The sequence below is a fragment of the Caballeronia concitans genome, assembly GCF_001544615.1.
Lineage (GTDB): Bacteria > Pseudomonadota > Gammaproteobacteria > Burkholderiales > Burkholderiaceae > Caballeronia > Caballeronia concitans.
This window is the reverse complement of record NZ_FCNV02000011.1, coordinates 1-113,407: the sequence shown is the minus strand read 5'-3', so window position 1 is coordinate 113,407 and position 113,407 is coordinate 1. Positions and strand designations below refer to the sequence as shown.

Sequence of the window (113,407 nt, the reverse complement as noted above, 5' to 3'; positions counted from 1 at the left end):
TAATAAGAACTTCTCGTGACTGTCACGGCTCGGTCACGGCCGCGTGGCGCAATGCGCATACCGAAACCCGATGCGCGAGCCAATGCCCTCGAACTCGTCTGTCACGCCGGCCATCGATCCCTCCCCGGCCTACTGGTTTCGCAGCACCGGCGTCACGCTGCCGTCCAGTCCGCCCGAAACGTCCGACCCGGTCACTGAAGGCGATTCCGCGGACGGCCCGCATCGCTATCGGGCGATCTGGCTGTCCGACATCCACCTGGGCTCCGGCGGATGCCAGGCGTCCTATCTGCTCGACTTTCTGCGGCACCACGACTCGGATTATCTGTATCTCGTCGGCGACATCATCGACGGATGGCAGTTGCGCAAAGGCTGGTTCTGGCCACAGGCGCACAACGACGTGGTGCAGAAAATCCTGCGCAAGGCGCGCAAGGGCACGCAGGTCGTCTACATCCCCGGCAATCACGACGAAGCCGCGCGCCAGTTCTGCGATCTCGCGTTCGGCGACATCCACGTGCGCGGCGAAGCGTTCCACACCACGCTCGCGGGCAAGCGGCTGTGGATCGTGCACGGCGATCTCTTCGACGGCGTCATCCAGCACGCGAAGTGGCTCGCTTATCTCGGCGACACCGCGTACACCGCGATCCTCTTGCTCAACCGCTGGTTCAATCGCGTGCGCACGAAGCTCGGCTTCAATTACTGGTCGCTCTCGCAGTACCTGAAGCATCAGGTGAAGAACGCGGTCAACTTCATTTCGCAGTTCGAACGCGTGATGACCGATGAAGCGCGACGCCGCGGCTGCGACGGCGTCGTGTGCGGTCATATCCACAAGGCGGAAATCCGCGACATCGACGGCATGCTGTATTGCAACGACGGCGACTGGGTCGAAAGCCTGTCCGCGCTCGTCGAGACCTTCGACGGCGAATTGAAGATCGTCTACTGGACCGTCATCCGCTCGCCAGAGCAACGCCCCGTCAAGACGCGCGCCACGGTTTGAACGCACGCGTCATCCTTCTGGAATCGCTATGAAAATCATGATCGTGACCGATGCATGGGAGCCGCAGGTCAACGGCGTCGTGCGAACGCTCAAGAACACGGGCAAGGAACTGATGGCGCTCGGACATCGCGTGGAAATGCTCACGCCGCTCGAGTTCAAGACGATTCCCTGCCCGACGTATCCCGAGATTCGCCTTTCGCTGATGCCGCGCCGCCATGTCGCCGAGCGCATCGACGCCTTCGAACCGGACGCGCTGCATATCGCGACCGAAGGACCGCTCGGGCTTGCCGCGCGCGCCTACGCGCTGCGTCACAAGCTGCCGTTCACGACCGCGTATCACACGCGCTTTCCCGAGTACGTGAAGGCGCGCTTCGGCATTCCGCTTTCGCTCACGTATCGATTCCTGCGCTGGTTTCATGGGCGCTCGCAGGCGGTGATGGCGCCCACGCCCGTCGTCAAGGACGATCTCGAACGCTACGGATTCACGAACGTCGTGCTGTGGACGCGCGGCGTCGATCTCGACATCTTTCATCCGATGGACTCGAAGGTGCTCAACACCGCGCGGCCGATCTTTCTGTACGTGGGGCGCGTGGCCGTCGAGAAGAACGTGGAGGCGTTCCTGAAGCTCGATCTGCCCGGTTCGAAGTGGGTTGCGGGCGAAGGTCCGGCGCTCGCGGAACTGAAGTCGCGCTATACGAACGTGAACTATCTCGGCGTGCTGTCGCAGCCGGAACTCGCGAAGGTCTACGCCGCCGCCGATGTCTTCGTGTTCCCGAGCCGCACCGATACGTTCGGCCTCGTGCTCCTCGAAGCGATGGCCTGCGGCACGCCCGTGGCGGCGTATCCGGTGACGGGCCCGATCGACGTGCTCGGCCAGCACGGCCCCGGCGCGCTCGACGAAGACTTGCGCGAGGCGTGTCTCAAGGCGCTGACGATCGATCGCGCCGACGCCCGTGCGTGGGCGGAACGCTTTTCGTGGCGGGCGGCGTCGGAGCAGTTCGCCTCGCACTTGCGGCGATTCGGGCCGCGCGCGCCGAGTTCCGACCGGGCGGCTGCATGACGCGTCGCGCGCTTGCCGACCAGCGGGCCGACGACGACGAAGAAGAACGCGGCGAACCGCTGAGCACCGACGACCTGCCCTTCAATCCCTATAAAGGCAATCGCGGCGTCACCCGCGCGTGGCACGCGATGAAGAATTCCATTTCGGGATTTCGCGTCGCGATTCGCGAGGAAAGCGCGTTCCGGCAGGAGTTGACGCTCGCGGCCATTCTGCTGCCGTGCAGCCTGATCGTGCCGGTCGCGCCGGTCGAGCGCGCGGCGCTGATCGCATCGGTGCTGCTGGTGCTGATCGTCGAGCTGCTGAATTCGAGCGTCGAGGCGGCCATCGATCGCATTTCGCTCGAACGCCACGAACTCTCGAAACGCGCGAAAGACTTCGGCAGCGGCGCCGTGATGATCGCGCTCGCGACGTGCGTCGTCACCTGGACGCTGATCCTGTGGCCGCTCGCACCGGCGTTCGTCATGTGGCTCGAACGGCTCACACTGTGATCCGAACGTTTTTCCACACCATCTCGTAAAGGGGAAAACCCCGCCCGGGAACCAAGCCCGGAACGGCAGAGGCGCAGTTTATAATCGTCCGATATTCTCAAAAATAGCAACGGAACCGGACGCGGGCGCGCGCTGCACGCTCGCGAGCGCCGGATGCCAAGGTCGGACGACATGGAAGCCAAACCTCCCCGCCGCACCCGCGAACGGATTCTCGAGCTGTCACTGAAGTTGTTCAACGATATCGGCGAGCCGAACGTCACCACGACGACCATCGCCGAGGAAATGGAGATCAGTCCAGGAAACCTGTACTACCATTTCCGGAACAAGGACGACATCATCAACAGCATCTTCGCGCAGTTCGAGCAGCAGATTCAGAAGCGGCTGCGGTTTCCGGACGACCATCGTCCGACGATCGACGAGATGTGGTCCTATCTGCAGTACATGGCCGATTTCCTGTGGACGTACCGGTTCCTGTACCGCGACCTGAACGATTTGCTCGCGCGCAACCGCACGCTCGAGACGCACTTCAAGCAGATCATCACGCACAAGGTCCGCTTCGCCGGGCAGTTGTGCGAAGCGCTCGTCGCCGATCAGGAAATGGTCGCGACGCCCGCGGAAATCGAGGTGATCGCGACGAACATCGGCGTGATCGCGACGTACTGGCTGTCGTATCAGTACGTGATGAATCCGCGCAAATACAACGATCAGGAAGCGATCCGCGCGGAACTGCATCAGGTGAGCGTGCACATCATCTCGATCATGGCGCCGTATTTGCGCGGCCGCTCGCGTCAGCTTTTCGACGATCTGGTGTCCGGTAAACTACCCAAGCGCGAATATGCGGATTTTCTTCCGCCGCGCGACGATGCGGCCAGCGCATCGAAGACCGAAACACCGAAGGATTCCCGATAATGAAGGCAGTCTGTGTCTATTGCGGCTCCGCGACCGGAGCCCGCCCCGTCTATGCCGAAGCGGCCAAGGCATTCGGCCGCGCGCTCGTCGAAGCCGATTTGTCGCTCGTGTACGGCGGCGGCCGCGTCGGCCTGATGGGCCTCATCGCCGATGAAGTGCTCGCCGCCGGCGGACGCGCGGTCGGCGTCATCCCCGAATTGCTGCTCGCGAAGGAAGTGGGCCATACGGATCTCACCGAACTGCACGTCGTGCCCGACATGCACGAGCGCAAGAAGAAAATGGCCGATCTTTCCGATGCCTTCGTCGCGATGCCCGGCGGCGTCGGCACCTTCGAGGAGTTCTTCGAAGTCTATACGTGGGCGCAGCTCGGCTATCACCAGAAGCCGGTCGGCCTGCTGAACGTGAACGGCTATTTCGAGCCGCTCCTGTCGATGCTGCGTCATACCGTCGACGAAGGCTTCATGCGCAAGCCGTATCTCGACTTGATTCAGGTCGCCGCCGAACCCGGCGAGATGATCGCGAAGCTGGATACCTACACCCCGCCCGTTCACGACAAGTGGACGCAAAACCGCAACGTCGTCTGAGGACCGAATCGATGTCGAAAGTCATCCTGATTACCGGAGCAAGCCGTGGCATCGGCCGCTCGGCTGCGCTGCTCGCGGGCGCGCGCGGCTGGTCGGTCGGCGTGAACTACGCGTCGAACGCACAAGCCGCCGATGAAACCGTCGCCGCCGTGCGGGCCGCGGGCGGCAAGGCCGTCGCGATTCAGGGCGACGTGCGCGACGAAGCCGCGATCATCGCGATGTTCGACGCCACCGAAGAAGCCTTCGGCAAGCTCGACGGCGTGGTGAACAACGCGGGCATCGTGGCTCCGGGATCGCCGCTGGCGGAGATGGACATCGACCGGCTCAGGCGCATTTTCGACACCAACGTGCTCGGCGCGTATCTCTGCGCACGCGAAGCGGCGCGGCGGCTCTCGCGTTCGCGCGGCGGCAAGGGCGGCGCGATCGTGAACGTGTCGTCGGCGGCGGCGCGGCTCGGTGCGCCGAACGAATACGTCGACTATGCCGGATCGAAAGGCGCGATCGACGTGCTGACCATCGGGCTTTCGAAGGAACTCGGGCCGGAAGGCGTGCGCGTGAACGCGATCCGCCCCGGTCTCATCGAAACCGACATCCACGCGAGCGGCGGCCGTCCGGACCGCGCGCAGGTGCTCGGCGTGCAGACGCCGCTCGGGCGTCCCGGCACCGCCGATGAAGTCGGCGAAACCATCGTGTGGCTGCTGTCGGATGCGTCGTCGTACGTGACGGGCGCGATTCTGGACGTGACCGGCGGGCGCTGATTTCCCGCCGCGCTACACGCGTAGTCACGCGTCCTCGGGCGCGAAGCGCAGTTGATAGCCGCGCGCTTCGAGCATCCGCGCGATATCCATTTCGCGGAACGCCCGCTCCGCGATGCTGCGCTTCGTCCGATATTGAATGACCGGCGGATCGATGCCGATGAGCCGCCGCCATTTGCAGTGCTGGCCGAAGAGCGACATCATGTTCACCTCGCGATGCACCGGCCCCGCGTGCTCGATGCCGAAGCGCAGGCACATCTCGACCGGCGCGAACCGCAGGCCGACGGCTTCCAGCTCGGGCCGCAGCACGCACGTGAGCTGCACGTCTTCGTTGAGCGCGCAGTTGGTCCATTCCACCTTGATTGCATCGCCGCCGAACTTGTCGGGCGCGGGAATCGTCATCTTGATTTCGGGATGGTCGATGAGCGCGCGCATCATGCGCCGGCTGCGCAGGCAGAAGCCGCCGTTGATCACCGGCATCACCGTGTGCCCGGGCTTGTCCAGTTCGGCGCCCCACTTGTAGTGCGTGACCCAGCGCGTGCCCTCTTTCGAATCGATGCGCCCCACGTGCGCCGCCGGGCCGACGTAGTCGTAGTCGAGGAAGTCGTCGCTCCAGTTGGCGGTGTCGAGCACCCAGCCGTCGTCCTGAACGATCAGCGCGAATTCCGTGTCGACCACGCGCCAGAGCGCGTACATCATGAACCACGAGTATTCGTGATAACTGAGCGGCGCGATCTTGCGATGCTCGATGCCGTCCGGCAGGTTCGCGGGCGCATTCGGGCTGCACAGCACGGCGCGCGCGCCCGGCATCTGCCGCTGGCTCAGGACGAGCGCGTACACTGCGCGCGTCGCATCCGGCAGTCCCGTCACGGAAACGAGGGTGATCTTGCTGAAATCTTTCATCGCGCTTTGAGGAGATAAAAGCGATGAAAGTAAGCCGGCACGCGGCGCGCGGCTATCGAAGGAATTCTAGAAGCCGCCGTGTTCCGCGAGCCACGCGGCTTCTTCAGGCGACGTCTCACGCCCCAGAATGCGATTGCGATGCGGATAACGCCCGAAGCGGCCGATCACGTCCGCGTGCTCCACCGCCGATTCGTGGAAGCTCGACACGCCCGTCTCGTCCTTCAGCTTCCCGAAAAGACGCAGCGATTCGCGCTGACTCGGCATGGATTCGTCGTGCTGGAAAGGCATATACGCGAACGCGCGATGAAACGCGCTCGGCAGGCGCAGATCATCGCCAGTCTCGACGAGCGATTTCGCCAGCGCGAGCGCCCGCGCGTCGCCCGCGAACGCGCGCGGCGTATGGCGATGGCAATTGCGCGAGAACTGGTCCAGCAGCACGATCAGCGCGAGCGTGCCGAGCGACGAGCGCTCCCAGTCGCGCAAGCCGCCCGCCTGCGCTTCGTCGAGCAAGGCGCCGAATCGCTCGGCGAGCATCGCGTCGAACGCGCGCTTCTTCTTCCACCACGTCTTGCGCTCGGTCCCGTATTCGGGCGATCCCGCCGCGCCGAACCAGACATCGAGCACGTCCTGCGCGCGCGGATCGATGCTCAAGCCAGCTCCAGCACGAGCCGCCGCGTGCGCGCGCTCTTTTTCTCCAGCTTCGCGATGCGCAATTCGCCGATCTCGCCCGTGTTGCGCACGTGCGTGCCGCCGCACGGCTGCAGGTCCACGTCCTCGATGCGCAACAGGCGCACGCGGCCGAGGCCTATCGGCGGCTTGACGCTCATCGTGCGGACGAGCTCGGGGCGCGCGGACATTTCGTCGTCGGTGATCCATTCGGTGCGCACGTCATGCGATCCGCCGACGAGCGCGCGCAGCTTCGATTCCACCTCTTCGCGCTCGATCGGCTCGACGGTCGCGAGATCGAGCCGCGCGTAGTCGGTCGTGATGCTGCAGCCATCGACCGGATACGGCAGCACGGCGCAGATCAGATGACTCGCCGTGTGCAGCCGCATATGCCGATACCGCCGCGCCCAGTCGATCTCCGCGCTCACCGTGTCGCCCGCTTTCAGCTTCGCGAGCGCGTCTTCCTGGCCGGGCGCGGGCACGTGCACGGCGTCGTCGGGCGTCGCGCCTTCGAACTTGGCCTTGCGCGTATCCGCGATCGCGATGACCGTGCCGTCCGCGAGCGTCAGCGTGCCGGCGTCGCCCGCCTGGCCGCCGCCGAGCGGATAGAACACGGTTTGATCGAGACGAATGCCCGCCTCGTCGATGGCGATGACGGTCGCCTCGCATTGCGTCTGATAGGCGTCCTCGCGAAAGAGTGCGCGTGTGGTCATGGCTTCATGTCCTCGAAATGCCCTGGTTAACCGGCAGATGATGCCGCAAACGAGCGCGGCCTCGCCCGATACAAAAGCGGGCGATTCAACCGGGACGGTTGCGCATCCAGTCGGCGGTATCGAAGAAGGAAGTCAGCAGTCGTTCGCGCAGCGGCTCCGCGAGGCCGATGTCTTCCATCGCCCAGGCCATGCAGCGCAGCCATTGATCGCGTTCGCTCGATGCGATCGCGAACGGCAGATGCCGCGCCCGCAAACGCGGATGCCCGAAGCGGCTGATGTAGTGATCCGGCCCGCCCATCCAGCCGCACAGGAACCAGAAAGTCTTGTCGCGGGAATTCTCGAGCGTCGGCGGATGCAGCGCGCGGATGCCCGCGAACTCGGGCTCGAGGTCCATCAGGTCGTAGAAACGATCGACGAGCGCGCGCACGCGTTCCTCGCCGCCGACCAGTTCGAACGCGGTCGGCGCGGTGTCTTGATTCGATGCTGCGTCGTCGGAAGACGATTGGTTCACTTCGCTCATTGCTTTGATTCTAAGAAAACTAGGCGTCGCGCAAGGACTGCAGCGCCGGGCGCGCCAGCACGCGACGCAAACTCAGCCAGCCGCCGAGTCCCGCGCACGCGATGCCCGCGACGACGCCCGCGGGCACGAGCCACGGATTGAAATCGATATGAAACTCGAACACGCGCGACGCCAGCACGTAGCCGATGCCCTGCGCGCCGAGCGCCGCCATCAGGCCCGACAGCGCGCCGACCGCCACGAATTCGGCGACCTGTACCGAGCGCACCTGCTTGTGCGACGCCCCGAGCGCCCGCAGCAGCGCCGATTCGCGCATGCGCTCGTCGCGCGTGCCGGCGAGCGCCGCGTACAGCACGAGCACGCCCGCCGCGAGCGTGAAGAGGAACAGAAACTGGACCGCGCCGATGACCTGCGCGAGCGTGCGCTGGATCTGCGCGAGGATCGGCGCGGTATCGATGGCCGTCACGTTCGGATAAGCGGCGATCAGGCCGTCGATCATGCGCTGGTCGTCGGCGGGCAGGTGGAAGCTCGTGATGAACGTCGCGGGCAGATCGGCGAGCGCCTCGGGCGGCATCAGCACGAAGAAATTGACCTTGAACGAATTCCAGTCGACCTTGCGCAGGCTCGTCACGGGCGCTTCCACCGGCAGCCCGGCGACATCGAAGCGCAGCACATCGCCCATTTTCACGCGGATGGTCTTCGCGATGCCCTCTTCGATCGACACCTGCGGCTTCGCGCTCGTGCCGAACCACGCGCCTTGCGTCACGCGGTTGTCGTCGGGCAGCGCGGTCGTGTAGGACAGGTTGAATTCGCGATCGACGAGACGCTTCGCATCGGCTTTCTCGTAGCTGTCCGGATTGACCGGCTGGCCGTTGATGGAGACGAGACGCGCGCGCACCATCGGCGACAGCGCGGCCTGCGGCTGGCCGTGACCGTGCAGATACGCGAGCACGCCGTCGCGCTGATCGGGCTGGATGTCGATCAGGAATTCGTTCGGCGCGTCGGGCGGCGTCGCGTCGCGCCATCCCTTGATGAGATCGTTGCGCGTCATCGCGATCAGCAGCAGGCACATCAGCCCGATGCCGAGCGCCGTGATCTGCAGCGCGCTCGCCCCGCTTCGCCGTTCCAGCGACGCCAGCGCGTACCGCCAGCCGACGCCCGCGCGGCTCTTGTCGCGCCGCACGAAGCGCGCCGCCGCCCAGAGCGCCGCCCGCGCGATCGCGCCGAACAGCAGCAGCCCCGCCGCGAAGCCGCCCGCGACGATGCCGCCGAGCTTCCACTCGCCCGCCGCGATCACGAGCAGCGCCGCGAACAGCAGCACGCCGACGCCGTACGCCGCGTAAGCGACGCGCCCGGCATCGCCGAGTTCGCGGCGGATCACGAGCACCGGCGGCACGCGCGTGAGCGGCAACAGCGGCGGCAGCGCGAAGCCGAGCAGCAGCACGAGTCCCATCGCGATGCCTTCGAGCGCCGGCCACACGCTCGCCTGCGGCAACTCGACATCGACGAGCGAGCCGAGCCAGTTCAGCAACACCAGATGCCCGATGAAGCCGAGCACGATGCCCGCCGCGCTGCCGATCACGCCGATCGCCAGGAACTCGTTCAGAAAGAGCGCGCGCAAGGTCCGCTGGCTGACGCCGAGACAGCGCATCGCGGCGCAGCCGTCGAGGTGGCGTCGCGCGAAGCGATGCGCGGCCATCGCGATGGCGACCGCCGCGAGCAGCGCCGTCAGCAGCGACACGAGTGTGAGGAAGTGGCTCGCGCGATCGATCGTCTGCCGCACCTGCGGCTGGCCGTCCGACAGCGATTCGAGCGCGACGCCGCGCAGCTTGCCGCCATCGGCCTTATCGCGGGCGAACTGCGCGAAGCGCTCCACCTGCGCGTCCGGTCCCGCCACCAGCAGCCGGTACGTCACGCGGCTGCCGTAGCCGAGCAGTCCCGTCCCGGCGATTTCGTCGGCGCGCATCATGAGGCGCGGCGAGAAATTGACGAACGAGAAGCCGCGATCGAGTTCGCGCGTGATGACCGCGGCCACCGTGAACGTGCGCGTGCCGACCTTCACCGTGCCGCCGACTTTCGTCTTGAGCGCGTCGAGGAGCGCGGGATCGACCCAGACGGTGCCCGGCGCGGGAATGCCTTGCGCGGGGGCGCCGGGCGCATCGGGGCCGGGCGCGATGCGCAACGCGCCGCGCAGCGGATAGCCGGCCGTCACGCCCTTGATCGCCGCGAGCCGCGACACCGCTTCGCGCGACGTCCCGCTGATCATGCTCGGGAAAATCGTCGTGCCGGCGGTTTCGAGCCCGAGCGATCGCGCTTCGGCCGCGAACATCGGATCGACGGGATGATCGGCGCGCACGACGAAATCGGCCGCGATCATCTGGCGCGCATCGCGGGCGAGGCCCTGCCGCATGCGATCCGCGAGAAAGCCGACGCTCGACAGCGCCGCGACCGCCAGCACCAGCGCGAGCACGAGCATGGTCAGCTCGCCGGCGCGCCAGTCGCGCGCGGTCATGCGCCACGCCTGGCGCACGGTCTGCAGGAAGTCGAGTCCGGCTGTCGGATGCGTGTCGTGAATGGAGGGCGACGCCTTGGCCGCGGGTTTGTCGTTGCGGGCCGCGGTGCTCAATCGTGCTTGCTCCGCAGTCGGTTGATCGGGTGATGCGCGCCGGGCAGCATGTGCTTGGCCATGCGCGAGACGCCGCCATGCACGCCGCGCACGAGCCGCGGCAGCGCCCATCCGGCGGCGAAGAGGAATGCGATCAGCATCACGAGAAACAGCAGAGGCACGAAGAACGCGAGCGCCAGGCCGCCGAGCGCGCCGATGTCTTCCGTCGCGGAAGCGGCCCAGTTCGACACCGGTTCCGGCGACAGATTGATGAGCGCGCGCGTGCCCGCCTTCGCGAAATGCGACGCCCCGGCGAGCGTGCCGCCCGCGAGCGCGGCGATGGTGAGCAGGGTGGGATCGGCGTGGCCGAGCGAACCGGCCGCGAGCACCGCGCCGGCCGGAATGCGGATGAACGTGTGGATGGCGTCCCAGAGGGAATCGAGCGCGGGGATTTTGTCGGCGAGAAATTCGACGATGGTGAGCGCGCCCGCCACGCCGATCACCCACGGCGACGCGAGCACGGCGAGCGAATCCGGCAGATGAATGAGGCCGATGCGCTCGAACAGCCCGGCGATGAACACGGTGAGATACAGGCGCAGCCCGCTCGCCCATGAAAGGCCCGCCGCGAGCGAAAGTGACTCAAGCATTGCCGTCTCCTTTGTCGATGGCCGTTCGCGCCCTGGCGCCGACTGCCACCTCATGCAAAGCTGCCGGCGGGATTTCACGCTTCAGCGCTTGCCCCGCCGCTCCATCGCCCATAAGACAGACTTAAGATCATTATATCCACGCAAAATCGCGCGGTGCAGCGGACGTCCAGCGAACGCCGTTCCTGGCGCGCCCGCTACAGCTTGCTGACAAAAGCGAAACGGCCGGCGCCCGTCAATGCCCCGACGTCAGCTTGAGCCCGGTCAGCCCGGCGATGATCAAGAGCGCGCTTACGATGCGCGCCGCCGACACCGCCTCGCCCATGAACACGATGCCGAACACGAACGCGCCGACCGCGCCGATGCCCGTCCACACGGCATAAGCGGTGCCGAGCGGCAACTGGCGCATGGCCAGGGCGAGCAGCACGAAGCTGCCGACGGCGGTGACGAGCGTGAAGATGGACGGTCCGAGCCGCGTGAACCCGTCGGAGGATTTGAGCCCTGCCGCCCACGCGACTTCCAGCACACCGGCGATGAAAAGAAGGATCCAGGACATCGTTGACTCCCTAAGAAAATGGGGCCGTCCCCGATGATTCGAAGCGCGTGCGGTCGTCCGGCACGGCGATGGCTGAGAAGCAAGCCGATCATTGTATCCCAGCGGCGCGGGCGTGCGGCGCCGTGCCGCGCCCGGTAAAACGGTGTATCAAGAAAGCGACGCGCACAGGCGCATCACTCGGCGCGTTCGTTGCAAGAATCGACAGGGAGCGTTCATGCATATCGACTCGGTGCTGCTGTCCCGCTTTCAATTCGCGTGGGTCGTCGCGTTCCATATCCTGCTGCCCGCGTTCACGGTCGGCCTTTCGTGCTTCATCGCGACGCTCGAAGTCAACTGGTGGATCACGCGGCGCGACGTCTATCGCCGCCTGTCCGCGTTCTGGCTGAAGATCTTCGCGGTGTCGTTCGGCATGGGCGTGGTATCGGGCATCGTGATGCCGTTCCAGTTCGGCACCAACTGGAGCCGCTACACCGACAGGACCGCGAACGTCGTCGGCTCGCTGATGGGCTACGAAGTGCTGACCGCGTTCTTCCTCGAATCGGCGTTTCTCGGCGTGCTGCTGTTCGGCCGCAAGCTCGTGCCGCAGTGGGCGCACGTGATGTCGGCGATGTTCGTCGCGATCGGCACGCTCATCTCGTCGTTCTGGATTCTCGCCGTCAATAGCTGGATGCAGACGCCGCAGGGCTATCGCATCCTGCCGGACGGGCGCTTCGACGTGGTGAGCTTCTTCGACGTGATCTTCTCGCCGTCGTTTCCGTTCCGGCTCGCGCATACCGTGACCGCGTTTCTCGTGACGACGGCGTTCGTGATTCTCGGCGTCGGCGCGCTGTACATGTTGCAGCGGCGCGCGATCGAGGAAAGCCGCGTGATGCTGAAGATGTCGCTCATCTTTCTGATCATCATGGTGCCGCTGCAAATGGTGATCGGCGACGCGCACGGCCTCAACACGCTCAAACATCAGCCCGCCAAGCTCGCGGCGATGGAAGCGCTGTGGGAAACCGGATCGCGCGTGCCGGCCAATCTCTTTTCCATTCCCGATCAGGACGAAGAGCGCAACCACTTCGAAGTGTCGATACCGGTGCTTGGCAGCATCTACCTGACGCACGATCCGAACGGCGTCGTGCGCGGCCTCAAGGACTTTCCGCGCGAGGACCGGCCGCCGGTCGCGGTCGTGTTCTTCGCGTTTCACATCATGGTCGGCGTCGCGCTGTTGATGTTCGCCGTCGTGCTGTCGGGCATCGTGCTCTTCGCGCGCGGCAAGCTCGAAACCAGCCGGCGATGGCTGCGCGCGGCGACCTTCGCGATGCCGCTCGGTTTTATCGCGGTGATCGCCGGATGGACGACGACCGAGGCCGGCCGCCAGCCGTGGACGGTCTACGGCCTCCTGCGCACGCGCGATTCGGTGACGCCCTCGCTCACCACCGGCGACGTCGCGCTGTCGTGGCTGCTCTACGTGCTCGCCTACGCGGTGATCTTCGGCGCGGGTTTCATCCTGCTGCGGCGGCTCGTGCGCGTGGGGCCGTCGCCGGTGACGCAGGATCACGAGAGCGAACTGCTTCAGCCGCAGACGCGGGCGGCGCGGCCGCTCTCGGCGGTGTCGTCGGGCGGCGAGACGGCGCGCAAGAGCGGAACCGCACGCGTCGCGCCGAGCGACGACATCGTGCCGCCGCGACGGCCGAACTGACCGCGCCTATCGGATTCATCGAACCATCGAAACAACGCAAACGGAGACCGCGATGCTCGATCTCGTGCCGCTGTGGGCCGCCATTCTCGCGCTGGCCGTGTTCATGTACGTGCTGCTCGACGGCTTCGATCTCGGCGTCGGCATGCTGTTTTTCCTGCGCCGCGACGCCGAAGACCGCAACCTGATGATCAACTCCGTGGCGCCCGTCTGGGACTTCAACGAGACGTGGCTCGTGCTCGGCGGCGGCGGTCTCTTCGCGGTGTTTCCGCTCGCCTTCGCGATCATCGTTCCGGCCGTCTACTTCCCGATTCTCTTCATGCTGCTCGGGCTGATCTTTCGCGGCGTCGCGTTCGAGTTTCGCGAAGTGGTCGGCGCGCGCAAGTGGCTGTGGGATCGCGCGTTCGCGTATGGATCGCTCGTCGCGACGTTCGCGCAGGGCATCGTGCTCGGCATGTTCATCCAGGGTTTCCCGATCAGCGGGCGCCAGTTCGCCGGCACGAGCTGGGACTGGATCGCGCCGTTTCCGCTGCTCACGGGCGTCGGGCTGATGTTCGGCTACGCGCTGCAAGGCTCGACGTGGCTCGTCCTGAAAACCGAAGGCGATCTCCAGAACTGGGGCCGCCGGATGGCGCGTTTCGCGCTCATCGGCGTGATCGCGTTCATCGTGCTCATCAGCTTGTGGACGCCGCTCAAGGATGCGCGCATCGCCGCGCGCTGGTTCGGCTTTCCGGGCAGCTTTGCGTTCGCGCCGGTGCCGGTGCTGACCGCGCTGCTCGCGTGGACGCTATGGACGAGCCTCGCGAAAGGCCGCGAAGCGCTGCCCTTCGTCTGCTCGATGGGCCTCTTCTTTCTCGCGTTCACCGGGCTCGTGATCAGCCTGTGGCCGTTCATCGCGCCGCCTTCGGTGACGCTGTGGGACGCATCGGCGTCGCCGATCTCGCATCAGTTCTTCCTGATCGGCACGTTGTTCCTGCTGCCCGTCCTGATGGTCTACGTGACGTGGTCGTACTGGGTGTTTCGCGGCAAGGTGCGCGGCGACATGGGGTATCACGTCGAATGACGCGGCTTCTCGATCAGAGCTTCTGCGCCACCGCGAGCGACAGGATGCGCGCCCATTGCCGCGCCTCGGCGCGATTCTGCATCGGCAGACGCCATTGGCCGTGCGCGGGATCGGCGACATCGAGCAGCACGTGCGAACCGCCGCTTTCGTCGATGCGCGCGCCGCGCAGGTCCGCGAAGATGTAATGGCCGCGCGCATCACCCACGCGCACGTCGAGCAGCCGCTTGCCCGCCGCGAGCCGCACGCCGCCCCAGTCGCGCGCGAGTTCGTGCGTCCAGCCGGCGCCTTCGTCGCCTTTGACGCGCGGCAGATTCGGCGCGACTTCGCGACGCCGCGCGAGCCAGTACGCGATGCCCGCCGCGATCGCGGCCAACACGACCGCCGCGACGCCGACCGCCACGCCCAGTCCGAAGCGCGCGTCGATGGCGTTGAACGACCGCACCGCGCCATAGATCAGCGCGATGAGCGCAATGAGAGCAAGGACGATGGGCATTGCGTGTTTCCTATCCGTTCGCGCGCGGCGCAGCCGTCACTGCGCCTTGTGCTTCGCGTTCCAGTCGCGCACGGCCTGCAGCGTGTTCGCGACATGCTTGTCCGGCGAGAGGCTCGTGTATTCGTAGATGACCTTGCCGTCCGGCGCGATCACATACGACACGCGATTGGCCATCGAGCTTTTCATCGGCAGGGAGGCGTCGTAGGAGCGGATGATCTTCGAATCGGCGTCGGCGGCGACGGGGAACTTGCTGCGGCATTCGCTCACGGAAAAGCGCTTGAGCGTGTCGATGTCGTCATGCGACACGCCGATCACCGTCGCGCCCTCGGCCTTGTACTGATCGACCGCTTCGGCGAACTCATGCGCCTCGATCGTGCAGCCCTTCGTGAACGCCGCCGGATAGAAGTACAGCACGACGGGGCCTTTCTTGAGCGCATCGGCGAGCGAGTAATCGTAGACGTTGCCGCCCAGCGACGCCTGCGCGACGAAGTCCGGCGCGGCATCGCCCGGCTTGAGCGTCGCGCCCGCCGTCAGCGGATACGCCGCGACGAGACACGCAACCGCCGCTGCCAGTCCGGCTACCGTTCCCGCAATCCTCTTCTTCATGTGCATGCCTCACCGTGACGTTGATGGAACGCGCGGAACGCGCGCGATTCAATCGAGCGGCTGCTCCGCGAACCACGCCGCCGCCTCCACCTGAAGCTTCGCGAGCAGCGCGGGCGTGAGCGCGCCGAGCGCGGGCTGAGCGAGCCGGCACGCGTCGATGGCGGCCGCATCGCCGCGTTCGGCTGCCTGCGCGATGCCGAGCAGCGCGCCGAGCGCGCCCTCGCCGCTCAGGATCGCCGAGCGGATGTCCGCCGCCAGGTGCAGCTTATCGACAATTTCCGCGGGCTGCATGTCGAGCACCACGTGCACGAGCGAAAACACGCCGGTCATGAACGCGGCATCGGCGAAGGCTTCGTCCAATGGACGCAGCACGTTCGCCGCCAGTTCCATGAAGCGCGCCCGCGCGCCGACGAGTTGCAGGAGCGGGTCCGAGCGCCACGGCAGGCCGCTGCCGTCCGCGTAGAGCAGCAGTTGCGTCCAGCGCATCAGCTGGCGCGTGCCGGCGGCGGCCACCGCGTCGCGCAGCGACGCCACGCGCCGACCGCGTGCATGCGCGCTCGAATTGGCGAGGCGCATGAGTTGCAGCACGATGTCCGGATTGCGCTTGAGTTCGGTTTCGAGTTCCCGCATGCCGGGTTCGGATCCGAGCACCGCGAGCAGCCGCAGCAGCGTGCCGCGCGCCGGACTCGCGCGACGCGCCGAGAGCACCTGCGGCCGCGCGAAGAAATAGCCCTGAAAGAGATCGAAGCCAAGCTCGCGCGCCGCGATGAAATCCTCGTGCGTCTCGACCTTCTCCGCGACGAGCAGCTTGCCGTGCTTCTTCGCGAGCGACGCGATTTCGGGCAACTGGCCGCGCTCGGCCGCGAGCACATCCACCTTCACGATATCCGCCGACGGCAGCGCGCCGAGCAGCGTATCGTCGATGCGCGTGATGTCGTCGAGCGCGAAGCGAAAGCCCTGGCGGCGCAACTGCGCGCATCGCTTGAAGAGCGCGTCGTCGAACACGATGCTTTCCAGCAGTTCCAGCACGAAGCGCTCGGGATGCATCAGATGCACGATGTCGTCGAAGAGCAGCTCGCGGTTCATGTTCACGTAGCCGGGGTGCAGCCCGAGCACCGCCGACACGCCCAGCTCGCCCACCGTGCGCGCGACGACATGCGCGGTCGCCTGGAGGTCGTCGTGGACGCGCGCCCGATTGTCGGGGCTGTCGCGAAAGAGCAGTTCGTAGGCGGCGAGCGCGCCGGCGCCATCGAGAATCGGCTGGCGTCCGACATAGACGCGCGCCTCGTGAATGGGGCGCGGCGAGCGCCTTAAGGATGAATCGGCCATGACGGAAACGGACTGGAAGCAGGTTTGCGGCATTCGGTCGCGCCTCGCGCGTGCGCAAAGGTTTGCGCGATGCATGGCACGGCGAGCGTCGTGCGTCGTTGTCGACATGCGCGGTCCTGCTGTGTGACGGCATGCATCATGAGGCGGAACGGGTAGGACGGATTCTCGAAGCGGGCGGCGCTTGGGCGCTATGCCCGCCCGGCGGCGGCTGCTGTGGCGGATGCGGCTGCGGTCGAGCCGGCCGGCGCGCCAAAACGCGCCACTGTAACCGAAATCGGGCCGTAACACATGCGTCGCGCGCGGCGGGCGGCGGCACGGCATCGGCGGGAAAGGTTAAAGAAATTCCCTGCGCCGCCGATAACACGCCTGATAGAACGTGCCGCGCCCGTTTCCGGCACGGCCCGCACGGAACCCGCCCGAAGCGGCGACCGCGCCGCCGCGAGCGTCCGATGCGCAATGCCGCATCGACCCGACGACGGCGCGTGCCGCAGCGAGAACCCAAACTGACCATGCAAGCGAACCGGACCGATGTCTACCGCCGCGCGCCCTGGCGCATCGCGCTCGATGCGCTGCGCCGCGCATGGGGCAGCCCCGCGCACGATGATCACGACGAGCACGCGGATCGCGAAGCGTTGCCTCTCGCCGACGACGACGCGTCCAAGGCCGTCGCCGTGCGCCCTGCCCGCGTGCCCGAACTGGAGCCGACGCTCGCCGCCGTCGATTTCCTCGCGCAGGTCGACGACGCGCTGCGCTTCCAGTACGTGTCGGATGCGAGCATCGATTTCATCGGCTATCACCGCGACTATCTGAACATGCTGACGCTGCACGATCTCGTGCCGTCGGAGGAAGCCGAGGCGCTGAACGCGCTCGTCGCCCGGGCGCGCGCGAGCGGCAAGCTCGAATCGGCGACGCTCAACCTCGTCAAGTCGCTGACGTATCCAATCTGCGTCGAGCTGCGGATCATGGCCACCGCCGATCAGGGCACGCCGGGCTTCGCGCTCGCGGCCTTCGACGTGTCGCGCTGGCGCGAGCGCGAGTTCTCGCTCGTGCATGCGCTGCATCACGATCCGCTGACGGGCCTCGAGAACGCGACCGCGCTCGAAGCCGCTATCGGCGCGGCACAGGCGCAGGCGGAACACGCGCGCACGCAGGCGGCGCTCGTGCTGCTCGACATCGACGATTACCAGCGCATCAATCGCGCGCTCGGCTACGACGCCGGCGACGACATGTTGCGCGAGACCGCGCGGCGCATCCAGCACACGGCCGCGCACGGCGAGCGCGTGGCGCGCATGGCCGGCGACGAGTTCGCCGTGCTGCTGCCCGCCGGCGCCACGGCGGAAGCCGCCGAGAGTCTCGGCCGCCGCTTGCTGACGGCGATCGCGCAGCCTTACCGGTATCGCGGGCAGCACACGCATTTGTCGGCGAGCGTGGGCGTCGCGTTGTACCCGGCGCTGTATCCCGATGACGCGGCCACGCAGAAGCCCGGCGAGCCGGGCGTGCAGGCGAGCCTCTTGCGCATGGCCGACCTGGCGCTCGCGCAGGCGAAGGCATCGGGCGGCAACACGCTCGTGTTCCATACGCTCGACGACAACCCCGCCGACGCGGAGCGCCTGAAGCTCGAAGCCGATCTCTACGAAGCCGTGCGCAACGGCGAGTTCTCGCTCTTCTTCCAGCCGATCACGAAGATCCGCACGGGCGCGGTTGTCGGCGTGGAAGCGCTGATGCGCTGGAATCATCCGGTGCATGGGCTCGTGCCGCCGTCGCTGTTCATTCCGCTCGCGGAGACCATCGGGCTCATCAACTATCTCGGCAACTGGGTGTTGAAGGCCGCGTGCATGCAGCTCGTGCAGTGGGATTCGGTCGGCATCCGGCTGGATTACGTGTCGGTGAACGTGTCGCCGCAGCAGTTCCGCGACAAGCGTTTCACCACGGCGGTGAAGGAAGCGATCGCGCTGACGGGCATCGATGCCGGGCGGCTCGTGTTCGAGATCACCGAAAGCCTCTTGATGCAGGACCCCGAGGAAGCCACGCGCCTGCTCGAAGCGCTGCGCTCGCTCGGCATTCGCTTTGCCGTCGATGACTTCGGCACCGGTTATTCGAGCCTCGCGTATCTGCAGCGCTTTCCGCTGTCGAAGCTGAAGATCGACCGGAGCTTCGTCGAGAACCTGATCACGTCGCGCAACAACCGCGCGATCGTCGGCGCGGTGGTGGGACTCGCGCAATCGCTCGGGCTGGAACTCGTGGCCGAGGGCGTCGAAACGGAAGCGCAGCGCGATCTGCTCGCCGATCTCGGCTGCGACCACATGCAAGGCTGGCTCATCAGCCACGCGCTGCCGTCCGACGAGCTGGCGCGCTCGTTCCAAACGAACTCACTGCTGTTGCACGAGACATTATGAGAGTGTGAATGTTCGTGTTCTAATCGAAGATCACGCCCCGTGCGTCCGACGCCGCGGTATTTGCGCGGATGGGACGCCGAATGGATGGATCGGGCTACTGCCGCAATGGCCCAGCCGTTGCGCAACGATAGGTTTTTTTAAGCATGGCACGCACCAAGGCCGAACTACTGGACAAGTTGTGGGGGCGCATGAGCGAGCGCGGGGATTTCCCGATGCTCTCGCAGGCGCTTCGCACGACCGTGTCCGCGATGAGCGATGACGACCTCGACTTCACGGCGCTCGTGCAAGTCGTGCTGTCGGACTTCGGGCTCACGCAGAAGGTGCTGCGGCTCGCCAATTCGGCCATGTACATGGCGTTCGGCGGCAACATCACGACCGTCACGCGTGCGCTGATGGTGCTCGGCATGGACGCCGTCGGCCATCTGGTCGTGGGGCTCAAGCTGGTCGATCACTTTCATCACAGCGCGCCGCGCCGTATCGACGCGAAGCTCGAACTGAACCGCACGCTGCTCTCGGGCACGGTCGCGCGGCAGGTCACCGAGCGCATCGATCTGCGCTCGGCGGAGGAAGCCGTCGTCTGCACGCTGATGCGGCAGATCGGCAAGCTGCTCGTCGCGTTCTATCTCGAGCACGAGTGGGATCAATTGCGGCGCAAGGCTGCGGCCGAGAATACCAGCGACAGCCACGCGTGCGCCGAGTTGCTGGGCGTGACGTTCGAGGAGATCGGCATCGAGGCGGCGGACCGCTGGCGTTTGCCGGAGACGATCCGCGCGGGCATGCGCGCGAGCGATCCCACTGCTCCGCCCGATGAAACCGTGCCGAAGCATGTGCGCTGGCTGCAGGCCGTGACCAACTATTCGACCGAAGTCGCCGATGCGCTGACCGCGCAGAACGTGGCGGCGGGCGGTCGCGAATCGATGCTCGTCGATATCGCGGAGCGCTATAGCGGCGCGCTCAACGCGGATGCGGAAACGCTTGCCGCGATGAGTCTCGCGCTGGCCAACGAAGAAACCGGCGACGGCGTGATGCGCGAGATTGTCGAGTTGCAGGCGAATGCGGACGCGATTGCGCGGGCGGGCGTGTCGGCGGAGGCGCGCATCGGCGCGAGCCTCGAGGATTTGCGTTCGCTGCCGTCGAAGAATGCGCTTGCGCCGGTGCTTGCGCTGGCATCGGAGGCGGTGCTTGCGGGGCTTGGGCTATCGCGCACGGTGGTGTTCGTGCGGCAGGCCAACAACGAGTTTCAGGCGCGGCTCGGGCTGGGGGCTGGCATCGAAGCGATGCTGCCGGCGCTGCACTTTGCGGCCGAATTCCGGCCGGACGTGTTTCATCTCGCGATCACGAATCCGGTGGGCATCTTCATCGAGAATGCACACGATGCGCGAATCGATGCGCGTCTGCCGCGCTGGTACAAGGAGACGCTTGGCGAAGCGCAGGCTTTCGTGCTGCTGCCAGTGAAATCGAACGATACGACGGTCGCGCTCGTGTACGGCGACTGGACGCTCGGTGAGCGCGTGCACAAGATTTCGCCGCAGGAAATGAGCGCGCTCAACGAGCTTACGCGGGAACTCAGCCGTTTTTTTCTTAGCGCGAACTGGAAGGAAGTCGAGTTGATCTGAGCGGTCGGTTCTTGCTCGACGCCTCGCTGTTTTTTGGCTTTCTGCTTTTTTGCCTTTCTGTTCGCGACACGATCTTTTTTTGCCGCTTGGGCGCGGCGGGCTTACTGTCGGTGAGCTTGTCTTCGCGTCGGTCTATTGGCTCGCCCCTCCCCGGGGCGGGGGTCACTTTCTTTGCTGCTGCAAAGAAAGTAACCAAAGAAAGCAGCTTTTTCGCCCGCTGTTCTGAATCACGGAGCACTCCGTAGAACCACGTTGGCACTCAGCTTGACACAGCCCTGGATCACCTTCCACGCCCACTGAGCACCCACGTCCTCCGAGCCCCACGGCTCGACAACACCGATCGCGCACATCGGCTGTAGCCGCTAAAAAAGCCCGTACCACACGAAGGCAAATCAACGGCCCTGGAAGACCAGTGACTCGTGACGAACGTGGGCGCGGGTGCGGTGCGGGCGCGCCGCGTCCCCGCCTACGACATTGGTTTCTTGTTGAGGGTGTATTCCAGTAGTGGGCGGTGCCCCACTGTTTTTGTCGAGCCCGGGGGCTCGCATGGGGTGGCGCTCAGCGGGCGCGGAAGGTGATTCAAGGTTGATTCAAGCTGAGTGCCAACGTGGTTCTACGGAGTGACCACACAGTCAGTGCTTTGGGCCAAGAAAGCTGCTTTCTTTGGTTACTTTCTTTGCAGCAGCAAAGAAAGTAACCCCCGCCCCGGGGAGGGGCGTGCTAATAGACCGACACGAAAATAAGCACCGAAACCGAGCCGCGCGCAAAAAGCAAAAAAGCAAAACGCTTAGACCAAATGAAACTTGCCAACAAGCGCCTTAAGCGCGCGCGCTTGATCATCGAGCGACTGGGCGGCAGCCGCCGCTTCCTCGACGAGAGCGGCGTTCTGCTGAGTCCCAGCATCCATCTGCGAAACAGCATGTCCGATCGCCTCGATGCCTGACTTCTGCTCCGCCGATGCCGCCGATATCTCGCCCATGATGTCCGTCACACGGCGCACCGCCCTCACGACTTCGTCCATCGTCGCGCCCGCTTCCTGCGCATAGGTCGATCCATCCGACACACGCGAAACCGACGTATCGATCAAGGTCTTGATCTCCTTCGCCGCCGACGACGACCGCTGCGCCAGACTCCGCACCTCGCCCGCCACCACCGCGAAGCCGCGCCCCTGCTCACCCGCGCGCGCCGCTTCCACCGCCGCGTTCAGCGCCAGAATGTTCGTCTGGAACGCAATGCCCTCGATCACGCCGATGATGTCGCCAATGCTCTTCGCGCTCGCATCGATACGCTGCATCGTCTCCACCACGCGATTCACCACCGCGCCGCCCTTCTCCGCAATCTCCGATGCATTGTGCGCAAGCGTCGTCGCCTGCATCGCGTTGTCGGCGTTCTGGCGCACCGTCGAGGTGAGCTGCTCCATGCTGGCCGCGGTCTTCTCGAGCGCGACGGCCTGTTCTTCCGTGCGGCGCGACAGATCGACGTTGCCCGTCGAAATCTCGCTCGACGCCGACGCGATCGCCTCCGCGCTCGCCGCGATATCGCCGACAGTCGCGGACAAGCCCGACTGCATCTCGGACAGCGCGTAAAGCATGCTCGCATCGTCGCGACGCTTGAGCGTGATCGGATACGAGAGATCGCCCGACGCAATGCGGCTCGCAATCTCCTTCGCATAGCCGGGCTCGCCGCCCAGTTGCCCGGACAGACGCCGCACCATCCATTCGCTCACGACGATCGCCAGCACGAACAGCGCGGCCGTCAGCGCGAGCACCATCACGAACGACGAATGGAAGATGAACGCGGCCGCGTCGATGGTGCGCTTGGCAGCGGCGCCGCGCAGCGTGACGAGATCGTCGACCATCTTTTCCAGCTTGCCGGTCTCGACGAGCAGCGACACGTCCTGCGTGCCCACCTGCCAGTTCATCTGCGAAAGATCGAGCGGCTGCTCCTTCACGAGCTTCACGAACGTGCGAAGGTTGCCGCTCCACGTGCCGAGCGCGGCGGAAAAGCGCTTTTGCTGCGCGAGCGCGTCGGTGTCGGCGTGATCGATGTATTGCGACAACTGCGCCTGCTCCTTGCCGATCGCCGTCAGCGCGCTTTCAATCTGATCGCCCAGTTCGTCACGCTCCTTCGCGGTCGACGCCGTCAGCAGCATCTTCTGCGAACGGCTCGCGCGCAGCAGATAACCGCGCGTTTCCTCCGCCGCGCGGCTCGCGACATAGCCCTGCGTATAGATGGATTCGGTCGCGCCGTTCAGACGGCTGATCTGCGTGAGCGAAATGGCGCCGATGACGAGCGTGCCGGCCAGCACGAGCCCGAACGCGAGACGCAGCGACGCCTTCACGGATAGTCCGCGCTTGGTCGCCCGCGGCAAGCCCGCGCCCTTTGCGGCGCGCAGCGAATACAGTTTCATCGATCATCCCCGTTGTTGTCATGTCGAGCGGTACGCCCTCAACGCTTCTACGGCACGCGTTCTTGTTTTCTTTAGCGCCTGCGGAACGTCCGTTCTTTGAGGCGCAAGGACGTCCGTTCGTTCTTATAACCGGCCAAAAATCGCTTGCGTCCGATGAAAACCTCCACCGCGAAGCGATGTCCGATTCGCAACAATTCTTGTCAGGACAACGCACGCGAGACACCCTACACTTCACAAACATTCCGTTCGCGCATGAATCGCGTACAGAAAAAATTCCGAGACAACCGCTTCTTCTTCACCGACACCATGCAAACGAGTATCGACAAGGGCGCGTTCCCATCCGCGGAGGCGACCGCCGCCGCGCCGGCCGTGCAGCGCACCGTTTATTCCGTTCTGGGCGCGATCAGCTTCTCGCATCTGCTCAACGACATGATCCAGTCGCTGATCCTCGCCATCTACCCGATGTTCAAGAGCGAATTCGCGCTCTCGTTCGGGCAGATCGGACTCATCACGCTGACGTATCAGATCACCGCGTCGCTGCTGCAGCCTATCGTCGGGCTGTACACGGACAAGCATCCGAAGCCGTATTCGCTTCCCGTCGGCATGGGCTTCACGCTGTCGGGTCTCTTGCTCATGTCGATCGCGGGCAGCTTCGGCACGCTGCTGATCGCGGCGGCGCTGGTCGGCTGCGGATCGTCGGTGTTTCATCCGGAGTCGTCGCGCGTGGCGCGCATGGCGTCGGGCGGCAAGCACGGGCTCGCGCAATCGCTGTTTCAGGTGGGCGGCAACGCGGGATCGTCGCTCGGGCCGCTGCTTGCGGCGCTCATCGTCATTCCGCACGGACAGCGCAGCATCGCGTGGTTCTCGGCGGCGGCGCTCCTCGCAATGGTCGTGCTCGCGAACATCGGCCGCTGGTACAAGCGCCATCCCGCGACGAAGAAAGGCCGCGCGCACGCAACGCATGCCACCCTGCCGCGCGAGAAGGTCGTCATGGCGATGAGCGTGCTCGTGCTGCTCGTGTTCTCGAAGTACTTCTATCTGGCGAGCATCACGAGCTACTTCACGTTCTATCTGATCAGCAAGTTCGGCGTGTCCGTCCAGGCCGCGCAGATTCACCTGTTCGTGTTCCTGGCGGCGGTCGCGGCGGGCACGATCATCGGCGGGCCGGTGGGCGACAAGGTCGGGCGCAAGGCGGTGATCTGGGTATCGATTCTCGGCGTCGCGCCGTTCACGCTCTTGATGCCCTACGTCAACCTGTTCTGGACGGGCGTGCTCTCGGTGATCATCGGGCTCGTGCTGGCGTCGGCGTTCTCGGCCATCCTCGTCTATGCGCAAGAGCTGATTCCCGGCAAGGTCGGCATGGTCGCGGGCCTCTTCTTCGGCTTCGCGTTCGGGATGGGCGGCGTCGGCGCGGCGGTGCTCGGGCATCTCGCGGACGTGACGAGCATCGACTACGTGTACAAGCTCTGCGCGTTCCTGCCGCTGATCGGCGTGCTGACCGTGTTCCTGCCGAAGACGAAGGAAGCTAAGGCTTAACGGCTCGAAGGCTCCAGAACCGCTCGAACGCCCGGCCCGCGCCGGGCGTTTTTCGTCATGCGCCGCCTTCCAGCGCCGCCTTCACCTGCGCCAGCGCGCCCGCATCCTCGATCGTCGGCAGATCGCCCGGATCGCGGCCTTCCGCGAGCGCCGCGATCGCGCGCCGCAGCAGCTTGCCCGAGCGCGTCTTCGGCAGCATCGATACGAACAGCACGCGCGCCGGCCGCGCGATCGCGCCGAGCTGCGTATCGACCGCGTGGCACAACTCCGCCTCCATGCCCTCGCGCGCGCCCGGCGCGTTGATGCGCTCGGCATCGCGCAGCACGACGAACGCCGTCGCCGCCTGGCCCTTCACCGCGTCCGCCACGCCGACGACCGCCACTTCCGCCACCGCCGCATGCGCCGACAGCGCTTCCTCGATCTCGCGCGTCCCCAACCGATGCCCTGCCACGTTGATGACGTCGTCGGTGCGCCCGAGAATGGACACGTAGCCGTCCTCGTCCTGCACGCCCCAGTCGAACGTCGAATAGACCGTGTGGTTCGGCACGCTGCGCCAGTACGTGTCGATGAAACGCCGGTCGTCGCCCCACACCGTCTGCATGCAGCCGGGCGGCAGCGGATAGCCGAGCGTGACGACGCCCTTCTCGCCCGGCGCGCAGACGTCGCCCGTCAACTCGTTGCGCAACGCGAGCGCGAAGCCCATCGACGGCACGCCCGGCGATCCGAGCTTCGACGGCAATTCCTCGATGCCGCGCGGAATCGCGAGCATCGGCCAGCCGGTTTCGGTCTGCCAGTAGTTGTCGATGACGGGCTTCTTGAGCGCGCTCTGAATCCATTGCGCGGTCGGCTCGTCGAGCGGCTCGCCCGCGAGGAACAGCGTGCGCAGGCTCGACAGATCGTATTTCTCCATCAGCGCCGGGTCCTGCTTCTTGAGCACGCGGATCGCGGTCGGCGCGGTGAACATCAGGTTGATGCCGTATTGCTCGACGAGCCGCCACCACACGCCGCCGTCCGGGCGAACCGGCGTGCCTTCGTACATGACCGTGGTGAGCCCCGCGATCAGCGGCGCATAGATGATGTAGCTGTGCCCCACGACCCAGCCGATATCCGACGCGGTGAACATGGTGTCGCCCGCCGCGCCCTGAAAGATGTGCTCCATCGATGCCGCGAGCGCCACCGCGTAACCGCCGACATCGCGCTGCACGCCTTTCGGGCGGCCGGTCGTGCCGGACGTATAAAGCACGTAGGACGGTTCGTTCGATTCGAGCCATTCGCAGGGCACGTGCGCGTCGAAATACTGCTCGCGCAGCGGCTCGTACGCGACGAGATAGCTCGCCTGCAAGCGCTCGGGCGCGAGCTGGCGGTCGATCAGCAGCACTTGCGGCACCTTGAATTCGGCGCGCGAGAGCGCTTCGTCGACGAGCGGCGTGTAATCGATGACCTTGCCCGCGCGCGCGCCCGCATCGGCGGTGACGATGAGCGCCGGCTCGGCATCGTCGATGCGGGCCGCCAGATTCGGCGCCGCGAAGCCGCCGAACACGACCGAATGGATCGCACCGATGCGCGCGCACGCGAGCATCGCGAAGAGCGCTTCGGGGATCATCGGCAGATAGATCAGCACGCGGTCGCCCTTTTTCACCGCGAGCGAGCGCATGACGGCGGCCATGCGGTTCACTTCGGCGTGCAGTTCGGCGTACGTGTAGCGGCGCTCGATGCCCGTTTCCGTCGATACATAGATGAGCGCGTCCTGTTGCGCGCGCGTCGCCAGATGACGATCGACCGCGTTATGGCACAGATTCGTCTTCCCGCCGACGAACCATCGCGCGAACGGCGGGTTGCTGGCGTCGAGCACCGTGTGAAACGGCGTGTGCCAATGGATGCGGCGGGCTTCGTCGGCCCAGAAGGCTTCGGGCTCGTCGATCGACCGTCGATACGCTTCTCGGTAAGTCGGCATGCGCGTTCTCTGCGAAGGGGCGTTGGCTCCACAGGATAGAGCAGCCCGCGAAGCGCTGACTAGAGGGGCGCGCCCTGATCGGTCCGACCATCTACACCGCGCGGCTTTGCGACATGCGCGTATTCGTATGCACGGCAGTGTGCTTGAGCAGCACCGGCGTCAATTCGCCCGCCACGCGCATGCTCGATACGACGACCGTGCGCACGCCGCTGCCGTCGGTGAGCTGGCGCAGCGTTTCGCGCGTGGTGGCGCGCGCCTCGATGCGCGGCTCGATCACGATGAATCCGCGGCATTGCGCACCGAGCGCCGCGCGATGCGTGCGCAGCCACGCGGCGCGCAAGCGGAAGTCGTCGGCGGTTTCGTCGTCGTCATGTTCGGCGACGATCACGAACGGCGTCGCGAGCGCGAGCAGCCGGCGCATCTGCGCGGCCCATGCGAACGCGAAGCCCGGCTGGACAGCGCGGCGGCGCAGTCGGACGAGCGGGAAGCGGCTGGCGTCGAACTGTTGCGAGTCGAGCGCGAGCGGGGGATTCGTGGCGAGATCGGCGTTCACAGCGGTTTCGGGCTCCAGTGATTCAGGGCGGCGATGAGGCTCGGCCAGTGCGAACGCCGCGGCACGACGCGCTTCGTTTTCGACGCGCGCGGCGGTCGGCGCTCGCCGTGCGCTTGCGTTTCGGCAGCGGGCGCGGCGGCCCACGCGCGGCGAGTGGTTTCCAGCACCTTCGCGGCGTTCACGGCGATGGCGCGGCCCTCGGCCGCATCGCACGCGCCGTACGCCTTGTTTCTCGAATCGTTCGTCATGTCGGGCGTCCTCCGGATACATCTTCTGTAAGATTGTATTGAGAATCATTCTCAATAACAAGCGGGATTTTGCCCGAGGACAGGATGTGCGGCGAGATGGCGCGGGGCGCGCCGTGCCGGTCAGACTCGCGCTTGCAGGAAGCGCCCGAGCACGCCCGACGAATACGCCCCGGCGAGCGCCGTCAGGAATTCCACGAACGAGACGGGCGCCGCCGCGTCCGCCGTATCGGAAATCGTGCGCACGACGGCGCACGGCACGCCATGCTCGTAGCAGACTTGCGCGAGCGCCGCGCCTTCCATTTCGACGGCGAGCGCGTCCGGCAACGCATCGCGCAACGCGGACACCGCATCGTGGCTCGCGATGAAGCGATCGCCGCTCACGATCAGCCCGCGATGCACGCGCGGCGCCGTCACCGCGAAACGTTCGGCGAGCGCATCGGCTTCCGTCTCGACGAACGCGCGTGCCGCGGCGGCGAGCGCATCCGAGAGCGAACCGTCCGCATCGAAACGCGCGCGATCGAGCAACGGCACCTCGTAGCGCGGAAAAAGCGGCGAGGCGTCGAGATCGTGTTGGAGCAAGGCATCGGCGACGACGATATCGCCCACGCGCACCTCGCGATGCACGCCGCCCGCCACGCCGGTGAAGACGATCGCATCGGCCTCGAACACGTGGATGAGCGCGCTCGCCGTGGCCGCCGCCGCGACCTTGCCGATGCGCGCGAGCGTCACCACGACGCGAACGCCATGCGCCTCGCCCACGTGATATTCGCGCTGCCCGAGCGTGACCGTGCGCACGTCGCCGACGGTGCGCATATGCGCGATCAGATCGCCCAGTTCCTGCGGCAGCGCCGCCATGATCCCGAGCCGCTTCATTCGACGGCTTGCAGTTTGGCGACCGCCAGCGCGAGCCATTTCTCGCCGTGGCGCTTGAAGCGCACTTGCGCGCGCGCATCGCCGCCGGAGCCTTCGAGCGCGGTCACCGTGCCTTCGCCGAACTTCGTGTGGAAGACGGCTTGACCGACCTTGAAGCCGCCTTCCGCCGCGCGCTGCTCGTTCGCGAACGACGGCAACGCCGCGCTCGCGCCCTGGTCGCGCGCATAGCCGGAAGAACCGCCGCGCTCCTGTCCCGGCCGCGCGAACCAGTCGCGGCCCCAGCCGGCGTTGTCCGAGCGTCCGCCCCAGCGCGCGCCCGGCTCGACCTTCGGCGTGAGCCACTTGAGCGAGCCTTCCGGCAATTCGTCGAAAAAGCGCGAGCGGATGTTGTAGCGCGTCTGCCCGTGCAGCATCCGGCTTTGCGCGAACGACAGATACAGCCGCTCCTTCGCCCGCGTGATCGCGACATACGCGAGCCGACGCTCCTCTTCCAGCCCGTCCGATTCCTGCGCGCTGTTCTCGTGCGGGAAGAGCCCTTCTTCCAGCCCGGTGATGAACACCGCCGTGAATTCGAGGCCCTTCGCCGCGTGAACCGTCATCAGTTGCACGGCGTCCTGGCCGGCTTGCGCCTGGTTGTCGCCCGCCTCGAGCGATGCATGCGACAGGAAGCCCGCGAGCGGCGTCATGGTGTCGGGATTCTGCGCGGGATCGGCGATGCCGGGTGCATCCAGCACTTCGATTTCGCCGTCCTCGCTGACGATTTCCGGCACGGCCGTCGCGCCCGGACGCAGCGGAATGGAGCGCGCGGGCGTGTCCAGTCCGTAGCCTTCCTCGGAAACGAACGCCGCCGCCGCGTTCACGAGTTCCTGCAAGTTCTCCAGCCGATCCTGCCCTTCCCGCTCCGTCTCATAGAACGCGGCGAGACCGCTCGCGCGCACGACGTATTCGACCGTTTCCGGCAGGCTCATCTGCTGCGTTTCGGCACGCATCTTCGCGATGAGCGTGGCGAACGCGCCGAGGCTCGATCCCGCCTTGCCGGTCACATACGGCACGGCGGCGGCCATCGAACAGTTGTAGAGACGCGCCGCATCCGCGAGCTGTTCGATGGAACGCGCACCGATGCCGCGCGTCGGGAAATTGACCACGCGCGCGAACGCGGTGTCGTCGTTCGGGTTGTCGATCAGGCGCAGATACGCGAGCGCGTGCTTCACTTCCTGGCGCTCGAAGAAGCGCAGGCCGCCATACACGCGATACGCAATGCCCGCGTTCACGAGCGTATGTTCGATCGTGCGCGACTGGGCGTTGCTCCGGTACAGCACCGCGATCTCGCCGCGCGCGAGGCCCGTGTTGATGAGCGCCTTGATTTCCTCGACGATCCAGCCCGCTTCCTGCGAATCGGTGGCCGCTTCGTAGACGCGCACCGGCTCGCCGTGGCCCGCGTCGGTGCGCAGGTTCTTGCCGAGCCGCCGCGAATTGTTCGCGATCAGGAAGTTGGCCGTATCGAGAATATGGCCGTGCGAGCGATAGTTCTGCTCGAGCTTGATGAGATTGCGCACGCGGAACTCGCGCTCGAAGTCGTGCATGTTGCCGACGTTCGCGCCGCGAAACGCATAGATGGATTGATCGTCGTCGCCGACCGCGAAGATCGCGTTGTGCTCGCCCGCGAGCAGTTTGAGCCACGCGTACTGCAGCTTGTTCGTGTCCTGGAACTCGTCGACGAGAATGTTGCGAAAGCGCGCCTGATAGTGCGCGCGCAGCGGCGGATTGTGCGCGAGCAGTTCATAGCAGCGCAGCAGCAGTTCGGGAAAATCGACGACGCCTTCGCGCTGGCACTGCTGGTCGTAGGCCTCGTACAGCTCGACGAACTTGCGATTGAAGTTGTCGGTGGCGTCGACGTCTTTCGGGCGCAGGCCCTGCTCCTTCGCGTTGTTGATGAAGTACTGCAGGTTCTTCGCCGGATACTTTTCGTCGTCGACGTTCAGGCCCTTCATGAGCCGCTTGATCGCGGAAAGCTGGTCGGCGGTATCGAGAATCTGGAAGGTCTGCGGCAGGCCCGCGTCGCGGTAATGCGCGCGCAGCATGCGGTTGCACAGGCCGTGGAACGTGCCGATCCACATGCCGCGCGTGTCGATGGGCAGGAGCGCGGACAGCCGCGACAGCATTTCGCGCGCGGCCTTGTTCGTGAACGTGACGGCGAGAATGGTCGGCGGCGACGCATAGCCCTGCTGGATCAGCCACGCGATGCGCGTGATGAGCACGCGCGTCTTGCCGCTGCCCGCGCCCGCGAGGATCAGCGCGGGCTCGTTGGGCAGCGTCACGGCGGCGAGCTGTTCGGGATTCAGATTGGCGAGTAAATCGGGCATGGGGAATTAGGGACGCGGGTGAGGCAGAAGGCGGCCGACCATTATAAGACCGCGCCGATGGCGGCGTTCGGGCCTATGCCGTCCGGCCGAAGGCGCAATTCATCCGATGGAGCCTTGGCGAACCTTATAATTGGGGATTCCCCGCACTTTTTCACGCATTTTTCGGCAGATTTCACGATGAGCGACAACACGCTTGCGAAGAGCTTCGAGCCTCAAAACATCGAGTCCCAGTGGGGCCCGGAATGGGAAAAGCGCGGTCTCGCCGCGCCCACCTTCAAGGAAGGCGCAAAGAATTTCTCCATTCAACTGCCGCCGCCGAACGTCACCGGCACGCTGCACATGGGCCACGCGTTCAACCAGACCATCATGGATGGCCTGACGCGCTATCACCGCATGCTCGGCGAGAACACGCTATGGGTGCCGGGCACGGACCACGCGGGCATCGCCACGCAGATCGTCGTCGAACGTCAGCTCGATGCACAAGGCATCTCGCGCCACGACCTCGGCCGCGAGGAATTCCTGAAGCGCGTGTGGGCGTGGAAGCAGGAGTCCGGCTCGACCATCACGCGGCAAGTGCGCCGGCTCGGCGCGTCGATCGACTGGTCGCGCGAATACTTCACGATGGACGACAAGATGTCCGCCGCCGTGCGCGATGTCTTCGTCACGCTCTACAAGCAAGGGCTGATCTATCGCGGCAAGCGCCTCGTGAACTGGGACCCGGTGCTCGGCACCGCCGTGTCCGATCTCGAAGTGGTGAGCGAGGAAGAAAACGGCAGCCTGTGGCACATCAAGTATCCGCTGCCGGACGGCTCCGGCCATCTGACGGTCGCGACCACGCGCCCCGAAACCATGCTCGGCGACGTCGCCGTGATGGTGCATCCGGAAGACGAGCGGTATGCGCATCTGATCGGCAAGACGGTCGTGCTGCCGCTGTGCGATCGCGAAATCCCGATCATCGCCGATGACTACGTGGACCGCGAATTCGGCACCGGCGTCGTGAAAGTCACGCCCGCGCACGATTTCAACGACTACGCCGTCGGCCTTCGCCACAAGCTGCCGCAGATCGAGATCCTCACGCTCGACGCGAAGATCAACGAGAACGCGCCCGAGAAGTATCGCGGCATGGACCGCTTCGATGCGCGCAAGCAGGTCGTCGCGGACCTCGAGGCGCTCGGCCTGCTCGATTCCGTGAAGCCGCATAAGCTCATGGTGCCGCGCGGCGATCGCACGGGCGTCGTCATCGAACCGATGCTCACGGACCAGTGGTTCGTGGCCATGACGAAGCCCGCGCCCGAAGGCACGTTCAATCCGGGCAAGTCGATCACGGAAACGTCGCTCGAAGTCGTGCGCAACGGCCAGATCAAGTTCGTGCCGGAAAACTGGACCACGACCTACTATCAATGGCTCGAGAACATCCAGGACTGGTGCATTTCGCGTCAGTTGTGGTGGGGCCATCAGATTCCCGCGTGGTACGGCGAGAACGGCGAAATCTTCGTCGCGAAGAGCGAAGAAGAAGCGCGCGCCGAGGCCGACGCGCAAGGCTACAAAGGCGCACTCAAGCGCGATGAAGACGTGCTCGACACGTGGTTTTCGTCCGCGCTCGTGCCCTTCTCGGCGCTCGGCTGGCCGAATCACACGAAGGAGCTCGACGCATTCCTGCCGTCCTCAGTGCTGGTGACGGGCTTCGACATCATCTTCTTCTGGGTCGCCCGGATGGTGATGATGACCACGCATTTCACGGGCAAGGTGCCCTTCGACACCGTCTACGTGCACGGCCTCGTGCGCGACGCCGAAGGCCAGAAGATGTCGAAGAGCAAGGGCAACACGCTCGACCCGATCGATATCGTGGATGGCATCGATCTCGAATCGCTCGTCGCCAAGCGCACGACCGGCCTCATGAATCCGAAGCAGGCCGCGCAGATCGAGAAGAAGACGCGCAAGGAATTCCCCGATGGCATTCCGGCATTCGGCACCGATGCGCTGCGCTTCACGATGGCGTCGATGGCCACGCTCGGCCGCAACGTGAACTTCGATCTGGCGCGCTGCGAGGGGTATCGCAACTTCTGCAACAAGCTCTGGAACGCCACGCGCTTCGTGTTGATGAATTGCGAAGGCCACGATTGCGGTTTCTCGAAACCCGGTGCATGCGAACCCGGCGATTGCGGCCCCGGCGGCTACACGGATTTCTCGCAGGCGGACCGCTGGATCGTTTCGCTCCTGCAGCGCGTGGAAGCGGAAGTCGAGAAAGGCTTCGCGGATTATCGTTTCGACAACGTCGCGAGCGCGATCTACAAGTTCGTGTGGGACGAGTACTGCGACTGGTATCTGGAACTCGCGAAAGTGCAGATCCAGAACGGCACGCCCGAGCAGCAGCGCGCCACGCGCCGCACGTTGCTGCGCGTGCTGGAAACGGTGCTGCGCCTCGCGCACCCGATCATTCCGTTCATCACCGAAGCGCTGTGGCAGAAGGTCGCGCCGCTGACGGACGCGTATCCGGCGGGCGCGAAGGAAGGCGAAGCGTCGATCATGACGCAGCCATATCCGCGCGCGGAAGCGAAGAAGATCGATGAATCGTCGGAACAGTGGGCGGCCGAACTGAAGGCGGTCATCGACGCATGTCGTAATCTGCGTGGTGAAATGAATCTGTCGCCTGCGGTGAAAGTGCCGTTGCTCGCGCACGGCGACGCGGCGCGTCTTTCCACGTTCGCGCCTTACGTTGCGGCGCTCGCGCGTCTTTCGGAAGTGAAGATCATCGACGACGAAGCCGCGCTCGACAAGGAGGCGCACGGCGCACCGGTTGCGATCGTCGGCACGCACAAACTGGTGCTCAAAGTCGAGATCGATGTCGCCGCCGAACGCGAGCGTCTGACAAAGGAAGTGGACCGGCTCAAAGCCGAAATCGTTAAATGTAACGCCAAGCTCGGAAATGAAAGCTTTGTTTCAAAAGCGCCGGCCGCTGTCGTTGATCAGGAGCGCAAAAGGCTGGCAGAATATGAGACCACCATCGAGAAGCTCCAGGCGCAATTATTGCGACTGCCCGTTTGAACCGGAGTTTTATACCGACTCCCGTTGAGCCGAATCGCTCGAAATTCCGGATGTTTAACAGGATCAGGGTTATCACATGCTAAAAGTTACCAAAGCAGTTTTCCCGGTTGCGGGTCTCGGTACGCGGTTTCTGCCCGCGACGAAGGCCAGCCCGAAGGAAATGCTGCCGGTCGTCGACAAGCCGCTGATTCAATACGCGGTCGAAGAAGCCATGGCCGCCGGCATCACCGAAATGATCTTCGTGACGGGCCGCAGCAAGCGCGCTATCGAAGATCACTTCGACAAGTCGTATGAGATCGAAGCCGAGCTCGAAGCGCGCGGCAAGGAAAAGCTGCTGGAACTCGTGCGCAGCATCAAGCCGAGCCATGTCGACTGTTTCTACGTGCGTCAGGCCGAAGCGCTCGGCCTCGGCCACGCGGTGCTGTGCGCCGAAAAGCTCGTCGGCGACAACCCGTTCGCCGTGATCCTCGCGGACGACTTGCTTTACGGCAAGCCGCCCGTGCTGACGCAGATGATCGAAGTGTTCGATCACTATCACAGTTCGGTGATCGGCGTCGAAGAGATTCCGCCGGAAGACACGAAGTCGTACGGCGTGATCGACGGCAAGGAATGGGAAGACAACATCGTGAAGCTGTCGGGCATCGTCGAGAAGCCGGAGCCCTCGGTGGCGCCGTCGAATCTCGGCGTGGTCGGCCGTTATGTGCTGAAGCCGCGCGTGTTCGATCATATCCGCGCGCTGAAGCCGGGCGCGGGCGGCGAGCTGCAACTGACGGACGCGATTCAATCGCTGCTGTCGGATGAGCAAGTGCTCGCGTACAAGTATCACGGCACGCGTTTCGATTGCGGCAGCAAGCTCGGCTATCTGAAGGCGACGGTCGAGTTCGCGTTGCGTCATCCGGAAGTGGCGAAGGACTTCGAAGAATATCTGCGCACGCGCTCGCCGATTCTCGAAGGCTAAGGTTTTCTCCTTTGCCTAAAAAAATGCCCGTCACGAATCGTGACGGGCATTTTGCTTTCTGCCTTCTGTTTTTAACGACGCCGCATCAGGAAGATGAACGTCTTGTCCTGCGACGTCGATTCGACGATCTCGTTGCCGGTTTGCCTCGCGAATGCCGCGAAATCGCGTTGCGATCCGGGATCGGTGGCGAGCACTTTTAGAATCTGACCGCTCGTCATGTCGGCGAGCGCCTTTTTGGCGCGCAGAATCGGCAACGGGCAGTTGAGCCCGCGCGCGTCGACTTCCTTGTGAACTTCCATCGCGATTGAACCTTCCGTGGGCCTGCGTGATTGAGCGCTGCGAAAGCCCAATTTTAACGCAGCGGTCAAAGATCCACCGGACGGCCGCTCGCATGCAACCCGCCCTTAGTTGAGAGTTCTCTCGTTCACGCATCGCGTTCCAGCGACTAGATTGTGCGTTCTGTTCAACGCGCGTCGCGCTGGCCCCAATTTGGGCGCACGATGCGCTGTATAAAATTTTGTACAATGATCGATGAACGAGAGATTCGCTGGGTCGGCTCTTCCTATGACGACATTCTCGAATTCCCGTCCGCCGCACGGCGCGAAGCGGGCTTTCAGCTTGGCCGTCTTCAGTGCGGACTCGATCCCGAAGACTGGAAGCCTTTCGACGACGTCGGCCCCGGCGTTCGGGAAATCCGAATCAGGGACATCAACGGCATTTATCGCGTGATGTACGTAGCCAAGTTCGACGAAGCGGTCTTCGTCTTGCATTGCTTTCAGAAGAAAACCCGGGCGACATCGAAGCAGGATAAAGAGATTACAGCGATCCGCTATCGGGCAATCGTCCGCGAAATACGGGAAAGGAAGGCGCAAATATGAGCAAGGTAGACACCAAGGTCCGGCACGTGACGAAGCCCGGGGCGAATCTGTTCGCCGAACTGGGCTTTGCACCCGACGAAGCACGCCAGTATCAGGCCGAATCGCAGGCCCTCATCGGCCAGACGCTCGTGCTCAAGGAGCAACTCATGGACGAGCTTGCGTCGTGGATCGAAGCTCATCATCTAAAGCAAGCCGATGCCGCCGAGATTCTGCATGTGACGCGGCCGCGCGTATCCGATGTCGTCAACAAGAAGACCAGCAAGTTCACGATAGACACGCTCGTCGAAATGCTGGCGCGCATCGGCAAGCCGGTCACGATGGTCGTGGGCTGAACTCCTTCATGCGCGGCGGGTGCGTACGGTCAAAGATCCACCGGACGGCCGCTCGCATACGCCTCGCGAAGCGCGATGCCGATGCGCGTCGCCTCGCGCGCATCGTCGAGCGTGAGTCCTGTCGGCGTGCCACCGGCGACTGAAGCGACGAACGCCTGCGCCTCGCGCAAGAACGCATCTTCGAATCGTTCGAAAAACGTCGGCGTGCACGCGTTGCGCATGCCATGTTCATCCGCGATCTCCACGCGATTCAACCGCGGATTGCGCCCCACCGACAGCGCCCCCGCCGTGCCGATCACCTCGGTCTGCGTATCGTGTCCGTGCGCCATCGTGCGCGATGCGTACAGCACCGTGAGCCGTCCATCGTCGAATTCGACGACGCCCACGCCGTTATCGATATCCCCGCATTCGCGCAAGCCTTCGTGGATCGCGATGGTCCCGCTCGCGAACACGCGCTTCGCACGCGGATTGCCGAGCAGCCAGCGCGCAAGATCGACGTCATGCACGCTGCAATCGAGAAACAGGCCGCCCGATGTCGGCGCGAATCGCACGAAGAAGCCATCGGGATCGTTCTTGTCGCAGGTCTGCGAGCGCACCATGAACGGCCGGCCGATCGCGCCGCGCGCAACGCTCTCGAACGCATCGCGATAGCTGGCGTCGAAGCGCCGCACGAAGCCGATCATCACGTGCAAATGCGCATGACGCGCGTGCGCTTCGATCACGACATCGCATTCGGCGAGATCGAGCGACAGCGGCTTCTCGCAGAACACGTGCTTGCCCGCGCGCAACGCGGCGATGATCTGCGTCGCGTGCAGCGATGTCGGCGTGACGAGCCACACGGCATCGACCGATGCGTCGTTAAGAAACGATTCGTAGTCCGTATGAATCGCAGTCTCGGGGAAATGCGCTTTCGCCCAGTCGCGTTCCTCTTGCACTGGACTGCACGCCGCCACGAGCCGCGCGCCCGGCACGCGCCACGCGAGATTCTCCGCATGACGCCGCCCGAGCCGACCCAGTCCGACGATGCCCACGCGCACCGCGTTCATGCCGCGTTCTCCCCGAGCCGCACCACGCGATTCTCGCGCCACGAGAGCGTCGCGGCTTCGGCGAGCTCAAGCGCCTTCATGCCGTCGGCGACGGTCGTGCGCACCGGCTTGCCGTGATTGACCGCATCGAAGAAATGCGCGATTTCCAGCGCATACGCCGCGCGATAACGCTCGAGGAAGAACGCCTCCGGCACGTCGCTCGATACGGCTGTCTTGGAGTACGCGGTGACTTCGGTCGGCCGCACGTTGCCCGCCTGCAGCATGCCCGCGCTGCCGAGCAACTCGAAACGCTGATCGTAGCCATACGCCGCGCGCCGCGCCGTGTTGATCTGGCACAGCCGCCCGCGTTTCGTGCGGATGGTGACGGCCGTCGAATCGATATCGCCCGCCTCCGCGATAGCCGGATCGGACAGCACGCTGCCCGTCGCGTGCAGCGTGTCGGCTTCGTCGTCGAGCATCCAGCGGAATATGTCGAAGTCGTGAATCAGCATGTCCTTGAAGATGCCGCCCGAATGCCGGATGTATTCGACAGGCGGCGCGCCCGGATCGCGGCTCGTCACGATCAGCATTTCCGGATCGCCGATCTCGCCCGCCTCGACGCGCGCCTTCAGCGCCGAGAACGTCGGATCGAAGCGGCGCTGAAAGCCGATCATGCAGACGACGCCCGCCTGCGCGACCGCATCGGCGCAGGCGCGCGCACGCTCGAGCGTCAGATCGACGGGCTTCTCGCAGAACACATGCTTCTTCTGCGCCGCCGATGCGAGTATCAGGTCCGCATGCGTGTCCGTGCTCGAACAGATGACCGTCGCGCCGATGGACGCATCGCCCATCGCGCCATCGACATCGGCGACTTGCGCGCCGTGTTGCTCCGCGAGCGCCGCAGCCGCCTCACGGTTCACATCGACCACGTATTTGAGCCGCACGCCCGGCTGCCGCGCCAGATTCGCCGCATGAATCCTGCCGATGCGCCCCGCTCCGAACACCGCCACGTCAATCGTCATAGCCGCTTGTCTCCCTGGATTCCTCGACGTTCAATTCGAGCCGGTACGCAAGCGCGATGAACAGCGCCTGGCACAGGCAGATGGTGCTCGTCAGCGAGCGAAACGCGAACGCGCTGCCCTCCTTCACGAGCAGGCTGGCGCTCGCATGACGCGCGAGCGGCGAAAGCTGGCTATCGGTGACGACGAGCGTCTTCGCGCCGTGATGCTGGGCCGCGCGCACGCAGTACTGCGTCTCCTTGCCGTAGGGCGCGAAGCTGATCGCGATCACTACATCGCCCTTCTTCACGCTGCGAATCTGCTCGCGAATCATCCCGCCGATGCCCGACACGAGATGCACGCGCTTCTTCGTATGCCCGAGCGCATACACGATGTAACTCGCCACCGCGAACGACCGGCGCACGCCGATCACATAGATGTTCTCCGCCTGCTCGAGCATTTCGACGGCCGCTTCGAACTGCGCATCGTCGAGGCCCGCCTCGAGTTCGTCCAGCCCCGCACGGCTCGCCGCGATGAATTCGCGCGCCACCGATACGCCCGACGCCTCGCCCGCTTTCTCGTCGATCAATTTGCGGATGCGCTGCTGATAGCTCTGCGACGCGCTGCCGCCCGTGTACGCCTGCCGGAACACCGCCTGCAAGTCCGAAAAGCCCGAGAAGCCGAAGCGCTGCGCAAACCGCACCACCGCCGACGGATGCACGCCGCACGACGCGGCGATGTCGCTCGTGCGATCCATCATCACGCTCGGCCGATGCTGCTCGATATACGTCGCCACGCTCTTCAACTGGCGCGGCAAGGAGTCGTACGCATCGGTGATCCGCTGCATCAGTTCGTCGACGCCCGGCGCGTCGGTGCTGGTTTCATCCTGCATGGGAAGCTCGTGTCGTCGGCGTTCGAAATGAGCGCCAGGTGAAGCGATTATAGGAAGGCCGCAAGCAAATTGGAATGCATTTTCTATTTGTCGCACCGATGAAATACCTATTGCAGGTCGCCGAAAACTGACCTAATCTCGGTCGTGAGCACGATGCATCGACTTGCGGTCTGTCCACGGCTCGCATCGGCTCGCACGAGATCACACCGAACAACAACCGAGATAGGTGGAGACGATGATCCTTTGCAACGGTCGGGCCGCGCTGCGCGCGCTGGCGGCTGCTGCTGCGTTGTGCAGCGCCGCGTTGTTGACGACGTCCACCGCGCACGCCGCGCCGGACGCCAGGTTTGTGCTCATCAGCCACGCGCCGGACTCGGACTCGTGGTGGAACACCATCAAGAACTCGATCAAGCAGGCCGACGAGGACTTCAACGTGCAGACCGACTACCGCAATCCGCCCAACGGCGATATCGCGGACATGGCGCGTCTCATCGAACAGGCCGCGGCGCGCAACTATGACGGCGTCATCACCACCATCGCGGACTTCGACGTGCTGAAAAGCGCGCTCAACAAGGTCACCGCGAAGAAGATTCCCCTCGTGACGATCAATTCGGGCACCGAGGAGCAAAGCGCGCAACTCGGCGCGATCATGCATGTGGGCCAGCCCGAATACGTGGCGGGCAAGGCGGCGGGCGAGAAGGCGAAAGCGGCCGGCGTGAAGTCGTTTCTGTGCGTGAATCACATCGCGACCAACACCGTTTCCTTCGATCGATGCAAGGGCTTCGCGGATGCGCTCGGCATCGACTACAAGGCATCGACCATCGATTCGGGACAGGACCCGACGGAGATTCAATCGAAGGTATCGGCGTATCTGCGCAATCATCCGGATACGCAGGCGATCCTCACGCTCGGACCGACGCCCGCCTCCGCGACGCTCAAGGCCGTCGCGCAAATGGGCCTGCAAAACAAGGTCTATTTCGTGACGTTCGACTTCTCCGACGACATCGCGAAGGCCATCAAGGAGGGCACGATCAAGTTCGCCATCGATCAGCAGCCGTATTTGCAGGGCTATATTCCGGTCGCGGTGCTGGCCATTGCGAAGAAGGAACACACCACCGATCCCGCGAAGATCCGCCAGATTCTCGAAGCGAACCCGAAGTTCAAGGCGCGCCTCGAAACCTACGGCTTGCAGCCTTCGTATGGGCCGAAGAACATTCGCTCGGGACCGGGTTTCATCACCAAAGAAAATCTCGACAAGGTCGTGAAGTACGCCGGGCAGTATCGCTGATGCGCGGCTGACCTTCTTCGGGCGGCATCGGTTCGAAACACGCCGCGCCGCCCGCGTTTCTCTCTTCATCGGCTCTTGCTGCGTCCCAAGCGCGGACGCGGCAGGCGCGCACGCATCCGTACCGTCTTGCAATGCATTGTCGATTAAAGGAGCCATCATGGGCGTAGCCGGCAAGCACTATCCTCCGCACGCGAACCCTCAGCAGGACAACGCTGATTCCGCAACGGACAGGGACAAGCCGTCGGACGAACGCGTGCGCCGGCAATCGTGGTTCGGCCATCTGTTGAATCGCCCGGAATTCGCCGCGATTTCCGGCACCGTGCTCGTGTTTCTCGTGTTCGGCTTCGGCGCGGGATCGTCGGGCATGTTCAATCTCGACGGCGTGATGAACTGGTCGCAAGTGGCCGCATATCTCGGCTTGCTCGCGGTCGGCGCGTGCCTTCTGATGATCGCGGGCGAATTCGACTTGTCCATCGGCTCGATGATCGGCTTCGCCGGCATGATGGTCGCGTTGCCGTCGGTCTATTTTCACTGGCCGATATCGCTTGCGATTCTCTTCGCGTTCGTCGCATCGATGCTGCTCGGCGCGCTCAACGGCTATCTCGTGATGCGCACGCGCCTGCCGTCGTTCATCGTGACGCTCGCGTTTCTCTTCATTCTGCGCGGACTGACGCTCGCGCTCTCGATCATGTTTGCGGACCGCACGATCATCTCCGGCGTCGGCGATCTCGCGCAAAAAGACTGGCTTGCGGACACGCTCTTTCATGGCGTGGCGCTGCATGGCTTCTTCACATGGCTCGCGCACATGGGCATTGGCACCTTGCTCGATAGCGGCCAGCCGCTCGTGCCGGGCATACCGAAGGTCATTCTCTGGTGGCTCGCGCTCGCCGCAATCGGCGCGTTCGTGCTCGCCAAGACGCGCTACGGCAACTGGATTCTCGCGGTCGGCGGCGATGCCAACGCCGCGAAGAATGTCGGCGTGCCGGTCAAGCGCGTGAAGATATCGCTCTTCGTGCTCACCGCGTTCTGCTCGTGCCTCTTCGCGGTGCTACAAGTGTGCGACATCGGATCGGCGGCGGCGGATCGCGGCCTGCAAAAAGAGTTCGAAGCGATCATCGCGGCCGTCATCGGCGGCACGCTCCTGACGGGCGGATACGGCTCGGTCGTCGGCGCGTGCTTCGGCGCACTCATTTTCGGCGTCGTTCAGATCGGCATCACTTATACGAACGTGAGTTCCGACTGGTTCCGCGTGTTTCTCGGCGTGATGCTCCTGATCGCCGTGCTCTTCAATCATTACGTGCGCCGTCGCGTATCTCAGGCGCAATGAGGAGAAGACCATGAACGACGACACCATTCTCGCGCTCGAAAATGTCAGCAAGTTCTTCGGCAAGGTGATCGCGCTGAACGGCGTGACATTGCGGCTCAAACGCGGCGAAGTGCACTGCCTGCTCGGCGACAACGGCGCGGGCAAGTCCACGCTCATCAAGACGCTCGCGGGCGTCCATGCGCCCTCTTCCGGCGAATATCTCGTCGATGGCAAGCCCGTGCATTTCGAGTCTCCGAAAGAAGCGCTCGATCTCGGCATCGCGACCGTCTATCAGGACCTCGCGCTCGTGCCGCTGTTGTCGGTCGCACGCAACTTCTTCATGGGACGCGAACCTCGAAAGACTCGTTTCGGCATCCTTAAGGTTATGGACCTTGATCTGGCCGCCGAAACCTCGCGGGCGAAGCTCGGCGAAATGGGCATCAACGTGCGCGATCCGCATCAGCCTATCGGCACGATGTCCGGCGGCGAGAAGCAATGTCTTGCGATTGCGCGCGCCATTCACTTCGGCGCGCGTGTTTTGATTCTCGACGAACCGACCGCCGCGCTCGGCGTGAAGCAGAGCTTCAACGTGCTCAAGCTGATTCATAAGGCGCGCGAGAAAGGCATCTCGGTGATCTTCATCACGCACAACGTGCATCACGCGTACCCCATCGGCGATTCCTTCACGCTGCTCAATCGCGGCCGCTCGATGGGCACCTTCACCAAGGACACGATCACGAAGAACGAAGTGCTCGACATGATGGCGGGCGGCGCGGAAATGCAGAAGATGATCAGCGAACTCGAAGGCGCGACGATATGAGGACGGCAGCCATGTCAGCACAACAACCATCACGCTTTGCGCCGAATCGCACGCGCGACATCGTGTGTCTCGGGCGTCTCGCCGTCGATCTGTATGCGCAGCAGGTCGGCGCGCGGCTGGAAGACGTGTCGTCGTTTGCGAAGTATCTCGGCGGATCGTCGGCGAACATCGCGTTCGGCTGCGCGCGGTTGGGGCTGAAATCGTCGATGCTCGCGCGCGTCGGCAACGACCACATGGGCCGCTTTCTTACCGAGACGCTCGATCGCGAAGGCTGCGACGTGAGCCACGTTCGCATCGATCACGAACGGCTCACGGCGCTCGTGCTGCTCGGCATCGAAGATCGCGATACATTTCCGCTCGTGTTCTATCGCGAGAACTGCGCGGACATGGCGGTGGATGAAAGCGATTTCGACGAAGCGTATATCGCGTCATCGAAGGCGTTGCTCATTACAGGCACGCACTTTTCGACGGAGCAAGTGAACCGCACGAGCCGCCGCGCGCTGGAGTACGCGCGGCGCAACGACGTTCGCACGATTCTCGATATCGATTATCGGCCGGTGCTGTGGGGACTCACGGGCAAGGCGGATGGCGAGACGCGTTTCATCGCGAACGAAGGCGTGACCGCGCATTTGCAGCGCATTCTGCCGCTCATCGATCTCGTGATCGGCACCGAAGAAGAGTTTCGCATCGCGGGCGGCAAGGATCGTTTGATCGATGCCCTTGCGATGGTGCGCGCCGTGACGCACGCCACGCTCGTCGTGAAGCGCGGGCCGCTTGGCTGCTCGATCATCGAAGGCGCGGTGCCCGCTTCCATCGACGATGCGCCCGTTCACGGCGGCGTCGAAGTGGAAGTGCTCAACGTGCTCGGCGCAGGCGATGCGTTCGCGTCGGGCTTTCTCTCGGGATGGCTGCGCGACGAACCGCTCGAAGCATGCGCGCGCGCGGCGAATGCATGCGGCGCGCTCGTCGTATCGCGGCACGGCTGTGCGCCCGCCATGCCGACGCCCGCCGAACTCGATTACTTCCTCGAAGCTGCACGGCAAGATCCGGCACGCATGCGCCGCCCCGATCGCGATGCGACGCTTGCGCGGCTGCATCGCGTGAGCCCTGCGCGCAAGCAATGGGACGAAGTGCTCGGCTTCGCGTTCGATCATCGCAATCAGTTCTTCGAGCTTGCGCAACAGGCGGGCGCGAGCGAAGCGCGCATTGCGACGCTCAAAGGCTTGTTCGTCGATGCAGTCGCACAAACGGAGAAGCAACTGGGACTTGCAGGACGCATCGGCGTATTGATCGATGATCGATACGGACAAGATGCGCTCAACGCGGCGACGGGACGCGGCTGGTGGATCGGCAGGCCGGTGGAGTTGCCGGGTTCGATGCCGCTCGTCTTCGATCATGGCCGCTCGATCGGCACGACGTTGATCGAATGGCCGCGCGAGCATGTCGCGAAGTGCCTCGTTCACTATCACCCGGATCATCCGCATGACGTGCGGCTCGAACAGGAAGCGCAGTTGCGCGCGCTCTACGATGCCGTGCAGGCAAGCGGCCATGAGTTGCTGCTCGAAGTGATCGTGCCGAAGAACGGGCCGCCCGCGGACGAGGACACGGTTTATCGCGCGTTGAAGCGCTTCTATAACCTTGGGATACTCCCGGAATGGTGGAAGCTCGAACCGATGAACGCGAAGCAATGGCAAGCGATCGATGCGCTCATCGGCGAACGTGATCCGTATTGCCGTGGCGTCGTGCTGCTGGGCTTGTCGGCGGGCGTCGATCAGTTGCGCGAGGGCTTTCGCGCTGCGGCGTCATCGAAGACATGCAAGGGCTTTACCGTCGGCCGCACCATTTTTCATGAGCCGAGCCAGGCGTGGCTTGCACGCGAGATCGACGATGACGAACTCATCGCGCGCGTGCGCCGCACATTCGAAACCTTGATCGCAGCATGGCGCGAGGCGCGTGCATCGTCGCATGCGCCCGCCGACACCACTCAGGAGCAAGCCGCATGAACGTCGTCAGACTGACCGTCGCGCAAGCGCTCGTGCGCTATCTCGCGGCGCTGCGCACGGATAACGGCGAGCCGCTTTTCGGCGGCGTGTTCGCGATCTTCGGGCACGGCAATGTCGCGGGCATGGGCGAAGCGCTGTATCGGCATCGCGAGACCTTGCCGACGTATCGCGCGCACAACGAGCAGGCGATGGCGCATAGCGCGATCGCTTATGCGAAGGCGCATATGCGACGCCGCATGATGGCCGTGACCACATCCATCGGTCCCGGGGCGACCAATCTCGTGACGGCGGCGGCGCTCGCGCATGTGAACCGCTTGCCCGTGCTCTTGCTGCCGGGCGATATCTTCGTCTCGCGCGCGCCCGATCCCGTGTTGCAGCAAGTCGAAGATAGTCAAGACGGCGGCGCATCCGCGAACGATGCGTTGAAAGCGGTATCGCGATACTTCGACCGCATCGTGCATCCGGCGCAATTGCTGAGCGCGTTGCCTCGCGCGATCCGCGTGCTCACCGATGCAGCGTCATGCGGTCCCGTCACGCTCGCGTTGCCGCAAGACGTGCAGGCGATGGCCTACGACTACCCCGCTTCGTTCTTCGAGCCGCGCACGATCGAGTTTCACGCGCCCGCTGCATTGCCGCGCGAAATCGAGCGCGCCGCCGCGATGCTGCGTGACTCGCGCGAGCCGTTCATCGTGTCGGGCGGCGGCGTGCTTTATGGCCTCGCGAGCGATGCATTGCGCGACTTCGCGCACAAGCACGGCATGCCGGTCGCGGAGACGCAGGCCGGCAAAGGCGCGCTTGCATGGGACGATGCATTGAACGTCGGCGGCATCGGTGTGACGGGATCGTCGTCGGCGAACGAGCTTGCGCATGCAAGCGATTGCGTGCTCGCCGTCGGCACGCGCCTGCAGGACTTCACGACGGGATCGAACACGCTCTTCACCGAGGCGCGGCTCGTTGCGATCAACGCCAATTCATTCGATGCGCTCAAGCAGAACGCCGCCGCCATCGAAGCCGATGCGCGTCTCGCGCTCGATGCGCTTTCGCAAGCGCTCGGCGACTGGCGTGCATCGCCGCAATGGACGACGCGTGCGCATCGTGCGGCGAACGACTGGCGCGAGACCGTTGCGCATGTGACGAACACGCCCGTGCCCGATGGACGCCTGCCGCGCGAAGCGGATGTGATCGGCGCGGTGCAACGTTCGGACGATGCATCGCCTGCGGGCGATATCGTCGTGTGCGCAGCGGGCACGCTGCCCGCCGATCTGCAGAAGCTGTGGCGCACGAGCGCGCCGGGCGGCTATCACGTCGAATACGGCTACTCGTGCATGGGCTATGAAATTGCGGGCGGCGTCGGCGTGAAGCTCGCGCGGCCTGAGCGCGAAGTGATCGTGATCGTCGGCGACGGCAGTTATCTGATGATGAATAGCGAACTCGCCACGTCCGTGATGCTCGGCGCGAAGCTGATCGTCGTGCTGCTCGACAATCGCGGCTATGGCTGCATCAATCGCTTGCAGCAGGCATGCGGCGGCGCGCCGTTCAACAACCTGCTCGACGATTGCAAGCAGGGATCGCTCGGCGCACCGCGTATCGACTTCGCCATGCACGCACGTTCGATGGGCGCGCTTGCGGAACATGTCGCGAACATCGACGAATTGGAGGCTGCCATGAAGCGCGCGCGTGCGGCGGACCGCAGCTATCTGATCTCGATCGATACCGATCCCGCGCGCACCACCGAAGAAGGCGGATGGTGGTGGGAAGTCGCGGTGCCGGAGGTATCGGACCGCGATGCGGTCATGTCGGCGCGCGCCGACTATGAACGCGCCGTCAAGGCGCGCAACGGCATTCACGACTAGTCGAGGACGAACATCATGCCCTTGCACGTGCGCATCGGAATCAATCCCTTGTCGTGGATGAACGACGACCTGCCTTCACTCGGCGGCGAAACGCCCTTGTCGGTCGCGCTGACCGAAGGACGCGAGATCGGCTATGAAGGCTTCGAGCTGGGCAACAAGTTCCCGCGTGAACCGCAAGCGCTGAAGGCGCTGCTCGCGCAATACGATTTAGCCCTTGTTTCAGGCTGGTATTCAGGCAGGCTCGCGCAACGCAGCGCGGAAGAAGAGATCGAAGCGGTCGGTCCGCATCTGGACCTGCTCGCGCAAAACGGCGCGGCCGTCATGGTGTATGGCGAAGTCGCGGATTCGATTCAGGGCGCGCCGCGTCCGCTATATCAGCGGCCCCGCTTTTTCTCGGACGCGCAATGGTCGCAATACGCCGAACGTTTGAACCGCTTCGCGGAATACACGCTGTCCAAGGGCGTGCGTGTCGCCTATCATCATCACATGGGCGCGTATGTCGAAACGCCTGCGGATGTTGACCGTCTGATGGCATCGACGAACGATGCCGTCGGCCTGCTCTTCGACGCGGGCCACATCACGTTCGCCGGCGGCGATGCGGTCACGGTGCTGAAGAAACACATCGCACGCGTGTGCCATCTGCATTGCAAGGACGTGCGTCCCGAGATCGTGAAGCTCGCGCGCAATCGCAACTGGAGCTTTCTCGATGCCGTGATCAACGGCGCGTTCACCGTGCCGGGCGATGGCGCGGTGGATTATCCGGGCATCATCGCGTGCCTTGCGGAGCATGATTATCGCGGCTGGCTCGTGGTGGAAGCGGAACAGGACCCGGTCATCGCGCCGAGTTATACCTATGCCCAAAAGGGATACCGCACGCTGCGCGCACTCGTCGATGCCGCGCAGCCGCACAACTCGAAGGAGGCCGCATGAGCCTGCTAGTGAAAGCATCGCGCGAAGGGCAAACCATCGCGCGCGTCACGCCCGATTCCGCGGGCTGGAAGCATGTGGGTTTCGCCGCGTATCGCCTGGATGCGGGCGATGTCATTCATATCTATGATGCGCAACGCGAAAGCTGCCTTGTCGTGTTGACGGGCACGGTGAGCGTCGAAGCGGGCGATGAGCATTGGCCGTCCATCGGCTCGCGCGACAGCGTGTTCGAGGACGCCGCGCCGTATGCGGTGTACGTGCCGCCGAAGCTCGCGGCCATCGTGCGTGCGGAACGCGAATCGGAGATCGGCGTGGCGAGCGCACCGGCGACGGGCGTGTATCCGCCACGTCTCATCGAACCTTCGCAGATGAAGCGTTCGACGCGCGGCAAGCATGCGAATACGCGCTACGTCTGCGATATTCTTCCGCAAACCGAGGCCGCCGAGTCGCTGCTCGTGGTGGAAGTGAGGACGCCGGGCGGGCATGCGTCGAGTTATCCTCCGCATAAACATGATCAGGATAACGTACCAAATGAGAGTGCGCTGGAAGAGACGTATTACCATCGGCTGAATCCGCCGCAAGGCTTCGCGTTCCAGCGCGTTTATACCGATGAACGCGATCTCGATGAAACGATGGCCGTCGAGGATCACGACGTCGTGATGGTGCCGCGCGGATATCATCCGGTTGTCGTGCCTTATGGGTACGACAACTACTATCTCAACGTGATGGCCGGCGACAAGCGCACGTGGCACTTCAGGAACGATCCGAAGCATGAGTGGATCGTGGAGAGGGACAGCAAGGGGTGACGCTCAACCCACCGTCAGCCCACCGCCAGCCACTCCCGCACCACGTCCTCGCGCCGCGTGAGTTCGTCCAGCGCCCCATCGAACTGCACGGCGCCGTGGCCCATCACCGCGACGCGCGCATTCAGCATGCGCGCGATCGTGAGACGCTCTTCGATCAGCAGCATCGCGACGCCGCGCGAACGCAGCATCGCAAGCGATTGCGCCACTTGCTCGATCACACGCGGTGCGAGTCCTTCGCCCGGCTCGTCGATCACGATCAGCGATGGATCGCCCATCAGCGTGCGCGCGAGTGCGAGCATCTGCTGTTCGCCGCCCGACAGCGCGCCCGCCTTCACCGCCGAGCGTTCATGCAGCGAAGGGAAAAGTCTATAAGCATCATCGATCGCGAACCGCGCGCCCGTCCTCTCGCCGAGCACGAGATTTTCGCGCACGGTCAGCGTCGGAAAGACATCGCGCGTTTCGGGCACGTAACCGATGCCCAGCCGCGCAATGCGAAACGCCCGCATGCCGACGAGCTGCACGCCGCGATAACGCATGTCGCCCTCGCATCGCACGAGGCCCATGATGGCTTTCGCGAGCGTCGAGCGTCCCGAGCCGTTGCGTCCGGCGAGCGCGACCGCTTCGCCCTCGCCTATCGCGAGATTCACGCCGTGCAGCACTTGCGCCGCGCCGTACCATGCGCGCAAGCCGTCGATGCGCAAGAGTGCGCTCATGGCGCCGCTCCGAGATACGCGTCCTGCACGTCGCGGTTCGCGCGAATCGCGGCGGGCGTATCGGATGCGATCACGCGCCCGCGCACGAGCACCGAAATGCGATCCGCCAGCGCGAACACCGCGTCCATATCATGTTCGATGACGAGCAGCGTGCGCCCCTGCGTCGTCGCGCGAATCAACGCGAGCGCACGTGCAGCCTCGCCGCGGTTCATGCCCGCAGTGGGCTCGTCGAGCAGGATGAGCGGCGCATCGGTCGCGAGCGCGATGCCCAGATCCAGCGCGCGTTGCTCCGCGTAGGCGAGGCGCGCGGCGAGATCGTCGGCGCGGGCGGACAAGCCGATCGCGTCGAGCATCGCGCGGGCACGTTCATCGATCGAACGCGAATGCAGCCAGCGATCCAGCACGCGCGATGAAGCCGCGCCCAGCGCCGCGCACCGCAGATTGTCGAGCACGGTAAGGCCGCCGAACACGCTCGTCGTCTGGAAACTGCGCGCCAGCACGCGGCTCACGCGATGCGGCGCGCGTCCGGTCAGATCGACGCCTCGCGCGACGATGCGTCCTTCGTCGGGCCGCGTGCGTCCCGAGATCACATCGAAGAGCGCGGATTTGCCCGCACCGTTCGGGCCGATGATCGCGTGCCGCTCGCCTTCTTCGACGCGCAGATCGACGCCGCGCAGCACGTGCGTCGGGCCGAAGCGTTTGACGACGCCGCGTATGTCGAGCGCGGCGCTCATCGCGCGGGTCTCCGTCGCGCGAGCCACGCGCCCAGCAGCACGAGCGGCACGACGGCGAGCCACATCATGCGCGGCATATCGGCGCGCGCGTACAGCGTTTCGATCACGATCGCCGACGCCGCGCACCAGACGGCCGCGCTCGTCACGCGAAGCACGATGGCACGCGCATCGCCCTTGAAACAGCCGACGACGCCATCCGGCGACGCCACGACCACCCACACGAAAAAGAGTCCGAGGTACATCGGCCATGCAGCGGACACGCTCGCGACCGCCACGCTGAAAAACGTGAGCAGCACCGCGCCGATCATCGGTCCGAAGAACGATCCCGTTCCGCCGATGACGGTGGCGACCAGCACGCCCGTCGAGCGCGCAAGCCCGACGCTTTCCGCCGACACCAGCTCCACGTTGATCAACGACAGCACGCCCGCAATGCCCGCGAAGAACGCCGACACGACGAGCATGTGAAAGCGCACGCCGCGCGGCGCGAAGCCGATCGCCGCCGTGCGCGCGGGATTGTCGCGGACGGCGTTGGCGAGACGGCACATCGGCGTGCGCGAGAACGCGAACATCGTCATCGACGACACCACGCACCAGCACGCGATCAACACATACGCCTGCCGCAGCGGGCCGAACGTCCACGCGAGGAACGGAGGCCCGCTCGCGCGATCGATGGTCACGCCCGCCTCGCCGCCGAACCAGCCCGGCACGAGCCACACGCTCGCCGCGACGAGTTCGCCGATGCCGAGCGTGATCATCGCGAACGGCGTGCCCGCGCGTTGCGTCGAGATCGCGCCGATGGGCAACGCCGCGAGCACGGCAGCGCATCCGCCGACGAGCGGCAAGAGCGGCAACGGCACGCCGAGCGCGTTGAACGCGTGCGCGGCGGCGAACGCGCCAAGCCCCGCATAGACCGCATGCCCGAACGACAGCAAGCCCGTTTCGCCGAGCAACAGGTTGTAGGAGAGCGCGAAGACGATCAGCGTCGCGGTTTGCGCGAGGTACGCGAGCAGCCACGATTGATCGATGACGAGTGGCGGCAGCGCGAGGAACGCGATAAGCGCGACGAACTTACGCATCGCGCGTGCGCTCGCCGAGGAAACCGTGCGGCCGCGCGGCGAGCATCGCGACGAGCAGCGCATACGGCAAGACGGGCGCGAGTTGCGCGACGGTCAGCGCGGCCCACGCATCCGGCAAGCGCAAGCCGAACGCTGCGGCGATGCTGCCCGCCGATGCCGTCGATGCCACCGCGAACGTCTGCACGCAGCCGACCACGAGCGATGCAACCAGCGCCCCCGGCAGCGAACCGATCCCGCCGATCACCACGACCACGAACACGATCGGTCCCATTGCATCGGCCATTGCGGGTTCGACGACGGCGAGCGGCGCGCCGATCACGCCCGCGAGCGCGGCCAGCGCCGAGCCGACGGCGAAGACTGTCGTGAACACGCGCGGCACGTCATGGCCGAGCGTTTCGACGGTCGCCGGATGCGTCAGCGCCGCGCGCACGACGAGGCCCGTCTTCGACGTGCGCAGCACGACGGCGAGCGCGCCGAGCATCGCGATGGAAAGCGTCATCATGAACACGCGATAGCGCGGGAACGCCGCGCCGTACAGCGTGAAGAGCGGGCCGTCGAGTGCGGGCGGGATAGTCGCGGGCAAAGGCCCGAGTCCCCAGACGAGCTTCACGCTCTCGCCGATCACCATTGCCGCGCCGAAGGTCAGGAGCAGTTCGGCAAGCGCGCCGCGCGCGTGAACGCGCCGCAAGAGGCATCGCTCGAACAGTGCGCCGAGCGCGCCGACGACGACCGGCGCGATCACGAGCGCGCCCCAGAAGCCGAGATGAACCGCGAGCGCCTGCGCGACATACGCGCCCAGCATGTAGAAACTCGCGTGCGCGAAGTTGAGCACGCCGAGCATCGAAAAGATCAGCGTGAGACCCGCCGACAGCATGAAAAGCAGCAGCCCGACGCTCACGCCGTTGAGCAGGCTCATCGTGAACCACTGAAGCAACACGAAACCCTCAAGCGTTGACGAGCGGCTTCAACGCATCGACGAGAGGCGCGGGCAACGGCACCGGCCGGCGCGTCACGCGATCCACGTACACATGCACGAAATGCCCTTGCGCGGCGGCTTCATCAGCGCCTTCCGCGAAGATCGCGACCTCGTAACGCACGCTCGTGTTGCCGAGCTTTTCGACGCGCAAGCCCGCATCGATCTGCTGCGGAAACACGACGGGCGCGAAGAAATTGCAATGCGTCTCCACGACGAGGCCGATGGTCTCGCCCTCGCTGAAATCGAGCACGCCCGCGCGCAGCAGATACTCGTTCACCACCGTATCGAAGTAGCTGTAATAGACGACGTTGTTGATGTGGCCGTAGACGTCGTTATCGGACCAGCGCGTGCTGATCGACAGAAAGTGCGGATAATCCGCGCGCGTGGTCGGAACCGGCTTCGTCATCGTTCAGAGCGACTCCGTCAGCATGCGCCGATAGTCCTCGGCGCTCGCCTCGCGCGGATTCGTCTTGTGGCAATGATCCGCGAGCGCGCCCTTCACGACCTTGTCGAACATGCCCGCATCGACGCCCATCTGCGATAGACGCGTCGGCAGGCCGAGGCGCTCGGTCATGTCGTGCACGGCCTGCGCGACATCGGCGTCGGCGGCAAGGTTCATCACGCGGCGCATGCGTTCGAAGCGGCGCTCGGCCACGACCGTCGGCGCGCTTTCGTTGAAGCGCAGCACGGCGGGCAGCACGACCGCGTTCAGCGTGCCGTGATGCAGCGACGTGCGCCCGTTCACCGCGAGCCCGCCCAGCGGATGCGACAGCGAATGCACGCAGCCCAGGCCCTTCTGAAACGCCATCGCGCCCTGCATGGACGCGGACATCATGTTGAGCCGCGCGTCGCGGTCCTGGCCGTCGTGCGTCGCGCGTTCGATGTTCGCCCACGCGCGTTCGAGGCCGTCGAGCGCGATGCCGTCGGCGGGCGGATTGAACGCGGGCGCGAGGAACGTTTCGATGCAATGCGCGATGGCGTCCATGCCGGTCGCGGCGGTGAGGCCGGGCGGTAAGCCGAGCGTGAGCGCCGGATCGCAGATCGCGGATTTCGGCAGCAGATGCCACGAGTGGAAGCCGAGCTTGCGCCCGTCGTCGAGAATGATGATCGCGCCGCGCGCCACTTCGCTGCCCGTGCCCGACGTGGTCGGCACCGCGATCAGCGGCGCGGCGCGCTCGGTAATCTTGCCGCTGCCGCCTTCGATGGTCGCGTAAGTCGTGAGCGGGCCGTCGTGCGTGGCCGCGATCGCGACGCCCTTCGCCAGATCGATCGACGATCCGCCGCCCACCGCGATCAAGCCGTCGCAGCCTTCACGTTTGTATTGATCGGCGGCTTGGCGGACCATCGCTTCGGTCGGGTTCGACGGCGTATCGTCGAATACGGGCAGCGCGCCGAGCTTCGCGCTTTCGATCACGCGCCCCGACAAGCCCGCCGCCGCCACGCCCTTGTCCGTGATGACGAGCGGCCGTTTCATGCCGATGCGCTCGCATTCGCTTTGCAGCATCGCGAGCGAGTCGTAACCGAGATGGATATGCGTCAGATAGAAGATGAAGGCCATGGCGGGCGGCGACCGGATCGGGTGGTTGACGGTGCGGCCATGTTAGGAGCCGCGCGGCGCGCGTGTCAATCGGGGGTTCGACGCGAAGCGCGTCAGCGTGCGGCGGCGAGCGCGCGCACTTCGTCGGTGAAACGCTCGACGGTCTCCTGCGCCGTGTCCCACGCGCACATCAGCCGGCAGCCGCCCGAGCCGATGAACTGATAGAAGCGCCAGCCCTTCGCGCGCAGCGCCGCTGACACGTGCGCCGGCAATTCCGCGAACACCGCGTTCGATTGCGGCTTGAAGAGCACGTTGACGCCGGGGATATCGGCGAGACGCTCGGCCATCAGTTGCGCCATCGCGTTCGCATGACGCGCGTTGCGCAGCCAGACGTCGTCATCGAGCAAGCCGAGCCACGGCGCGGAAATGAAGCGCATCTTCGATGCAAGCTGCCCCGCCTGCTTCAGCCGATACGCGAAATCGGCGGCGAGCGCCTTGTCGAAGAACACGACCGCCTCGCCCACCGGCAGGCCGTTCTTCGTGCCGCCGAAGCACAGCACGTCGACGCCCGCGCGCCACGTGATTTCCGACGGATGCACGTTCAGCGTGGCGACCGCGTTGGCGAAACGCGCGCCGTCCATATGCACCTTCAGATGCCGGCGTTTCGCGATGGCCGCGATCACCCGCACTTCCTCGACGGTGTAGACCGTGCCGACTTCGGTCGCCTGCGTGAGCGCGACGACCTTCGGCTTCGGATAGTGGATATCGGCGCGCTTCGTGACGAGGTCTTCGATCGCGTCCGGCGTGAGCTTGCCGTTCTCGCCCTTCGCGGTGAGCAGTTTCGATCCGCCGGAGAAGAATTCGGGGCCGCCGCATTCGTCGGTTTCGATATGCGCGAGTTCGTGGCAAATGACCGAGTGATACGACTGACACAGCGACGCCAGCGCGAGCGAATTGGCCGCCGTGCCGTTGAATACGAAGAACACTTCGCAATCGGTCTGGAACAGTTCGCGGATGCGGTCGCAGACGCGCGCGGTCCACGAATCGTCGCCATAAGCGGGCTCGTGGCCGCTCGTGTTCGCCTCGACGAGCGCGGCGAGCGCTTCGGGACAGATGCCGGCGTAGTTGTCGGAGGCGAAGTGCTGCGTGAGAGGCGTGGGCGCTGTCATGGGAATCGCGAGAAGGCTGGTGAAGTGGCGCGCGCGTGGATGCGGCGCGCGCCCGGATTGCCGGCCATTTTAGCGGTTGCCCGCGCGGTCCCGCGCTTCGGGACCGGCAGGCGCGCCCTCGCGACTACTTCGCGGCCGGCGCACTGGCGGCTGCGGACTCCTGCGCCTTCTTTTCCTTCTTGTTGGCTTCGTGATGGCCGATCGCGCAGCCGCCGACCGCGCCAGCGGTGCCATGCTTGCCGGCCATGTGCCCCGCGACGCCGCCCACCGCCGCGCCCGAGACGCAGCCCTTCGCCTGTGCGACGCCCGTTGCGGTGATCATCGTGGCGGCCAGCAGCATCGATGCAATCTTGCGATTCATGGTTCATCTCCTTTTCGTCGTTGAGGAATGCACCTGCAGTTGCACGCGGTATGCCTGACAAGCTGTAATGAAAAACGGCCCGGTCGACGTTAACCGACCGGGCCGCTTCATACTGCCTCGATTACTTCCAGCGCGATGCTCAGAGCTGCTGCTGCACCCAGCCCGTCACGCCAGCGAGCGCCGCCGGCAGGTTGGCCGGCTCGGTGCCGCCCGCTTGCGCCATGTCGGGACGTCCGCCGCCCTTGCCGCCCACTTGCTGCGCGACGAAGTTGACGAGTTCGCCCGCCTTCACCTTCTTCGATGCATCCGGCGTCACGCCTGCAATCAGGCTGACCTTGCCGCCATCCACCGAAGCAAGCACGATGGCCGCGCTCTTCAGCTTGTCCTTCAGCTTGTCGACGGTTTCGCGCAGCGTCTTCACGTCGGCGCCTTCGAGTTGCGCGGCGAGCACGTGCACGCCGGCAACATCGACGGCTTGCGAGACGAGTTCATCGCCCTGGCTCGCGGCGAGTTTGGACTTCAGCGCGGACAGTTCCTTTTCCAGCGACTTCACGTGCTCCTGAACCTGCGCGATGCGCTGCGTGAGTTCCGCGGGCTGCGCCTTCAGCACGTTCGCCGCCGCGTTGATGCGCGCGTCGAGTTCCTGCACGTAGCGCACGGCATTGTCGCCGGTGATGGCTTCGACGCGGCGAATGCCCGCCGCCACGCCGCCTTCCATCACGATCTTGAACAGGCCGATGTCGCCCGTACGCTGCACGTGCGTGCCGCCGCAGAGTTCGCGCGAGAAGCCGAGATCGAGCACGCGCACCGTGTCGCCGTATTTCTCGCCGAAGAGCGCCATCGCGCCGCCCTTCACCGCTTCGTCGTAAGGCATCACGCGCACGACGCCCGGCGCATTCGCCAGAATCTCCGCATTGACGATTTCCTCGACGCGGCGGATTTCGTCATCCGTCATCGGTGCGTTGTGCGCGAAGTCGAAACGCGTCTTGTCGGCATCGACGAGCGAGCCTTTCTGCTGCACATGGCCGCCGAGCACTTCGCGCAGCGCCTTGTGCATCAGGTGCGTCGCCGAATGGTTGCGCGCGGTGCGGGCGCGGCGGATGCCGTCGATCTGCGCCTTCACCACGTCGCCGACCTTGAGCGTGCCCTGCGCGACCGTGCCGTGATGACCGACGACATCGGCCTGCACCTTCAGCGTGTCCGCCACTTCGAAGCGCGTCGCCGCGTTCACGAGCACGCCCTGATCGCCCGCCTGACCGCCGGATTCCGCGTAGAACGGCGTGTGATCCAGCACGACGACCGCTTGCTGACCCGCTTGCGCCTGCTGCACCGACGCGCCTTCGACATACACCGCGACGATCTTCGCGTCGTCGAAGATGTCCTTCTCGTAGCCGTGGAACGTGGTCTTCGCGCCCGAGTATTCGAGCCCGGCCGCGAGCTTGAACTTGCCGGCCGCGCGGGCCTGATCGCGCTGGCGGGCCATGGCGTCGTCGAACGCGGGTTCGTCGACCGTCACGCCGCGCTCGCGGCACACGTCCGCGGTCAGATCGAGCGGGAAGCCGTAGGTGTCGTGCAGCTTGAACGCGAGTTCGCCGTCCAGTTGCTTCACGCCCTTCTTTTCCAGGTCGGCGAGTTCGCCTTCGAGGATCGACATGCCGTGCTCGATGGTCTCGAAGAAGCGCTCTTCTTCCTGACGCAATACGTCGGTTACGCGCTGCTGGGCGTCCTTCAGCTCGGGATACGCCGCGCCCATTTCCGCGACGAGATCGGCCACGAGTTTATGGAAGAACGCGCCCTTCTTGCCGAGCTTGTAGCCGTGACGGATCGCGCGGCGCACGATACGGCGCAGCACGTAGCCGCGGCCTTCGTTGCCGGGAATCACGCCATCGACGATCAGGAACGAGCACGCGCGGATGTGGTCGGCGATGACCTTCAGCGAGTTGTTGTTCAGATCGGCGGTATCGGTTTCGCGCGCGGCCGCCTTGATGAGCGTCTGGAACAGGTCGATTTCGTAGTTGCTGTGGACGTGCTGCAGCACCGCGGCCAAGCGTTCGAGGCCCATGCCGGTATCGACGCACTGCTTGGGCAGCGGCGTCATGTTGCCTTGCGCGTCGCGGTTGAACTGCATGAACACGAGATTCCAGATCTCGATGAAACGGTCGCCGTCTTCTTCCGGCGATCCCGGCGGGCCGCCCCAGATTTCCGGACCGTGGTCGTAGAACACTTCGGAGCACGGACCGCACGGGCCGGTATCGGCCATCTGCCAGAAATTGTCGGATGCGTAGCGCGCGCCCTTGTTGTCGCCGATGCGGATGATGCGCTCGACCGGCACGCCGATTTCCTTCGCCCAGATGTCGAAGGCTTCGTCGTCTTCCTTGTAGACGGTGACGGTCAGCTTCTCGGGCGGCAGCATGTAGACCTTGGTCAGCAGCTCCCAGCAATAGTGGATGGCGTCGCGCTTGAAATAGTCGCCGAACGAGAAGTTGCCGAGCATCTCGAAGAACGTGTGATGACGTGCGGTATAGCCGACGTTCTCGAGATCGTTATGCTTGCCGCCCGCGCGCACGCTGCGCTGCGCGGTGGTCGCGCGCGTGTAGGGCCGCGATTCGGCGCCGAGGAACACGTCCTTGAACTGGACCATGCCCGAGTTGGTGAAAAGCAGCGTCGGGTCGTTGCCCGGCACGAGGCTCGACGAGCGGACGATCGTGTGGCTCTTCGATTCGAAAAACTTCAGGAACTTCTCGCGTATTTCGGCGGCTTTCATGGCGTACGGGCGGCTTAGCGTTTTTTGATGCGGTTTCGGTGTTGCCCGGAACGGCCCTTCGGAAGGGATTTTTCGCCGGGCAAAGTTGGTTTTCGATTATACGGGATTCGCCGTGGCGGGCCGCCGGATAACGCGCCGGTCGGTGCTCGCGCCCGTCTCGCGCCGGCGCGCGGCGATTCGCCCGGCTTTCGCGCACGCGGCGTTTCATGCGAGAGTCGTGGAATTGTCGCGAAAAGCGCAGCCGGACATCGAAACTTCTAGCCAAGCGAGAAAACATCGAATGGGAGCCCTGAGCCACATCCGCGTACTGGACCTGACCCGCGTGCTGGCGGGCCCGTGGTGCGCGCAAACCTTGAGCGATCTCGGCGCGGACGTCATCAAGATCGAGCGCCCCGACACCGGCGACGATACGCGTCACTGGGGCCCGCCGTACCTCAAAAAGCCGGACGGCGGCGACACGCGCGAAGCCGCGTACTACCTTGCGGCGAACCGCAACAAGCGCTCGGTGACCGTCGATATCGCGACGCCGGAAGGACAGCGCATCGTGCGCGAGCTGGCCGCGCAAAGCGATGTCGTGCTGGAAAACTACAAGGTCGGTCAGCTGAAAAAGTACGGACTGGACTATGAATCGCTGAAGGCCGTGAAACCGGACATCGTCTATTGCTCGGTGACGGGCTTCGGGCAAACGGGGCCGTATGCGCAGCGCGCGGGCTACGACTTCATCATTCAGGGTATCGGCGGATTCATGAGCATCACCGGCGAGCGCGACGGCCAGCCCGGCGGCGGGCCGCAAAAAGCCGGCGTGGCGATTGCGGACCTGATGACCGGCATGTACGCGACGGTCGGCGTGCTGGCGGCGTTGAGCCACCGCGACCGCACGGGCGAAGGGCAATACATCGACATGGCGCTGCTCGACGTGCAGGTCGCCATGCTCGCCAACATGAACACGAACTTCCTGGCGAGCGGCAAGCCGCCGGTGCGCTGGGGCAACGCGCATCCGAACATCGTGCCGTATCAGACGTTCCAGACGAGCGATGGCTGGATCATCGTCGCCGTCGGCAACGACGGGCAATTCCGCAAGTTCGTCGAAGCGGGCGGACGCGCCGAACTTGCCGACGACGCACGTTTCGCGGCGAATCCGTCGCGCGTGCGCAACCGCGACGTGCTCGTGCCGATTCTCGCGGACATGGTGCGGCAGAAAGGCAAGCACGAATGGCTCGCGGCGCTCGAAGCGGCGGGCGTGCCGTGCGGGCCGATCAACGATCTCGGCGAAGTGTTCGACGATCCGCAAGTCGTCGCGCGGAAGATGCAGATCGACCTGCCGCATCCGGAAGCGGGCGCGGTGAAGCTCGTCGCGAGTCCGATCAAAATGAGCGCGACGCCGCCCGAAGCGCGCACGCATCCGCCGATGCTCGGCGAGCACACGGCGAGCGTGCTATCCGACGTGCTCGGCTACGACGACGCGCACATCGCCCAGTTGCGCGAGAAAAACGTGATCTGAGGACGCGGGCGCGTTGCCTCGTCAGCGCGTCCCCGCGCCGATCAGCCCGCCCGCCGCCGCCCCGGCGATGGTTCCGATCGGCCCGCCCGTCAGCACGTAGCCGAGCGCGCCGCCCGCGCCCGCGCCGATGGCCGCGTGCGCTTGCTGGCGCGACATGCCGGAGCATGCGGCGAGGCTCGAAACCAGTGCGGCGGCAGCCGCGAGCTTGATGGTCGTCCTGGCGATCTTGTTCATGGTCGAATTCCTTGTGTTGTCGTTGTGATGTGTTGTGATGTGTTGTCCGCTGCGTGGCCGGCTCGACGAACCTGGAACGGTCCTCGCACCGGACAAGGCGAGCCGATCTTAAAATTCCCCGAACCGCGTCCACAAGCCGATTTACCTCCCGTTACGGTCGTTACGATCCGCGCCCGCGCCGTCCGCCACGCGCGAGGGCGCAACCATGCCCGCGGCAGTTGCGTAAGGTAGAATCGACCCGATATTCAATGCATTCGAACGCGTTCCAGCCGTGAGGAACGCTTCCCGAACCGATCCCCCACGCAGCAGCACGTTGGCACTCTCTTTCGCATGAACACCGATCGCAACGACGCCCCGGCGCCATCCAATTTCATTCGCAACATCATCGAAGACGACAACCGCTCCGGCAAATGGGCGCAGCGCGTCGAAACGCGCTTTCCGCCCGAGCCGAACGGCTATCTGCACATCGGCCATGCGAAGAGCATCTGCGTGAACTTCGGGCTGGCGGCGGATTACGGCGGCGTGTGCCATCTGCGTTTCGACGATACGAACCCCGAAAAGGAAAGCGTCGAATACGTCGATTCGATCATCGACGCCGTCAAGTGGCTCGGCTTCGACTGGAACAAGGACGGCCGCGAGCACAAGTATTTCGCGAGCGACTACTACGACAAGCTGTACGCGTTCGCCGAGAAGCTCATCGAAAAGGGCCAGGCGTATGTCGACAGCCAGAGCGCCGAGGAAATGCGCGCAACGCGCGGATCGGCCACGGAAGCGGGCATCAACTCGCCGTATCGCGACCGCACGCCCGAGGAAAACCTCGACCTCTTCCGCCGCATGAAGGCGGGCGAGTTCAAGGAAGGCGAGCACGTGCTGCGCGCGAAGATCGACATGACGTCGCCGAACTTCAACATGCGCGATCCGGTGATCTACCGCATCCGCTTCGCGCATCACTACCGCACGGGCGATACGTGGTGCATCTACCCGATGTACGACTACGCGCATTGCGTGTCGGACGCGCTCGAGAACATCACGCATTCGCTCTGTACGCTCGAATTCGAGGATCATCGGCCGCTCTACGACTGGTTCCTCGCGCGGCTCGCGGACGACGGCGTGTTCGCGCGTCCGCTGCCGCAGCAAATCGAGTTCTCGCGCCTGAACCTCACGTATGCGATCACGAGCAAGCGCAAGCTGCTGCAACTCGTGCAGGAAAATCACGTCGACGGCTGGGACGATCCGCGCATGCCGACCATCGTCGGCGTACGGCGGCGCGGCTTCACGCCGGAAAGCATCCGCCTGATGGTGGAGCGCGTCGGCGTGACGAAGGTCGATTCGTGGATCGACATGAGCATTCTCGAAGGCGCGCTGCGCGACGATCTCGACGAGAAAGCGCCGCGCGCGATCGCCGTGCTCGATCCGCTCAAGCTCATCATCGACAACTATCCGGAAGGACAGACCGACGAGTGCAGCGCGCCGGTGCATCCGCATCATCCGGATCGCGGCGTGCGCACGTTCCCGTTCTCGCGCGAACTGTGGATCGAGCGCGAAGACTTCCAGGAAACGCCGCCGAAGGGCTACTTCCGCCTGTTCCCGGGCAACAAGGTGCGCCTGAAGTACGGCTTCGTCGTGGAATGCACGGGCGCGGACAAGGACGAAAACGGCAACGTGATCGCCGTCCACTGCAATTACTTCCCGGACAGCAAGTCGGGCACGGAAGGCGCGAACGCGTACAAGGTCAAGGGCACGATCCATTGGGTCAGCGCGGCCACCGCGTATCCCGCCGAAGTGCGCATCTACGACCGGCTCTTCAAGGAGCCGCAGCCCGGCGCGGGCGGCGCGGAGTTCCTGGATGCGCTCAATCCGGAATCGAAGCGCGTCGTGAACGCGTATCTGGAGCCGAGCGCCCGCGACGCGAACGCCGAAGACCGCTTCCAGTTCGAGCGGCACGGCTACTTCGTCGCGGATCGCGTCGATTCGCAGCCCGGCAAGCCGGTGTTCAACCGCATCGTCAGCTTGCGCGACAGTTGGGGCAAGCCGGCCTGACGTTGGCTGAATCGCCGTTGCATCGATGAAAAAGACGCCGCACGGCCATGCGGCGTCCCTCTTTCCCAAACCATACGCGCAGCACCCCGCCGCTTCTAACGAGGACATCATGAAGCTGCCGCATTGCTCCTTGCGTCGCATCGCGTGCGCCGTCGCCTCGACGGTGACGTTGGCTTCTCCCGTCGCGCATGCCGCGACCGCCGCCGAGATCGCATCGGCGCAGGCGCTCGTCGATCAGATGCCGCCATCGGCCACGCTGCGCAAGATCGCGGAGAACGGTGCGATCGTACTCGGCGCGCGCGAAGCGTCGATTCCGTTCTCGTACATGGTGAAGCAGCAGCCCACCGGCTACTCCTACGCGATCGCGCTCAAGGTCGTCGACGAAGTCAAGCGGCGGCTCAAGATGCCGAATCTCGCGGTGAGAAACGTGGTCGTCACGTCCGCGAACCGCATCTCGTACGTGGTCAACAATCAGGTCGATCTCGAGTGCGGCTCGACCGCGCATCTCGCGGAACGCGATCCGCTCGTCGCCTTTTCGAACAGCTTCTTCCAGTACGGCATCCGCATGGCGGTGAAGCGCAAGTCCGGCATTCGCGATTACGCCGATCTCGCGCACAAGACCGTCGCGACCACCGCGGGCACGTCCGACGAGCGCATCCTTCGGCAAATGACGAAGGATCGCAAGCTCGACATGCGCATCATCAGCGCGCGCGATCATGGCGAAGGCTTCGCCGCGCTCAAGAACGATCGCGCCGTCGCGTTCGTGATGGACGATCCGCTGCTCTACGGCCAGATCGCGCTGCAAGGCAAGGCGCGCGACGATTATCGGGTGACGGGTGAATCGCTCGGAAACGAAACCTACGGCTGCATGATGCGCAAGGGCGATCCCGTGTTCAAGCGCATCGTCGACGACGTGATCGCCAATATGCAGCGCTCCGGCGAAGCGGCGAAGCTCTATGAAGCGTGGTTCATGCAGCCCATTCCGCCCGATGGCGTCAATCTGCAATTCCCGATGTCGGCGGAAATGAAGGCGCTCTTCGCGAATCCCAACGACCGCACGCTCGACTGACTCGCCGCGTTCGGCAAAAGCTCAGTCGAGCGTTTCGTTGAGTTCGGCAAGCGATAGCGTGGTCTGGAAAAGGCGCGCGAGACTGCGGCTCGCGAAGCGGTCGACATCCGCCGGGCTGACCCAGCGGTACGCATCCATCTCGGGGATCATCGTGCCGTCGCTATAGCGCGGGAAGTACGACTCGCAGACGCATTTCGCGAGATCCACTTCGCCGTCGGTCACGCGCACCGCGAACAGATGCAGGTCCTTGTCGCGCCGATAGACGAATCGCCCCAGATCCTTCAGATGCTCGAGCCGTTCGGGCGACAGCACGATGCCCGTCTCTTCGACGAGTTCGCGCAACGCGGCGTCGCGCGGGTTCTCGCCGGGATCGGCCTGGCCCTTGGGCACGTCCCAGTGCGTGGTTTCGGTGGCGTGGCACAGGAGCACGTCGCCTTGCGCGTTCAGCATGACCACGCCGCACGATACAGTGCGGCCGGTCATCGCGCGATAGCTCGCGTCGTGGTCATTGCTTCTTCAGCTTCCACTTGCCGTCCGCCTGGCGGCAGGCCGTGGGCATCCACGTCTGCGTCTGCCCTTTCGCGTTGGCGACAAGCGTGATCTTGCGGCACTTGAGGCCGTCCGATTCGAACGCCTCATGCGGCGTCACCGTGCCGCTGACCGGCACCGGATTGCCGGCGCCCTCATTGTTCCATTCGAGCGCTTCGCCGTCCTTCTTTGTTTCGAGCGCGGTTTGCGCCGCCTTGTTGAGCAGCTGCAGGTCGCGCTGCTTCATGTAGGTGATCGGCGTGTTGTTCAGGAAACCGAGATTGGCGGCGAATGCGCCTGCGCTGGCGGCAGCGAGCGCGGCGGCCGCGATCGTCCGGATGCAGGCTTGAGCGTGCGCTCGATGATGAATCGGCATGGAGTTTCTCCTCGTTGCGAAATCGTCCGGCGGGCGTGCCGCCGGAACGCAACGAGAATATCACGAGGCCCACGCGCAGCCGCGCCTCAGGGTCGGTTGGCGGCCGACTTCATGTCCTTGAGCGCCGTGCCCTTTTGCGCGTCCTTGTCTTTCGCGGGATCGTAGCCGTCGGTGAGTGTCTCGAGGAACGCGACGACGTCCTTGATCTCGGCTTCGTCGAGTGCGGGCTTGTCGCCGCGCTTGCGATCGAACGGCGGCTGCGTGTTGATGTTCTCCCAGTAGCGGCGCGGCAGGTCGTCGAACTTTTGCACGACGCCCTTCTTCGATACCGGATAGAACTTCTCGGGGTTCGTATCGCGCTCGACGTAGAAGCGCACGACTTCGTCGAGCGAATGATAAATGCCGTTGTGGAAGAACGTCTTGCGCGTCGCGACGTTGCGCAGCGAAGGCGTGCGGAACAGTCCGCAGAATTCGTCGCGGCCCTTCAGGTCCGTGCGCTCGGGACCGCATGCGCCGAGATCGTGGAAGTTCGCGTCGCGGTTGATCGGCAAGGCGCGATTGCGCGGCACGCCGATCGCGATCAGCCCGAAATCGCTGAATTGCGGCGGCGAGCCGTCCTTCGCGCGCTGGCTGATGTGACACGACGCGCAGTTGCCCTTCTTCTCGTCGTTGAAAAGCTGGAGGCCGTGCAGTTCGGCATCGTTGAGTTTCGCGCGGCCGGCAAGGAACGCGTCGAACTTGCTCGTGTACGGGAAGAACTTCTGCGGCGTCTGTTCGAACGCTTCGAGCGATGCAAGCACGGCGGCGAACGTCTTGTCGTCGCTATCGAAGACGTTCGCGCCGAACGCGCGGCGAAAATCGTCCGCATACGGCGACGCCTTCACCGCCTGCGTCACCTTCGCTTGCGTGCTGCCCATTTCGAACGACGACAAGAGCGGAATGCGCGCCTGATCCGCGCCATGATCGACGCGGCCATCCCACGTGAGGCCGCCGGTCGGACCGGCATCGACGCTTTCGTCGCCTTCGTCGTCGGAATCGTGGAAATGCTCGGTGAACTGCGGCACCGATTGCAGATACTTGAGCGACGGCACCGCGCGAAAGCCAGGCCGATGCATGTCGCTGCCGCCGAGCTGCACCGACAGCGCATTCGGCGGACCGAACGCATGCGCCGGACTATGGCACGACGCGCACGCGAGCTTGCCGGAACCGGACAGCGAGGGATCGTTGAAGAGCTTCTCGCCGACCGACGACATCATCTTCACGTGCGCGAAGACTTCGGCGCGCGATTGACCTTGCGGGGCCGTGTTCGTTGCCGCGTGGGTCGTTACGTTCGTCGCTGCGTTCGCCTCGCGGGAATCGCAGCCGCTCAGTGCCGCCGACAACGCCGCCAGCGCGATTGAACACAGAACGAACGGAAGACGCATCGAAGGCATGAACGTGACGGCGAAATTGAAAGATGCCGCAGCGTAGGTCGGCGATATTTCTTTCATGTGACAAGCCTTGAATCCGTCATGGCGAGTGCATTCACGCGCTCGGCTTCGATGCACATTACGGCGGCGAAAGGCTAATTACATGACTGCGTAAAAGAGCGGCGGCACACTGCGCACGCCGGATGCAGCGGATACACGTCACGCGCCGGCTCCCCAACACAAGAGAGAGCCCAATGAACAAGAAACTCGTTTGCGCAGTGCCGCTCGCATCGGCGCTCGCATTCGGCCTGTATGCATGCGGCGGCGGCGATCATCGCAACAGCGATATTGCATCGGTGAAGAACGTCGTCGTGATCTATGCGGAGAACCGCAGCTTCGACAATCTCTATGGCAGCTTTCCGGGCGCGAACGGCCTGCAGAACGTGACGGCCGCGAGCGCGCAGCAGCTCGATCGCGACGGCAGCGTGCTGGCCACGTTGCCGAAGATCTGGACCGGTTTGACGGCGACGGGCGTGACGCCCGCGATCGGCGAAGCGATGACGGCGAATCTGCCGAACGCGCCCTTCGCGATCGACGATCCCAACGGCTTCAACACGCCGCTGTCGGTCACGACGCGCGACCTGTATCACCGCTTCTACGAGAACCAGATGCAGATCGACGGCGGCAAGAACGACAAGTTCGCCGCATGGGCCGATTCGGGCGGTCTCGTGATGGGCCACTACAGCACGCCGCCCGCCAAGCTGCCGCTGTGGAAGGTGGCGCAGCAATACACGCTCGCGGACAACTTCTTCATGGGCGCGTTCGGCGGCTCGTTCCTGAATCACCAGTGGCTCGTGTGCGCGTGCACGCCGGTGTATCCGAACGCGGACAAGAGCGTCGCGAAGGGATCGATTTCGGTCGTGAATGCGGATGGCGTGTCGCTCACGCTGGCATCGAATAGTCCGGCTTCCGCGCTCGCAGGCGCACCGAAGTTCGTGAACTCGGGCAACCTCACGCCCGACTTCTTCGCGGTCAACACGATGCAGCCGCCGTATCAGCCGAGCGGCAACGCGCCGGCTTCGGGCGGCGATGCGACGCTCGCGGATCCGACCGTCGCGACGACGCTGCCGCCGCAAACGCAGACGCACATCGGCGACCTGCTCAACAACGCGGGCGTGAGCTGGGCGTGGTACGGCGGATCGTGGGGCGCGGCGCTGGCGAATCGCTCGGTCATCGGCGGTTCGACGAATTCGGTGCCGAACTTCCAGACGCACCATCAGCCGTTCAACTACTTCGCCGACCTCGCGCCGGGCACCACGAATCGCGCGCAGCATTTGCTCGATGGCGGCACGAACGGCTCGGAGTTCATCAAGGCGATCGACGCGGGCACGCTGCCGCAGGTGTCGTTCTACAAGCCGCAGGGCAACCTGAACGAGCATGCGGGCTATACGGATGTGGCATCGGGCGATCAGCACATTGCCGATCTCATCACGCATCTGCAGAACAGCCCGCAGTGGAAGAACATGGTCGTCGTCGTCACGTACGATGAAAACGGCGGCTTCTGGGATCACGTGTCGCCGCCGAAGGGCGATCGCTGGGGTCCGGGCACGCGCATTCCGGCGCTGATCGTGTCGCCGTATGCAAAGAAGGGCTTCGTCGATCATACGCAGTACGACACGACGTCGATCCTGCGCTTCATCACCAAGCGCTTCTCGCTGCCGACGCTGCCGGGCATCTCCGCCCGCGACGCCGCGCTGACCGCGAACGGCGGCAAGGCGATGGGCGATCTGACGAACGCGCTGGACTTCTCGCAGTAAGTCTTTTTCGTGCGATGCAGCGGGCCGCAGTCTTCACGATGCGGCCCGCTTTGCTTTCTTCGGGCGAATCAGCGCACGAGATGGCAGGCGAAGAATTCGTCGAGGATGTCGGTCATCTGCCACACGGGACAGGGCCGGCGGCAATGGCCGTCGTAGCCTGCTTCCTTCAGATGCGCGAGCGGCTCTTCGGGCAGGAAGCCGCTCATCGCGATGACGAGGCGATGCGCGTCGTCATCGTGATGCGCGCGCAGTTCGCGCACGAGCGCATAGTTGGCGCAACCGCCGATGCGCGTATCGACGAACACCGCGTGCGGCCGCCATTCGCTCACGCCGCTTTTGAGCGATGCGACATCGGGCGCGTAACGCGCGGGAAAGCCCTTCAGGTCGAACAGCGACACGAGCGATTCGCCGAGCGCGCGCTCCGTCTGCGCGACGAGGACGCGTCGTGATTCGGCTATTACGCGCAGCCGCTTGCGATTCCATAGCGAGCATTGCGCCGGACTGGTTTCGTATGCTCGATTGTTCAATGTCGCCCTCTTCCGACGATTCATCCGGTGCATGACGCGCCATCGCGATGCATGCGCGCACCAATGCGGATCGGTGCGATGCGGGGGCGCGCCGGTTCGATCTTGCTGACGGGTCGACGCGCGGGGCTCGGGCCGTCGAGCGGTCGCCTCGCGCAGGGACACGGGGCGAAATGCGGGCAGGAAGTGGGCCAGGGATGGGCCGTATGGGCATTCTGAAAGCGGCGGTGCTACTTCGTTGGCGACGGTAGGAGCGGTTGCGCTCCGGACGTTTCAGAAGTGCGGCCTGACGCGAACGAACAATTCGTCGTCCCTCGACGGCTACGTCCGGTTTTCTTCGCCAACATTCGGAACAATCGCCTTCCCGCTCCGCGCGCAAGTCCGCATTATCAAGCAGCACGCCGCGATGTAGTGCATCCAGCGCTTCGTGAGGCGGCATTCGGCTCGCGGAAGGAGGCGCAGTTGCGAAACGGAGTTCGGTTGCAGGATCGCTCGCTCACGCTATACCGTCGACGCGATGCAGGGTTCGCAAGCATGAAGGAGAGAGATCGGGCGACGCAAGCGGCGCGCGCATTTCTGGCTGACTCATTCAAGTGGGAGCACGATCAGGCGTTCATCTCGCGCGCGTGTACCCTGCTCGAACTCGACGAAGACGACGTACAGATCGCTCGATGGAAAGTCCGGCGCGCCATCGAATCGGGAGAGTTGCTGACGATTCCGGATGCGCCCAGCAGCGGCCTGCGCGGCAGCCGCGGCGATGATGCGCCGAGACCACGATCAGTCACGTTCACACCCTCGCAATTGTTCAGTCGCGGGGCCAATGTGACAGCGGCCGTTCGTACGTTCACGCCTTCGACGCTGCGGAGACTGCCCGCCGACGATTTCTTCGCGATCATGGCGGCAAAACCGGGCGACGTGCTGCCGGACGGAAGAATCGCCACGGCGTTGACTGACACGGCATTGAGCGATGCGGCGCCGTTTGACTACGTGCCGGAGGATCTGGGCGACGATGTCATGGACGTTGCCGCCAGCACGACCAACCCCGATTACGCCGCGAAGATGCTTGGATACGACCGCGATGAGTTCGGCGACATGATTCACGTGATGAAGGCTGCAAATCAATTACGCGGCGACGACAACGTTGTTTGGCACGACAACGGCGACGTGTATTTCAACGGCAACAAAATTGACAACATGCACAGCTATTGAGTCGCACCGATCATGACAACACGCCAATTAGCCTATGCCTCGTTTTGCATCTATCAGGACGTCGAGCTGCCCGAATTCTGGACGAAATACTTCGACGTAACACCTTCGACCGCAGGAGTGAAAGGGCAGCCTCGCCTGACGCGTTCTGGGCAGCAGAGCGCCTTTGCGTGGCGTCAAGGAATCTGGAGCATTTCTAGCGAGGAGGCCGTGAGCAGTGACGAGTTGACGCCGCATTTCCGATATCTTGTCTCCCGGCTCGCCCTGCCGCGCGCCGATTTTCGCGCACTGCTGGAGCGACAGAACGGCCACGCTCGTTTCTTCTGTTATTGGGCCAACTACGAGGGCAACCGCGTGCCCGATGTTCCGGACGACATTAGAGCGATTGCCGACTCGATGGGTATCGAGATCGACATCGATGAATACCGGTGATTCGCCGCAGTCCAGGCATGACCAACCATCATCGGGCGCAATCGGACAAGCGAAAAACGAAAACGCCGCCCTTGAGGGCGGCGTCTTGCTTGAATCCTGATGACTTCCACTTGGCCCGCCCTACACGATTCGAACGTGTGACCTACGGCTTAGAAGGCCGTTGCTCTATCCAACTGAGCTAAGGGCGGGTATGGCGCAGCAGAGCCCGGGATTTTACCTCATCCGCCCTGCCGCGCGTCCAGCTGCCATTACACGGGCTGCGTGTGCGTCATGAACCATCCGAGGAAGAAGATCCCCGCGATCACGCAATACACGCCGAACGACGCCAGCTTGCCGTGGCCTTCGAAATAGCGCATCAGAAAACGCACGCTCAGATAAGCCGCGATGCCCGTCAGCACGCCGCCGAGCAGCGCATCGGCCATTTGCCCCGGCGCATGGAAGAGCTTCGGCAATTCGAGCACGCCCGCCGCGAAGATGATCGGCGTGCCGAGCAGGAACGAAAATTCCGCCGCCGCTTCCGCCGTCAGACCCGCGCCCACGCCCGCGATCATCGTCAGACCGCTGCGCGAAAAGCCCGGAATCAGCGCGCCGATCTGCGCCAGACCCACCAGAAACGCCTGCTTGAACGTGAGCTTCTCCGGCGCGCGCGATGCCCGGCTTCGCTGCAAACGATCGCCCAGCCACAGCAGCACGCCATTGACGATCAGCGCCGCCGCGACAATCCGCAAGTCGTGAAAAATGGCTTCGAGCCGCTTCTCGAGCACCAGACCGACGATGCCCGTCGGAATGGTGCCGATGATGAGCGCCCACATCATATGGCCTTCCTCGTTGCGTCGGCCGCCCAGGGACGCGAACCAGCCGCCGATCAGCGCAATCCAGCGCTTGCGGAAATACCAGAGCAGCGCAATGGCGGTGCCGAGATGCAGCGCGACGAGAAACGGCAGCAATTGCGGCGCATGCTTGTCGATATGCATGCCGATGACGCCAGGCACGAGCAGCGTATGGCCCAGGCTGCTGACCGGAAACAGTTCGGTCACGCCCTGAAGAACGCTGAGAAAAACGAGAAACCAGAGAGTCACGCGACGGTCCTTGTCGTGAAGAGGAAAAGGGATGCGCCGCAGCCGCTTCTCGACGACACGAAAAGGCCGAATGAAGGGAAAATAAATGGTGCGGCGCGCAAGAGGACCGATTATGCCTAGCGGCAATTCGAGCGCCAAGCGCTATGCGCACACAAAGAGACACCGACAGCAAAGTGTCGGCAAGAGATAAACAATTGCAAGGCGATATCAAGCAAATCGAAATGCCGGACCATTCCGCCGGTATCGCTCAAGCCTTGAGTTTGTAGAGAAAAAGGGCCGTGCTCGCTCCGAAGAGGCCGAACATCGCGACGCCCATTGCCATCGCCAAATCCATGAAGACTCCTGTCCGTCTGATTCCCAACATTCGCTGCGTATAACAACACATTGCAATTTGCTTCGAAAGGCGCAATTTCCCGCAGAGGGTTTCTCCGCATGAAAAAGCGAGGCAGAATCGGCCCATCCCTTAACCAGTCACAGTCGCCGGCTCACACACCCAAGCCGCGCGCCGCCCTTCGACGGAGTGCGTTGCCATCATGTCAACCGAGAAAGACATCATCGAAATCGAGCGCGACGGCGCCGCCATCCAGCTCGCGCCGCACGCGGGCGGACGGCTCATGACCTGGCGCGTCGGCGGCGAGCCGGTCATTCACTGGCCCGCTCCGCTCGATGACGCCGCCTGGTCGAACGCCGCCAAGATTCGCGGCGGCAATCCGCTGCTGTTCCCGTTCCTCGGCCGACATTTCGTCGATGGCGAAATCGGCAAATGGCGCGATCCGGACGGCGTCGTCCATTCGCTGCCGACGCACGGCTTCGCGCGCAACCTGCCCTTCTCCGCCACGCGCGATGCCGACGGCCACGGCCTGCGCATGACGCTCGTCGACAGCGACGCCACCCGCGACGGCTATCCGTTTGCGTTCCGCTTTGAAGCCGCATACCGCATCGTCGATGCGACCACGCTCGAAGTGGAACTCACCACGTCCAATCCCGGCGAAGTCGCGCTGCCGTACTACACGGGGCATCACTTCTACTTTCATCTGCCGCACGCGCAGCGCGCCGAAAGCAGTGTCGAGCTGCCGCGCACCGAGCGGCGCCGGCAACGGGCGGACGGCTCGATCACGGACGCCGAGCCCGGCGCGCCGCGCTATTCCCTGGGCGACGACAGCATCATCGATTGCTTCCACTGCCTGACGGGACCGTCCGACGAACCCGTGCGTCTGGTGATGCCGGGGCTTCGTCGCGTCGTCAATTTCGAGCTGCATCAGCCGGATTCGGTGCCCTGGTACGCGGTCACCACGTGGACCGAGTCGGACACCGCGGATTTCTACTGCGTGGAGCCGTGGATCGGCCTGCCCGACGCCATCCACAACGGGCGCGGACTGCGCTGGCTCGCGCCCGGCAAGACGGAGACGGCGCTGCTTCGGCTCGTCGTCACGCCGATTGCCGATTAAGGCAGCGCGAGGCGCCGTTCCGTCCGACGAAAGCCGAAACGGTAGAATCCTGCCTTTCGATTTGCCGCGCGCACCGTGGAACGGCCGCGCCTAGCGAGGTCAGGTTTTGCAAAAAAGAATTCGACTGTTCGTCTGCGCATCGCTCGCCGCCGTGCTGACCGCTTGCGGCACGGGTCCGGTCGCGCCAGGGTTCTATCGCGTGCAGCAAGGCGATACGCTTTTCAAGATCGCGCGCGAGAACCGCACATCGGTCAGAAACATCACGCGCTGGAACACGCTCGCGAACCCGGATGCGATCGAAGTCGGCCAAGTGCTGCGCGTCCAGCCGCCTGCCGGCACGGCGATGGCTTCGGGGGCATCGCGTAGTTCGGGCGGATCGAATGCTTCCAGCGCTTCGAATGCTTCGAGCAGTTCGAGCGCTGCGAAGAGCGAAGCCAGCGCCGACGCGCCCGCGCCCGCGCCGACCACGGCGGGCCCCGGCGTCTCGCTGGCGTGGCCGACGCAAGGCACGGTCATTCGCGGCTTCGATGGCAAGAATTCGAAGGGCATCGACATCGCGAACGCGGCGGGCACGCCGATCGTCGCGGCGGCGGCAGGCAGTGTCGTGTATGCGGGCAACGGCTTGCGCGGCTACGGCAACATGCTGATCGTGAAGCACAGCGACGATTACCTCACCGCCTACGCCCACAACAAGACGCTGCTGGTCAAGGAAGGCCAGACCGTGCAGCAGGGGCAGAAGATCGCCGAAATGGGCGACACCGACAGCGATCGCACGATGCTGCATTTCGAAGTGCGCTACATGGGCCGCTCGACGGACCCGTCGCGCTATCTGCCGCCGCGCTAAAGCGCGTGACGGCGTTACGAGGAAGATTGATGAGATCGACGAAGAAGACGAACGCGGCGATGACGGCCGTGGTTCTCGCGGCCGCCGCGCTCACCGCGACGCTAGGCGGCTGCGCCCACACCGCGACGATGACCTACCTGCCGTCGGGCGACACCGGCTTCGCCATCAACTGCAGCGGCAGCGACGCGAGCACGAGCTGGGCTGCGTGCTACAAGCAGGCGGGCGAAGTGTGCGGCGCGTATGGGTACGATGTGGTGTCGAAAGACGCGGACAACGGCGCGACGGCGGGCGGATCGGTGGCGGGAATCTTCGGCGCGAACATCAAGAATCGATCGATGGTCATTCGCTGCAAGCAGTGAAGCGCCGGCTCAAGCGCCCGATGTTTCGCGCTTGCGGCCCTTGAAGTTCAGCGATCGCCAGTGGCCCGACAACGGATCGATATGCGCGGCGAACGCGACGAGCGATGCGAGCGCGACAGGCCCAATAGCCGCGAAAACCCACAGCAGATTCATGACGGGACCCGATTGCAACAAATATTGCGATCATAATGGTCCGGCAAATTTTGCGCTCGAATCACGGCTAACGAGAGTCACCGAGTAGCGATGACCGACTCTCGTTTCAATCCCCCTTACTCCGGCTGCGCAGGCGCGATCAGCATCGATGGCGGACGCGTGTCGGTCGGCACGCCCTTGTAGTCGGGCGGATCTTGCGGCGGATGCTTGTGGGGCGTCGAAGAATCGGCGCATGCTGAAAGGGCAAGCGCGACGAACGCGGCGCAGGCGAGAGAAAGAACGTGACGCGGCATGTGGCCTCTTTGCGGGTGTCGAAAAAAACGAAGGGGTTACAAGCCGCAACTTGTAACCCCTTCGTGTGTTTCGTGGTCGGAGCGAAAGGATTCGAACCTTCGACCCTCTGATCCCAAATCAGATGCGCTACCAGGCTGCGCTACGCTCCGACAAGCCGCGTATTGTAGCGTCGATGATTGCGAACCGCAATCCAGCCCAGGCACGCATCGTTCTACGCACGGTAGAAACGCACACGACCCCTCTCACGGAGACGATCGATGAACCTCATTCTCTGGCGTCACGCCGAAGCGGAAGACCAGGCATCGAGCGACCTCGCGCGCCAGCTCACGCCGCGCGGACGCAAGCAGGCGCAGGGCATCGCGAAGTGGCTGAAGGCGCGCATCGACGACGACGCCCTCTTCCTCGTCAGCCCTGCCACGCGCACCATCCAGACCGCCGAGGCGTTCGGCGACCGCTATCGCGTCGTCGATGAGCTCGCGCCCGGCAAGACCGCCCAGCACGTGCTCGATGCCGCCGGCTGGCCCGACGGCGCCGCCGATACCGTCGTGATCGTCGGACACCAGCCGACGCTCGGACGCGTCGCGGCGTCGCTCATGACCGGCCACGAAGCGGAGTGGTCGATCAAGAAAACAGGCATCTGGTGGTTCCAGGGGCGCACGCGCGGCGGCGACGGGCAAATCGTGCTGCGCGCGGTGATGAATCCGGACCTGCTGTAGAAGGTGAATCGCGCGGGCGTGTGTCGTTTCATCGAAACGTCATTGCAGAGCCATGCGAGCGTCACCGGGCGTTACTACATTGGCGGGGACTTCAAGCCACGTCCTGCCGAGGAATGCCCATGCAAGATCTGCCGACGCCCGTCCATTCGCGCCGCCACCTTCCCCGCACCGCCGAAACCGTCACCAGCCAGCACCGGCTGCAAGTCGCGTGGGCGCGGACCGAAGACGAGGTGCGCGAAGCCCAACGCCTGCGCTATCGCGTGTTCTCCGACGAAATGGGCGCACGGCTCACGGGTCCAGCCGGCCTCGACGTCGACGAGTTCGATTCCTTCTGCGATCACCTGCTCGTGCGCGATCTCGATACGCTGAAAGTGGTCGGCACGTATCGCGTGTTGCCGCCGCATCAGGCCGCGCGCATCGGGCGGCTGTACGCGGAAAGCGAATTCGACGTCTCGCGTCTCACACATCTGCGGCCGAACCTCGTCGAAGTGGGACGCTCGTGCGTGCATGCCGATTACCGCAGCGGCGCGGTCATCATGTCGCTCTGGGGCGGCCTCGCCGCGTACATGAAGCACAACGGCTATGAAACGATGCTCGGCTGCGCGAGCGTCGGCATGAACGATGGCGGCCATTACGCCGCGAATCTCTACGGCTCGCTGCCCGCCGATGCGCTCTGCGCGCCGGAATATCGCGCGTTCCCGCATACGCCGCTGCCCTTCGAGGAACTGCGCACGGGCGTCACGGTAAGCGCGCCGCCGCTCGTGAAAGGCTACTTGCGCCTCGGCGCGAAAATCTGCGGCGCGCCCGCGTGGGACCCGGACTTCAACACGGCGGACTTTCTGACGCTATTCCGCCTGTCGGAGATCAACGCGCGTTACGCGCGGCATTTCATCGGCGACGCGGCGCGCTGAACGTCATTCGCCCGTATAGACCACGCGATACGGGCGCCCGATCTTTTCCCATTCCATTGCTTCCTGCACGAGGCTGTAGTCGGTGAGCGGATTGTTCGTCACCCACTCGCTCGGCAGGCGCACGTCGAAGCCGCCCGCCGTCGCCTTGACCTCGATGCCGGGCAGCCCGACGTCCGTGCGTCGCCGGGACAGCAGCGCCGCGAGGCGCAGACAGAAAAGCAGCGTCCAGTCGACGTCGCGCGCCTGCGCGAGTTTGCCGAGCTTGCCCGCGTGGCCGAGCACGAGCGCCGCGAGGCGCGCCTGATCCGTGCGCGAGAAGCCGGGCATGTCCGCGTTGCTCGCGATATACGCCGAGTGCTTGTGATACGCGCTATGCGCGATCGACAAACCGATCTCGTGCAGCGACGCCGCCCACGCGAGGAACATGCGGTTTTCCTGCCGACGTTCGGCATCGTCGGGTTCGCCGAGCTGATCGTAAAAGCTGATCGCGAGATCGCCGATGCGTTCGGCCTGCGCGGCATCGACCGCATAACGGCGCTTGAAGCCTTCCACCGTCACCGTGCGCATGTCCTGATGCTGCGAGCGCCCGAGCAGGTCGTAGAGCACGCCGAGACGCAGCGCGCCGTCGGTGGTATCGACATAATCGATCCCCAGTTCCTCGAATACGCCGAGCATGATGGAAAGACCGCCCGCCAGCACCGGAATGCGGTCGGGCTTGAGCGCGACGAGCTTCAGCCGGTTCACGTTCTCCGCCTTGATCAGGGCGCGCTTCAGGCGCTCCAGGCCGCCGCGCGAAATGCCGTGCGTGTATTGCGGGTCGTTGAAGCTGTTCGCTTCGACGAGTTCGGCGAGCGCGCGCGCCGTGCCGGACGAGCCGATCGCCTGATCCCAGCCCGTCTGCTTGTATTCGCGCGAGATGATCTGGATTTCGCGCTTGGCGGCGAGTTCGGCCTGACGCATCGTGAATTCGTCGACGTTGCCGGCGGGAAAGAACTGGCGGCTGTGGCTCACGCAGCCGATATAAAGGCTCTCCATGTGGATCGGCGTGTAATGCGAGCCGATGATGAACTCCGTCGATCCCCCGCCGATATCCACCACGAGCCGCTTGCCCGCGCTCGCCGGCACCGAATGCGCCGCGCCCGCGTAAATGAGGCGCGCTTCCTCGCGGCCCGCGATGACTTCGATCGGAAAGCCGAGCGCGTTTTCCGCTTCGACGAGAAAGTCGTGCGCGTTCTTGGCCACGCGCAGCGTGTTCGTCGCGACCGCGCGCACCTGATCCGGATGAAAGTCGCGCAGGCGTTCGCCGAAGCGCTTGAGCGCATCCCAGCCGCGCAATTGCGATGCGCGATCGAGCATCTTGTCGCGCGAGAGGCCCGCCGCAAGCCGCACGGGTTCGCGCAACGCATCGACCTGATAGATCTGACTGCCCGCAGGCGTTTCCTCGACGCGTCCGACGATCAGCCGGAAACTGTTCGAGCCGAGGTCGACGGCGGCAAGGAGATGAGGATGTGTGACCATCGGAGATCCGGGAATCGTGATTGAGCGTGAAGTGAGAAACGCACTGCGCGTGGTCTATGCCGCGCTGTTGCAGCGCACGAATTCTATTCCATGCCGCGCGACGAAGGATCGGATCGGGAATGCGCGCCTCGCGCTAGCGACGCTATCCGCAATGTGAGTAGAATTTGTGACAATCGTTCTGTCACAATAAAGACATCTTACTGTGAGATTATCTGAGCGTTCTTTTGCCCTTCCAATCGAGATCCCATCCTCACAAGCGATGTCCATACGCTATCCGCTCTTCAACCGTGAACTGGGCATTCTAGGTTTCAACGAGCGGGTACTCGCGCAAGCGGCCGATACTTCGGTGCCCTTGCTGGAACGCCTGCGCTTTCTTTGCATCACCAGCAGCAATCTCGACGAATTCTTCGAAGTCCGCATGGCGGGCCTCCAGGAGCAGATGCGCGACAACCCCGGCTCGCTCACGCCGGACGGCATGTCGCTGCAGCACGTCTACGATCTCGTTTCCGAACGCGCGCAACGCCTCGTGCATCAACAATACGCGATGCTGCACGATATCGTCCTTCCCGCGCTCGAAATGGAAGGCATCTATTTTCATGGCGTCGAAAGCTGGAGCGATCAGCAGACCGCATGGGCGCGCGAATATTTCCTGAACGAACTGCTGCCCGTGCTGACGCCGATCGGCCTCGATCCCGCGCATCCGTTTCCGCGCGTGCTGAACAAGAGCCTGAACTTCGTCGTCGAACTGGAAGGCACGGATGCGTTCGGCCGTCAGGCGGTGATGGGCATCGTGCAGGCGCCGCGCGCGCTGCCGCGCCTCGTGCGCATGCCGGAAGCGCTGTCGGGTTATCCGCATGGCTTCGTGCTGCTGAGTTCGTTCATGCAGCGCTTCGTGAGCGAACTGTTCCCGCATCTTCTCGTGCGCAATTGCAATCAGTTTCGCATCACGCGCAATAGCGAGCTTTTCGTCGATGAAGACGAAATCACGAATCTGCGCGTCGCGTTGCAGGGCGAACTGCCGGCGCGGCATCTCGGCAACGCGGTGCGGCTCGAAGTATCGGCTGAAACGCCGCCGCATCTCATTCGCCGCCTGCTCGACGAAAGCCAGTTGAATGCGCGCGATTGCTATCGCGTGAACGGTCCTGTCAATCTCGTGCGGCTCATGCAATTGCCCGAGATGGTGGACCGGCCGGACCTCAAGTTCGTGCCGCACATTCCAGCGGTGCCGAAGAGCATCGCGAATACGACCAATCTCTTCGATGCGATCGATCAGGGCGATCTGCTGCTGCATCATCCGTACGAGAGCTTTCAGCCCGTGCTCGAACTGCTGCTGCAGGCCGCCAAGGACCCGCAAGTCGTCGCGATCAAGCAGACCATCTATCGCACCGGCACCGATTCGCCGCTGATGGACGCGCTCATGCAGGCCGCGCGCAACGGCAAGGAAGTGACCGTCGTGGTGGAACTGCTCGCGCGCTTCGACGAAGAGACGAACATCAACTGGGCGTCGCAACTGGAAGCGGTCGGCGCGCATGTGGTGTACGGCGTGGTCGGCCACAAATGCCACGCCAAGATGATGCTGATCGTGCGGCGCGTATCGCAGAACGGCAAGAGCGTGCTCAAGCGTTATGCGCATCTCGGCACGGGCAACTATCATCCGCGCACGGCGCGCCTTTATACCGACTTCGGTCTGATGACCGCCGATCAGGAAGTCTGCGAAGACGTGCATCACGTGTTTCAGCAGTTGACGGGCATCGGCGGCGAGATCGCGCTGAAGCATCTCTGGCAGTCGCCGTTCACGCTGCACGCGAAGCTCATCGAAGCGATTCGCGCCGAAGCCGAGCATGCGCGTGCGGGCCGGCGCGCGCGCATTGTCGCGAAGATGAACGCGCTGCTCGAACCGACCGTGATCGCCGCGCTCTACGAGGCATCGCATGCGGGCGTGAAGATCGATCTGATCGTGCGCGGCGTGTGTTCGCTGAAGCCGGGCGTCGAAGATCTGTCGGAGAACATCACGGTCAGGTCCATCGTCGGACGCTTTCTGGAGCATCATCGCATCTTCTATTTCTATGCGAACGGCAAGGAAGACGTGTATCTGTCGAGCGCCGACTGGATGGACCGCAACTTCTTCCGTCGCGTGGAAGTGGCGTTTCCCATTCGCGACAGGCGGCTCAAGCGCCGCGTGATCGCCGAAGGACTGTCCGTATGTCTCGGCGACAATCAATCCGCATGGGTCATGCAAAGCGACGGGCACTATCGCAAGCGCCGCTCGGGCAAAGCCATTCGCAATGCACAGCTGGGCTTGCTCGCGAAGTTCTGTTCCTGAGCCGCTAAAGCAGTTCAAGCCGCGAGCGACTTCCTCAACGCCGTGCGCGATGCAGGAAAGCGCACGATGAACGTGCTGCCCCGCCCCACTTCGCTCTTCACATCGAGTTCGGCGTGATGCCGTTGCAGCACATGCTTGACGATGGCGAGCCCGAGTCCCGTGCCGCCCGTATCGCGCGAGCGGCTGCGGTCGATTCGATAGAACCGCTCCGTCAGACGCGGGATATGTTCGGCGGCGATGCCCGGCCCGCTGTCCTTCACCATGAACACGGCGCGATCGTTTTCGCGCTGCCACGTCACGTCGATGGCTCCGCCTTCGGGCGTATAGCGCACCGCGTTCGTCACGAGATTGCCGAGCGCGCTCACCACTTCCGTTTCCGCGCCCGCGACCGTCAGTGAGTCGTCGACATCAAAGCCGATACGATGACGCCCGCCTGACAGACTGTTCGCATCCTCTTCCAGATGACGAAACACCGCGCGCATGTCGAGCAGTTCGTCGCCGGGCGGACGGATATCGCCTTCGAGGTTCGCGAGCACGAGCAGGTCGCGCACGATGTTCTGCATGCGCGTCGCCTGGCTGTCCATCATGTCGAGATAGCGCATGCGGTCGGCTTCGTCGAGCGGCAGTTCGCGCAGCGTTTCGAGAAAGCCGGATAGCACCGTCAGCGGCGTCTTCAGTTCATGCGATACGTTCGCGACGAAATCGCGGCGCATCGAGTCCGTGCGTTCGAGTTCGGTGATGTCCTGCGTGAGAATGAGCTTGCGATGCTCGCCATAAGGAAACACCTGCACGGAGATGGTCCGCTGCCGGTTTTCGCCCATGCCGCGCATGATGAGCATCTCTTCGTAATGGTGCGAATTCAGATAGCGGATGAAGTCCGGCTGGCGCACGAGATGCGTGATGTGCTGACGCAGGTCGCGCTTCGCGTCCAGCCCGAAGTGCTTCTCGGCGATGGCGTTGCACCATTCGATCTGATCGTGATCGTCGAGCATCGCGACGCCGTTCGGCGATGCCTGAATGGCCTGAATGAAGCGCGAATGCTGCTGTTCGACCTGCCGCACCTGCGCGTGCCAGCGCTTCGCGAGCTTGTGCAGGCGGTAGTAGATTTCGCCCCAGATGCCGAGCGCGCTCGGCACTTCGCCGTAGACGGGCGCATCGAGCAGACGCCACAAACGCTGCGTGTGAAACGTGCTGAAGCACGCCTGCACGACGAGCATGACCACCGCGAACGTGAGCGCCGCCCGCACGCCGGCGATTGCGCCAATCGCGGCGCTGATCGCGGCGAGCAGGACAAGGGACACGATGGAACGCGTCCAGATGATGTTCATGTTGTCGGTAGATCAGATGACCGCGAATGCTCGTGCAGCGCTCAAGCGCCTTTCGCGAGGCGATAGCCGCTGCCGCGCACCGTTTCGATCATAGCATCGCAGCCGGCGGGCTTGAGCGCGGCGCGCAGGCGCTTGATATGCACATCGACCGTTCTCTCTTCCACGAAGACGTGATCGCCCCAGACCTGATCGAGCAGTTGCGTGCGGCTGTGCACGCGCTCCGGATGCGTCATGAAGAAATGCAGCAGACGGAATTCGGTCGGGCCGAGATCCAGCTTGATGTCGTTGCCCGAATGGCTCGCGGCCACGCGATGCGTCGCCGGATCGAGGCGCAGCCCGTTGATCGCGACCACGTCTTCGGTCAGTTGCGGCGCGCGGCGGCGCAGGACCGCCTTGATGCGCGCCATCAGTTCCTTCGGCGAAAACGGCTTCGTGACGTAATCGTCCGCGCCGATTTCGAGGCCCAGCACCTTGTCCTGCTCGTCCCCGCGCGCGGTGAGCATGATGATCGGAATGTGCTTCGTGCGCTCATGGTTGCGCAGCTCGCGCGCGAACGCGACGCCGGACTTGCCCGGCAACATCCAGTCGAGCAGCACGAGATCGGGGAGCACGTCGCTGATGAGGTTCTGCGCCTGCTCGGCGTTGTACGCGCGAATAGGGCAATGTCCCGCATGTTGCAGGTTCACCGCGATCAGTTCGGAAATCGCGGGTTCGTCTTCGACGACGAGGATACTGCTGGGCATCGGCACCTCTGTGACCTTTTCTTGAAGTGAAAGTGGTTAGCTGAGCGCTTCGCGTTCGAGCTGGTCGCGCGAGATATGGCGCACGTCCGTGCCCTTCACGATGTAGATGATGAACTCGGCGATGTTCTTCGCGTGATCGCCGATGCGCTCCACCGCCTTCGCGATGAACAGGTAATCGAGTCCCGCCGAAATGGTGCGCGGGTCTTCCATCATGTACGTGACGAGCTTGCGCACGAAGGCGCGGAATTCTTCGTCGATGGCCTTGTCGTCGCGCACGATCTGCGCGGCGGCGACCGTGTCGAGGCGCGCGAAGGCATCGAGCGCGCGGCGAAGAATCGACACCGCCATTTCGCCCGACAGCTTGATTTCCGCGATATTCACGGTGCGTCCCGCGCCGTCTTCGTTGATGCGCTTCACGCGCTTCGCGATCTTCTCGGCTTCGTCGCCGGCGCGTTCGAGATTCGTGATGGTCTTCGAGATCGCCATGAGCAAACGCAGATCGCGCGCGGCCGGCTGACGGCGCGCGATGATGTTGCTGCACTCTTCGTCGATTTCCACTTCCATCATGTTCAGGCGCGCTTCCGCGGCAATCACCTGATCTGCAACCTGTATGTCGAATTCGTTCAACGCGTGCATCGCCGCGATGATCTGCGACTCGACGAGACCGCCCATTTGCAGCACTTTCGACGACACCGCGTTGAGATCGGCGTCGAACTGGCTCGACAGATGCTTATCGGACATGCTCTGCTCCTGTAGTCCTTTTTTGCGATTGGCTAGCTGACGCTTTAGCCGAACCGGCCCGTGATGTAGTCTTCCGTCTCCTTGCGGGCGGGCTTGATGAAGATCTTCTCGGTATCGCCGAATTCGATCAGTTCACCCAGATACATATAGGCAGTGTAGTCCGAGCAGCGCGCCGCCTGCTGCATGTTGTGCGTGACGATCACGACCGTGTAGTCGTTCTTCAATTCCGCGATCAGCTCTTCGATGCGGCCCGTCGAAATGGGATCGAGCGCGGAGCACGGTTCGTCGAGCAACAGCACTTCCGGGCGAATGGCGATGCCGCGCGCGATGCACAGACGCTGCTGCTGGCCCCCCGACAATCCATAGCCGCTTTGCTGCAGCTTGTCCTTCACTTCGGTCCAGAGCGCGGCTTTAGTCAGCGCCCATTCGACGCGATCGTCCATTTCCGAGCGCGACAGTTGCTCGAACATCTTCACGCCGAACGCGATGTTGTCGTAGATGGACATCGGGAACGGCGTCGGCTTCTGAAACACCATGCCGATGCGCGCGCGCAAGAGCGAAATGTCGCGCGTGGTTTCGAGCAGGTTCGCGCCGTCCATCAGAATCTCGCCTTCGGCGCGCTGCTCCGGATAAAGCGCATACATCTTGTTGAACGTGCGCAGAAGCGTGGACTTGCCGCATCCCGAAGGACCGATGAACGCCGTCACCTTCTTTTCGGGAATGCGCAGGTTGATGTTCTTCAGCGCGTGATACTTGTTGTAGAAGAAGTTGAGGTTGTTGACCTCGATCTTCGGCTTGATCGAATCGGCCGGCTGCGAGGCGTGCGTCGGACGCACGCTGCCCGGCACGGGACCGCGTTCGATGTTTGCGTTGCCGGCCTTCGAATCAAGGTGGTTGACACCACTTTCGACCAGATTCATGGAATCACTCCGCCCTTATTTCTTCGTGAAGATCGCACGCGCCAGGATATTCAGACCCAGCACGCCGAGCGTAATCAGGAATACACCGGCCCACGCGAGCACTTGCCATTGCGGGAACGGACTCATCGCGAACTTGTAAATCGTCACCGGCAGATTCGCCACCGGCTGATTCATGTCCATCGAGAAAAACTGGTTCGACAGCGCGGTGAAAAGCAGCGGCGCCGTTTCACCGGCAATGCGCGCGACCGCCAGCAGCACGCCCGTGACGATGCCGCCCACCGACGCCTTCAGCGTGATCGACATCACCATCTTCCACTTCGGCGTGCCGAGCGCGAACGCCGCTTCGCGCAGCGCATTCGGCACGAGCTTCAGCATGTTCTCCGTGGTGCGGATGACGATCGGAATCTGCAGGAGCGCGAGCGCGATCACGCCGGCCCAGCCGGAGAAGCGCCCCATCTTCGCGACGACGAGCGCATACACGAACAGCCCGACGACGATCGACGGCGCCGACAACAGGATGTCGTTGATGAAGCGCGTGACGTTCGCGAGCCAGCGCTTCTGCCCGTATTCCGCGAGATACACGCCCGCGAGAATGCCGAGCGGCGTGCCGATGCACGTCGCGAGCACGACGAGCATCAGGCTGCCGACGATCGCGTTCGCGAGACCGCCGCCATCAGTGTTCGGCGGGGGTGTCGATTGCGTGAAGAGATCGATCGAGAGGCCCGAGACGCCGAGCCTGAGCGTCGTGAAGAGAATCCACACGAGCCAGATGAGGCCGAATGCCATCGCCGCGAGCGACAGCGTGAGCGCGATCGCATTCGTGACGCGGCGGCGGCGCTGCAGTTTCATGCGCGTGGCCTGCACGCGGTCGTGGTTCTGATCGAACGTGGCTGGACGGCTCACTTGACACCCTCCCCGCGTTCCATGCGCAGCAGCATCAGCTTCGAGAGCGCGAGCACGAAGAACGTGATGACGAACAGAATCAGGCCGAGCTCCATCAGCGCCGACGTATGCAGGCCCGGGCTCGCCTCGGCGAACTCGTTGGCAAGCGCGGACGTGATGCTGTTGCCCGGCGAAAAGAGCGACACGTTATCGAGCAGATTCGTATTGCCGATCACGAAGGTGACGGCCATCGTCTCGCCGAGCGCGCGGCCGAGACCGAGCATGACGCCGCCGATGACCCCGGCGCGCGTGTACGGCAGCACGATCTTCCACATGACTTCCCAGGTCGTGCAGCCGATGCCGTATGCCGATTCCTTCAGCAGCACGGGCGTGACTTCGAACACGTCGCGCATGACCGATGCGATGTACGGAATGATCATGATCGCGAGGATGACGCCCGCGCACAGAATGCCGATGCCGATGGCCGGCCCCTGGAACAGCGCGCCGATCAGCGGCACGCCGCCGAGCGCAGCGCCGAGCGGCTTCTCGAAGTATTTCGCGAAGATCGGCGCGAAAACGAGCAGGCCCCACATGCCGTAGACGATCGACGGAATCGCCGCGAGCAGTTCGATCGCCACGCCGAGCGGCCGGCGCAGCCACGTGGGCGACAGTTCCGTGAGAAAGAGCGCGATGCCGAAGCTCACCGGCACGGCGATGATGAGCGCGATGAGCGACGTCGCGATGGTGCCGTAGATGGGCACGAGCGCGCCGAAGCTGTCGCTGGGCGGATCCCATTCCGCGCGCCAGAGAAAGCCGAGACCGAATTTTTCGATGGTCGGCATCGACGCGACGATCAGCGACACGATGATGCCGCCGAGAAGAAGCAGCGTCACCACGGCCGCGAGCCGCGTGATGCCGCCGAATATGATGTCGCCGGTGCGGCCGGGCGCGCGCTGCGTGTGCGCCGCCGGCGGTGCCGACGCTAGGTTGATGTCCGACATGGGAGCCTTGGTTACGCTACGTGTCAGACCGCGCGACGGGCCCTTCGGCGCGCCGCGCGGCTGGTGCTGCTTCCTGTCCCGCCACAGCAGCTTAGGACAGTTTCAAACTCCGCGTGCTTCGCGTACTACGATGCTTACTCCGCGACCGGCTTGCCCGACGCGTCCTTCACCTTCGCCTTCCATTGCGTGCGGATTTCCGCGACGACCGAATCCGGCAGCGAGATGTAGTCCAGATCGTTCGCCGCCTGGCCGCCGTTCTTGAACGCCCAGTCGAAGAACTTCAGCGTTTCGGTGCCCTGAGCCGCCTTGTCCTGCGTCGAGTGCAGCAGCACGAAGGTCGCGCCGACGATCGGCCATGCGTCCTTGCCCGACTCGTTCGTCAGAATCTGATAGAACGACTTCGACCATTCCGCGCCCGCAGCGGCCGCCTTGAACGTCTTCGTTTCCGGCTCGACGACCGTGCCCGCCGCATTCTTCATGCCGACGTAGGTCATCTTGTTCTGCTTGGCGTACGCCCATTCGACGTAGCCGATCGCGCCCGGCAGACGCTGCACGAAAGCCGCGACGCCGTCGTTGCCCTTGCCGCCCGTGCCCGTCGGCCAGTTGACCGTCGACCCTTCACCGACCTTCGACTTCCACTCGGTGTTCACCTTCGACAGATAGTTCGTCCAGATGAAGCTCGTGCCCGAACCGTCGGCGCGGCGCACCACGGCGATGTCCGTGTCCGGCAGCTTGACCTTCGGATTGAGCGCGGCGATGGCCGGATCGTTCCACTTCTTGATCTTGCCGAGGTAAATCTCGCCGAGCACTTCGCCCGACAGAATCACTTCGCCCGCCTTCACGCCCGGCACGTTGATCACCGGCACGACGCCGCCGACCACCGTCGGGAACTGGAACAGGCCGTCCTTCGCGAGTTGATCGTCCTTCAGCGGAGCGTCCGAACCCGCGAAATCCACGGTCTTCGCGACGATCTGCTTGATGCCGCCCGACGAACCGATGCCCTGGTAGTTGACCTTGCCGCCGCCGCTTTTCTGGTAAGCGTCTGCCCATTTCGTGTAGATCGGGGCTGCGAAGGTGCTGCCCGCGCCGGTGATATCGGCCGCTTGCGCAGAGATGGCGACCAGTGCGCCAATTACGCCAGCCAGCGCGGTGTGCATCAATTTCATGAGACCTCCAGGGTTGTGAGCGTGTGAGTCTTTGTCGGCGTGTGAATCGACAGGGCGAAATATAGGCACTCTCTGTGACAGTAATGTGACGTTCCGTGATGGCTCCGTGACAATCGTCTTACGGGTCGAAAGTCGATCGAGCGGTCACTTGTCAGGTGGCGGCGGGCAATAAAAAAGCGGGCCGAGGCCCGCTGTTTAGCGAAAACGACAAAGTTTCGCGAACGCCTACGAAGTCACGTCCTTTACCACTTGCGCAATCGTTTCCGCGTGCCGAACGGCGTCCTGCTGCGCGGCGGCTTCTACCATCACGCGCAGGACCGGTTCTGTTCCCGACGCGCGAATCAGCACGCGTCCCTTCGATTCCAGCGCACGCTCCGCCTGATCGACGGCGCGACGAATCTCGTCGCTGCTTTTCCAGTCCGCGCCCGGGCTCATGCGCACGTTGATCAGTTTCTGCGGGAAGAGACTCACGCCATCGAGCAATTCGGCGATGGACTTGCCGCTGCGCTTGATCGCCGCGAGCACGAGCAGCGCGGACACGATGCCGTCGCCGGTCGAATGCCGGTCCAGCGACAAAATGTGTCCCGAGCCTTCCGCGCCGAGCTGCCAGCCGTGCTCGCGCAGCTTCTCGAGCACGTAGCGATCACCCACCGCCGCGCGCACGAACTGCACGCCGGACGTCTTCAGCGCGACTTCGACCGCCATGTTGGTCATGAGCGTGCCGACCGCGCCTTCCACCTTGCCGTGCGTCGCGATGCGGTCCTTCACCAGGACGTAGAGCAACTCGTCGCCGTTATAGAGGCGGCCGGTGGAATCGACGATCTGCACGCGATCCGCGTCGCCGTCCAGCGCAATGCCGATGTCCGCGCCGTGCTCCTTCACCGCGCGCACGAGCGCATCCGGTGCGGTCGCGCCGACGCCGTCGTTGATATTGAAGCCGTTCGGCGCCACGCCGATCGACACCACTTCCGCGCCGAGTTCGTGGAAGACGTGCGGACCGACGTCATACGCGGCGCCGTGCGCGCAATCCAGCACCAGCTTCATCCCGCGCAGGTCGAAGCTCGCCGGAAATGTGCTCTTGCAAAACTCGATATAACGGCCGCCCGCGTCGTCGAGACGGCGCGCCTTGCCGAGACGCTCGGACGGCGCGCATTCCATCGGCTGCTCGAGCTGTGCCTCGATTTCGAGTTCGACTTCGTCGGGCAGTTTGTTGCCGTCGGCAGAGAAGAACTTGATGCCGTTGTCGGCGTAAGGATTATGCGACGCGCTGATGACCACGCCCGCGTTCAGCCGCAGCGCGCGCGTCAGATACGCGATGCCGGGCGTCGGCATCGGGCCGGCCAGCATGACGTCCACGCCCGCCGCCGAGAAGCCGGATTCCAGCGCGGCTTCGAGCATATAGCCCGACACGCGCGTGTCCTTGCCGATCAGCACCGTCGGGCGATTGCCCTTCTGCGCCGTTTTGTCCGCGCCGGCGAGCACCTTGCCGGCAGCGTAACCGAGCTTGAGAACGAAGTCGGGCGTGATCGGGGCCGCGCCTACGCGCCCGCGAATGCCGTCGGTTCCGAAATATCGTCGTGCCATCTTTATTGACCCTCCTCGCGGACTGTCGGCGCCTGTTGTGGTCCGCGGTGTATGTGTTGACTACGCTGCCAGCGAGCGCCTTCGCGGCAGTCCTGCCTGATTCGAAGCCGGCTTAATGATGCCCGCTACGGGTTGCGTCCCGAGTAGCCTGCCAGACTTTCAGTGCATCGACGGTTTCGGCGACGTCGTGAACGCGGATGATCGCCGCGCCGCGCTCCGCCGCGCACACCGCCGCCGCGAGGCTCGCCGGCAGGCGCTCGCCCGCGCCGCGTCCGGTTACGCCGCCGAGCATCGATTTGCGCGACATCCCGGCCAGAAGCGGATGATACGTGGCGGCCGGCTGGGTCGCCGCGAGTTCGGCAAGCAGCGTGTAATTATGCCCGAGGGTCTTTCCGAAACCGTAGCCCGGATCGAGACTGATGCGATTCCCCGCGACGCCCGCGCGCTCGAACGCCGACAGCCGTGCGGCGAAGAAATCGCGCACGGCGGCGACGACATCGTCGTAGACCGGCTCGTGAAGCTGCATCGTGCGCGGCTCGCCCAGCATGTGCATCACGCACAGGCCGCATTGGCTGTCCTTGACGGCATCGATCGCGCCGTCCTGACGAAAGCCCCAGATGTCGTTGATCATGTCTGCGCCGGCAACGAGCACGGCGCGCATCACGGCAGGCTTGTAGGTATCGACGGAAAGCGGAACCTGCACCGCGCGCAACGCCTCGACGATAGGCACCACGCGCTCCAGTTCCTCGTCGAGCGGCACGGGCGGCGCGCCGGGGCGCGTTGATTCGCCGCCGATGTCGATCATGTCGGCGCCATCGGCGATCATCTGCCCGGCGCGCGCCAAGGCGGCGTCGCGGGAAAGGAAGCGGCCGCCATCGGAAAACGAATCCGGCGTGACGTTGAGGATGCCCATGACGAGCGGGCGTTCGAAGGTCAGCGTGAAACGGCCGCATTGCAGCGGCTGCGCGGGAGCGAGGGATGGAGAAGATGTGGTCAAGCGAAGCCTGCGGAGCGAGGGACGGAAGACTGGCCCGGAAGCGGGCCCTAAAGCAAAAATGGGCCGGCGTGCAGTGCACACCGGCCCATTGTCAGACTGGAGGAAATCAGGCCGGCGCTGTCGCGCTGCCCGGCTTGACCTCGGTGCCGCTGTTGCCGCTCGACGGCGTGTCGCCCGACGGCGGCGGCAGGTTCTTCGGCGGACGCGGCGGACGGCCCGCCATGATGTCGCCGATCTGGTCCGCGTCGATGGTTTCCCATTCGAGCAGCGCCTTGGTCATGGCTTCGACCTTGTCGCGGTTGTCTTCCAGCAGCTTGCGGGCGAGCGCGTATTGCTCGTCCAGAATGCGGCGGATTTCCGCGTCGACCTTCTGCAGCGTGGCTTCGGACACCGTCTTCGCGCCCAGCTTGCCGAACATGCCTTCAGGTTCTGTATCGACGTAGACCATCGTGCCCAGCACGTCCGACATGCCGTAACGGGTGACCATGTCGCGCGCCATTTTCGTCGCGCGCTCGAAGTCGTTGGAAGCACCGGTCGACATCGAGTTCATGAACACTTCTTCCGCTGCCCGGCCGCCGAACAGAATCGCGATTTCTTCCAGCATCTTGTCGCGATACAGATTCACGCGGTCATGCTCCGGCAACTGCCAGGTCACGCCCAGCGCCCAGCCGCGCGGCATGATCGTGACCTTGTGCACCGGGTCGGCGTGCGGCAGCAGCTTCGCCACCACCGCGTGGCCCGACTCGTGGTACGCCGTGTTGCGGCGCTCTTCCTCGCGCATGACAGCCGACTTGCGCTCCGGACCCATGAAGATCTTGTCCTTCGCGTCTTCGAAGTCCTGCATCTCGACGATGCGCTTGCCGCGACGCGCCGCGAACAGTGCCGCTTCGTTCACGAGGTTCGCGAGGTCCGCGCCCGAGAAGCCCGGCGTACCGCGCGCGATGACCGATGCATCCACGTCGTTCGCGATCGGCACCTTGCGCAGGTGCACCTTCATGATGTGCTCGCGGCCGCGGATATCCGGCAGACCGACATAAACCTGACGGTCGAAACGGCCCGGACGCAGCAGCGCCTTGTCCAGCACGTCCGAACGGTTGGTCGCCGCGATCACGATGACGCCCGAGTTCGCCTCAAAGCCGTCCATTTCGACGAGCATCTGGTTCAGCGTCTGCTCGCGTTCGTCGTTGCCGCCGCCCATGCCCGCGCCGCGATGACGGCCGACCGCGTCGATTTCGTCGATGAACACGATACACGGCGCATGCTTCTTCGCCTGTTCGAACATGTCGCGCACACGGGCCGCGCCCACGCCGACGAACATTTCAACGAAGTCCGAACCCGAGATGCTGAAGAACGGCACCTTCGCTTCGCCCGCAATTGCGCGCGCCAGCAGCGTCTTACCGGTACCCGGAGGGCCGACCAGCAGCACGCCGCGCGGAATACGGCCGCCCAGCTTCTGGAACTTCTGCGGATCGCGCAGGAAGTCGACCAGTTCGGACACTTCTTCCTTCGCTTCGTCGCAGCCGGCCACGTCGGTGAAATTGATGGCGTTGTTGTTTTCGTCGATCAGCCGCGCCCGCGACTTACCGAACGAAAACGCCCCGCCTTTGCCGCCCCCCTGCATCTGCCTCATCATGTAGAACCAGAAGCCGATGATCAGAATGGTCGGCCCGAGGTAGTACAGCGCGGAGACAAGCGCGTTCGGTTCATCGTCAGCCTTGCCGCTGACCTGAACGCCGTATTTCATCAGATCGCCGACCATCCAGATGTCGCCGGGCGACACGATCTGGTATTTCTGGCCGTCGTTCGGAGTGACCGTGAGATTGCGGCCCTGAACGGTAACGTTCTTGACTTTGCCGTTCTTGGCGTCGTCCATGAACTGCGAATACGACACGCCTTCCTGGACGCGGGGCTTATCGAACTGCTTGAACACCGTAAACAGCACCAGTGCGATCACGAGCCACACTGCCGCTTTAGAGAACATATTGTTGTTCAAAGCACCACTCCTCACTCATAGACGGGCGCCTACATAAACCTTGCAGCGCCACCAAAGCATTCTAATCCAGACCGCTAACCCCTGCCATAAGGTTTCCCTACCGCTTAAATAGCGGAAGAGGGTCTTTTTTCGGCAAATTCGGTGAAAATATCGCCGATTTTCGCCGGGTCCGTTTAAACGGCTCCTGCAGCCGGATGTTTGAGCCGCCGCCCGAGGATAAAAGTCTCCGACGATTTGTCGCGAGACGCCTTGGGTTTGCGCGGCGCAACCACTTTGAACTGGTGCTTGAACTTCTCGACGATCTGGCTATAACCGCTGCCGTGAAAACATTTGACTAGCAGCGCACCCTCCGGTTTCAGATGGTTCTGCGCGAATTCCAGCGCGAGATCGCATAGATGCTCGATCCGCGCGGCGTCCGCACTCGCCACGCCTGAGAGGTTGGGGGCCATGTCCGAAATTACAAGGTCCACCTGACGCTCACCGACGATTTCGTTCAGTTGCGTGAGCACCGCGTCTTCGCGGAAGTCGCCCTGGATGAAGGTCACGTCGGCGATCGGCTCCATCGGCAGAATGTCCAGCGCGATAATCGTGCCATCTATGCCGCCTTCGCGCTCTGCGTCGCGTTTCGAGCCCTGCGCGAGCTTGTTGCGCGCGTACTGGCTCCAGCTGCCGGGCGTCGAGCCGAGATCGACGATCACCTGCCCCGGCTTGATGAGCTTGTCCTGCTCGTCGATCTCCTTGAGCTTGTAGGCGGCGCGCGCGCGGTAGCCCTCGCGCTGGGCCATCTTCACGTAGGGATCGTTGATGTGGTCATGCAACCACGAATGATTGAAGCGATTCTTTGCCATTCAAACTGAACTCTTGATGCGCGCGTGCGCGCCTCGGGACGTGTTTCTGTTGCGCGCCGGACGGGCGCCGATGCGTGTTCTGTGTCGTTTGCGCGTGTAATCTTGCTGCAACGCGCGATGCTTTTAGCGGATAATACGCGTCTTGTCGGCCGGAACGTTTCCGCGGGCGCTCGAATGCGCCCGGCAATCGCGTATCCGGCCTATTTTGTTTGTGGCGGCGGTGAATCACGCCGCGCCGGACCCTCCCGGTAAGGACGCCGCGTCGTCAGGCGTTCCGCACATCGCGTTTTTCGCGTGCCGCCCGGCGCACGCGCCGCCCATTTTAGTCGAGTCCCAAATTTCTCATGCCAGCTCTTGAACTCTCTCCTGCCCAACGTTCCGACCTGCGCTCCCAGGCTCACGCGCTCAAGCCCGTCGTGCTCGTCGGCGCGGAGGGTCTGACGGACGCCGTGCTGAAGGAAATCGGCGTGCACCTCGATGCGCACCAGCTCATCAAAATTCGCGTGTTCGGCGACGAGCGCCAGACGCGCGTCGATATCTACGACGAAATCTGCGACCGCCTGGACGCCGCGCCGATCCAGCATATCGGCAAGCTCCTCGTGATCTGGCGACCCGAAGGCGCCGCGCCGGCCAAGAGCCGCTCCACGCGCACGCGCAGCACCATGCCGCCGAGCGCCGGCGAAGCCGTCGAGCGTCCCGCGAAGGGCCGCGCGCCGCGCATCGTCAAGGCCGTGAAGATCACGCGCGATGCGCCCGCCGTCAAGAAGCCGCGCAAGCAGACGCTGAAGGTGCTCGGCAACGAGCGCGTCACGGCTGGCGGCAACGTCAAGCGCGCAAAGAAGCGTCAATCGGGTTCGAAGCGCCAGCACCAGGCAGTGAAGTAATCGACGCGGCGCGGACGTTTTGCTTCGCGTTCGCGCCGTGATCGAAAGACCGTCTCAGCTTCGCGCCCGCTTGGCCGCGACCTTCGCCGACTTGTTCTTCGGCACGACTGCGGTGGGCGCATTGCCCGGCAAACGCCAGACGAGCGCAATGCCGAACAGGCACTGAATCAGATAAATCGCGCTCGAAATGCCGTGCAGAATGCCGAACTGCTTCGCGTACGGCGAATCGGCGAGCGCAACGCCCGACTCCTGCGCCGCCACCCGCAGCGACTCCATGAACGGCTGCAGCGCGAAATAGCCGACGAGCACGCAGGCGAGCATGACCGCGACGATCCACCGCACGCGCTTGTAGTCGGCAATGCCGTTTTTCACGAAGCGATTGCCGATCAGAATGAGGACCAGCGCGCTCACCACGCCGACGAACGCCTCGATCCGGAAGTATTGCGCCGCCACCGATCCGGCCGCCGCGCGATCCAGCATCGAAAAAAGGACGGGCGCCGCGACGAGACCGAGGGTCAGCAGGCTGCCGACCCAGATCATCGCGACGATTCGAAAGAGCCGGTGCGCCATCAGACGTAACGGACCGCGATGATTTCGTACTCGCGCGCGCCGCCCGGCGCCTGCACCGAGGCCACATCGCCTTCCGTCTTCGAAATCAGCGCACGCGCGATCGGCGAGCTGACGGAAATGAGGCCGTGGTCGATGTCCGCTTCGTCGTCGCCGACAATCTGATACGTGACCGTATCGCCCGATTCGAGATCTTCCAGCTCCACCGTCGCGCCGAACACGACGCGGCCATCGGCGTCGACCGTCGTCGGATCGATCACTTGCGCGGCGGCCAGTTTGGATTCGATTTCCGCGATGCGGCCCTCGATGAAGCCCTGCTTTTCCTTCGCGGCGTCGTATTCCGCGTTTTCAGAGAGATCGCCCTGCGCGCGCGCTTCCGCGATCGCGTTGATGACCGCCGGACGCTCGACAGCCTTCAGGCGTTGCAATTCGTCGCGCAGCAACTCCGCGCCGCGCTTCGTCAAGGGAATCGTGCTCATAGACAACCCAGAAACAAATTCGTCAAAAAAATTACCGCGGTTAAGCGCATCTCCTCGAGGCGAAGAGACGCCGCTTAACCGCGGCTCGTGATGCTTGGACCGATAATCGAAGCCTTAGTTTAGGCGAGCATGCAAGCCTTGTAAATCATAGACTTCCAAATCGCGCAGGTAACGCAGGCCCTCGACCGCCGCGCGCGCGCCCGACATGGTCGTGTAGTACGTGACCTTGTTGGCTTGCGCGCTCATGCGGATGGAACGCGAATCGGCGATGGCCGCGCGGGTTTCGTCGACCGTCGTGAAGACGAGTGCGATCTCGCCGTTCTTGATCATGTCGACGATATGCGGCCGGCCGTCCTTCACCTTGTTGACGACCTTCACCGGCACGCCCGCCGCCGCGATGGCCGCCGCCGTGCCCTTGGTCGCGACGATCGGGTAGCCGAGTTCGTGCAGCATCTGCGCGACTTCGACGGCCTTCGGCTTGTCGGCGTCCATCACCGTCAGCAGCACCGTGCCCGATTCCGGCAGACGCGAGCCCGCCGCCAGCTGCGATTTGAAGAGCGCCTCGCCGAATGTGCGGCCGACGCCCATCACTTCGCCGGTCGAACGCATTTCCGGTCCGAGAACCGGATCGACCGCCGGGAACTTGACGAACGGGAACACCGCTTCCTTCACGCTGAAGTAAGGCGGCACGATTTCCTTCGTCACGCCTTGCTGCGCGAGCGTCTGGCCGACCATCGCGCGCGCGGCGATCTTCGCGAGCGGCAGGCTCGTCGCCTTCGACACGTAAGGCACCGTGCGCGATGCACGCGGGTTCACTTCCAGCACGTAGATGATGTCTTTCTTCGAGCCGTCGTCCTGCGGAACCTGTTGAATGGCGAACTGCACGTTCATCAGACCGATGACGTTCAGCGCCTTCGCCATTGCGGCGGTTTGCCGCTTCAGTTCGTCGACGGTTTCCTTCGACAGCGAATACGGCGGCAGCGAGCAAGCCGAATCGCCCGAATGCACGCCCGCCTGTTCGATGTGCTCCATCACGCCGCCGATGAACACCGCTTCGCCGTCGGAAATGCAGTCCACATCGCATTCGATCGCGTCGTTCAGGAAGCGGTCGAGCAGCACCGGCGAATCGTTCGACACCTTCACGGCCTCGCGCATGTAGCGCTCGAGGTCGCGCGGCTCGTGGACGATTTCCATTGCGCGGCCGCCGAGCACGTACGACGGACGCACGACCAGCGGATAACCGATTTCCTCGGCCAGGTTCAGCGCTTCGTCTTCCGCGCGCGCCGTGCGGTTCGGCGGCTGACGCAGATCGAGATCCTTCAGCAGCTTCTGGAAGCGCTCGCGGTCTTCGGCTGCGTCGATCATGTCCGGCGACGTGCCGATGATCGGCACGCCGTTCGCTTCGAGATCGAGCGCGAGCTTGAGCGGCGTCTGGCCGCCGTACTGCACGATCACGCCGACCGGCTTTTCCAGATCGACGATTTCGAGCACGTCTTCCAGCGTCAGCGATTCGAAATACAGGCGGTCCGACGTGTCGTAGTCGGTCGACACGGTTTCCGGATTGCAGTTGACCATGATGGTTTCATAGCCGTCCTCGCGCATGGCGAGCGCGGCATGCACGCAGCAATAGTCGAACTCGATGCCCTGCCCGATCCGGTTCGGCCCGCCGCCGAGCACCATGATCTTCTTCTTGTCCGTCGGATTCGCTTCGCACTCTTCCTCGTAGGTCGAGTACATGTACGCGGTCTTCGTCGCGAATTCGGCGGCGCACGTATCGACGCGCTTGTACACCGGACGCACGTTCATCGCGTGACGCTTCCTGCGCACGTCGGCTTGCGTCGAACCCGTGAGCTTCGCGAGACGGCGGTCCGAGAAGCCGCTCTTCTTCAGGTACAGCAGTTCATCGCGCGTGAGGCTTTCGAGCGTGCGGCCCTGAAGCGCCTTTTCCTTCAGGATGATCTGCTCGATCTGCGCGAGGAACCACGGATCGATCGACGTCTCCTCGAAGATTTCCTCTTGCGAGAGACCGAGGCGGAACGCGTCGCCGAGATACCAGATGCGGTCCGGGCCCGGCTCGCCGATTTCGCGAATCACTTCGTCGCGGCTCGTGGTCTTTTCATCGAGACCGTCGACGCCCACTTCCAGACCGCGCAGCGCCTTCTGGAACGATTCCTGGAACGTGCGGCCCATTGCCATGACTTCGCCGACGGACTTCATCTGCGTGGTCAGGCGCGAATCGGCTTCGCGGAATTTTTCGAACGCGAAGCGCGGCACCTTCGTGACGACGTAGTCGATCGTCGGTTCGAACGATGCCGGCGTCTGACCGCCGGTAATTTCGTTCCTAAGTTCGTCGAGCGTGTAGCCGCACGCGAGCTTCGCGGCGACCTTCGCGATCGGGAAACCGGTCGCTTTCGACGCCAGCGCCGACGAACGCGACACGCGCGGATTCATCTCGATGACGACCATGCGGCCGTCCTGCGGGTTGATCGCGAACTGCACGTTCGAGCCGCCCGTATCCACGCCGATTTCGCGCAGCACCGCGAGCGACGCGTTACGCAAAACCTGATATTCCTTGTCGGTCAGCGTCTGCGCGGGCGCGACGGTGATCGAGTCGCCGGTGTGGACGCCCATCGGGTCCAGGTTTTCGATCGAGCACACGATGATGCAGTTGTCCTTCTTGTCGCGGACAACTTCCATCTCGTACTCTTTCCAGCCGAGCAGCGATTCTTCGATCAGCAGTTCGCGCGTCGGCGAAAGATCGAGACCGCGGCGGCAAATCTCTTCGAACTCTTCCTTGTTGTACGCGATACCGCCGCCCGAGCCGCCCAGCGTGAACGACGGGCGAATGACGGTCGGATATCCGCCGCTGCCGGTCGCCTCGGCGATCTGCGCCTGCACGGCGAGCGCTTCTTCCATCGAATGCGCGATGCCCGACTTGGCCGAACCGAGGCCGATCTTCGTCATCGCGTCTTTGAACTTCTGGCGGTCTTCCGCCTTGTCGATTGCTTCCGGCGACGCGCCGATCAGCTCGACCTTGTACTTTTCCAGCACGCCGTGATGGAACAGGTCGAGCGCGCAATTGAGCGCGGTCTGTCCGCCCATGGTCGGCAGTATCGCGTCCGGGCGCTCTTTCGCGATGATGCGCTCGACCACTTCCCACGAGATCGGCTCGATATAGGTGACGTCGGCCGTGTTCGGGTCGGTCATGATCGTCGCCGGATTGCTGTTGACGAGAATGACCTTGTAGCCTTCCTCACGCAGCGCCTTGCACGCCTGCGCGCCCGAATAGTCGAACTCGCACGCCTGACCGATGATGATCGGGCCCGCGCCGATGATGAGAATGCTCTTGATGTCTGTGCGCTTCGGCATAACTGTGCTCTGTGGTGTTCGGTTCTGTTCGTTCTTAAGCGGCGACCTTCGCCGTCTCCATCAGCTTGATGAAGCGGTCGAACAGATACGCGATGTCGTGCGGCCCCGGCGATGCCTCGGGGTGGCCCTGGAAGCAGAACGCCGGCTTGTCGGTCAGCGCGAAGCCTTGCAGCGTGCCGTCGAAGAGCGAAACGTGCGTGACCTTCGCGTTCGCGGGCAGCGTCGATGCATCGACCGCGAAGCCGTGATTCTGCGACGTGATCACCACGCGGCCGTCTTCCATGTCCTTCACCGGATGGTTCGCGCCGTGGTGCCCGGTCTTCATCTTCATGGTCTTCGCGCCGACGGCGAGACCCATGATCTGATGCCCGAGGCAGATGCCGAACGTCGGAATGCCGCGCTCGATGAATTCGCGCGTCGCGCGGATTGCGTAGTCGCACGGTTCCGGATCGCCGGGGCCGTTCGACAGGAAGACGCCGTCCGGATTGAGCGCGAGCGCGTCGGCAGCGCTGGCTTCGGCCGGCAGCACGGTGACGTGGCAGCCGCGCTCGGCCAGCATGCGCAGAATGTTGTACTTGACGCCGTAATCGAACGCGACGACGCGGAATTTCGGCGACTTCTGCTGGCCGTAGCCGCTGCCGAGACGCCATTCGCTCTGCGTCCACTCGTAACGCTCTTTCGTGGACACGACTTTCGCCAGGTCCATGCCGGCAAGGCCGGGGAACGAGCGCGCGAGGCGCAGCGCTTCGGCTTCGTCGTCGCTGCCGGCGAGAATGCAGCCGTTTTGCGCGCCCTTGTCGCGCAGCACGCGCGTGAGCTTGCGCGTGTCGATGCCGGCAATGCCGACGACGCCGTGCGCTTTCAGGTAATCGGAGAGGGTTTGCTCGGAACGGAAGTTCGAGGCGAGCACCGGCAGGTCACGGATGATGAGACCGGCGGCATGGACTTTGGTGGCTTCGACGTCTTCGGCATTCACGCCGACATTGCCGATATGCGGATAGGTCAGCGTGACGATCTGGCGGGCATAGCTCGGATCGGTCAGGATTTCCTGATAGCCGGTGATGGCGGTGTTGAACACCACTTCGCCGATCGTCGAACCGGCGGCGCCGATGGAATGACCACGAAAGACCGTGCCGTCGGCAAGTGCGAGTAATGCTGGGGAGAATGACGGCAACACGGGAAGCTCCTTGGGGAACACCCTGTTACCGACCTGTCTGTCCGAAATTCAGGCTTGGGTCCACGCTTCGAAGCGCGGGTTTCCTTCGCACATGGGCGGCGGCTCACAGGCGGGCGTCGTGCTCGAACCGGCTGACTTGCGCTGCAAGTGCTTGTCGAAGCGAACGATCGGCGGCGTGCGGCGCGCGCTGCCAGGCGCAGCGAACGACGGGGAATGGGAGGTAGGCGCTAGGGTGCGGGTTGATATGCTCAAACCTTCGAATTATAGCGCGAAGTCAACGGTTTGGCCACTTTTCGGGAATATTCTGCTTGCGGCCGAAGACAATAGCTGACCCTTTAAGTTGCCCTTTCCTCGGTCTTCCGGAGCGCGCGGCTCGGCAGCACGTACCAGACGGCGCTCGCAACCTGCAACGCGATCAGCACCGCCCACACCGTCTGATGCGCCGCCGCCGGGAAATGCCCGCTCTCGGCGGGCCAAAGCGAGAGCATCGCGCCGATTCCGACCTGAAATCCGAAGATCAACAGGAAGATCACGAGCGTGAGCGTGGTGTTCGCGCGGCCGATCATGTTCGACGGAAAGTGCTCCGCCATCACCGCGTAGCTGAGAATGCCGGTGCCGCCGAAAATGCCGTAGGCGGCAAGCAGCGTCGCCGGAGGAAGCGGCACGCGCAGCACCATCAGCAATTGCACGACGACATACAGCGCCATCCCCGCGCCGCAGAACGCATAGACCGATACGCCTCGCCGCTCCATCCCGCGCGCCGCCGCGCCGAAGCCGACGCAGCCGAGCATCATCGCGAAACCGAGCACCGAGACGAGCGCCGCGGTGTGCGCGGGCGTGAGGCCCATCACATCGAGCAGATAGGGACGAATCCAGAGCGACTGCATCGCGTAGAAGACGCCCTGCGTGACGACGGAAAACGAGCCGATCTTCCAGAACGCGCCGCTTTTCAGAATGTGCCACGTCCCCTTGAACTGGCTGATGACATCGGCCTGATGGCGGGTATCCGTCGTGCGCGGCGCGAACAGCGCGATCGCCGCGGCGACCACGAGCGTCATCACGCCGAGCGCGACGGACACTTGCCGCCAGCTCGCGACATGCAGCAGCGAGGCAAGCGGCGAACCGACCACGACGCCGCCGAGGCCGCCGACCGCCATCGTGAAGCCGTTGACGAGCGGCAGTCGCGCGACCGGGAAATGCTGCGCCGACGCCTTGAACGCCGCGCTCAGGCACACGGAAACACCGACGCCGATCAACAAACGCCCCACCATCAGCCCGGCCAGGCTGCCCGACGCCCCGAACACCCAGATACCCGCTGCGGCGAACACGAGCATGCCGGCCGTCACGGGACGCGGCCCGAAGTGGTCGAGCATCACGCCGACGGGAATCTGCGCCACGGCAAAGCCGATGAAGTACAGCGACGTCAGCAGACCGAGATCGGCGGCGGACAGGCCGAGATCGTGCGTGATGAGCGGCGCGAAGCCCAGATTGACGCCCCGGAAAACGTACGAGACGAAGTATCCGGCGGCGAACAGCAGAAATACCCGGAGACGAACGGAGGACGGCATGCGTTTGATGTGCTTACTGGATTCTTTTGGGACGCCAGTTTAACTGTGTCGCCAAATGAAAACGCCGTCACCTTGGCGACGGCGTGGAATACGGCGATGACGCGAGCCGCCCGCCGATTACTTTTTCTTGCTCTTGGCGCTGGCCGAATGAGCGGCGACGGGCTTGGTCGCCTTCGCTGGCGCTGATTTGGCCGGCTTGCCGCTGCCGGACGCCGATACGCGCGTCACGGTGTGCGCCGACGCCTTGCCGTGAGCGCTCTTTGCCGTCACGTGCGTGCCGATCTTGCTCACGCCGCCCGACGACCGGCTCGATGCCGACACCGTCTCGACGCGCACCGGACCGGGTTCGGCCGGAACCGGACGCCCGTACGGCACGTGCAGCACGACGACCTGGCCGGGCATGATGACATCGCGATTCGTGCGGTTCCAGGCCTTCACCTGCGCCACCGACACGTTGTAACGATCCGCCAGCATGGTGATGGACTGCTTGCGGCGCACGCGGATGGCCATCTTGCGCGTGTCCGGCACGTCGCGTTCGACGGCGAGAATGGCGTTCGCGGCGACGTCGGCGCTGATGTCTTCGTCGTCGTCATCCGTGCGCGGCACGACGATGGTCGAGCCCGGCTTCAGACGCATGCCCGCCGGAATGCGGTTGACCGACATGAGCGTGTCCGCATCCACACCGATTTTTTCGGCGATGGCGGCAGGACGCGCCCGCTCGGTCACCGTGTACGTGGTCCACGACGACAGCGCGCCCGTGTACGAGCTGAGATTGCGCTGGAACGTGGCGGCGTTGTCGAACGGCAGCAGGATCTGCGGATTCGTCGCGCCGAGAATGACCGGCTTCGCGAACGACGGATTCAGCGAGCGGAATTCCTCGACGCTCATGCCGGCGAGCTTCGCGGCCATGGTGACGTCGATATCGCGCGCGGTCGTCACGGTCACGAAATACGGGTGATTCGGAATGTCAGGCAGCGTGAGGCCGTACTGCTGCGGGTTCATCACGATGTTCTTGACCGCCTGCAGCTTCGGCACGTAGTTGCGCGTCTCGTTGGGCATGCGCAGGCTTTCGTAGTCGGTCGGCAAGCCGGCCGCTTCGTTGCGCGCAATGGCGCGCTGCACGTTGCCCTCGCCCCAGTTGTATGCGGCGAGCGCGAGATGCCAGTCGCCGAACATGTCGTGCAGACGCGAGAGGTAGTCAAGCGCGGCGCTCGTCGACGCGAGCACGTCGCGCCGCTCGTCCTGCCACATGTTCTGCTTGAGGTTGTAGTCGCGGCCCGTGCCCGGCACGAACTGCCACATGCCGGCGGCCTTGGCCACCGAAAGCGCCTGTGGATTGAACGCCGATTCGATGAACGGCAGCAGCGCCAGTTCGGTCGGCATATGGCGCTGCTCGAGTTCCTCGACGATGTGATACAGATATTTTTGCGAACGCGTCGTCATGCGCTCGACGTAGTCCGGACGCTGCGCGTACCAGTTCGCCTGCATGTCGACGAGGTCGCTTTGCAGATCGGGAATCTGGAATCCGCCGCGGATGCGACTCCATAAGTCGGCCGACCCCGCGAGCGAGGTGACGGGCGTCTTGTCGACGTTGATGGTTTCCTTGGCGGCTGCGGTGCGGCGAATCGTGTCGGCGACTTGTTGCTGCGAGGCGGCGGTAGGAGTAGCGGAAGTTGTATTCGAGGCGGGCGCTGTCGGACCCTGGCTGGCACAGGCGGCCAGCATCAGGACGGATAGCGCACTCAGTGTTAGTCGCATGAACGTCTCTGCTTCCAAAAGGTGATGCTTGGAAATTTGGAGCCGATAGTACGGAACCGCACCTAGGACGTCAATAAGAATGCGCGTAAAACCCCTGCAAAATCTTGCATCTAACGCTGTTTCCAATGTATCGGATGAACTTCGCCGCAAAGTTTTCGGCTCAGCGGAACTTGTCTTTCCAGCTTCGCATCACGCGAAAAGCGTCGAGGCGGCTCGACACCGCCTCGCCGGATTGCGCCGAAAGCGTCGCCTGGATCGCCGGCTCGTCCACGCGCAAGAACGGATTCACCGCCTTTTCGTGCGCGATCGTCGTCGGCAGCGTGGGCTTGCCGGCATCGCGCAAGGCCTGCGCTTCGTCGTGCCAGCGGGCGAGCGCGGCGCTGTCCGGCTCGCATGCGCGCGCGAAGCGGATGTTCGACAGCGTGTACTCGTGCGCGCAGTGCACGCGCGTGGCGTCGGGCAGCGCGGCGAGCGCATCGAGCGATGCGAGCATCTGCTTCGGCGTGCCTTCGAAGAGACGGCCGCAGCCGCTCGCGAAAAGCGTATCGCCACAAAAAAGATGCGGCGTGCCGCGCGTGTCGGCCGCCTGGAAATAGGCGATGTGTCCCGCCGTGTGACCCGGCACGTCGATGACCGAGCATTCCAGCGCCGGCCGCGCGATGCTCACCGTGTCGCCGCCCGTTACACGCGTCGTCACATGCTCGATGCGCTCGCCCGCCGGGCCGTACACGGGCACGCCGCCCTCTGCCGTTCGGCTATCGAGCAGGGCTTTCACGCCGCCGACATGGTCGTGATGATGGTGCGTGAGTAAAATAGCGGTCAGCCGCCAGCCGCGTCTGGCGAGGTAAGCCTCGACGGGTGCGGCGTCGCCCGGATCGATGACGACGGCATCGCGCGAGTCCGAGACGATCCAGATGTAGTTGTCTTCGAACGCCGGAACCGGCACGTATTCAAGCGCGGGCTTGGACGAATCTTCAGCAAGTGAATCCATGGCGATCATCTACGCGGCATCCGAACATGTCTGACCGAGCGATTATAGACTGGCCTGCCTGGACGAACTCCGCGCCCGGACGCTACGTGCTCGAATGGGAGCAGGCGCAGCTCGACCGCGTGGTGTCGGACATTTTCGGCTATCACGCGCTCCAGCTCGGCATGCCTCAGCTCGACGCTCTGCGCGAAAACCGCATGACGGGCCGCGCGCTGGTGCTGGATGCCGAAAGCGGCGCGAGCGCGCCCTACACGTTGCCGCTCGCGCCGGGCAAAGGCGTCAGCGCGCTTCCTGTCGCAAGCTCGCCGGAAGGCCGCAGCACGGTCTGGTGCGATCTCCTCGATCTGCCGTTCGAGGCGCAAAGCGTCGATCTGCTCGTGCTGCCGCATACGCTGGAATTTTCGCGCGATCCGCATCGGCTGCTGCGTGAGGCGGAGCGCGTGCTCGTGCCCGAAGGCCAACTGATCATCCTCGGCTTCAATTCGCTGAGTCTCTGGGGCGCGCGGCAATCGCTCGGCAAGGTGGCGGGACGGCCGTTCGTGCCGGCGGCGCACGAGATGATCGCGTTCACGCGCATCAAGGACTGGATCAAGCTGCTCGGATTCGACCTTGAACGCGGACGCTTTGGCTGCTATCGTCCGCCGCTTCTCACCGACAAATGGCTGCAGCGCTATCAGTTCATGGAACCCGCGGGCGACCGCTGGTGGCCCATTTTCGGCGCGGCCTACATGATCACGGCGGTGAAGCGCGTGCGCGGCATGCGCCTCATCGGCCCGCGCAAGCTGAAAAAGCCCGCGCTCGCGCCCGGCCTCGCGCCCGTCGCCGCCCCGCACACTCGCAACGAGCATTGATGACTGAATCCGCATCGACCAAGGTAATCGACATTTACACGGACGGCGCCTGCAAGGGCAATCCCGGCCCCGGCGGCTGGGGCGCGCTGCTCCGTTTCGGCTCGCTGGAAAAGGAACTGTTCGGCGGAGAAGCCGCCACCACCAACAACCGCATGGAGCTGATGGCGGTGATCGCCGCGCTCGAAGCGCTCAAGCGTCCCTGCCACGCCGTGATCCATACCGACTCGCAATACGTGCAGAAAGGCATCAGCGAGTGGATTCACGGCTGGAAGAAAAAGAACTGGATGACGGCCGCGAAAACGCCCGTCAAGAACGCCGATCTCTGGAAGCGGCTCGATGCGCTCGTCGGGCAACATGAGATCGAATGGCGCTGGGTGAAAGGCCACGCGGGACATCCCGAAAACGAACGCGCCGATGCGCTCGCCAATCGCGGCGTGACATCGCTCGCGGACAGCTGAACGTACGCACCGACAAAGACACTTCATGCGCCAACTGATACTGGATACGGAAACCACCGGCCTGAACGCTCGCACGGGCGACAGGATCATTGAAATCGGCTGCGTCGAACTGGTGAATCGCCGGCTGACGGGCAACAACCTGCACCTCTACGTGAACCCCGAGCGCGACAGCGATCCGGGCGCGCTCGCGGTGCACGGCCTCACGACCGAGTTTCTGCGCGACAAGCCGAAGTTCGCCGACATCGCCGCCGAGTTGCGCGACTTCATCACCGGCGCGGAGCTGATCATTCACAACGCGCCGTTCGATATCGGCTTTCTCGACATGGAGTTCGCACTGCTCGGACTGCCGAAGGTGACCGAAATGTGCGCGGGCGTGATCGATTCGCTCGCGCACGCGAAGCAGATGTTCCCCGGCAAGCGCAATTCGCTGGATGCGCTGTGCGACCGCTTCGGCATCAGCAACGCGCATCGCACGCTGCACGGCGCGCTGCTCGATTCGGAACTGCTCGCCGAGGTCTATCTCGCGATGACGCGCGGCCAGGAAAGCCTCGTCATCGACATGCTGGGCGACGCGCAACTGGAAGGCACGAGCGCCGCGCCGCGCATCTCGCTCGACGATCTCGATCTGCCGGTGATCGCCGCCACCGCCGAGGAACTCGCCTCCCACGAAGCCGTGCTCAACGATCTCGACAAGGCGGTCAAGGGCACGAGCGTGTGGCGCGTCGAAGCGCCTGCCATCGAGCACGACGCGGTTGCCGCATAATTTTGTGATTTTTCTTTAAGAAGGACTTTACGAACAGCGATCGTCCTGACATAATCTCAATCTCTTCGGGTGGTTAGCTCAGCGGTAGAGCACTGCCTTCACACGGCAGGGGTCACTGGTTCGATCCCAGTACTACCCACCAGAATTCTGGTGCTGGTAACGCCAAGACACCGAAGACCAAAAGGCCCAAGTCTCACGACTTGGGCCTTTTTCATTTGTCTCGCCGGCTTACGTGTTCGGACGTTGCGAATCTCACGTCGCCCACACGCCGCGCGCCATCCCGCTCGCCGCGATCACCATCACGATCACGAGCGTCGCTTGCAGATCGCTCATCCACGCGAAGCGCCGCGCCCGCGTAAGATCGATCGCTCCGCCCTGCACAAGCGCGATGCGCCAGCGAATCAGCGCGAGCATCGGCGATACTTCGATCAGCAGGATCACCACGAGCGCCGTCATCTTCAAGTGGAAGAGCGGCTCGTGCAGATAGTACGCGCCGGCCTTCTCGAAGCCGCCGAACGCGCGCATCACGCCGGTCACGATCAGCACGATGGCCGTCACGCCCCACACCGAATCCGAACGGAACACGTCGCGCAGACGCGTTTCATTGGCTTGCACGGACTGCGTGGCATCGAGCCGCCGCAGCGCGCGGGCGCGCGCGAGCACGGAACCGAGCGCGAAGCCGAAACCAACCAGATGGAGCGCGGCAAGCAACCAGCGTATCAGCATCCTTTCCTCCCACGATCGACAAGAAAGACCTGCTCTTTGCAACGCCTCAGACCTGATGCAAGGTCGTGTCGAGCGCACGCGCCGCATTGCGATCGCCTTCTGTTGCGAGCGGCGCGCGGAACACCGTCTTGCGGTTGTGCCCGGCGGCGGCGGGCGAATCCCATAGCAATTCGACTTTCGGACGACGCGCGAGCCAGCTTCGCCGCGCGACGCCACTCGATTGCACCGACGGCGTGGGCGGATGCGTCGATGGCGTCAGCATCGGCGCGGGCGATGGGCCGGGTTCCCGCGGCATCGGCCATTTCACCGAAAGCTCGCGTGCGTCGTACTGGCCGAGCTTGCGGCTTTCCGCCCAGACCATCGCGGTGCGGGTCACGGGATCGAGTGAAATGGCGTATCGGCCGATGGCGAAGCGCCGCGCGGCGATGTTCGTGCGCCACAGCGCGCGCGGCCGGCAAATCCACATGACGACCGCATAGAGCGCCGGACCGACGGCGACCCAGCCGTTGCTTTCGGCGAGCGCATGCACGAAGCGCCGCCAGCCGGCGGCCCAGACGAACGCGCCGACCGAAAATACCGCGAATCCGAACGCGAGCAGCGCGATGAACCGCAGCGCTTGCCGAAGCCACTGCGGCAGCGGATGCAGCGGCCGCTCCATGCGCGCCTTGGCGCCCGGCAGCACGATCAGCAGAAAAATGAGGACAAGATTGAGGCACGCCCACGGCGACGAAGTCATCGCGCGCAGCGAGGACAGATAGCCCATCTGGGACATCGAGAACGCCCATCGCGCCAGGAGTACCACGCCGATGGCCCGCAGCGCGAAAACGGTGCCTGCGCCCGGTGCCGGGGCCGCGGTGGTTTGCTTGGGTCTCGCCAAAACGTCCGCTCCTGTCGACCGGGATCGGCGCTCGAGCGCCCTACCCGGTCCCATGCAATGAGTTGCTGTCGATACATCATGCACGCCGCCACGCGGCGATGCGCTTCGCGCGCCGCGAAGCCCGGTCATTATAGGGAGATTGCGCGTCTCGTCAGAGGTTTCGCGTGCGGTAAGCGGTCCGGCGCTCCAAATCTCAATCTTACTGTTTCAATACGACAACGCCCCGCGAACCTTCCGGCGCGCGGGGCGTGTTCATGCCGCATCGCTGCGGCACGGTCGAAGCAGGAACGCTCAGGCGTTGGCTTCGCGCAGAACCGTGCGGCGCTTCTGGCGCAGCAGTTCTTCGTAGTTCTGCACGTAACGCGAAGCCATGACCTTCGACGAGAAGCGCGTTTCGAACGCTTCGCGAACCTTCGCCCGCGACAGGGTATCGAGGCGCTTGACCGCAGCGATCGCCGACAGTTCGTCTTCGACGACGAAGCCCGACACGCCGTTTTCGATCACTTCCGGCACCGAGCCGCGATTGAACGCGATCACCGGCGTGCCGCAAGCCATCGCCTCGATCATCACGAGGCCGAAGGGCTCCGGCCAGTCGATCGGGAACAAGAGCGCGTGCGCGTTGCCGAGGAATTCGGTCTTCTCGCTTTCGCTGATCTCGCCGATGTACTCGACGTGCGGCAGCGCGAAGAGCGGCTTGATCTCTTCTTCGTAATAAGCGCGATCGGCCTTGTCGAGCTTCGCGGCGATCTTGATCTTCATGCCCGCGGCCTGCGCGATGCGGATCGCCCGGTCAACGCGCTTCTCCGGCGAAATGCGGCCAAGGAACGCGAGATAGCCCGGCTGCACGTTCGGGATCGGCGTCAGCAGATTTTCCGGCAGGCCGTGGTAGACCGTCGACAGCCAGTTCGCCTGCGGCAGCGGCTGGCGCTGGTTATCCGAGATCGACACGACCGGCACGTCGTTGAACGTGCTGAAGATCGGCTGCAGTTCGGGCAGATCGAGACGGCCGTGCATCGTCGTCAGGAACGGCACCGGCTGGCGTGCGAACAGCGAGAACGGGTAATAGTCGATATGGAAATGCAGCACGTCGAATTCGTCGGCGCGGCGGCGGACTTCTTCGAGCAGCAGCATGTGCGGGGCCATGGTGTCGCGGATCGTCGGATCCAGGCGCAACGCCTGCGGCCAGAAGGCTTCGAGCTTCGCGGACGTTTGCGAATCACCGCTCGCGAAGAGCGTGACGTCGTGTCCGGCCTCGACGAGCGCCTCGGTCAGATAAGACACCACGCGTTCCGTGCCGCCATACAGCTTCGGCGGAACAGCCTCGTGGAGGGGCGCGATTTGAGCGATTCGCATTGTCGTGAAACTCCTAATGAAAGGTCAGGCAAGGTACTGCTGTCATGTTGACGTCGAAAGCGAATCGCTCGGCTCGGGCGAAAGCTGCCGCCGCGTACTCGCCGCGGCGCAGGCGCTTGGTGCTCGAGTGAAAAAGCGGGGTCGCCGATCACTTGGTTGGCGCGATTCGGACTAAAGCAAGTCCGAGACCATATCTCAAAAAACGCCACGCATGGAATTAACGCGCTTGCGTCCGGCAGGTTGACGGCTTCCTACAGAAACCTGTCAAAAAACCTAGGTGAAAACCCGGGGCGGATTATGGCGCTTTTTACAGCGGCTACAGGCGGTCATTTCAACTTATTTACCTTGTTACACCGGGGAAACACTTTGCAAACCCATGTTTATTAAGGTTGTTCTACATTGGACCTGTGCCGCGGCGATGCACGGGAATGTCCTCGCGTTCGCAAATCGCGGAGTCTTCTCATTGCGATGCTGGCGCGGCGCATGCTTTCGTCCCTGCTGTCGCGAAGGCGCCACGGGTGCGCAGCGGCGAGCGTCGCTGGCAACGCTTCATCGCAAAAAAGCGCACGTTGTGCTTACAATGCGCGCCCAAGCCCGAAGCCACTTGGGGCAGCTCGCGCGACTCATGCAGCAGCGGCGCGAGGCAGCGTCGAGGTGGCTGACTGGAAGAACGCCTGCCCGATGTTCGGCCGGCAACATGTTCCGCGCATCATTTGCCTGAATGACGTTCGTCCGTCGTGTTACTGGCTACAATTCAGCCAGTGGAGGCGGCGCTGCGTCGCCCGGTTTGACGTGAATCGCGCCGCAGCGGGCGCGCGTATCGGACAGGACGTGCAATCTGAACGGCATCGCCCGAAGGCGCAACATACGCTCAACCGCTTTACGACCAAAAAAGACCATTGGACCAACTCACCGTCTCCCAGCGTAACGCGCACAACGCGAAGCTCGCGAGCTATGCGAATCGCCCGCTCGCGTTCCTCCTGCGCTACATCCGCCGGCACCCGGTCGCTCATGCCGTCGTGCTCTTCAGCGTGTTCGCCGCGGTCGGTTGCGCGCTGGCCTCGCAGTACGCAATCAAGCACCTGATCGACGTGCTCGGCCAGGGGCGCGGCCATCCCGGTCCGCTCTGGGGCGCGTTCATGATCCTGGTCGGCCTGATCGCCGCCGACAACCTGCTCTGGCGGGTCGGCGGCTGGGTCGGCGCGCACGTCTTCGTGATCGTCACCGGCGACTTGCGCAAGGATCTCTTCTCGTATCTGTCCGGCCACTCGCCGACGTACTTCTCGGAGAAGCAGCCGGGCATGCTCGCGAGCCGGATCACGGCGACATCGAACGCGATCTATACGTCCGAGAACGTGATGGCGTGGAACGTCCTGCCGCCGTGCATCGCGGTGCTGGGCGCGATCGTGATGATCGTCGCGGTGAATCCGCTGATGGCCGCCGGCCTCATGTGCTGCTCGCTCGTGCTCGCGTTCATCCTGTACCGGCTCGCGAAGCGCGGCTCGGCGCGGCATCACAGCTTCGCTTCGAAGGCGGCATCGGTGGATGGCGAACTCGTCGACGTGATCGGCAACATGTCGCTCGTGCGCGCGTTCGGCATGACCTTCCGCGAGCAGAAGCGCTTCGGCTCGACCGTGAAGGCCGAAATGGTCGCGCGTCAGCAAAGCCTGCTGTATCTGGAGAAGCTGCGCCTGTTCCATGCGGTCGTGACCGCGATCCTGTCCGCCGGGCTGCTCGGCTGGGCGCTGTGGCTATGGTCCAAAGGCCAGGCGACGTCCGGCGACATCGTGCTCGTCAGCTCGCTCGGCTTCACGATCCTGCACGGAACGCGGGATCTCGCCGTCGCGCTCGTCGATGTCACGCAGCACGTCGCGCGTCTCGCGGAAGCCGTGCAGACGTTGCTCGAGCCGCACGGCATGCCGGATCGCTCGGACGCGACGGAACTCGTGCCGCAAGGCGGACGCGTCGATTTCGAAGGCGTCACGTTTGCGTATCCGCGCCGCCGCCCGATTCTCGACAACTTCCATCTGCATATCGAGCCGGGCCAGCGCGTCGGGCTGATCGGCAAGTCGGGCGCGGGCAAGTCGACCGTGCTCGCGCTGCTGCAGCGTTTCTACGAGACGCAGAAGGGCAGCATCAAGATCGACGGCCAGGATATCGGCGCGATCACGCAGGACAGCCTGCGCCACGCGATCGCGCTCGTGCCGCAGGACATTTCGCTGTTCCATCGCACGGTGTTCGAGAACATCGCGTATGGGCGTCCGGACGCGAGCCGCGAGGAAGTGCTCGCCGCTGCCCGCGAGGCGCGCTGCACGGACTTCATCGAAGCGATGCCGGAAGGTTTCGATACGATCGTCGGCGATCGCGGCGTGAAGCTGTCGGGCGGACAGCGGCAACGCATCGCGATTGCGCGCGCCATTCTGAAGAACGCGCCGATCCTGCTGCTCGACGAAGCGACGTCCGCGCTCGATTCCGCATCGGAAGAAGCGATTCAGCAGGCGCTCGACCGGCTGATGGTCGGCCGCACGGTGATTGCGATCGCGCACCGGCTCTCGACGCTGCAGAACTTCGACCGGATCATCGTGATGAGCGCGGGCAAGGTCATCGACGACGGCTCGCCGCAAGAACTGCGCGAGCGTCCGGGGCTGTATCGCGAGTTGCTGGCGAAGCAGCACGGCAAACTGCCGTCGATCGTCGCGACGCCGCACAAGCAGCCGGCCTGAGCATCGAGACAAAAAAGCCGCGCTCTCCGAAAGGAAGCGCGGCTTTTTTGCGTTCAGCGAGTCTTCAGATCACTCAGAAAATTGTCGCGCCACACGGACACGTTGTTGTCGCGCAGCAGCGCATACATTTCCCGATGCCGCGCGCGGCGTTCATCGAGCGGCATCGCGAGCGCGGTGGCGAGCGCTTCGGCCATGCCGTCTATATCGAGCGGATTCACGATCAGCGCCGCCGTCAGCTCACGCGCCGCGCCCGCGAATTGCGAGAGCACGAGCACGCCGGGATCGTCCGGATCCTGCGCGGACACGTACTCCTTCGCGACGAGATTCATGCCGTCGCGCAGCGGCGTGACGAAGCCGACATGCGCCTCGCGAAAAAGCGCGGCAAGCACGGGCCGCTCGTACTGCCGATGGATATAGCGGATCGGTGTCCAGTCCAGTTCGGCGTATCGCCCGTTGATGCGCCCGGACTCTGCTTCCAGTTGTAGCCGGATGTCGCGGTAGGCGTCGACGTCCGAGCGCGTCGGCGGCGCGATCTGCAGGAACGACACGTTGTTGCGCTGGTGCGGATCGTGCTCCATCAGGCGCTCGAACGCACGGAAGCGCTCGACGAGCCCCTTCGAATAATCGAGCCGGTCTACGCTCATCACGAGCTTGCGTTCGTGCAGCGTCGCCTTGACCGTCTGCACGTCGCGGCCGCTTTCGCCGTCCTTCGCGAGCGCGCGGACTTCGTCCGGATACACGCCGATCGGATACGCCGCCGCCTTCAGCGTCTTGCCGAACGCGCGGACTTCGACCGGCTTCTCCGCGTGCCGCGTGAGCGCGCCGCCCGCTTCGGTTTCGATGTAATCGCAGAACGCGCGCAGATCCGGCTCCGTCTGGAAGCCGAGCAGATCGAACGCGCACAGCGCCTCGACGAGTTCGCGATGACGCGGCACGCTCAGCAAAATCTGCGACGCCGGGAACGGAATGTGCAGAAAGAAGCCGATGCGATTCTTCACGCCCAGCTCGCGCAACGCCTGTGCGAACGGAATCAGGTGGTAATCGTGAACCCAGATGACGTCGTCCGGCCTGAGCAGCGGCGCGAGCTGCGCGGTGAGCCATCGGTTCACGCGGCAATAGCCGTCGTATTCGTCGCGATCGAATTCGATCAGATCCGGGCGATAGTGAAACGCGGGCCAGAGCGTCGCGTTCGAAAAGCCGCGGTAGTACTGGTCGTAATCGCGGCGCGCGAGCCCGATGGTCGCGAACGTCACCGGCCCCTGCTCTTCCAGGCTGATCGCTTCGGGCGGCGCGGCGAGCACGTCGCCGCTCCAGCCGAACCACACGCCGCCGGTTTCCTTGAGCGCGTCGTACACGCCGACCGCGAGTCCGCCTGCCGCGGGGCCGCCTTCCGAGATCGGCGCGACCCGGTTCGATACGATGATGAGCCGGCTCACGCGTGCTTCCCCGCCGTGCCCGCGATCACCTGCAGCCAGTCGAGCAGCAGTTCCACCGATTCGATACGCGCCCGCGCGACGGTGTCGCCGGGGCCGACCTTGATCGATAGGCCATCGAATTCGTTGACGACCGCGAAGCCTTTTTCATCGGTCAGATCGTCGCCGATGAACACCGGCTTGCGGCCCGTGAACGGCGGCTCGGCCATGAAGGCACGCAGCGCGCGGCCCTTGTCGACGTCCTTCGGCTTGATTTCGTAGACCATCTTGCCCGGCTGAAGCACGTAGGCGTCGGCGTATTCCTTCACCAGACGCTCGGTGGCCGCGCGCGCGGTCGGCTCGCGTTCGGGCGCGTTGCGATAGTGCAGCGCGAGCGCCGCGCCCTTGATTTCGAGCAACATGCCGGGATTCGCGCCGACGACGGCTTCGAGCACGTGCTCCATGCGCAGAAGCCGCTCGTCGTGGAAACCGATGCGCTGGACATCGCCGTTGGCGTCGCGCCGCTCCGCGCCGTGCATGCCGGCGACGGGCAGATCAGGCATCTGCAGGAATCCGTCGATGGCGTCGATGGCGCGCCCCGACAGCACCGCGACCGCGCTGTTCGTCGCGCGCCGCAGCGATGCGAGGATGTCGGGCACCGAACGCGGCACGAAAATGCCGTCGGGCGTGGAGGCGAGCTCGACGAGCGTGCCGTCGAAATCGAAGAAAAACGCGGTCTCGGCAAGAGACAGGGAATCGGGAAGAATTTGCATCGATCGTGGGCCTGTGGTTTGCCTTGAATGGGCGCGAGCCGGCGCTCAGGCGCGCATGTTACGTGCGAAACCTTTCGGTTTCCATGTCGTCGCGCTTACGAACGAAATCGGCGGGCTTTCGGCGAGCCTGAAGTATGCGGCAAATCGTCTCAAAAATAGGCCGCAAGCTAGATGATGCGCCACCTGCGACCCTGAAGGCGTGTATTTTGCGATAGATGCTTCAGCCTTCAAACCCCCGCAGCACGCCGCTTTCGCTCATCTCGATGCACGCTTCGTTCCCAGCTTCACCGCTTTCGCCCGCTCGGCGCTCCGCACGCTGGCGCGGATTCGTCGCGCTATTGGCGCTTTGCACGCTTGCCGCCTGCTCGCGTCCTGCCGAGCCGTGGCATCTCACCGACGTTTCCGGGCATCTGCCGGATCTGGACTTCTCTCTCACCGACGATACCGGCGCGCACGTCACCGGCCAGTCTTTCGCGGGCCGCGCGACGCTCGTGTATTTCGGCTACACGCATTGCCCCGATGTCTGTCCGGAAACGATGGCGCGCCTCATGCAGGTCCTTCAGCAGCTCGGGCCGGATGCGGACAAGGCGCGCATCATGTTCGTCTCCGTCGATCCCGCGCGCGACACGCCCGCGCTTCTGCACGCCTACGTCCGCGCCTTCGACGACAAGCACGCCGTCGGCCTCACGGGCAACGATCGCGCGATCGAAGCGGTGGCGCAGCGGTATCGCATCGCGTATCAGATGGAGAAGCGCGATCCGAGCGGCGCGTATGAAGTCACGCACAGCTCGGCGGTCTATATCTTCGATCGCGACGGCCACGCGCGCCTGCTCGCCACCGACCGCGATTCGATCGACGCGATCGCCGCCGACTTGCGCCGCGTGATCCGCTCGAAGGACGCCTGACCATGACGACGCTCCTCTACTGGCTCGATCCGTGGGAGCCGTCGCCGACGGTCGTCATCGCGGTGCTGATCGCCGCCGTGCTGTTCGCGCGCGGCGCGCGGCATGCGCGGGTGTCGCTATCGCGCCGGATCGCGTTCTGGCTGGGGCTGGGCGCGCTCTACGTCGCGCTGCATACGCGGCTCGATTACTTCTTCGAGCACGAGTTCTTCATGCATCGGCTGCAGCATCTGGTGCTGCATCACCTCGGGCCTTTTCTGATCGCGCTGTCGTATCCCGGCGCGGCGCTGCGCGCGGGCGTGCCGTTCGAATGGCGACGCCGCTGGCTGCGTCCCGCCGCGCAAACGCGGGTGGCGCGCGTGGCGGCGGATATCGTGTTCAATCCGGTGGTCGCGGTGGTGCTGTTCGTCGGGCTGATCTATTTCTGGCTGCTCTCGCCCATCCATTTCAAGGCGATGCTCGACTATCGCCTCTACCGCGTGATGAACTGGAGCATGGTGATCGACGGCCTGCTCTTCTGGTGGCTCGTGCTCGATCCGCGCCCCGCGCCGCCCGCTCGGCTCGCGCCCGGACGACGCATTCTCGTGGTCATCGCCGCGATTCCGCCGCAGATCATTCTCGGTGCGTTCATCTTTTTTTCGTCGCACGAGCTTTATCCGATCTATTCGATCTGCGGCCGCGCCTTCACCTGGATCACGCCGATGCGCGACCAGCAGGTAGGCGGTCTCCTGCTCTGGATTCCCGGCTCGATGATGAGCGTGATCGGCGCGCTGATCGCGCTGCGGCACTGGCTGCGGCTATCGGCGCGGGCGCGGCTGCGTCAGGAATCGAAACCGGGACGGCGCATCCAGACGTGCGGAATGCCGTCCTCGTCATGCACGCCCGACGAAGCGACGAAACCGAACGCCCCGTAAAAGCGCTGCAGATGCGCCTGCGCGTGCAGGCTGACCGGCTCATCGGGCCATTGCTTGAGGATTTCGTGGAGCGCGCGTTCGAGCATCGCGTTGCCGAGCTTCATGCCCCGAAAGCCGGCGGTCGTCAGCACGCGGCCGATGCGCACGTCCTTCTCGTTCGCGTCCGGAAAGCCCGGCAGCAACACGCGCAGATAACCCGCGAGCGTCGGACGCTTCTCCCCTTCCCCGTACGCCAGCAGATGCCACGCGTCGACATCGAGCCCGTCGACATCCCCATACACGCAATTCTGCTCGACGACGAACACGGCGCTGCGGGCGGCGAGCATGTCGTAGACCTCGGCGGTCGTCAGGTCGTCGAAGCGCTTCCAGCGCCATTCAAGGTCGGAGAGTTGGGTGGTCATGATGTAGGTATCGTGGGCCTTTCGGCGTGCCGCAATTATGCCGCGCGGCAGCCGGAGCAAAACGGCGCGGAAAAAGAAAAAGCCCTGACGAGTCAGGGCTTTTTAAGTGGAGGCGCGAACCGGAGTCGAACCGGTCTAAACGGCTTTGCAGGCCGCTGCATAACCGCTTTGCTATCGCGCCACGAGCGGTGTGGTGTGCCGACCGGCCTCAAGCCAGCCAGATACCAACAAAGACTGCCAAACAAAAAGGGAAGCGCTGCTTCCCCTTTGACTGGAGCGGGAGACGAGTCTCGAACTCGCGACCTCAACCTTGGCAAGGTTGCGCTCTACCAACTGAGCTACTCCCGCGTATCCTGCACTGCTACTGCTTTCCGATGCCGCTTCGCCGACCGAACCGATTAGCGCTGCTCACACCGAACTTCCAAATCTGGAGCGGGAGACGAGTCTCGAACTCGCGACCTCAACCTTGGCAAGGTTGCGCTCTACCAACTGAGCTACTCCCGC

Annotated in this window: 103 protein-coding genes and 6 tRNA genes; 42 read left to right on the top strand and 67 right to left on the bottom strand. The window is 64.2% G+C overall.

The genetic code is table 11. From position 1 onward, the window contains the following. Positions 1-82: 82 nt before the first annotated feature. The 6 genes from AWB72_RS21955 to AWB72_RS21930 all read left to right on the top strand — a co-directional run bounded on the left by AWB72_RS21955 (position 83) and on the right by AWB72_RS21930 (position 4,793). On the top strand, positions 83-994 hold the full coding sequence (locus tag AWB72_RS21955) for a UDP-2,3-diacylglucosamine diphosphatase (protein ID WP_040051503.1): 912 nt from the start codon (positions 83-85) through the stop codon (positions 992-994). Between the two features lie 28 nt (positions 995-1,022). Beyond that, the gene (locus AWB72_RS21950) at positions 1,023-2,054 is read left to right on the top strand and encodes a glycosyltransferase family 4 protein (protein WP_040051502.1); all 1,032 of its coding nucleotides are present in this window, start codon (positions 1,023-1,025) and stop codon (positions 2,052-2,054) included. Next, the gene (locus tag AWB72_RS21945) at positions 2,012-2,542 is read left to right on the top strand and encodes a diacylglycerol kinase (RefSeq protein WP_374728914.1); all 531 of its coding nucleotides are present in this window, start codon (positions 2,012-2,014) and stop codon (positions 2,540-2,542) included. The genes AWB72_RS21950 and AWB72_RS21945 overlap by 43 nt, the downstream gene beginning before the upstream one ends. 171 nt (positions 2,543-2,713) lie before the next feature. Continuing rightward, on the top strand, positions 2,714-3,451 hold the full coding sequence (locus AWB72_RS21940) for a TetR/AcrR family transcriptional regulator (RefSeq protein ID WP_040051500.1): 738 nt from the start codon (positions 2,714-2,716) through the stop codon (positions 3,449-3,451). After that, entirely contained in the window at positions 3,451-4,035 is a 585-nt protein-coding gene (locus AWB72_RS21935; RefSeq protein WP_040051499.1) for an LOG family protein, read from the top strand. The genes AWB72_RS21940 and AWB72_RS21935 overlap by 1 nt, the downstream gene beginning before the upstream one ends. A gap of 11 nt (positions 4,036-4,046) precedes the next feature. Continuing rightward, entirely contained in the window at positions 4,047-4,793 is a 747-nt protein-coding gene (locus AWB72_RS21930) for an SDR family oxidoreductase (RefSeq protein ID WP_040051498.1), read from the top strand. A gap of 24 nt (positions 4,794-4,817) precedes the next feature. On the opposite strand, the gene AWB72_RS21925 is transcribed toward AWB72_RS21930, so the two are convergent. The 7 genes from AWB72_RS21925 to sugE form a co-directional block, all read right to left on the bottom strand. Next, positions 4,818-5,693 (bottom strand): DUF5672 family protein, encoded by an 876-nt coding sequence (locus AWB72_RS21925; RefSeq protein WP_040051497.1) that lies wholly within the window; start codon positions 5,691-5,693, stop codon positions 4,818-4,820. Between the two features lie 66 nt (positions 5,694-5,759). After that, positions 5,760-6,338: a DUF924 family protein gene (locus tag AWB72_RS21920; protein ID WP_040051627.1), complete on the bottom strand. Its 579-nt coding sequence runs from the start codon at positions 6,336-6,338 to the stop codon at positions 5,760-5,762. A 2-nt stretch (positions 6,339-6,340) separates the two neighbouring features. Beyond that, a complete protein-coding gene (locus tag AWB72_RS21915; protein WP_280174595.1) occupies positions 6,341-7,111 on the bottom strand; it encodes an alanyl-tRNA editing protein in 771 nt (256 codons plus the stop codon). 46 nt (positions 7,112-7,157) lie between these two features. Continuing rightward, on the bottom strand, positions 7,158-7,592 hold the full coding sequence (locus AWB72_RS21910) for a group II truncated hemoglobin (protein ID WP_040051495.1): 435 nt from the start codon (positions 7,590-7,592) through the stop codon (positions 7,158-7,160). A gap of 19 nt (positions 7,593-7,611) precedes the next feature. Next, the gene (locus AWB72_RS21905) at positions 7,612-10,215 is read right to left on the bottom strand and encodes an ABC transporter permease (protein WP_040051494.1); all 2,604 of its coding nucleotides are present in this window, start codon (positions 10,213-10,215) and stop codon (positions 7,612-7,614) included. Further along, positions 10,212-10,841: a DUF4126 domain-containing protein gene (locus tag AWB72_RS21900; protein WP_040051493.1), complete on the bottom strand. Its 630-nt coding sequence runs from the start codon at positions 10,839-10,841 to the stop codon at positions 10,212-10,214. The genes AWB72_RS21905 and AWB72_RS21900 overlap by 4 nt, the downstream gene beginning before the upstream one ends. A gap of 232 nt (positions 10,842-11,073) precedes the next feature. After that, the gene (gene sugE / locus AWB72_RS21895; protein ID WP_040051492.1) at positions 11,074-11,394 is read right to left on the bottom strand and encodes a quaternary ammonium compound efflux SMR transporter SugE; all 321 of its coding nucleotides are present in this window, start codon (positions 11,392-11,394) and stop codon (positions 11,074-11,076) included. A 214-nt stretch (positions 11,395-11,608) separates the two neighbouring features. On the opposite strand from sugE, the gene AWB72_RS21890 reads away from it, so the two are divergent. Together AWB72_RS21890 and cydB are read left to right on the top strand one after the other, a co-directional pair. Next, positions 11,609-13,078, top strand: a complete 1,470-nt coding sequence (locus tag AWB72_RS21890) for a cytochrome ubiquinol oxidase subunit I (RefSeq protein WP_040051491.1) — start codon at positions 11,609-11,611, stop codon at positions 13,076-13,078. 52 nt (positions 13,079-13,130) lie between these two features. Continuing rightward, on the top strand, positions 13,131-14,138 hold the full coding sequence (gene cydB, locus AWB72_RS21885) for a cytochrome d ubiquinol oxidase subunit II (RefSeq protein WP_040051490.1): 1,008 nt from the start codon (positions 13,131-13,133) through the stop codon (positions 14,136-14,138). Between the two features lie 13 nt (positions 14,139-14,151). On the opposite strand, the gene AWB72_RS21880 is transcribed toward cydB, so the two are convergent. The 3 genes from AWB72_RS21880 to AWB72_RS21870 are packed head-to-tail and all read right to left on the bottom strand — an operon-like array spanning position 14,152 to position 16,566. After that, positions 14,152-14,631: a hypothetical protein gene (locus AWB72_RS21880; protein WP_040051489.1), complete on the bottom strand. Its 480-nt coding sequence runs from the start codon at positions 14,629-14,631 to the stop codon at positions 14,152-14,154. Positions 14,632-14,667: 36 nt separating this feature from the next. Continuing rightward, positions 14,668-15,237, bottom strand: coding sequence for a peroxiredoxin (locus tag AWB72_RS21875; protein ID WP_040051626.1), 570 nt, complete (start codon positions 15,235-15,237; stop codon positions 14,668-14,670). A gap of 48 nt (positions 15,238-15,285) precedes the next feature. Beyond that, positions 15,286-16,566, bottom strand: a complete 1,281-nt coding sequence (locus AWB72_RS21870) for an EAL and HDOD domain-containing protein (protein WP_040051488.1) — start codon at positions 16,564-16,566, stop codon at positions 15,286-15,288. A gap of 509 nt (positions 16,567-17,075) precedes the next feature. On the opposite strand from AWB72_RS21870, the gene AWB72_RS21865 reads away from it, so the two are divergent. After that, on the top strand, positions 17,076-18,962 hold the full coding sequence (locus AWB72_RS21865; RefSeq protein ID WP_040051487.1) for a putative bifunctional diguanylate cyclase/phosphodiesterase: 1,887 nt from the start codon (positions 17,076-17,078) through the stop codon (positions 18,960-18,962). A gap of 143 nt (positions 18,963-19,105) precedes the next feature. Beyond that, entirely contained in the window at positions 19,106-20,578 is a 1,473-nt protein-coding gene (locus AWB72_RS21860; RefSeq protein WP_040051486.1) for an HDOD domain-containing protein, read from the top strand. Between the two features lie 787 nt (positions 20,579-21,365). Here AWB72_RS21860 and AWB72_RS21855 read toward each other — a convergent pair. Further along, entirely contained in the window at positions 21,366-22,988 is a 1,623-nt protein-coding gene (locus AWB72_RS21855; protein ID WP_040051485.1) for a methyl-accepting chemotaxis protein, read from the bottom strand. Positions 22,989-23,294: 306 nt separating this feature from the next. Between AWB72_RS21855 and AWB72_RS21850 the strand changes: the two genes are divergently transcribed. Beyond that, positions 23,295-24,524 carry an MFS transporter gene (locus AWB72_RS21850; protein WP_040051625.1) on the top strand — a complete coding sequence of 410 codons (1,230 nt, stop codon included), beginning with the start codon at positions 23,295-23,297 and terminating at the stop codon, positions 24,522-24,524. A gap of 55 nt (positions 24,525-24,579) precedes the next feature. Here AWB72_RS21850 and AWB72_RS21845 read toward each other — a convergent pair whose 3' ends face one another. From AWB72_RS21845 to AWB72_RS21825, 5 genes are all read right to left on the bottom strand, one after another. Further along, positions 24,580-26,478, bottom strand: coding sequence for a propionate--CoA ligase (locus AWB72_RS21845; RefSeq protein ID WP_040051484.1), 1,899 nt, complete (start codon positions 26,476-26,478; stop codon positions 24,580-24,582). Positions 26,479-26,569: 91 nt separating this feature from the next. Further along, positions 26,570-27,031, bottom strand: a complete 462-nt coding sequence (locus tag AWB72_RS21840; protein WP_040051483.1) for a hypothetical protein — start codon at positions 27,029-27,031, stop codon at positions 26,570-26,572. Then, on the bottom strand, positions 27,028-27,279 hold the full coding sequence (locus AWB72_RS21835; protein WP_040051482.1) for a hypothetical protein: 252 nt from the start codon (positions 27,277-27,279) through the stop codon (positions 27,028-27,030). The genes AWB72_RS21840 and AWB72_RS21835 overlap by 4 nt, the downstream gene beginning before the upstream one ends. Positions 27,280-27,399: 120 nt before the next feature. Next, entirely contained in the window at positions 27,400-28,152 is a 753-nt protein-coding gene (locus tag AWB72_RS21830) for a 5'-methylthioadenosine/adenosylhomocysteine nucleosidase (protein WP_084592981.1), read from the bottom strand. Continuing rightward, positions 28,149-30,515, bottom strand: coding sequence for a UvrD-helicase domain-containing protein (locus AWB72_RS21825; RefSeq protein WP_040051480.1), 2,367 nt, complete (start codon positions 30,513-30,515; stop codon positions 28,149-28,151). The genes AWB72_RS21830 and AWB72_RS21825 overlap by 4 nt, the downstream gene beginning before the upstream one ends. A 177-nt stretch (positions 30,516-30,692) precedes the next feature. Here AWB72_RS21825 and AWB72_RS21820 point away from each other — a divergent pair, with 177 nt between their 5' ends. Both AWB72_RS21820 and galU read left to right on the top strand, forming a co-directional pair. Then, positions 30,693-33,560: a valine--tRNA ligase gene (locus AWB72_RS21820; protein ID WP_040051479.1), complete on the top strand. Its 2,868-nt coding sequence runs from the start codon at positions 30,693-30,695 to the stop codon at positions 33,558-33,560. Between the two features lie 76 nt (positions 33,561-33,636). After that, positions 33,637-34,518, top strand: coding sequence for a UTP--glucose-1-phosphate uridylyltransferase GalU (galU, locus tag AWB72_RS21815; RefSeq protein WP_040051478.1), 882 nt, complete (start codon positions 33,637-33,639; stop codon positions 34,516-34,518). 71 nt (positions 34,519-34,589) lie between these two features. Here galU and AWB72_RS21810 read toward each other — a convergent pair whose 3' ends face one another. Further along, positions 34,590-34,817, bottom strand: a complete 228-nt coding sequence (locus tag AWB72_RS21810) for a sulfurtransferase TusA family protein (protein WP_040051477.1) — start codon at positions 34,815-34,817, stop codon at positions 34,590-34,592. Between the two features lie 225 nt (positions 34,818-35,042). On the opposite strand from AWB72_RS21810, the gene AWB72_RS21805 reads away from it, so the two are divergent. Beyond that, positions 35,043-35,396 (top strand): type II toxin-antitoxin system RelE/ParE family toxin, encoded by a 354-nt coding sequence (locus AWB72_RS21805; RefSeq protein ID WP_040051476.1) that lies wholly within the window; start codon positions 35,043-35,045, stop codon positions 35,394-35,396. Continuing rightward, complete coding sequence (locus AWB72_RS21800; RefSeq protein ID WP_040051475.1) at positions 35,393-35,728, top strand: helix-turn-helix domain-containing protein; 336 nt, start codon at positions 35,393-35,395, stop codon at positions 35,726-35,728. The genes AWB72_RS21805 and AWB72_RS21800 overlap by 4 nt, the downstream gene beginning before the upstream one ends. Before the next feature lie 29 nt (positions 35,729-35,757). On the opposite strand, the gene AWB72_RS21795 is transcribed toward AWB72_RS21800, so the two are convergent. From AWB72_RS21795 to AWB72_RS21785, 3 genes are read right to left on the bottom strand one after another with little or no spacing between them, the layout of a single operon-like run. Then, positions 35,758-36,774, bottom strand: coding sequence for a Gfo/Idh/MocA family oxidoreductase (locus AWB72_RS21795; RefSeq protein WP_040051474.1), 1,017 nt, complete (start codon positions 36,772-36,774; stop codon positions 35,758-35,760). After that, positions 36,771-37,775, bottom strand: coding sequence for an inositol 2-dehydrogenase (gene iolG / locus AWB72_RS21790; RefSeq protein WP_040051473.1), 1,005 nt, complete (start codon positions 37,773-37,775; stop codon positions 36,771-36,773). Before iolG ends, AWB72_RS21795 begins: the two co-directional genes overlap by 4 nt. Then, entirely contained in the window at positions 37,765-38,643 is an 879-nt protein-coding gene (locus AWB72_RS21785; protein WP_040051472.1) for a MurR/RpiR family transcriptional regulator, read from the bottom strand. The genes iolG and AWB72_RS21785 overlap by 11 nt, the downstream gene beginning before the upstream one ends. A gap of 235 nt (positions 38,644-38,878) precedes the next feature. Here AWB72_RS21785 and AWB72_RS21780 point away from each other — a divergent pair, with 235 nt between their 5' ends. The 7 genes from AWB72_RS21780 (at position 38,879) to iolB (ending at position 47,646) form a co-directional block, all read left to right on the top strand. After that, the gene (locus tag AWB72_RS21780) at positions 38,879-39,931 is read left to right on the top strand and encodes a sugar ABC transporter substrate-binding protein (RefSeq protein WP_040051471.1); all 1,053 of its coding nucleotides are present in this window, start codon (positions 38,879-38,881) and stop codon (positions 39,929-39,931) included. A 157-nt stretch (positions 39,932-40,088) separates the two neighbouring features. Further along, positions 40,089-41,258, top strand: coding sequence for an ABC transporter permease (locus AWB72_RS21775; RefSeq protein WP_040051470.1), 1,170 nt, complete (start codon positions 40,089-40,091; stop codon positions 41,256-41,258). A 10-nt stretch (positions 41,259-41,268) separates the two neighbouring features. Next, positions 41,269-42,057, top strand: a complete 789-nt coding sequence (locus AWB72_RS21770) for an ATP-binding cassette domain-containing protein (protein ID WP_040051469.1) — start codon at positions 41,269-41,271, stop codon at positions 42,055-42,057. 11 nt (positions 42,058-42,068) lie between these two features. Then, positions 42,069-44,060, top strand: coding sequence for a bifunctional 5-dehydro-2-deoxygluconokinase/5-dehydro-2-deoxyphosphogluconate aldolase (locus tag AWB72_RS21765; protein ID WP_208863166.1), 1,992 nt, complete (start codon positions 42,069-42,071; stop codon positions 44,058-44,060). Beyond that, positions 44,057-45,913 carry a 3D-(3,5/4)-trihydroxycyclohexane-1,2-dione acylhydrolase (decyclizing) gene (gene iolD / locus AWB72_RS21760; protein ID WP_208863165.1) on the top strand — a complete coding sequence of 619 codons (1,857 nt, stop codon included), beginning with the start codon at positions 44,057-44,059 and terminating at the stop codon, positions 45,911-45,913. The genes AWB72_RS21765 and iolD overlap by 4 nt, the downstream gene beginning before the upstream one ends. Before the next feature lie 12 nt (positions 45,914-45,925). Beyond that, a complete protein-coding gene (iolE, locus tag AWB72_RS21755; RefSeq protein WP_374728913.1) occupies positions 45,926-46,843 on the top strand; it encodes a myo-inosose-2 dehydratase in 918 nt (305 codons plus the stop codon). Next, positions 46,840-47,646: a 5-deoxy-glucuronate isomerase gene (gene iolB, locus AWB72_RS21750; protein WP_040051466.1), complete on the top strand. Its 807-nt coding sequence runs from the start codon at positions 46,840-46,842 to the stop codon at positions 47,644-47,646. Before iolE ends, iolB begins: the two co-directional genes overlap by 4 nt. Before the next feature lie 14 nt (positions 47,647-47,660). Here iolB and AWB72_RS21745 read toward each other — a convergent pair whose 3' ends face one another. The 9 genes from AWB72_RS21745 to alaS all read right to left on the bottom strand — a co-directional run bounded on the left by AWB72_RS21745 (position 47,661) and on the right by alaS (position 56,976). Further along, positions 47,661-48,359, bottom strand: coding sequence for an ABC transporter ATP-binding protein (locus AWB72_RS21745; RefSeq protein ID WP_040051465.1), 699 nt, complete (start codon positions 48,357-48,359; stop codon positions 47,661-47,663). Then, a complete protein-coding gene (locus AWB72_RS21740; RefSeq protein ID WP_040051623.1) occupies positions 48,356-49,093 on the bottom strand; it encodes an ABC transporter ATP-binding protein in 738 nt (245 codons plus the stop codon). The genes AWB72_RS21745 and AWB72_RS21740 overlap by 4 nt, the downstream gene beginning before the upstream one ends. Next, a complete protein-coding gene (locus AWB72_RS21735) occupies positions 49,090-50,169 on the bottom strand; it encodes a branched-chain amino acid ABC transporter permease (RefSeq protein ID WP_167550977.1) in 1,080 nt (359 codons plus the stop codon). Before AWB72_RS21735 ends, AWB72_RS21740 begins: the two co-directional genes overlap by 4 nt. Further along, entirely contained in the window at positions 50,162-51,085 is a 924-nt protein-coding gene (locus AWB72_RS21730) for a branched-chain amino acid ABC transporter permease (protein ID WP_040051622.1), read from the bottom strand. Before AWB72_RS21730 ends, AWB72_RS21735 begins: the two co-directional genes overlap by 8 nt. Before the next feature lie 28 nt (positions 51,086-51,113). Then, on the bottom strand, positions 51,114-51,551 hold the full coding sequence (locus AWB72_RS21725) for an acyl-CoA thioesterase (protein WP_040051463.1): 438 nt from the start codon (positions 51,549-51,551) through the stop codon (positions 51,114-51,116). Positions 51,552-51,554: 3 nt separating this feature from the next. Beyond that, positions 51,555-52,703: a 4-hydroxybutyrate dehydrogenase gene (gbd, locus tag AWB72_RS21720; RefSeq protein WP_040051462.1), complete on the bottom strand. Its 1,149-nt coding sequence runs from the start codon at positions 52,701-52,703 to the stop codon at positions 51,555-51,557. Positions 52,704-52,795: 92 nt separating this feature from the next. After that, positions 52,796-53,851, bottom strand: coding sequence for a threonine aldolase family protein (locus AWB72_RS21715; RefSeq protein ID WP_040051461.1), 1,056 nt, complete (start codon positions 53,849-53,851; stop codon positions 52,796-52,798). Between the two features lie 124 nt (positions 53,852-53,975). Then, positions 53,976-54,212 (bottom strand): hypothetical protein, encoded by a 237-nt coding sequence (locus AWB72_RS21710; protein ID WP_052449982.1) that lies wholly within the window; start codon positions 54,210-54,212, stop codon positions 53,976-53,978. A gap of 139 nt (positions 54,213-54,351) precedes the next feature. Beyond that, positions 54,352-56,976 (bottom strand): alanine--tRNA ligase, encoded by a 2,625-nt coding sequence (gene alaS / locus AWB72_RS21705; protein ID WP_040051460.1) that lies wholly within the window; start codon positions 56,974-56,976, stop codon positions 54,352-54,354. A gap of 280 nt (positions 56,977-57,256) precedes the next feature. Here alaS and AWB72_RS21700 point away from each other — a divergent pair, with 280 nt between their 5' ends. After that, positions 57,257-58,477: a CaiB/BaiF CoA transferase family protein gene (locus tag AWB72_RS21700; RefSeq protein WP_040051620.1), complete on the top strand. Its 1,221-nt coding sequence runs from the start codon at positions 57,257-57,259 to the stop codon at positions 58,475-58,477. A gap of 21 nt (positions 58,478-58,498) precedes the next feature. Here AWB72_RS21700 and AWB72_RS21695 read toward each other — a convergent pair whose 3' ends face one another. Then, positions 58,499-58,711: a hypothetical protein gene (locus AWB72_RS21695; RefSeq protein WP_040051459.1), complete on the bottom strand. Its 213-nt coding sequence runs from the start codon at positions 58,709-58,711 to the stop codon at positions 58,499-58,501. A 330-nt stretch (positions 58,712-59,041) separates the two neighbouring features. On the opposite strand from AWB72_RS21695, the gene AWB72_RS21690 reads away from it, so the two are divergent. Together AWB72_RS21690 and AWB72_RS21685 are read left to right on the top strand one after the other, a co-directional pair. Further along, positions 59,042-60,751, top strand: a complete 1,710-nt coding sequence (locus AWB72_RS21690) for a glutamine--tRNA ligase/YqeY domain fusion protein (protein ID WP_040051458.1) — start codon at positions 59,042-59,044, stop codon at positions 60,749-60,751. A gap of 109 nt (positions 60,752-60,860) precedes the next feature. Beyond that, positions 60,861-61,820, top strand: a complete 960-nt coding sequence (locus AWB72_RS21685; RefSeq protein WP_040051619.1) for a transporter substrate-binding domain-containing protein — start codon at positions 60,861-60,863, stop codon at positions 61,818-61,820. Between the two features lie 21 nt (positions 61,821-61,841). Here AWB72_RS21685 and AWB72_RS21680 read toward each other — a convergent pair whose 3' ends face one another. The 3 genes from AWB72_RS21680 to AWB72_RS21670 all read right to left on the bottom strand — a co-directional run bounded on the left by AWB72_RS21680 (position 61,842) and on the right by AWB72_RS21670 (position 64,157). Beyond that, complete coding sequence (locus tag AWB72_RS21680) at positions 61,842-62,303, bottom strand: NUDIX hydrolase (protein WP_040051457.1); 462 nt, start codon at positions 62,301-62,303, stop codon at positions 61,842-61,844. Positions 62,304-62,325: 22 nt separating this feature from the next. After that, positions 62,326-62,724, bottom strand: coding sequence for an RT0821/Lpp0805 family surface protein (locus AWB72_RS21675; protein WP_040051456.1), 399 nt, complete (start codon positions 62,722-62,724; stop codon positions 62,326-62,328). Positions 62,725-62,810: 86 nt separating this feature from the next. Further along, positions 62,811-64,157, bottom strand: coding sequence for a cytochrome-c peroxidase (locus AWB72_RS21670; protein ID WP_052449996.1), 1,347 nt, complete (start codon positions 64,155-64,157; stop codon positions 62,811-62,813). A gap of 230 nt (positions 64,158-64,387) precedes the next feature. On the opposite strand from AWB72_RS21670, the gene AWB72_RS21665 reads away from it, so the two are divergent. Next, the gene (locus AWB72_RS21665; protein ID WP_040051455.1) at positions 64,388-65,950 is read left to right on the top strand and encodes an acid phosphatase; all 1,563 of its coding nucleotides are present in this window, start codon (positions 64,388-64,390) and stop codon (positions 65,948-65,950) included. A gap of 68 nt (positions 65,951-66,018) precedes the next feature. Here AWB72_RS21665 and AWB72_RS21660 read toward each other — a convergent pair whose 3' ends face one another. Beyond that, positions 66,019-66,477, bottom strand: coding sequence for a response regulator (locus AWB72_RS21660; protein ID WP_040051454.1), 459 nt, complete (start codon positions 66,475-66,477; stop codon positions 66,019-66,021). A 531-nt stretch (positions 66,478-67,008) separates the two neighbouring features. Here AWB72_RS21660 and AWB72_RS29505 point away from each other — a divergent pair. Both AWB72_RS29505 and AWB72_RS21650 read left to right on the top strand, forming a co-directional pair. After that, complete coding sequence (locus AWB72_RS29505; protein WP_244285710.1) at positions 67,009-67,683, top strand: hypothetical protein; 675 nt, start codon at positions 67,009-67,011, stop codon at positions 67,681-67,683. A 12-nt stretch (positions 67,684-67,695) separates the two neighbouring features. Continuing rightward, positions 67,696-68,112, top strand: a complete 417-nt coding sequence (locus AWB72_RS21650) for a DUF4279 domain-containing protein (RefSeq protein ID WP_040051453.1) — start codon at positions 67,696-67,698, stop codon at positions 68,110-68,112. Between the two features lie 111 nt (positions 68,113-68,223). Here AWB72_RS21650 and AWB72_RS21645 read toward each other — a convergent pair. Both AWB72_RS21645 and AWB72_RS21640 read right to left on the bottom strand, forming a co-directional pair. Continuing rightward, positions 68,224-68,300, bottom strand: a tRNA-Arg gene (locus tag AWB72_RS21645). 60 nt (positions 68,301-68,360) lie between these two features. Further along, entirely contained in the window at positions 68,361-69,191 is an 831-nt protein-coding gene (locus AWB72_RS21640; RefSeq protein WP_040051616.1) for an undecaprenyl-diphosphate phosphatase, read from the bottom strand. Positions 69,192-69,724: 533 nt separating this feature from the next. Between AWB72_RS21640 and AWB72_RS21635 the strand changes: the two genes are divergently transcribed. From AWB72_RS21635 to AWB72_RS21625, 3 genes are all read left to right on the top strand, one after another. Beyond that, complete coding sequence (locus AWB72_RS21635) at positions 69,725-70,639, top strand: aldose epimerase family protein (RefSeq protein ID WP_040051452.1); 915 nt, start codon at positions 69,725-69,727, stop codon at positions 70,637-70,639. A 106-nt stretch (positions 70,640-70,745) separates the two neighbouring features. Continuing rightward, the gene (locus AWB72_RS21630; protein WP_052449980.1) at positions 70,746-71,483 is read left to right on the top strand and encodes a peptidoglycan DD-metalloendopeptidase family protein; all 738 of its coding nucleotides are present in this window, start codon (positions 70,746-70,748) and stop codon (positions 71,481-71,483) included. 59 nt (positions 71,484-71,542) lie between these two features. Next, positions 71,543-71,842, top strand: coding sequence for a hypothetical protein (locus tag AWB72_RS21625; RefSeq protein WP_087128716.1), 300 nt, complete (start codon positions 71,543-71,545; stop codon positions 71,840-71,842). A 9-nt stretch (positions 71,843-71,851) separates the two neighbouring features. Here the strand turns inward: AWB72_RS21625 and AWB72_RS29215 are convergent, their stop codons facing one another. The 3 genes from AWB72_RS29215 to AWB72_RS21620 form a co-directional block, all read right to left on the bottom strand. After that, positions 71,852-71,995, bottom strand: a complete 144-nt coding sequence (locus AWB72_RS29215) for a hypothetical protein (protein ID WP_167550975.1) — start codon at positions 71,993-71,995, stop codon at positions 71,852-71,854. Between the two features lie 116 nt (positions 71,996-72,111). Next, complete coding sequence (locus AWB72_RS29210) at positions 72,112-72,288, bottom strand: hypothetical protein (protein WP_167550974.1); 177 nt, start codon at positions 72,286-72,288, stop codon at positions 72,112-72,114. A gap of 73 nt (positions 72,289-72,361) precedes the next feature. Continuing rightward, positions 72,362-72,438: transfer RNA gene (locus tag AWB72_RS21620), tRNA-Pro, on the bottom strand. Between the two features lie 108 nt (positions 72,439-72,546). Between AWB72_RS21620 and sixA the strand changes: the two genes are divergently transcribed. Both sixA and AWB72_RS21610 read left to right on the top strand, forming a co-directional pair. Next, entirely contained in the window at positions 72,547-73,005 is a 459-nt protein-coding gene (gene sixA / locus AWB72_RS21615) for a phosphohistidine phosphatase SixA (protein WP_040051450.1), read from the top strand. 119 nt (positions 73,006-73,124) lie between these two features. After that, positions 73,125-73,916, top strand: a complete 792-nt coding sequence (locus AWB72_RS21610) for a GNAT family N-acetyltransferase (protein WP_040051614.1) — start codon at positions 73,125-73,127, stop codon at positions 73,914-73,916. 3 nt (positions 73,917-73,919) lie between these two features. Here AWB72_RS21610 and ppx read toward each other — a convergent pair whose 3' ends face one another. Then, positions 73,920-75,434, bottom strand: coding sequence for an exopolyphosphatase (ppx, locus tag AWB72_RS21605; protein ID WP_087128703.1), 1,515 nt, complete (start codon positions 75,432-75,434; stop codon positions 73,920-73,922). A 259-nt stretch (positions 75,435-75,693) separates the two neighbouring features. On the opposite strand from ppx, the gene ppk1 reads away from it, so the two are divergent. After that, on the top strand, positions 75,694-77,757 hold the full coding sequence (ppk1, locus tag AWB72_RS21600; RefSeq protein WP_087128701.1) for a polyphosphate kinase 1: 2,064 nt from the start codon (positions 75,694-75,696) through the stop codon (positions 77,755-77,757). Between the two features lie 14 nt (positions 77,758-77,771). Here ppk1 and phoR read toward each other — a convergent pair whose 3' ends face one another. From phoR to AWB72_RS21545, 11 genes are all read right to left on the bottom strand, one after another. Beyond that, complete coding sequence (gene phoR / locus AWB72_RS21595; protein WP_087128700.1) at positions 77,772-79,085, bottom strand: phosphate regulon sensor histidine kinase PhoR; 1,314 nt, start codon at positions 79,083-79,085, stop codon at positions 77,772-77,774. Positions 79,086-79,126: 41 nt separating this feature from the next. Further along, entirely contained in the window at positions 79,127-79,828 is a 702-nt protein-coding gene (gene phoB, locus AWB72_RS21590; protein WP_040051446.1) for a phosphate regulon transcriptional regulator PhoB, read from the bottom strand. A gap of 36 nt (positions 79,829-79,864) precedes the next feature. Next, positions 79,865-80,569 carry a phosphate signaling complex protein PhoU gene (gene phoU / locus AWB72_RS21585; protein WP_040051445.1) on the bottom strand — a complete coding sequence of 235 codons (705 nt, stop codon included), beginning with the start codon at positions 80,567-80,569 and terminating at the stop codon, positions 79,865-79,867. A 44-nt stretch (positions 80,570-80,613) separates the two neighbouring features. Beyond that, positions 80,614-81,489 (bottom strand): phosphate ABC transporter ATP-binding protein PstB, encoded by an 876-nt coding sequence (gene pstB / locus AWB72_RS21580; protein ID WP_040051444.1) that lies wholly within the window; start codon positions 81,487-81,489, stop codon positions 80,614-80,616. 15 nt (positions 81,490-81,504) lie between these two features. Continuing rightward, positions 81,505-82,338 carry a phosphate ABC transporter permease PstA gene (gene pstA, locus AWB72_RS21575; protein WP_244285711.1) on the bottom strand — a complete coding sequence of 278 codons (834 nt, stop codon included), beginning with the start codon at positions 82,336-82,338 and terminating at the stop codon, positions 81,505-81,507. Positions 82,339-82,388: 50 nt separating this feature from the next. Further along, positions 82,389-83,372, bottom strand: coding sequence for a phosphate ABC transporter permease PstC (pstC, locus tag AWB72_RS21570; protein ID WP_087128696.1), 984 nt, complete (start codon positions 83,370-83,372; stop codon positions 82,389-82,391). A 134-nt stretch (positions 83,373-83,506) separates the two neighbouring features. Next, positions 83,507-84,538: a phosphate ABC transporter substrate-binding protein PstS gene (gene pstS / locus AWB72_RS21565; RefSeq protein WP_087128695.1), complete on the bottom strand. Its 1,032-nt coding sequence runs from the start codon at positions 84,536-84,538 to the stop codon at positions 83,507-83,509. Between the two features lie 225 nt (positions 84,539-84,763). Then, positions 84,764-86,122: a phosphoglucosamine mutase gene (gene glmM, locus AWB72_RS21560; protein WP_040051440.1), complete on the bottom strand. Its 1,359-nt coding sequence runs from the start codon at positions 86,120-86,122 to the stop codon at positions 84,764-84,766. A gap of 112 nt (positions 86,123-86,234) precedes the next feature. After that, positions 86,235-87,119, bottom strand: a complete 885-nt coding sequence (folP, locus tag AWB72_RS21555; RefSeq protein WP_445343857.1) for a dihydropteroate synthase — start codon at positions 87,117-87,119, stop codon at positions 86,235-86,237. Positions 87,120-87,225: 106 nt separating this feature from the next. Further along, positions 87,226-89,112 (bottom strand): ATP-dependent zinc metalloprotease FtsH, encoded by a 1,887-nt coding sequence (gene ftsH / locus AWB72_RS21550; protein ID WP_040051438.1) that lies wholly within the window; start codon positions 89,110-89,112, stop codon positions 87,226-87,228. A 173-nt stretch (positions 89,113-89,285) separates the two neighbouring features. Then, positions 89,286-89,960, bottom strand: coding sequence for an RlmE family RNA methyltransferase (locus AWB72_RS21545; RefSeq protein WP_087128692.1), 675 nt, complete (start codon positions 89,958-89,960; stop codon positions 89,286-89,288). Between the two features lie 344 nt (positions 89,961-90,304). On the opposite strand from AWB72_RS21545, the gene AWB72_RS21540 reads away from it, so the two are divergent. Continuing rightward, positions 90,305-90,844, top strand: a complete 540-nt coding sequence (locus tag AWB72_RS21540; protein WP_087128690.1) for a YhbY family RNA-binding protein — start codon at positions 90,305-90,307, stop codon at positions 90,842-90,844. 54 nt (positions 90,845-90,898) lie between these two features. On the opposite strand, the gene AWB72_RS21535 is transcribed toward AWB72_RS21540, so the two are convergent. From AWB72_RS21535 to gloB, 7 genes are all read right to left on the bottom strand, one after another. After that, positions 90,899-91,414 carry a DUF4149 domain-containing protein gene (locus AWB72_RS21535; protein WP_087128689.1) on the bottom strand — a complete coding sequence of 172 codons (516 nt, stop codon included), beginning with the start codon at positions 91,412-91,414 and terminating at the stop codon, positions 90,899-90,901. After that, positions 91,414-91,890 carry a transcription elongation factor GreA gene (greA, locus tag AWB72_RS21530; RefSeq protein WP_087128687.1) on the bottom strand — a complete coding sequence of 159 codons (477 nt, stop codon included), beginning with the start codon at positions 91,888-91,890 and terminating at the stop codon, positions 91,414-91,416. Before greA ends, AWB72_RS21535 begins: the two co-directional genes overlap by 1 nt. Positions 91,891-92,004: 114 nt before the next feature. Beyond that, a complete protein-coding gene (gene carB, locus AWB72_RS21525; protein WP_087128686.1) occupies positions 92,005-95,259 on the bottom strand; it encodes a carbamoyl-phosphate synthase large subunit in 3,255 nt (1,084 codons plus the stop codon). Between the two features lie 34 nt (positions 95,260-95,293). Then, entirely contained in the window at positions 95,294-96,436 is a 1,143-nt protein-coding gene (gene carA / locus AWB72_RS21520; protein WP_087128714.1) for a glutamine-hydrolyzing carbamoyl-phosphate synthase small subunit, read from the bottom strand. 335 nt (positions 96,437-96,771) lie between these two features. Next, on the bottom strand, positions 96,772-98,004 hold the full coding sequence (locus AWB72_RS21510; RefSeq protein WP_087128683.1) for an MFS transporter: 1,233 nt from the start codon (positions 98,002-98,004) through the stop codon (positions 96,772-96,774). A 117-nt stretch (positions 98,005-98,121) separates the two neighbouring features. Beyond that, entirely contained in the window at positions 98,122-99,762 is a 1,641-nt protein-coding gene (locus AWB72_RS21505) for a transglycosylase SLT domain-containing protein (protein ID WP_040051612.1), read from the bottom strand. A gap of 160 nt (positions 99,763-99,922) precedes the next feature. Further along, on the bottom strand, positions 99,923-100,762 hold the full coding sequence (gloB, locus tag AWB72_RS21500; protein WP_052449979.1) for a hydroxyacylglutathione hydrolase: 840 nt from the start codon (positions 100,760-100,762) through the stop codon (positions 99,923-99,925). 17 nt (positions 100,763-100,779) lie between these two features. On the opposite strand from gloB, the gene AWB72_RS21495 reads away from it, so the two are divergent. The 4 genes from AWB72_RS21495 (at position 100,780) to AWB72_RS21480 (ending at position 102,964) form a co-directional block, all read left to right on the top strand. After that, positions 100,780-101,601 carry a class I SAM-dependent methyltransferase gene (locus tag AWB72_RS21495; RefSeq protein ID WP_040051430.1) on the top strand — a complete coding sequence of 274 codons (822 nt, stop codon included), beginning with the start codon at positions 100,780-100,782 and terminating at the stop codon, positions 101,599-101,601. Continuing rightward, the gene (gene rnhA, locus AWB72_RS21490) at positions 101,601-102,059 is read left to right on the top strand and encodes a ribonuclease HI (protein ID WP_040051429.1); all 459 of its coding nucleotides are present in this window, start codon (positions 101,601-101,603) and stop codon (positions 102,057-102,059) included. The genes AWB72_RS21495 and rnhA overlap by 1 nt, the downstream gene beginning before the upstream one ends. 25 nt (positions 102,060-102,084) lie before the next feature. Then, positions 102,085-102,822, top strand: a complete 738-nt coding sequence (gene dnaQ / locus AWB72_RS21485) for a DNA polymerase III subunit epsilon (protein ID WP_087128679.1) — start codon at positions 102,085-102,087, stop codon at positions 102,820-102,822. A 67-nt stretch (positions 102,823-102,889) separates the two neighbouring features. Beyond that, positions 102,890-102,964: transfer RNA gene (locus AWB72_RS21480), tRNA-Val, on the top strand. 110 nt (positions 102,965-103,074) lie between these two features. Here AWB72_RS21480 and AWB72_RS21475 read toward each other — a convergent pair. The 3 genes from AWB72_RS21475 to AWB72_RS21465 form a co-directional block, all read right to left on the bottom strand. Then, a complete protein-coding gene (locus tag AWB72_RS21475; RefSeq protein WP_208863164.1) occupies positions 103,075-103,548 on the bottom strand; it encodes a DUF2214 family protein in 474 nt (157 codons plus the stop codon). A gap of 46 nt (positions 103,549-103,594) precedes the next feature. Beyond that, entirely contained in the window at positions 103,595-104,425 is an 831-nt protein-coding gene (locus AWB72_RS21470; RefSeq protein WP_087128678.1) for a hypothetical protein, read from the bottom strand. Between the two features lie 291 nt (positions 104,426-104,716). Continuing rightward, positions 104,717-105,778, bottom strand: coding sequence for a glycosyltransferase family 4 protein (locus AWB72_RS21465; RefSeq protein ID WP_087128676.1), 1,062 nt, complete (start codon positions 105,776-105,778; stop codon positions 104,717-104,719). A gap of 899 nt (positions 105,779-106,677) precedes the next feature. Here AWB72_RS21465 and AWB72_RS21460 point away from each other — a divergent pair. Continuing rightward, a complete protein-coding gene (locus AWB72_RS21460) occupies positions 106,678-108,501 on the top strand; it encodes an ABC transporter ATP-binding protein (protein ID WP_087128674.1) in 1,824 nt (607 codons plus the stop codon). Between the two features lie 53 nt (positions 108,502-108,554). On the opposite strand, the gene otsA is transcribed toward AWB72_RS21460, so the two are convergent. Together otsA and otsB are read right to left on the bottom strand one after the other, a co-directional pair. Then, positions 108,555-109,937, bottom strand: coding sequence for an alpha,alpha-trehalose-phosphate synthase (UDP-forming) (otsA, locus tag AWB72_RS21455; RefSeq protein WP_040051423.1), 1,383 nt, complete (start codon positions 109,935-109,937; stop codon positions 108,555-108,557). Next, positions 109,934-110,686, bottom strand: a complete 753-nt coding sequence (gene otsB / locus AWB72_RS21450; protein WP_040051422.1) for a trehalose-phosphatase — start codon at positions 110,684-110,686, stop codon at positions 109,934-109,936. The genes otsA and otsB overlap by 4 nt, the downstream gene beginning before the upstream one ends. Positions 110,687-110,949: 263 nt before the next feature. On the opposite strand from otsB, the gene AWB72_RS21445 reads away from it, so the two are divergent. Both AWB72_RS21445 and AWB72_RS21440 read left to right on the top strand, forming a co-directional pair. Further along, positions 110,950-111,591: an SCO family protein gene (locus tag AWB72_RS21445; RefSeq protein WP_040051421.1), complete on the top strand. Its 642-nt coding sequence runs from the start codon at positions 110,950-110,952 to the stop codon at positions 111,589-111,591. 2 nt (positions 111,592-111,593) lie between these two features. Further along, positions 111,594-112,502 (top strand): cytochrome c oxidase assembly protein, encoded by a 909-nt coding sequence (locus tag AWB72_RS21440; RefSeq protein ID WP_087128672.1) that lies wholly within the window; start codon positions 111,594-111,596, stop codon positions 112,500-112,502. Here the strand turns inward: AWB72_RS21440 and AWB72_RS21435 are convergent. From AWB72_RS21435 to AWB72_RS21420, 4 genes are all read right to left on the bottom strand, one after another. Then, positions 112,409-112,903, bottom strand: coding sequence for a GNAT family N-acetyltransferase (locus AWB72_RS21435; RefSeq protein WP_040051420.1), 495 nt, complete (start codon positions 112,901-112,903; stop codon positions 112,409-112,411). The genes AWB72_RS21440 and AWB72_RS21435 overlap by 94 nt on opposite strands. 107 nt (positions 112,904-113,010) lie before the next feature. After that, positions 113,011-113,084: transfer RNA gene (locus tag AWB72_RS21430), tRNA-Cys, on the bottom strand. A gap of 91 nt (positions 113,085-113,175) precedes the next feature. Further along, positions 113,176-113,251 (bottom strand) — tRNA-Gly (locus tag AWB72_RS21425). 80 nt (positions 113,252-113,331) lie between these two features. Continuing rightward, positions 113,332-113,407 (bottom strand) — tRNA-Gly (locus AWB72_RS21420).

Bases quoted from the DNA above. Each gene is read 5' to 3' on its own strand.
- AWB72_RS21955 (WP_040051503.1), top strand. From the start codon at position 83: ATGCCCTCGAACTCGTCTGTCACGCCGGCCATCGATCCCTCCCCGGCC.
- AWB72_RS21950 (WP_040051502.1), top strand. From the start codon at position 1,023: ATGAAAATCATGATCGTGACCGATGCATGGGAGCCGCAGGTCAACGGC.
- AWB72_RS21940 (WP_040051500.1), top strand. From the start codon at position 2,714: ATGGAAGCCAAACCTCCCCGCCGCACCCGCGAACGGATTCTCGAGCTG.
- AWB72_RS21935 (WP_040051499.1), top strand. From the start codon at position 3,451: ATGAAGGCAGTCTGTGTCTATTGCGGCTCCGCGACCGGAGCCCGCCCC.
- AWB72_RS21930 (WP_040051498.1), top strand. From the start codon at position 4,047: ATGTCGAAAGTCATCCTGATTACCGGAGCAAGCCGTGGCATCGGCCGC.
- AWB72_RS21925 (WP_040051497.1), bottom strand. From the start codon at position 5,693: ATGAAAGATTTCAGCAAGATCACCCTCGTTTCCGTGACGGGACTGCCG.
- AWB72_RS21910 (WP_040051495.1), bottom strand. From the start codon at position 7,592: ATGAGCGAAGTGAACCAATCGTCTTCCGACGACGCAGCATCGAATCAA.
- AWB72_RS21900 (WP_040051493.1), bottom strand. From the start codon at position 10,841: ATGCTTGAGTCACTTTCGCTCGCGGCGGGCCTTTCATGGGCGAGCGGG.
- sugE (WP_040051492.1), bottom strand. From the start codon at position 11,394: ATGTCCTGGATCCTTCTTTTCATCGCCGGTGTGCTGGAAGTCGCGTGG.
- AWB72_RS21890 (WP_040051491.1), top strand. From the start codon at position 11,609: ATGCATATCGACTCGGTGCTGCTGTCCCGCTTTCAATTCGCGTGGGTC.
- cydB (WP_040051490.1), top strand. From the start codon at position 13,131: ATGCTCGATCTCGTGCCGCTGTGGGCCGCCATTCTCGCGCTGGCCGTG.
- AWB72_RS21880 (WP_040051489.1), bottom strand. From the start codon at position 14,631: ATGCCCATCGTCCTTGCTCTCATTGCGCTCATCGCGCTGATCTATGGC.
- AWB72_RS21875 (WP_040051626.1), bottom strand. From the start codon at position 15,237: ATGAAGAAGAGGATTGCGGGAACGGTAGCCGGACTGGCAGCGGCGGTT.
- AWB72_RS21870 (WP_040051488.1), bottom strand. From the start codon at position 16,566: ATGGCCGATTCATCCTTAAGGCGCTCGCCGCGCCCCATTCACGAGGCG.
- AWB72_RS21865 (WP_040051487.1), top strand. From the start codon at position 17,076: ATGCAAGCGAACCGGACCGATGTCTACCGCCGCGCGCCCTGGCGCATC.
- AWB72_RS21860 (WP_040051486.1), top strand. From the start codon at position 19,106: ATGGCACGCACCAAGGCCGAACTACTGGACAAGTTGTGGGGGCGCATG.
- AWB72_RS21855 (WP_040051485.1), bottom strand. From the start codon at position 22,988: ATGAAACTGTATTCGCTGCGCGCCGCAAAGGGCGCGGGCTTGCCGCGG.
- AWB72_RS21850 (WP_040051625.1), top strand. From the start codon at position 23,295: ATGCAAACGAGTATCGACAAGGGCGCGTTCCCATCCGCGGAGGCGACC.
- AWB72_RS21845 (WP_040051484.1), bottom strand. From the start codon at position 26,478: ATGCCGACTTACCGAGAAGCGTATCGACGGTCGATCGACGAGCCCGAA.
- AWB72_RS21835 (WP_040051482.1), bottom strand. From the start codon at position 27,279: ATGACGAACGATTCGAGAAACAAGGCGTACGGCGCGTGCGATGCGGCC.
- AWB72_RS21830 (WP_084592981.1), bottom strand. From the start codon at position 28,152: ATGAAGCGGCTCGGGATCATGGCGGCGCTGCCGCAGGAACTGGGCGAT.
- AWB72_RS21825 (WP_040051480.1), bottom strand. From the start codon at position 30,515: ATGCCCGATTTACTCGCCAATCTGAATCCCGAACAGCTCGCCGCCGTG.
- AWB72_RS21820 (WP_040051479.1), top strand. From the start codon at position 30,693: ATGAGCGACAACACGCTTGCGAAGAGCTTCGAGCCTCAAAACATCGAG.
- galU (WP_040051478.1), top strand. From the start codon at position 33,637: ATGCTAAAAGTTACCAAAGCAGTTTTCCCGGTTGCGGGTCTCGGTACG.
- AWB72_RS21810 (WP_040051477.1), bottom strand. From the start codon at position 34,817: ATGGAAGTTCACAAGGAAGTCGACGCGCGCGGGCTCAACTGCCCGTTG.
- AWB72_RS21805 (WP_040051476.1), top strand. From the start codon at position 35,043: ATGATCGATGAACGAGAGATTCGCTGGGTCGGCTCTTCCTATGACGAC.
- AWB72_RS21800 (WP_040051475.1), top strand. From the start codon at position 35,393: ATGAGCAAGGTAGACACCAAGGTCCGGCACGTGACGAAGCCCGGGGCG.
- AWB72_RS21795 (WP_040051474.1), bottom strand. From the start codon at position 36,774: ATGAACGCGGTGCGCGTGGGCATCGTCGGACTGGGTCGGCTCGGGCGG.
- iolG (WP_040051473.1), bottom strand. From the start codon at position 37,775: ATGACGATTGACGTGGCGGTGTTCGGAGCGGGGCGCATCGGCAGGATT.
- AWB72_RS21785 (WP_040051472.1), bottom strand. From the start codon at position 38,643: ATGCAGGATGAAACCAGCACCGACGCGCCGGGCGTCGACGAACTGATG.
- AWB72_RS21780 (WP_040051471.1), top strand. From the start codon at position 38,879: ATGATCCTTTGCAACGGTCGGGCCGCGCTGCGCGCGCTGGCGGCTGCT.
- AWB72_RS21775 (WP_040051470.1), top strand. From the start codon at position 40,089: ATGGGCGTAGCCGGCAAGCACTATCCTCCGCACGCGAACCCTCAGCAG.
- AWB72_RS21770 (WP_040051469.1), top strand. From the start codon at position 41,269: ATGAACGACGACACCATTCTCGCGCTCGAAAATGTCAGCAAGTTCTTC.
- AWB72_RS21765 (WP_208863166.1), top strand. From the start codon at position 42,069: ATGTCAGCACAACAACCATCACGCTTTGCGCCGAATCGCACGCGCGAC.
- iolD (WP_208863165.1), top strand. From the start codon at position 44,057: ATGAACGTCGTCAGACTGACCGTCGCGCAAGCGCTCGTGCGCTATCTC.
- iolB (WP_040051466.1), top strand. From the start codon at position 46,840: ATGAGCCTGCTAGTGAAAGCATCGCGCGAAGGGCAAACCATCGCGCGC.
- AWB72_RS21745 (WP_040051465.1), bottom strand. From the start codon at position 48,359: ATGAGCGCACTCTTGCGCATCGACGGCTTGCGCGCATGGTACGGCGCG.
- AWB72_RS21740 (WP_040051623.1), bottom strand. From the start codon at position 49,093: ATGAGCGCCGCGCTCGACATACGCGGCGTCGTCAAACGCTTCGGCCCG.
- AWB72_RS21735 (WP_167550977.1), bottom strand. From the start codon at position 50,169: ATGCGTAAGTTCGTCGCGCTTATCGCGTTCCTCGCGCTGCCGCCACTC.
- AWB72_RS21730 (WP_040051622.1), bottom strand. From the start codon at position 51,085: ATGAGCCTGCTCAACGGCGTGAGCGTCGGGCTGCTGCTTTTCATGCTG.
- AWB72_RS21725 (WP_040051463.1), bottom strand. From the start codon at position 51,551: ATGACGAAGCCGGTTCCGACCACGCGCGCGGATTATCCGCACTTTCTG.
- gbd (WP_040051462.1), bottom strand. From the start codon at position 52,703: ATGGCCTTCATCTTCTATCTGACGCATATCCATCTCGGTTACGACTCG.
- AWB72_RS21715 (WP_040051461.1), bottom strand. From the start codon at position 53,851: ATGACAGCGCCCACGCCTCTCACGCAGCACTTCGCCTCCGACAACTAC.
- AWB72_RS21710 (WP_052449982.1), bottom strand. From the start codon at position 54,212: ATGAATCGCAAGATTGCATCGATGCTGCTGGCCGCCACGATGATCACC.
- alaS (WP_040051460.1), bottom strand. From the start codon at position 56,976: ATGAAAGCCGCCGAAATACGCGAGAAGTTCCTGAAGTTTTTCGAATCG.
- AWB72_RS21700 (WP_040051620.1), top strand. From the start codon at position 57,257: ATGGGAGCCCTGAGCCACATCCGCGTACTGGACCTGACCCGCGTGCTG.
- AWB72_RS21695 (WP_040051459.1), bottom strand. From the start codon at position 58,711: ATGAACAAGATCGCCAGGACGACCATCAAGCTCGCGGCTGCCGCCGCA.
- AWB72_RS21690 (WP_040051458.1), top strand. From the start codon at position 59,042: ATGAACACCGATCGCAACGACGCCCCGGCGCCATCCAATTTCATTCGC.
- AWB72_RS21685 (WP_040051619.1), top strand. From the start codon at position 60,861: ATGAAGCTGCCGCATTGCTCCTTGCGTCGCATCGCGTGCGCCGTCGCC.
- AWB72_RS21680 (WP_040051457.1), bottom strand. From the start codon at position 62,303: ATGACCGGCCGCACTGTATCGTGCGGCGTGGTCATGCTGAACGCGCAA.
- AWB72_RS21675 (WP_040051456.1), bottom strand. From the start codon at position 62,724: ATGCCGATTCATCATCGAGCGCACGCTCAAGCCTGCATCCGGACGATC.
- AWB72_RS21670 (WP_052449996.1), bottom strand. From the start codon at position 64,157: ATGCCTTCGATGCGTCTTCCGTTCGTTCTGTGTTCAATCGCGCTGGCG.
- AWB72_RS21665 (WP_040051455.1), top strand. From the start codon at position 64,388: ATGAACAAGAAACTCGTTTGCGCAGTGCCGCTCGCATCGGCGCTCGCA.
- AWB72_RS29505 (WP_244285710.1), top strand. From the start codon at position 67,009: ATGAAGGAGAGAGATCGGGCGACGCAAGCGGCGCGCGCATTTCTGGCT.
- AWB72_RS21650 (WP_040051453.1), top strand. From the start codon at position 67,696: ATGACAACACGCCAATTAGCCTATGCCTCGTTTTGCATCTATCAGGAC.
- AWB72_RS21635 (WP_040051452.1), top strand. From the start codon at position 69,725: ATGTCAACCGAGAAAGACATCATCGAAATCGAGCGCGACGGCGCCGCC.
- AWB72_RS21625 (WP_087128716.1), top strand. From the start codon at position 71,543: ATGACGGCCGTGGTTCTCGCGGCCGCCGCGCTCACCGCGACGCTAGGC.
- AWB72_RS29215 (WP_167550975.1), bottom strand. From the start codon at position 71,995: ATGAATCTGCTGTGGGTTTTCGCGGCTATTGGGCCTGTCGCGCTCGCA.
- AWB72_RS29210 (WP_167550974.1), bottom strand. From the start codon at position 72,288: ATGCCGCGTCACGTTCTTTCTCTCGCCTGCGCCGCGTTCGTCGCGCTT.
- sixA (WP_040051450.1), top strand. From the start codon at position 72,547: ATGAACCTCATTCTCTGGCGTCACGCCGAAGCGGAAGACCAGGCATCG.
- AWB72_RS21610 (WP_040051614.1), top strand. From the start codon at position 73,125: ATGCAAGATCTGCCGACGCCCGTCCATTCGCGCCGCCACCTTCCCCGC.
- ppx (WP_087128703.1), bottom strand. From the start codon at position 75,434: ATGGTCACACATCCTCATCTCCTTGCCGCCGTCGACCTCGGCTCGAAC.
- ppk1 (WP_087128701.1), top strand. From the start codon at position 75,694: ATGTCCATACGCTATCCGCTCTTCAACCGTGAACTGGGCATTCTAGGT.
- phoR (WP_087128700.1), bottom strand. From the start codon at position 79,085: ATGAACATCATCTGGACGCGTTCCATCGTGTCCCTTGTCCTGCTCGCC.
- phoB (WP_040051446.1), bottom strand. From the start codon at position 79,828: ATGCCCAGCAGTATCCTCGTCGTCGAAGACGAACCCGCGATTTCCGAA.
- phoU (WP_040051445.1), bottom strand. From the start codon at position 80,569: ATGTCCGATAAGCATCTGTCGAGCCAGTTCGACGCCGATCTCAACGCG.
- pstB (WP_040051444.1), bottom strand. From the start codon at position 81,489: ATGAATCTGGTCGAAAGTGGTGTCAACCACCTTGATTCGAAGGCCGGC.
- pstA (WP_244285711.1), bottom strand. From the start codon at position 82,338: ATGAAACTGCAGCGCCGCCGCCGCGTCACGAATGCGATCGCGCTCACG.
- pstC (WP_087128696.1), bottom strand. From the start codon at position 83,372: ATGTCGGACATCAACCTAGCGTCGGCACCGCCGGCGGCGCACACGCAG.
- pstS (WP_087128695.1), bottom strand. From the start codon at position 84,538: ATGAAATTGATGCACACCGCGCTGGCTGGCGTAATTGGCGCACTGGTC.
- glmM (WP_040051440.1), bottom strand. From the start codon at position 86,122: ATGGCACGACGATATTTCGGAACCGACGGCATTCGCGGGCGCGTAGGC.
- AWB72_RS21545 (WP_087128692.1), bottom strand. From the start codon at position 89,960: ATGGCAAAGAATCGCTTCAATCATTCGTGGTTGCATGACCACATCAAC.
- AWB72_RS21540 (WP_087128690.1), top strand. From the start codon at position 90,305: ATGCCAGCTCTTGAACTCTCTCCTGCCCAACGTTCCGACCTGCGCTCC.
- AWB72_RS21535 (WP_087128689.1), bottom strand. From the start codon at position 91,414: ATGGCGCACCGGCTCTTTCGAATCGTCGCGATGATCTGGGTCGGCAGC.
- greA (WP_087128687.1), bottom strand. From the start codon at position 91,890: ATGAGCACGATTCCCTTGACGAAGCGCGGCGCGGAGTTGCTGCGCGAC.
- carB (WP_087128686.1), bottom strand. From the start codon at position 95,259: ATGCCGAAGCGCACAGACATCAAGAGCATTCTCATCATCGGCGCGGGC.
- AWB72_RS21510 (WP_087128683.1), bottom strand. From the start codon at position 98,004: ATGCCGTCCTCCGTTCGTCTCCGGGTATTTCTGCTGTTCGCCGCCGGA.
- AWB72_RS21505 (WP_040051612.1), bottom strand. From the start codon at position 99,762: ATGCGACTAACACTGAGTGCGCTATCCGTCCTGATGCTGGCCGCCTGT.
- gloB (WP_052449979.1), bottom strand. From the start codon at position 100,762: ATGATCGCCATGGATTCACTTGCTGAAGATTCGTCCAAGCCCGCGCTT.
- AWB72_RS21495 (WP_040051430.1), top strand. From the start codon at position 100,780: ATGTCTGACCGAGCGATTATAGACTGGCCTGCCTGGACGAACTCCGCG.
- rnhA (WP_040051429.1), top strand. From the start codon at position 101,601: ATGACTGAATCCGCATCGACCAAGGTAATCGACATTTACACGGACGGC.
- dnaQ (WP_087128679.1), top strand. From the start codon at position 102,085: ATGCGCCAACTGATACTGGATACGGAAACCACCGGCCTGAACGCTCGC.
- AWB72_RS21475 (WP_208863164.1), bottom strand. From the start codon at position 103,548: ATGCTGATACGCTGGTTGCTTGCCGCGCTCCATCTGGTTGGTTTCGGC.
- AWB72_RS21465 (WP_087128676.1), bottom strand. From the start codon at position 105,778: ATGCGAATCGCTCAAATCGCGCCCCTCCACGAGGCTGTTCCGCCGAAG.
- otsB (WP_040051422.1), bottom strand. From the start codon at position 110,686: ATGCAAATTCTTCCCGATTCCCTGTCTCTTGCCGAGACCGCGTTTTTC.
- AWB72_RS21445 (WP_040051421.1), top strand. From the start codon at position 110,950: ATGCACGCTTCGTTCCCAGCTTCACCGCTTTCGCCCGCTCGGCGCTCC.
- AWB72_RS21440 (WP_087128672.1), top strand. From the start codon at position 111,594: ATGACGACGCTCCTCTACTGGCTCGATCCGTGGGAGCCGTCGCCGACG.
- AWB72_RS21435 (WP_040051420.1), bottom strand. From the start codon at position 112,903: ATGACCACCCAACTCTCCGACCTTGAATGGCGCTGGAAGCGCTTCGAC.